We start from the raw sequence: 109,688 nt of genomic DNA, 5'->3' as shown, positions 1-109,688 counted from the left end.
CGACACCGTTACCTTCGCTGCCCTTGCGCAGTTCCGCGCCGATCAGGTCAAGCCACGGCCAGCGGTCTTCGTCCGTCAGCGGAATGCCCTCGGACATTTTATCGACATTGGATTTCGGGTGAAGCTTGTCGCCTTCTATGAAGGCAATGCCCAGTTTTTCGGCCAGTTCCTCTGCGACCGTGGACTTGCCAGAGCCGCTCACTCCCATCACGACGATTGCCTGTGTCACCCGAACCTCTGATGTTACTGTTTCGACGGTCAGCCCCTAACATGTGCGGCTGACGTCGGGAACATAAAAATGCGAGGCTAGCCCGTGTCAGTGCCCGGTTTTGCGGGCTGCGGTCCTTTCCAGCGTGGAAAAGGCAGAGTGGATCAGGATTGCCAGTGCGGCGACGATCAAACCGCCCTGCAGGATGAAGGCGAGATTGTTGGATTGTAGCCCGGCGATGATCACTTCGCCAAGCGTGCGCGCGGCGACCGTGGAGCCGATGGTGGCGGTTGAAAGGCTGATGACTGCTGAAAGCCGGATGCCAGCGAGAATGGCCGGCAAGGCAAGCGGCAGTTCCACTTTGACTAGCCGCTGCCAACCGGTCATGCCGCTGCCTCTGGCGGCATCCATCACCGTGGCGGGCAGGGTGGTAAGTCCCGTCAGCGTATTTTCGAACACCGGCAGCAACGCGTATAAAAACAGCGCAATAAGCGTCGGTTTCTCCCCAAAACCGATCATCGGCACTGCAAGCGCCAGTACCGCCACGGGGGGAAAGGTCTGGCCGATATTGACGATGCTGCGCGACAGCGGCAGGAAATCCGCCCCGAAAGGCCGGGTGACGAGAACTGCGAGCGCACCCGCCACCAATGTGGCCAGCCCCGTGGCGATCGCCACGGTGGTCAGATGCGAAAGGGTGAGGGAAAGCAGGTTGGCCTGGGTGTAGATCGCCGGTGCATTGGCCTGCACGAGAGGACGAAATATCGGCGCGAAGATTTGCGGCGCGGCAAGAAAGACGATCAACCCCAGCACCAGAAATCCGATTGCAAGCAAAGAGGTTGCGTTTTTCATGAGGCTCCGGCAGCACGCTGGAGGAGAACGTCCCGCCGCACCCGGCCGGTGAGCTGGCCATCGTCTTTGACCACCGGCAAGACATCGCAGCCCGCCCATAACATCGCTGATAGGGCATCGCGCTGGCTTGTATGTTCGGTGAGCGGCTCGCCCTCGGCGCTTCCCGGCTCCACGATGTCGGCAATGGAGAGAACCGAAAGCAGTTTCAGCGCGCGTTCGTTTTCGCCGATCATGGTGCGGACGAAATCGGTTGCCGGTTTCAGCACCAGTTCCGCCGGCGGGCAGTCCTGCACGATGCGCCCCTTGTCCATCACGGCAATACGGTCCGCCAGATGAAAGGCCTCGTCCATATCATGCGTCACGAGGACGACGGTGACCCCGAGCTTTTTCTGAATATCGAGAAGATCGTTCTGCGCCTTGGCGCGGATCACCGGGTCGAGCGCGCCGAAGGGTTCGTCCATCAACAGAATGTTCGGCTCTGCGGCGAGCGCCCGCGCCACGCCGACACGCTGTTGTTGACCACCGGAAAGTTCATGCGGAAAACGGTCCGCATAAAGCGTGGGATCAAGCTGGAAGAGGTGCATCAGCGCATCGATCTTCGCCTCGATACGTTTGCGGTCCCAGCCGACCAACTGCGGAACGGTGGCGATATTCTCCGCCACCGTCCTGTGTGGAAACAGGCCATGGCCCTGAATGGCATAGCCGATCTGGCGGCGTAGTTTGTAACCCGGCATAGTGCTGACATCCTCGCCGTCGATCCGGACCGTGCCGGAGGTCGGTTCCACCAGCCGGTTTATCATCCGCAGCAGCGTGGTTTTTCCCGATCCTGATGTGCCGACGATGACGGTGACGGTGCGCGGCGCTACCGTCAGCGACACCTGATCCACGACGGCTGCATCACCATATCGTTTCGTGATGGTATCTATCTCGATCATGCCTGTTGCCTTCCGCCTGCGCTGAAGAGATTGCTGTCGATGAGGGCGTCGAGTGTGATCGCGGCGGCAAAACCGAGGAGAACGGTCGGCACGGTGCCGAGCAGCACGAGGTCCATGGCCGTCTGCCCGATGCCCTGAAATACGAAAACGCCAAATCCGCCCCCACCGATCAGCGCCGCGATCGTCGCCAGCCCGATATTCTGCACCAGCACGATGCGGATACCGGTTAAGATGACCGGCATGGCAAGCGGAAATTCCACCCGCAACAGCCTTTGCACCGGCGTCATGCCGAGCCCGCGTGCCGCTTCCCGGACCGCCTGCGAGACGCCGGAAAGGCCGACAACCGTGTTGGAAACGACCGGTAGCAGCGAATAGAGAAACAGCGCCACAAAAGCGGGTGCCATGCCGATGCCGGCAATACCGATCTTTGCCGCGCCCGGCACAGTGGCGGCGATCCATCCGAGTGGCGCGATCAGAAGACCGAAAAGGGCGATGGACGGGATGGTCTGGATGATGTTGAGGCTGTTCAGCAGGCCGGCACGCAACCGTTCGACCTTGTAACAGAGTATTCCCAGCGGAATGCCCGCGACGGTCGCCGCGATCAGCGAGCCGATTGCAAGTTCCACATGCCGCAGGGCCTCGGTCCAGAATATATCTGCCCGGCCATCATATTCCTTGATGATGGAGAGATCATTCCAGAGGCCGCTGGTTAAGATCCCTGCAAGTGAGGCAATCGCCAGCAGCAACAGCAAAATTCGCAAGGCGGGTTTCGGCTGGAGACGGGCAATGCAGTCCGTCGCGAGCAACGCCAGCCCGGCAAACATCAGCCAGAAACCGCTGGCAGGTGAAACGCGGGCAAAACTGTTACCCTCCGGTATCAGGGCGGAGGCTGCCTGGCCGACGAAGATCGCCAGTGCCGCCAGCCCTCCCAGCGCCGCCGCCAGTTTTAGCCGCGCCGGGAAGCGAAAGAACGCGATGAAGGCGGCAATCAGGATAATGGCGACAAGGAAGGCTGCGGCCATAGGGGTAAGGGCTTCGAGGATCGTTCGCGCTTCACCCTGAACAATCCGATTGGCGCGGAATATCATGAAGGGCGAGGCGAAAAGCGCGTAGAGCAGCAGGCACGAAATCAGCACACCCACCTTGTCAGGCCATTTCGTCAAGTTCCGCTCCCCCTGGACGCTAAGCTGGGGCCGGATACTGAAAACCGCCCCCGCTTTTCGCCATCCCGCTTCATTGTCTCACAGGTGATTATTTGACGAAACCGTTCTTTGTCAGGAAGTCGAGCGCCACGGTCTTGGCCTGTTCGCCGCCCACCTGCACACGGGCATTCAGCTCCTGCAGCGTTGCCAGATCAAGTTTTTCGAACACGGGTTTCAGCAGTTCCTCGATATTGGGGTTCTTTTTCAGAACCTCCTCGCGAATGACCGGCGCAGGCTGATAGACCGGCTGCACATGTTTGTCGTCTTCCAGCACGACAAGCCCCGAAGGCGCGATACCGCCATCGGTGCCGTAAACCATAGCGGCATTGGCATTGTTCGTCTGGTTGGCGGCAGCTGCGATCGTGGCCGCCGTGTCGCCGCCGGACAGCGTGATCAGCTGCTCCGGTTTCAACGTAAACCCGTAGGTCGTCTGAAACGCCGGCAAGGCAGCGGCAGAATTGACGAATTCGGAAGATGCGGCAAGAACCACCTCACCGCCGCCCGTAACATATGTGCCGAAGTCCGAAAGCGACTTCAGATTGTTCTTGTCGGCGACATCCTTGCGCAGCGCGATAGCCCAGGTGTTGTTTGCCGGTGATGGCGTCAGCCAGACGATCTTGTTGGCGTCGTAATCAAGCGTTTTCGCCTCTTCATAGCCCTTTGCGGCGTCTTTCCAGAGCGGATCATCGGCTTTGGAGAAAAAGAAGGCGGCATTGCCGGTATATTCCGGGTAGATATCGATTTCGCCCGCCGTAATCGCTTTCCTGACCACCGGGGTGGCGCCGAGCTGGATGCGGTCCGTCGTCTCGATGTTATTCTTGTTCAGCACGGCGAGGATGATGTTGCCGAGGACGCCACCCTCCGTGTCGATCTTCGACGACACAACCACCTGCGCCTGAGCGATGGAAACAGAAAGGGCAAGCGCAAGTCCGGCGCCGGTCAACGTCATCAAGCGGTTCATGAATGTTCCTCCGGTGGGTCAGCCTGCCGAACAGGCGAGAGATCGCCGCCGCAATTGCGGCGAAATATCAACGGCCGTGAGGAAAAATGGTTGCACGTCATTCGGATTTTTAGCGCTGGCGGTTCCGGTTGGGTGCTGTCAGGTCTTGTCGTTCGGCTCGCGGGCGTCCTTGCCCATGACGAGCGGCATGAGTACGGAAAGGAACAGAAGCCTGATGACATGGTGGGAGCCGACATAGGCGGTATCGGCATGCATCATCACCGCCATGGCCGCCATGGTTTCGAGACCGCCCGGCGCATAGGCGATCATCACCGCATTGAGCGGAACGCCGGTGACGCTGGAAATCATCCAGGCAATGCTGCCGGCGATCACCATCACGGCGATAGTGACGACGAAGCCGGCCAGAAAACCTTTGCGCACTTCCATCAGCGATACGTTGGAAAAACGCGTGCCGATGATGCAGCCGATCAGTACATAGACCGGCAGGCTGAGCCAGGTGGGAACGCCGCCCTCTGTGAGGCCGGTAATATGGGTGCCGATCGAAACGGCCACGCCGCCAAGCAGCAGGGCTGCCGGAAATCTCCAGCGCAGGAAAAGCCAGCCGGTCAGAAGCGATGCGGCGATGGTCAGCGCCAGGGTCAGCAGACCCATTGGCGGGTTGGTCATCAGCGGTTCGGTGCTGACCAGATCGAAATATTCGACGATCAGCGGTACGGAAAGCGTCAGCGCCAGTACTCTGACACTTTGTACGATGCTGACGGTCGCAAGGTCGCTTTTCGTTTCCGCCCCAAGGCTGATGATATAGCTGAGGTGACCGGGGGAGGCGCCCAGCATCGCCGTCGTCCGGTCATATCCGAAACCGTAATGCAGGATCCAATAGGCGACATAGAGCATGATGACGACGGCGGCGAGCACGACGACGAAGCTCAGCGGCCATGTCTTTGCCGCATCGATGACCGAGGGCGTTACGCTCGTTCCCATCGAAATACCGACGACGACGAAACAGGCATTGCGGATGAAGGCGGGAATTCCGAGCTTTACGCCCGCCAGTCCGGTGATCGTTACGGCAAGTGCCGGCCCGGAAAGGAAGGGGGCGGGAACATGGAGCAGGCTGGCGAGCAGTGCGCCCATGCTGCCGACAAGGGCGGTAAGCGCAAATGTATGGAATTCAGGCTTGATGATCATTGCGACGCTGATTGGTTGCTTGAAAAAGCTCGTGACCAAATGCGCCGTTTCGTCTGGCGGCGTCAACCTGCATCGCCAAAAATATTGTATTTCATGAGTATTTTATAAAAGAAAAACCCGCGACCTTCGGGCACGGGCTTTGGCTTTCGCTGTTCTGATATTTGCGTGATCAGGCGGCGGGAAGGGGCATGGCCTTCGGCATTTCCGTGTCGATACCGAGCAGGAAGTTGATCTGCGGGCGCGCCTTGACGAGATCGTCAATCGAATATTCCGCGAGAACATCGAAGAAGGCATTGAGCGCCTTGCGCAGCGCCGAGTTCAGGCCACAGCTGTCCACAAGCGGACACTCAACGGCGCCGTCCTCGAAGCACTCTGCCATGGCAAAACTGTCTTCGGTCACTCGTACCACGTCGAAAAGGCTGATCTTTTCGGCAGGCTTGCCAAGCCGCACGCCGCCATTGCGGCCACGCACGGTTTCTACGAGGCCCGCCTTGTTGAGCGGCTGCAGGATTTTGAAAAGGAACAGCTCAGATACGCCGTAAGCCCTGGCGATCTCCGGAATGCGGCTCAGCTTGCCTTCATTCGCAGCGCAATACATCAACATGCGAACGGCATAGTTGGTCTGTTTGGTCAAACGCATGCTGGTCTCCTAACTCTCAATGTGGAGTTATATAGTCTCTTTTTCAGTTTAGAACAATTCCAGAAACTGAAAAAACTGGCGCCCATTCGATATTTCTCGAACAGCCTTGTTGACCGCCTCAATGATTCATGAACAAACAAGTCAAGAATCTGAATGTAATGGAGGCATTCGTAATGGCAAGCTTGAAATCGTATTTTTCCGCTGCCGTTTTTTCAGGGCTGACGATATTTTCCAGCGCGCCCGCAGCTTTTGCGGAAGGCGAGGTGAATGTGTATTCCTATCGCCAGCCCGAGCTGATCCAGCCGCTGCTCGATGCCTTCACGAAAGAGACGGGCATAGAAGCCAATGTTCTTTTCCTCGACAAGGGGCTGGTGGAGCGCATTCAGGCCGAGGGCGTCAATTCGCCCGCCGATCTGCTGCTGACGGTTGATATCGCCCGTCTCGTTGAGGCGAAGGAAGGTGGCGTCACGCAGCCGGTTCTCAACGACCCCGTCATCGAAAAGGACATCCCCGCCAATCTCCGCGATCCGCAGGGCGAGTGGTTCGGCCTGACGACGCGCGGCCGGGTGGTTTATGCCTCCAGAGAGCGGGTGACCCAGAAGGACATCACCTATGAGGAGCTTGCCGAACCGAAATGGAAGGGCAAGATCTGCATTCGTGACGGCCAGCATTCCTACAATATTGCCCTGATCGCCTCGATGATCGCCCATCATGGCGTCGATTACACTCGCACATGGCTGACCGGCCTGAAGAATAATCTCGCCCGCAAGCCTGATGGAACCGACCGGAGCCAGGCGAAATCGATCTTTTCCGGCGAATGCGACATCGCGCTCGGCAATACCTATTATGTCGGTCTGATGTTGACCAATGATCGCGAGCCGGAAGAAAAGGAATGGGCGGGATCGGTGCGGGTGATCTTCCCCAATGCCGGCGACCGCGGCACGCATGTGAATATTTCCGGCATGGCCCTGACGAAATATGCACCCAACAAGGACAATGCGCTGAAGCTGATGGAATTCCTGGCGTCCCGCGAGGCACAGGAAATCTACGCCAAGCAGGTCTTCGAATATCCGGTGCTGCCGGGCGCGGAACCTTCCGATGTGGTGAAAGGCTTCGGTCCCATCAATCCTGACAAGCTGCCGCTGACGGATATTGCCGCCCATCGCAAGCAGGCATCCGAACTGGTGGACGAAGTGGGCTTCAACGACGGTCCGACCAACTGACGCCGTTTTCCTGAGGCCGGCGGATCAGTTACCCGCCGGCTTATTGTCCAGTGAGGCGTTGTAATCGAGGATAGCCTTGCGCCTTTCCGGCGTTCCGGGATGGGTGGACACAATGCTGGTGCCGCCCTTGTCCCCCAGCTTTTCCTCAAGCAACGCGAAGAACCGCTCGATGGCGGTGGGGTCAAGCCCTGCCTGGCGCATCAGTTGGACGGAGCGCTGATCCGCCTGCCGCTCGGCATCGCGCGAATGCGAGAGCGCCAGAAGACCGCCACCCTGGGTGAGAATATCTTCCATGGCCGAACCGACGTCGCCGGCAATCAGCATGACGAGACCGGCAACACCGGCGGCGCGGTAAAGCTGCCGCAGGCTGTGTTCATATTCCACATGGCCGATTTCATGCGCGAGAACCCCGGTGATCATCTGCCTGTCGTCGCCTGCGAGTTCCACCAGTTCGTCCGTCAAAACCAGCGTGCCATCCGGCAGCGCGAAAGCATTGGGACCGATATAGCCCCCCTTTCGGAAATTCAGCTTGTAATCCTCGGGCGAACCTTCCGCATGGGCGGCGATCCGGGCAAATTCCGCGCGAATGGCGTCCTGTTGTTCCTGTGGTAGTTCGCTTGCGGAGAACACCGTCTGGTCGAAGGCCTGCATGGTGCTGGCCGACATGATCTGCGGAACGATCGGCGGAGTTACCGCAACCGCCAGTTCCACCAGCGCCGGCAGCGCCAGCTTGTAAGTGCCATAAGCCAGAAGTACGGCTGCGGCGGTGATGCCGATCAGTCGCAGGCGGAACTGTTCCAGCCAGTTTACGAAGCCGGCGCGCTTGGTAATGTGCTGGACAAGCAGACGGTCCACACCGTCATTGTCGCGTGTCTCGAACAGCGAACCGTCCGGAAAATGCAACTCCCGGGGAATGGCTCCAACGCGGTGGCTGATCTCGACCGTTTTTATCTCGGCCTGGGTTCTGACGTGATTGTCATGCGCATCGAGCACGAGAAGGACGGTGCCGCCAAGCTTCAGCCTGGCGGCGCTGGAAAGGCTGGAGCGAGCGGCATGCCACTCGCCCGAAACGGTTTCTCCGGTATCAGAAACCAAATTCGAAACCTTCCATATCCATATATTCGGCGCTGACGGCGGCACCCGTTGCTTCCATCGAGGAAAGGACCTCGCCCACATCGCCATTGAAACGGATTGCCGTGCGTTCGACGGTATAACGCGCTTCGCGCACTGCCGCCCATGGCCGCATCAGGCCAAGCGTGAAGACGGTGACAACAAGGTTGGAGATGACGATCCAGAGGTAACGCCCGCGATGCAGGTCGCTGCGCAGATCGTGCTTTCCGTCCAGTAGCATGGACGAAATAACAACGTTGCGAACGCCGGTGCGATAAACAACGCCCGCGAGGCCGTAAACCAAAAATGCGCCGAAAAGGCCGACATAGAGGGAAGCAAGCGCGGTAACCATGGCGGCCGTTTCGTCTTCGAGGACCGCACTATTGGCCGCAAAGGCGGCAACGCCGAAGAAACCGACCACGATGCTGCCAATCACCACCATGATCGCCGGAATGATCCAGACCCGATAAAGCGCGCTGATCTTAGGGTCGGCACTGAAGGGCCGGTCACCATAACGCAGGTTGCTGAAAATGTAGCGGTTTGCCCAGCGGCTGGACAGTGGCGCCAGAATGCCGAAGGAGAAAAGCGCGACGAGGCTGCCGAGCAGAATGGAGACGAAGGCGCCTCCCGCAGTGCCGACGAAATCGAAACGGACATTGCGATAGCTTGTCACCCGCGCATTAAAACGAATGCTGCGCGTGATCAGCCAGGGAAAGAAGATCATCAGCAGGAGCGCCGGCACGAAGACCAGAAACGGATGGATGAGGCCGACAAGCTGCGAGACGACGATGAAGGCAAATGCAATCAACCGACCCTTGAAGATTTGTCCGCCGGTGGCGTGATAACCGAAAGCGCGGCCGGCCAGCACGGTGTTGCCATTGAAATAACGCTTGCGGCGCACCTTTGCCCAGGCGGAATAGATGCCGATCGTGACGATCGTCAGCAGAATATTGACGATCCAGATACCAAAATATTCCTTGGCATTTCCACTGAACGAGCCGCGTTCGAGTGCGCGCTGATCCACGCTGACAGAGATTTCACTCATAATAGTCCCTCATGACATGCCCCTCTCCGGGCAAATTGAGTTTGCAGGCTTCCCCGTTATCCTCGATTGGCAGCGTCCCCACGCCGCAACGGCTCTCTTACGCGATAACAGCTTTAAGTGGAATTATTTTGACAAAAGAAACTTGATTTTTTTAGTAATCTTTTTAACCGAAAAAGCCCCGCTGTTTTCGCAGCGGGGCTTTTGTTTTGGTTGCCGGCTTTTCGGCTTACTTCATCGTCGGCATGACGAATTCGGCACCCGACTTGATGCCGGAGGGCCAGCGGGAGGTGATCGTCTTGGTTTTGGTCCAGAATTTGATCGAATCCGTGCCGTGCTGGTTGAGATCGCCGAAGCTCGAGGCCTTCCAGCCGCCGAAGGAGTGGTAGGCGAGCGGAACCGGGATCGGAACGTTGACGCCGATCATGCCGATGTTGATGCGGCTTGCGAAATCGCGTGCAGCATCGCCGTCACGCGTGTAGATCGCGACGCCGTTGCCATATTCATGCTTCATTGGCAGTTCCAGCGCATCTTCGTAGTTCTTGGCGCGAACGACCGACAGAACCGGCCCAAAGATTTCCGTCTTGTAGATGTCCATGTCAGGCGTGACGTGGTCGAACAGGCAGCCGCCGACGAAATAGCCGTCCTCATAACCCTGCAGCTTGAAATCGCGGCCATCGACCAGTAGCTTTGCGCCCTGTTCAACACCGCTGTCGATCAGACCCTTGACGCGTGTCTGGGCTTCCTTGGTGACGAGCGGGCCCATATCGGCCTTGTCATCGGTATAGGGGCCGATTCTCAGGCTTTCGATCTGCGGGATGAGCTTTTCCACGAGCCGATTGGCCGTTTCTTCGCCAACCGGAACCGCAACGGAAACGGCCATGCAGCGCTCGCCGGCCGAACCGTAACCCGCACCCATCAGCGCATTCACCGCCTGATCGAGATCGGCGTCCGGCATGATGATCATGTGGTTCTTCGCGCCGCCGAAGCACTGCGCGCGCTTGCCGTTCATGGCGGCGGTGCCATAGACATAGCGGGCGATCGGCGTCGAGCCGACGAAGGAGACCGCGCCAATATCGGGATCGGTCAGGATGGCGTCGACAGCGCCCTTGTCACCGTTGACGACGTTGAGGATGCCGGCCGGAAGACCAGCCTCGATCATCAGTTCGGCAAGACGGATCGGCAGCGACGGGTCGCGCTCGGAAGGCTTGAGGATGAAGGCGTTGCCACAGGCGATCGCCGGGGCGAACATCCACATCGGGATCATGCCGGGGAAGTTGAACGGGGTGATACCCGCGCCGATACCGACCGGCTGGCGGATCGAATACATGTCGATGGCCGGGCCAGCGCCCTCGGTAAACTCACCCTTCTGCAGATGGGGAATGCCGCAGACGAATTCGCAGACTTCGAGGCCGCGGATGATATCACCCTTGGAATCCTCGACGGTCTTGCCATGTTCGCTGGAAAGCAGCACCGCCAGCTCGTTGAGGTCGCGGTTCAGAAGTTCAACGAATTTGAAGAAAACGCGGGCGCGGCGCTGCGGGTTGGTGGCAGCCCATTTCGGCTGTGCCGCCTTGGCGCTTTCAACGGCAGCACGCAATTCAGCGTCGCTCGCAAGCGCAACGGTTGCCTGCACTTCGCCTGTGGCCGGGTTATAGACATTCGATGTGCGACCGCTGGTGCCGGGCACATGCTTGCCGTTAATAAAATGACCGATTTCCTTCATGGGTAATCCTCCGCGATTTTTTGATGGGCGCAGCATTGCACTTGAATTTGTACAAATCAATGAACTCGGATAAGAAACCGTTGTGCGTAAATTAAAGTACGATAAGCATTTAAGGCGTTTCCTTATCCGGCACGGCGAGTTCGCCAGTCAAAAAAGAAAGGTAAAAGATGGCGAGCGATGAACCTGTCGTGAGGATGGCTGAAATAGAAATCGATCCGACCCATCTGGACGCCTATCGCAGATTGCTTGCAGAGGAGATCGAGGCTTCGGTCCGTCTTGAAAATGGTGTGCTTGCATTAAATGCGGTGGCGATCAAAGGCAGCCCGGAAAAGATTCGCATCCTCGAAATCTATGCGAACCAGGCGGCATACGAGGCGCATCTGCAGACGCCGCATTTCCTGAAATATAAAGAGGGTGTGGCGGGAATGGTGACATCGCTTACCTTGATCGAAGTTGAACCCGTAATGATGCGCAGCAAGCCATGAATTGGGATGACGTCCGCATATTCCTTGCCGTTGCCCGCTCTGGGCAGATTCTCGCCGCATCGAAACGGCTCGGACTCAATCACGCAACGCTTTCGCGGCGATTGACGCTGCTGGAGCAGGCACTGAAGACCCAGCTGTTTATCCGCCGGACGAACGGCTGCGAAATGACCGAGGAAGGTCAGCGGTTTTTGGGTGCCGCCGAGCGCATGGAAACCGAAATGCTGAATGCCCAGGCCAATCTCGGCCGCGTCGATACGGCGGTGGCGGGAACGGTGCGTATCGGTGCGCCGGACGGTCTTGGCGTCTCCTTTCTCGCGCCACGGCTCGGCCGGCTGACGGCCCGTTATCCTGACCTCAAAATCCAGCTCGTTCCCGTGCCGCGTTCCTTCTCTTTGTCGCAGCGCGAGGCCGATATCGCCATCACCATCGAGCGACCGGAGCAGGGCAGGCTGATGTTCTCAAAGCTCACCGATTATTCGCTCGGGCTTTATGCCTCCGCCGACTATCTGGCCGAATATGGAACGCCTGATGATGTCGAAGCGCTCAAGCGCCACCGTCGGATCGGTTATGTGGAGGACCTGATCTTCTCGCCTTCCCTGAATTACACCGGTGAGATCATGCGCGACTGGGATGCCGCCTTTGAAATCTCCAGCGCCACCGGCCAGACGGAGGCGGTGCGGTCGGGGGCGGGTATCGGCATTCTGCACAATTACATCGCCGGGCAATATCCTGAACTGTTGCGGATCATGCCGCATATCAGCATAAGCCGGTCCTACTGGACCGCCTATCACGAGTCCGCCCGCCAACTGGTTCGCGTCCGTACCGTGGTCGATTTTCTTCAGGAACTCGTGGCTGAAGAGAGGCGAATATTCTTCTGACATATAAGTCTTCGATCTATTAGTAATATTATTTCTCAAGTCAGCCGCTCCGGGCTTGACAAGGGGTGGCTGGCTGAACGACCAATGCAGCCATTGGGAGAGATCGGAACTGACATGTCGACTATGATACGAAAGCTTTCGCCGACTGGCCTCGGCGTGGCCGTCATGCTGCTTGGAATGCTGCTTTTTGCGCTGAACGATGCCATGGGAAAATGGCTTGTATCGACCTATAGCCAGGGGCAGGTTATCCTGATCCGAAGTGCTGCGGCCCTTGTCATCCTGGTTCCCATCGTCTGGCGAGCTGGCCTTTCCGGCCTTGTGAAGGTCGAGCGGCCCGGATTGCAGGTGGCGCGTGTCTTTTTCTCCACTGCCGAGCTTTTCTGTTTCTATTTCGCGGTCGCGAGCCTGCCATTGGCAGACGTCATGACCTACTGGCTGGCGGCGCCCATTTATGTGGCGGCCCTGGCACCGTTTCTGCTCGGAGAAAAGGTCGGCTGGCGTCGGTGGACGGCCATCGCCATCGGTTTCGTCGGTGTTCTCATCGCCTTGAAACCCAGTTCGGCAAGCCTCACTTCCGCTGCGCTGTTTTCCATTCTCGGCAGCGCTGCCTTCGCCTTCATGATGTTGTCCGGACGCCAGCTGCGCAATACGCCGGATACAGTGCTTGCCTTTTGGCAGATCATCGGTGCCGGTCTTGCGGGCATCGTTGCAGTGTTTCTAACACCATCCGGCTGGCTGCCGGTCCAGTCCAGCTTCGATCTGGCGTTCCTCAGCCTGCTCGGCGTAGTCGCCATGGCAGCGCATGTGCTGGTCAATCGGGCTCTGAAGCTTGCCGATGCTGCGACCGTCGCGCCGCTGCAATATACGCTGCTGCTCTGGGCGGTGATCTTCGGCTGGGCATTCTTCGGTGATGTACCGCATATCAGCATCGTCATCGGCGCGGGCCTGATCGTTCTATCCGGCCTCTATATTTTCTTCCGCGAAAATACGCTCAAGCGACGCCGCGAAACCGCCGAAGGACTGGTCGAAGAACAGGTTTGATCTTTCCTGACCACTGTCGATACAATCACGGGACTTGACGAGCGCGTGATCTTCAGGGAGTAAGAGAAGGCCCTGCGATCATATGTCTCGCAAGGGCAGAGGAAACAAAGGTGCCGGGCCCCTCTGGCGAGAGTTTTACGGCGCTCTCGCGATGTCGGTACCGCCTGCAAAAATTGGCCGGCGGATTAAAAACTATGAAAAACCTGAATGTGCTTCGCGCGCGTGCTTTCTGCGTGCGGCCTGACGCTCGGCGTCGGTCCGTGAACGTCCTCGTTATCGGAGGCGACCGGACATGAGCCCCGCCCAGAAAACCACGCTTTCCTACTTCAAGTGGGCATTTATCGTCACCATCGTCGGTCTGATCCTCGGCGGTTATCTCGGTTGGGAAATGACCGGAACGGTGGGCGGCACGGCGACGATCTTCTTCATCTGCGTCGTTCTTGCGGTGCTGGAAATCTCGCTCTCCTTCGATAACGCCATCGTCAACGCCAATAAGCTGAAGGATATGACGCCGGTCTGGCAGCACCGCTTCCTGACCTGGGGTATCCTGATTGCCGTTTTCGGCATGCGTATCGTCTTCCCGCTGCTCATCGTCGTCGTTGCCGCCAATGTCGGCCCCTGGACGGCAATCGTCATGGCGGCGACACAGCCGGAACGTTATTCGGAAATCATGCGTGACGCCCATCTGCCGATTGCGGCTTTTGGCGGCACCTTCCTGATGATGGTTGGTCTTAACTTCTTCTTCGACCATGAAAAGGACGTGCATTGGGTGCGCTGGATCGAGGAAAAGGCTGCGACCTATTCCTCCGTCAAGGGCATCGAGATCGCCTTCGTGCTGGTCGTGATGCTGGTCTTTTCCCGTATCATCGGTGCCAGTGACAACCCGGAACTCGGTCCGGTCGCTGCCAACACCTTCTTCCATTCGGCGATCTGGGGTCTTTTGACCTTCCTGCTGGTGGAGGTCGTCGGCGGTATTCTCGATCGCAGCCAGGAAATGCTGGAAGGCGCGGCCAAAGGCGGCTTCGGTGCGTTTCTTTACCTCGAAGTGCTGGATGCGAGCTTCTCCTTCGACGGCGTGATTGGTGCTTTCGCACTGACCCAGAACCTGTTCATCATCGCCATCGGCCTCGGCATCGGCGCCATGTATGTGCGCTCGATGACGATCATGCTGGTTGAGAAGGGAACGCTTGCCGAATACCGCTATCTGGAACACGGCGCTTTTTACGCGATCCTTATCCTGTCGGTCATCATGTATGTGCAGACCATGTTCCATATACCGGAGGTCATCACCGGCCTTGGCGGTGCGACCCTGATCGGTATTTCGCTCTGGTCGTCGATCCGGCATAACCGGCAGCAAGGCGCCAATGCCGCTGATACGGCCCGCGGTGCAGAAATCTGAGCCACGCGGAAATCTGATCCACACCGATCCATGCCTTCCGCCCTTGCGGCGGAAGGCAGTTTTTAAGCACTAAATTCCTGTTTGCTTATTTTTATTGCTAATCTTCGTTTGCAGAAAATCTGGCCATGGCGCCGCGATTGCATGGCAAATCATTGTTTTATCTCATATTTGTGCGCCGCAATAAAATTGGCACGCTTCCTGCTTCTCTTGTTTTAAGTCCAGAGGGGACGTTGGAAGCCCGGAAAACGGGTCCGAAATGCCGCCGCGCTGTTCGACCTATCCGGTCTGCAACAGCGCGGCGGTTTTGTTTGTGCGCTATGGTTCTTGAGTTTTGCCGTTCATTGCCTGAAAAAGGCACGATAACGACTGGAAGGTTTATCGGCGTGCCTGCAGAACTTTCGCCCACGGAAGCCTTGGGGCTCTGGCATCGCGTCGCGATCGCGCAGGTCATTGCCGATGCGCCTGATTTGACCTTGCGCCAGAGCGCTATCCTGCTGCAGATTTATCTCGTGCCGCCGCCGCACACCGTTCGCGGTCTCGCTGCAATGCTGGGCGTGACCAAGCCGGTCATCACCCGCGCACTCGACAGTCTCGGGGCGCTGGGGCTGGTCGACAGGGTGAGGGATGAGCGGGACAGACGCAATGTTGTGATAAAACGCACTGTAACAGGTGCGCTCTATCTGGAAAAATTCGGCGATCTGATTATTGATCAGGCGCGTAAGATCTAACTCTGGACGTGAAACCCATGATGCTCGACCGTCGCCTGAATGTTTTCCGCTCTGACTTGGCCGATGAAAAACTGCAAGGTGTGGTGCAGGCCGACCGCTTCGTCAGTGGTTCGCCCGCGCAAGTCGCTGTTCCCGTCATTGGCCTACGGCCGACGCCAGACCTTGCCTCCGGTATCGATACGGAGCTTTTGTTTGGCGAAACCATCCGTGTCTTCGATAGAACGAACGGCTGGGCATGGGTGCAGGCGGACGCCGATGGTTACGCCGGTTACGTGCCGGAAACCGCTATTGGCGATGTCGTTACCGTCACGCATCGCGTCGTTGCGCCGCGCACCTTTCTCTATCCTGCCGCTGAACTGCGCAAACCACCGGTCGCCGCCCTTTCCATGGGCAGCCTTATTCGCATCGTCGGCGAGGCCGAGACGCGCGGCACCCGCTATCTGATGACTGAAAAAGGCGAGGGCATCATCGCCGCCCATTGCCGGGCAGTCGGTGATGCTGTTGAAGAGGATTATGTGGCGATAGCACTGCGCTTCATCGAGACGCCCTATCTCTGGGGCGGCCGCTCGGGCCTCGGCATCGATTGTTCCGGCCTCGTGCAGCTTTCCATGGCAATGACGGGTCGGCGGGTTCTGCGCGATACCGACATGCAGGTGAAGTCGCTTGGCGTGGAAATAGAGCGCGACGAATTGCGCCGCGGTGATCTGGTCTTCTGGAAGGGTCATGTCGGCCTCATGGAAAACGAGGAAACGCTGCTTCACGCCAATGGGCATACGATGAACGTCGCTCGCGAAAATCTCGATGCGGCCATCGAGCGCATCGGCTGGCTTTATGAGAAGCCGACGGCTTTCCGCCGGCTGGAGGGCTGAGAAAGCCGTTTTCACGAAATCGTGCCCGCCTCACCCTTTGTAGGAAGGTCGTCAACGGCCTACATCGGATGAAGGATGGTATGGGACCGGCATCAATGAAGACAAAAACGGCGACGAAATTGGCAGCGTTCCTGACGGCGGTTCTATTGAGCGCCTCGGCGCAGGCGCAGACCGTCTACCAGAATGGCTTTGCCCCGGCACCCGATGCCTATGCGAACCTGCCCGGTGTCAAGGACCCGCGCACGCTGCAGCCCAAAGTCCGTTATACCTGCCACAGCGAACTTGGAACTACCGGATATTCCCGCGGCCCCTACCGCGATGTTTTCGGCAGCCGGGGACTTCCCGTTCAGGGTTATCGCTGCACGGATGAAAACGGTATTTCCAGCTTCGGGGGCAGAAATCCGGTCTCAAAGGACTGGTATCCCGGCATCAATCCCGTCGACCCGACCTTCTGAGGTAAAGGGCCAACCTTCTGAGGTAAAGGGATTGAGCGCCTCCACCCGAAAAGTGCGGTACGCTTTTCGAAAAATCGGCTGCACGAGCAAAACTAAGGCCCTCTGCCGCCGCCGCTCTGGACTTGTTGTCGCTTTTTCAGATAAGTCTTTGCCATGACAGGTTGAGACCTGCCGAGGTGCGGGGTGACGTCGGGTCTCGGCCGATGTTGGGGAATGCGAGCATGACGAAGACCGATATAGCGACCCGTGTCCACAATCACACCTGGAAGCTCGATCCGATCGTTCGCAGCCTGATCGACACGGATTTTTACAAGCTCTTGATGTTGCAGATGATCTGGAAGCTCTATCCGGAAGTCGACGCGACATTTTCCTTGATAAACCGTACCAAGACGGTGCGGCTGGCCGAAGAGATCGACGAGATGGAGCTGCGCGAGCAGCTTGATCACGCGCGCACCCTGCGTCTCTCCAAGAAAGAAAATATCTGGCTCGCGGGTAATTCCTTTTACGGTCGTTCACAGATTTTTGAGCCGGAGTTCCTGTCCTGGCTTTCGAGTTATCAATTGCCGGAATATGAGCTTTTCAAGCGTGACGGGCAATATGAGTTGAACTTCCATGGCCGGTGGATGGACACGACGCTCTGGGAAATTCCGGCGCTGGCGATCATCAACGAGTTGCGCTCGCGCAGCGCCATGCGCTCACTCGGCTATTTCACGCTTGACGTCCTTTATGCCAGGGCGAAGGCCAAGATGTGGGAAAAGGTCGAACGGCTGCGGGAACTGCCGGGCCTGCGCATTTCCGATTTCGGCACTCGTCGCCGCCACAGCTTTCTTTGGCAGCGCTGGTGCGTCGAGGCGCTGAAGGAAGGCATTGGACCGGCTTTCACCGGCACGAGCAATGTCCTGCTCGCCATGGATTCCGATCTCGAAGCCGTGGGTACCAATGCGCATGAATTGCCGATGGTGGTTGCAGCGCTTGCGCAGACGAATGAGGAACTGGCGGCCGCCCCCTATCAGGTTCTGAAGGACTGGAACCGGCTTTATGGCGGCAACCTGCTGATCGTGCTGCCTGATGCCTTCGGTACGGCTGCGTTTCTGCGCAATGCGCCGGAATGGGTGGCGGACTGGACGGGTTTCCGCCCAGACAGCGCGCCGCCGATCGAGGGCGGCGAAAAGATCATCGAGTGGTGGCAGAAGATGGGCCGCGACCCGCGCAAGAAGATGCTGATCTTTTCCGACGGTCTCGATGTCAACGCCATTATCGACACCTACAGACATTTCGAAGGTCGGGTACGGATGAGCTTCGGTTGGGGCACCAATCTGACCAATGACTTTGCCGGCTGCGCGCCAAAAACCATCGCCAGCCTCAAGCCGATCTCGATCGTCTGCAAGGTCAGCGACGCCAATGGCCGGCCGGCGGTCAAGCTCTCAGATAATCCGCAAAAGGCGACGGGCGAGCCGGCCGAAGTGGAACGTTACCTGAAGTTCTTCGGCGAGGAAGACCACAAGGAACAGAAGGTTCTTGTTTGATAGAGACCGGGCGCTCCGGTTGCCGAAGCGCCCGTGGAAGTGATTACTTCGCGAATTGATGTGCGATGTAATGGAAGATCGCCCGGATACCCTGCGCCTCGCCGCCGATCGACGAGTGATGCCTCTCGCTCAGCGACCAGCCGTAAATATCGAAATGCGCCCAGCGCTTGGTATTCGTCACGAAACGCTTGAGAAACAGGGCTGCGGTGATCGAGCCGGCCATGCCGCCTGACGGCGCGTTGGTGATGTCGGCTGCCCGCGAGCGGATATCCTTGTCATATCCCATATAGAGCGGCATCCGCCACAGCGGGTCGTCGATATCGATGCTGGCTTCCGAGATGTCATGGGCCAGATCTTCGTCATCGGTATAAAAAGGCGGCAGATCCGGGCCGAGAGCGACGCGGGCGGCACCCGTCAGCGTCGCCATGTCGATCATCAGGTCCGGCGCATCCTCATCGGCATAGGCCAGCGCATCCGCCAGCACGAGACGTCCCTCCGCATCGGTGTTGTCGATCTGTACCGTCAGTCCCTTACGGCTTTTATAGATATCGCCAGGGCGGAAGGCATTGGAGGAGATGGAGTTTTCGACGGCTGGTACAAGCACACGAAGATCGACAGGCAGCTTCGCATCCATGATCATCAGTGCAAGGCCGAGAACATTGGCCGCACCGCCCATATCCTTCTTCATTAATGCCATGGAGGCAGCGGGTTTGATATCAAGACCGCCGGTATCAAAGCAGACACCCTTGCCGACGAGGGTGAGACGTGGATTGCCCTTTTTACCCCAGTTCATCTCAAGGAGGCGCGGCGCGCTTTCGCTCGCGCGGCCAACGGCGTGGATCAGCGGGAAGTTTTCTTTCAACAGATCGTCGCCGGTGGTGACGCTGACCTTTGCCTTATAGTGAGCGGCAAGGGCACGGAAGGCGATTTCAAGCTCGTCCGGTCCCATGTCATTGGCCGGTATATTGATGAGATCGCGGGCAAGGAAAACGCCGGCCAGAATGCGTTTGATCTCGCCGTCTTCCGCATCTTGCGGAATGAGAAGCTTTGCCCCGTTGGTCTTGGTGGTTCTGTATTTGTCGAAGCGATAGCTGCCGAGGCCAAAGCCGAGCGCCAGGCGGTTGGCGGTCAGGGGCGCGGTTTCGATGTGCCACTCGCCTTCCGGCAGTTCACGGGCAAGTTTCCCGGTTATGAAGGGAATTTCGGATGGATTGCCGCCAAGCCCGAGAAGCGCGCCACCCAGCGAACCATCGGCGGAAGGCACGAGCAGGATGGCGCCTGCTTCCGCCTTGAACCCCGCCTTTTTCGCCCAGTCCAGAGCAACAGGATCGATGGCGCCCTGTTCGATATGGGCTGGGGTGACGGCAAAAACCGGCAGGGTGTTGCCGGCCTTTGAGCTGAAAGGGGTGGGGCGTTCGATGAACTGGTAGGGCGCCATTGTATGCTTCCGTTGGTGCACCGGCCCCGAAAATCGGGATGATTTTCGACAGGAACGATGCGCAGTTTCAAAGTGCCAGAGCGGCCTTTTGCGTCCTCTCGGACGCGGCGCTCCAGTGTCGTGAATCGGTGCGATTAACGCTCTGTTAGGGTTAACAGATTATTGCTTTAGTGAAAGTTGCGTCATGTGAGTCTGTCGTATGTCGGGCGCAAGATCGATCATTTTTGGGCGGGGGCGCTGCCATGACTGCTTTTTCTTTGGCTAAAACAGGCCGGACCGGGTTGCTGCGCGGAACCTGTCTGGTAGCGCTAGTTCTGGCCGTGTCCGGATGCGCGAGCACCAACAAGCCGGATCGCATGTCCACCGGTTCCATTCCCGCCGCCACGCGTTCTTATGATACGATGAACATGGACCAGCTGCGGCAGGCGGAAGAGACCGCCGGCAAGGCCTATGAACGCAGCCCCAAGGACAAGTCGGTCGGCATGAACTACGCCAGCGTTCTGATGATGACGGGCAAGAATACCCAGGCACTTGCCGTCATGCAGCAGATCGCCATCGCCAATCCGGCGGATCGCGATGTGCTTGCCGCTTATGGCAAGGCGCAGGCGGCTGCCGGCCAGCTGGAGCAGGCGCTTTCGACCATACAGAGGGCGCAGACCCCCGACCGACCCGACTGGCGGCTTTATTCCGCCGAAGGCGCCGTTCTCGACCAGCTGGGACGCTCGAACGAGGCGCGCTCGAGATACCGGCAGGCGCTCGACCTCAAGCCGAACGATCCAAGCGTGCTTTCAAACCTCGGCATGTCTTATGTCCTGTCGAGCGATCCCCGCACCGCCGAAACATATCTGCAATCCGCCATTTCGCAACCCGGCGCCGATAGCCGCGTTCGCCAGAACCTTGCGCTTGTGGTGGGTCTTCAGGGACGTTTCGCCGAAGCCGAGCGCATCGCGGTTCAGGAATTGTCACCGCAGCAGGCGCAGGCAAATCTTACCTATCTGCGCGCGATGCTCTCGCAGCAGAATTCCTGGCAGCAGCTGGCGAAAAAAGACGCAAAGCCTGCAGGCTGATAGGGTTAGGTATGGCCGCCCGTATGAGTGGACCCGCGATCTTGCCAGCCGGGATCGGAATATACCGCCGCGCAAAATGCCGGCGGTTTTTCTTTATTTGAACGTGTCCATAACCCGGATGATGGCGGGCCCGAGGATGACGGCGATGAGTACCGGCAGGAAGAATATGATCATCGGTACGGTCAGTTTCGGCGGCAACGCGGCGGCTTTCTTTTCGGCCTCGTTCATGCGCTCGTCACGGCCTTCCTGCGCCAGCACGCGTAGCGCCTGAGCGAGCGGCGTGCCATATCGTTCCGCCTGGATAAGCGCCTGCACCACGCTTTTGACACCATCCAGCTGTGTGCGCATACCGAAATTCTCAAGGGCGATGCGCCTGTCCTGAAGGAAGGAAAGTTCTGCTGTCGTCAGCATCATTTCCTCCGCGAGTTCAGGGGACTGCTCGCCCATTTCTTCCGCCACACGGCGCATTGCGGCTTCCATTGAGACACCGGATTCTATGCAGATCAGCATCAGATCCAGCGCATCCGGCCACGCACGCTTGATTGACCCCTGTCGCTTTGTCATGGCGTTGGAAACGTAGATATTCGGCGCGTAAAAACCGATATAGCCGAAAAGCAGGACAGCCATCAGCCTGACGACAAAAGCCTTGTCGGCGAGGTTTCCCAGGACGAAAACCCAGGTAAAAGCGATGGCAAGAAAGGCGAATGGCAGGACGAATCGCGCGGCGAGAAATGTGTTGAGCGCATTCTGTGAACGAAAACCCGCTGCACGCAGCTTGTTCATCGTATTCGCGTCGGCAAGTGCTTCCTGAAGATTGAACCTTTCGACGATGCGGCGCGCGGATTTGTTGTTGCTGCCGCGCAACGAGGTTTTTCCGTCTCTGGAGGTCGTTGCTAGCCGCTCGCGTTCGCGGCTGCGGATAACATCGCGTTCCGTCGACACCGCTTTCATCCGTTTGGCGAAGTCCTTGCGCTCGAAGAACGGCATGATGAGGGTGTAAAGGGTGGCAAAAACCGCAAGCGTGACCAGAATGGCAATGATCGTCTGCGGATCCGTCAGGCGGGAAACAAGATTTCCTGTCATGGCCCCGCCCTCAAATATCGAAATTGATCATTTGACGCATGATGAAAATGCCAATCAGCATCCAGATCCCGGATGCTCCGAGAATGATGTGCCCGCGCAAATCGCTGAAAAGCACGGACAAATAATCGGGCGACGTGAAGTGCACCAGCATCATGACGATGAAGGGCAGCGCGCCGATGATGACCGCCGAGGCTTTCGCCTCCATTGAGAGGGCATTCACCTTGGCTCGCATCTTCTTGCGGTCACGCAGGACTTTTGAAAGATTGGACAGCGCTTCTGAAAGATTACCGCCCGCCTGTGCCTGAATGGTGATGACGGTGCCGAAGAAACTGACCTCGAACAGCGGCATGGTCAGCATCATGCGCTCGATTGCCTGAGGAATGCTGATACCGACCTGCTGTGCATCGACGACCCGCTGAAATTCCGTTTTCACCGGCTCCTGGCCATCCGATGCGATCAATCGCACGGCATCGTTCAACGGCAGTCCGGACTTGATCGACCGGCACATGACGTCCAGAGAATTGGGGAATTCCTCCAGGAATTTTTTCTGCCGCCGCTTGAGAAGAAAGGCCAATACCCATCGTGGTAGCCCCAACCCGACGACCACTCCTATAAGCAGAGCGATAAGCGGCGACAGGCCATACAGAATTGCTATGATACCGGAGACAAAAGCTCCACCTGCGCTCAGCAGATGGAACTGCCGGATTGAAAGCTGCAGGCCAGCCTGAACCAGTTTGTCACGCAAACTGACATTCTTTGTCCTTTTTGCCTTTTCATTTTGTTTCTTTTCCATTTCCCGCAGGCTGTCCTGCATGGATTTGCGGCGTTTTCCGAGTTCCTGAACACGGTCGCGCGCAGCTTTGATATTAGCGTGATCCGTTTCAGCGGCTTTCACCCGCTTGAAGCGGCTGGTGGTCTTTTTTTCGACCTCTATCTGCTGGAAAAGGAAGGCGTAAGCCAGCGCTCCTGCCGAAATAGCGACAAGTACGGCCAGTAACAGGATTGTCGGGTCCATGGCAGTCGCTTTCCCTTAAGATGTCTTTTCCATTTCATCGAGCGCGGCCGCCAGACGTTTTTCTTCGCCATAATAACGTGCGCGATCCCAGAAATGCGGTTTGCTGATGCCGGTCGATACATGCCTGCCGATCAGCTTGCCGCTCGCATCCTCGCCTTCGATTTCGTATCGCATCAAATCCTGGGTAACGATGACGTCGCCTTCCATGCCGATGACTTCGGTGATCTGCGTTATCCGGCGGGAGCCATCACGCAGGCGCGCCGCCTGAACGACGATATCGATCGATCCCGAAATGATTTCGCGCACCGTTTTGGCCGGCAGGGTAAAGCCGCCCATGGCAATCATGGATTCGATACGGCTGAGGCATTCGCGCGGCGTGTTGGCGTGCAGCGTCCCCATCGAGCCGTCGTGGCCGGTATTCATGGCCTGAAGCAGGTCGAAAACCTCCGGTCCGCGCACTTCGCCGACGATGATGCGTTCTGGGCGCATACGAAGGCAGTTCTTGACCAGATCGCGCATGGTGATCTCGCCTTCACCTTCGATGTTCGGCGGGCGGGTTTCCAGGCGCACCACATGCGGCTGCTGCAATTGCAGTTCGGCGGTGTCCTCACAGGTGATGACACGTTCGTCCCTGTCGATAAAGCTCGTCAGGCAATTGAGAAGCGTGGTCTTGCCCGAGCCGGTACCGCCGGAGATGACGACGTTGCAGCGAACGCGGCCGATGATCTTGAGCAAGGTCGCGCCTTCGGGCGTGATTGCGCCGAAGCGCACCAGCTGGTCAAGCGTCAGCTTGTCCTTCTTGAATTTTCGGATCGTCAGCGCCGGCCCGTCGATGGCGAGCGGTGGCGCAATGACGTTGACACGCGATCCATCCGGCAGGCGGGCGTCGCATATCGGGCTCGATTCATCTACACGCCGGCCGACCTGGCTGACGATACGCTGGCAGATGGACAGCAACTGGCCATTGTCACGAAAGCGGATGTCGGATTCGATGGTCTTGCCGCCGACTTCTATGAAGGTCTGGCCGGATCCGTTGACCATGATGTCGGCAATATCGTCGCGGGCGAGAAGCGGCTCCAGCGGGCCGTAACCGAGAACGTCATTGCAAATGTCTTCGAGCAGTTCTTCCTGCTCGGCAATCGACATGGCGAAATTCTTGATCGTGATGATATCGTTGACGATATCGCGAATTTCCTCACGTGCGCTCTCCGCGTCGAGCTTGGCGAGCTGCGAAAGATCGATCGTATCGATGAGCGCTGAGAAAACCTGACTCTTGGTATTGTAATAATCTTCCGTGCGCGCACGTTTTTTCTGCGGCGACTGCGATGCCGCGTTGACCTGCCGTGTTGCGGGCGACTGGCCGGGTTCAAGCGTGTCGATCGTAAGAGGCCGAGGCTCGGCTGCCACCGCTGCCTGCATGGGTACAGCTGCGGCCAAATCCGGCTTTGTGCTTCTGGCTGGGCCTTCAGACCCGCGTTTTCCGAACATCGGCGTTTCCGTCTAAAGGCGCAGAGGTAAACCCTATTTGCGCTTGAGAATATTCTTGAGTTTGTCCAGGCCGCCGCGTCTGCTTTTGCGCAGCACGGTGCGGCCCGTAATCGTATGGGCGATCTGCGAGAAAGTTTCCGCGATCTGGGATTTTTCATCCATCTCGCTGATCATGCGCCCGCTATTGGCGGCATTGCCGAACAGCTGGGTATCGAACGGGATGATTGCGATGGGCTCGATTTCCAGTGGCTCGAGGAAATCTGCCGGGGCGATCTCCGGCCGTTTCGGCACGCCCACCTGATTGAGAATGAGGTGTGGCAACTTGTCATTGGGTCGCAGTTTTAACAGAGCGTCGAACAGGTTCTTCGTGTTGCGCAGATTTGCAAGATCCGGAACGGCCGTAATCACCACTTCGTCGGCTTCCGCAAGGACTGCTCGCGTCCAGTCGCACCATTGGTGGGGAAGGTCGAGGACTGCGACAGGGGCGCTGCGCTGCAGAACCTCGAGAATCGGCAGAAAAGCCTGACGATCGAGATCGTAGGTCCTGTCGAGAAGCGACGGTGCTGCCAGAAGCGACAGATGGTCGGAGCATTTCGTCAAAAGACGGTCGAGAAACACCTCGTCCAGCCGTTCCGGTGAAAACACGGCTTCAGCCATGCCCTGGGCAGGATCCTGATCGAAATCGATATTGGCCGTGCCATAGGCGAGGTCCATGTCGGCCAGGATGGTTTCGGTGGAAAACAGCGTGGATATGCCGAAGGCGCAATTATGCGCGATTGTCGAGGAGCCCACCCCGCCTTTTGCGCCGATGAAGGCAATGTTACGGCCGAGCGGCTCCGCCTCCGGATCGACGAAGATCGTCGCGATCGAGGCTAGCAGATCGGCCATGCTGACCGGGGCGACAAGATATTCGGAAATGCCGTTACGGATGAGATCGCGATAAAGCGTTATGTCATTGTGTCGGCCGATGATGATGACACGAGTGGTGGGGTCGCAAACCTCCGCCAGGGGGGCGAGATCATCCAGCAGCGAAGCGGGTGCGCTTGCCGTCTCCAGAATGATGAGATTGGGCGTGGGCGAAGCGGAAAACATCGTGGCTGCCGCATTGATGTCCCCCTTGGTCACCCGAAGGGTCACCTTGCTCATGCGCCTGTCGCCGGACAATGCGTCCATGACGCCCTGCATATTGTCGCTGACACAGAAGGCATGGACGGAAATGCGGGGCAGGGGCCGCAGGCGATCCATATCCCCGACGCGAACGGGCGCTTCGGCGTCTGCGCCGCCGTTTGATTTGATGTCGTATTCTACAGCGCTCATCGTCTATCCTGCCGTAACAAATGGTGGAACCGCATCAGTCCGTCGTCGCCGTCGTGCTCTTGCCGCGATAGGCGTCAATGACCACCGCGCGACGCTCGGCATCGATCGGACTCATGCCCCGCGGGCCGACCAGATCCATGGGATTGGCAATCTGCGCGGCGAGATTGCTCTGCGAAGCGCATCCAAAATTGTACCAGTTCTTGTTGGCGAAGGTATTGTCCGAAAGGTCTTCGGGCCACTGGCCGCATTGCCCGGTCATTGCGGTGACGGCAACGTAACTCAGGCGGATGGGTGCAGCATCGCCATTGGGGGATGCCGCATAACGTGTTTCCATGATTTTGCCCGAGGGTACGCCGGCGCCGGAAAGCGTCGAGCGGATCTGCTTCGCCATACTTGAGGCCGCTGCCGAATTGGCCGATCCCGACGGCGTCTGAATATTGATGATACCGGTCGACATGGACGCATAATTCTGGGCGAAACCACGCACGTTATCCGCCACTGCGGTGGTCAACCGGCTGTCGCCCGCCGAAACCGGAATATCCAGCGAGTGCTCCGCTTCCGACAGGGTGATCGGATGGCGTGTGCGATAATCATCGGGAATGGCATTGGTCGTAAGCGGATCGCGCGCGCAGCCTTGCAGCAGGCCGGCGGCGAGCGCAACCATGGAGATGAGACCAGCCCGTCTGAGGAAGGAAGAGGAGGTTATTTCCGGCATGACGTTTCCTGCCCTGACCGGGCTTGCTCTGAAGAGGAGATTTCGCGCGCGTGTCGTCATTTGTAGATGAACCCCACTGATCCCTGATAGGGCGCTGCCTGGACCTGGTCTTTGCGGCCATAGACCTTGTTGACGCGGTTCATGAAATACATGGCGGCATCGTTTTCCGGGTTGAAGTTGTCATCCGGCCGGGCGATCTGGTTGCGCGCAACGGGCCGTACCAGATAGGGCGTAGCGATGATGACCAGTTCCGTTTCGTTGCGGATAAAGTCCTTGCTGCGGAAAAGCGTGCCGAAAATCGGGATTTTCGACATGCCTGGCAGTCCGGACATGGCCTGGCGGACATTGTCCTGAACAAGACCTGCGATCACGATCGATCCGCCGGACGGAAGTTCGACTGTTGTGGAGGTTTCGCGCTTGCGAACTGACATATAGGTCGAGCCGGGAATGTTCCGCCCATAGTTGCCGGTTACCACGTTGCCTTCATAGGTCGGCTCGGAGACATTGGTCTCGATTTTGAGACTTATTCTTCCCGGTGAAAGCACCACAGGTTTGAAATTCAAGGTGATACCGTAGTCGACTGTTTCCGTTTCGCGGGTGATCGTCGGAGTATTTGTATCTTTGTCGAGCGTAACTTCCTGGGTTCCGGCGATCCGGAAATCTCCCCCCACATAGAACTTGGCCTGTTCGCCGGAGATGGCGGTAAGGCTAGGTTCTGCAAGAGTGCGAACGACGCCAGCCTGCTCCATGGCATTGAGATAGGAGGCAAAGTTCAGCGAGCCGGAACCGATCGAACCGCTGGCTATTTTAGACGCAGTGCTGATTGCATTCCCGAGGTTGGACGGATTTGAGAACTCAAAGCCGTTACTGCTTGTCGAACTGCCGATGGAGCCATTGAAGCCGAGTTGTTTCAGCACCTGCCGGCTGACTTCGGCGACAGTCACCTTCAGCGTTACCTGATCCTCGCCCTCGATCGTCAACATGTTGACGATTTGCGATACTTGGCGTCTTTCCGCAAAAATCGCCGCATCTCCACCGTTGTCGCCGCCGGTGAGCGATATATTACGCGTGGTGGCTTCCCCGCCCTTAAGAAACGCGTCGGCAAGCTGCACGGCGCGCGCGGAGTCCTGAGGGGTGCGCACGGAGCCCGTTAGAACGATGTTGTCCGAAACGATTTCAACCTTGATATCCGACTCGGGAATAAAACGGCGGATATTGGCCTCGAGACCGGAGATGTCGCGCTCTACTTCAAGGTCGAGGCTGACGATTTCGCGACCGCCCTCACCGAAAATGAAAATATTGGTTTGCCCCACCGTTTTTCCGAAGAGGTAAATTCGTTTGGAGGTGCGTGTCACGGCATCGGCAAGGCTTGGATCCGCAACGAGAATGTCGTGAGCGTCCTCAGGCAGATCAATGACCAATGCCTTGTTGAGGCCGAGCTTCAGACGTTTGCGGATGCCAGATCCGCTCTCGGTGATCCGGACGATACTCGCACTTTGTGCCACGGCTTCGCCAAGGCGCATAAATTCAGGCGAATGCGGGCCTGGAATACCTGAAAAAGCCACGCAGAATGCAAGTCCGCCCAGCATCGATGAACGCAGGTGTTTTTTAACACGCTTTGCCATGAACCCCCCGGTCATTGTGATGCTCCTTGACTGCCTTTGACGATCGACCCGGATTTGATCACCTGGATTTCCGGTTGACCGGAGCCGCCGTTCAGAAGGTAACCCGCTGAAAGCGTATCGTTTTCCTGCGCGTCGGCGATCGAGCGCAACGCAAGGGTGAGGCGATCCGCCATCTGCTGCGCCACCGTTATGATTTTTGCCTGTTCTGGGGTCAGCTCCAGAGTTGCAGTCGCACCGACGACGGCGGAGATGCCGTCTTCGCCTTCCTTGATCTGTTGGTCGATTGCTAGAACCCGGACATTGTTCAAAACGTTCTCGGTCAGGAAATTGCCGTTATCGCCCTTGCGAACCATGATGACATCGACCCGGTCATTCGGCAGCACGAAACCGCCGGCGCCGGTGGAGACGGAAATTTCCGTGGCGACGGCGCGTTTGCCTGCCGGCAGAAGTGAAGACATGATGCGGGTGCTGGAATCGACGACCTTTTCCGGTCGCACCGGTTCGCCTTCGAACAGGGGCAACCGCACGACGGCACCGGTGAGTTCGGTGATCGCGTTCGGATTTTTCGTTTCGGTTATGAAGTTATCGACGACATTGCCCTGCGGCCACGGTGTCCAGCGCATCGAACTATCGTTCAGGCGGCTACCGACGGGCAAATTGACCGAGGAAACGAGAACATTGACCGTCGGCTCCTTCTGGATGATCGTTTCCGCTTTTTCGATGACCTGCTTTGCGCCGGAAATCTGCATGGCGACGAGACCGGCAAGACCGGCAGCGACCAAGGCAACGGATAGAATAACGATACGCGACGGTTTCATGCTCGATCCTTGAGGGAATCAGGTTGTTCTCCCCTCAGGATGGCGTGTGATTGGTATAATTATGGTTAATATTGTGCTTGGATTTGTGGTTAACGGGTCTTTAATCCGTCAGCGCTGTAACTTATTCATGAAAGACTGGCGATGGCGGCTTTTACAAGCGGCGCGTCACCGTAAGTCAAAAAGCCAGCAATGGCGATGCCGATGCCATAGGGGATTTTTTTCGCCACCATCAGGGAATCCGGAATGGGAATGCCGATTGCCATGATTTCCTGCGATCGCGACCGCAAAAGCAGGATGCCAAGCGTCAATACGCCACCAATGAAGGTGACTCCAAGCAAGAATTCGATGAGCGAAGAATTGAATCCATACCAGACCGTAGCCGCGGTCAACAGCTTGGCGTCCCCCCCACCCATCACATTGGCGGCAAAGAGTGCAAAACAAGCAAGAAAAACGGCGGCCGCTGCTGCAATGCTCATTGCGAAAGTCTGCCATTCCATGCCGGTAAACGGTGCAACAACAAGGAAGCAAACTAGCAAGATCAGCGGTATTCTGTTGGGTATGGTCATGCTGAATAGATCGTTCAGCGCAGCAAATGCGAGACACAAAGGCAAAGTCAGAAAAATTGCTGCTACGACCATTGTATCAATTCCACAAAGGATTCCGTGTGTGAGTGGCTACCAATGAAGGGCGGAATCAAAAATACTAAGGTGGCCGCGCCTTTCCGGAGCGGCCACCCAAGGAAGTAACGGAACTATTAATTGCCCGATTTCGTCGCTGCGGTCGTCATCTTCGTACCGATGTTTGTGAAGAGCGTACCGATCTTGCTGCCGACAGTCGTGGCACCGCCAACGATTGCAACAGAAATAAGCGCAGCGATCAGGCCGTATTCAATTGCCGTGGCGCCGGATTCGTCCTTGAGGAAACGAGCGAAAATCTTGGTCATGAGTATCTCCTAACTCTTGTTTGGTTCAGCACGCCGACAACTGTTTTCCGTTGTTCGGTTGCGTTCAAACTACAGCCGAGCGATTTCCAACCACTTAAAAAAAATCCTTAATCCAAAGTAAATGGCATGATGAGTTTCTCTTGGTAAACAAAGACAAAAAGTATTGTGCATATTTTTATATTTGCTGATAAACAAATATATTCTGCCGCAAGGGATTTCCCGTTTTTGGAAACCTGCTCCCTCAATGGGACATATATGTTCAATTTTGATGCGGGCCGGCGAAGGCGGAAAATGACTTCAGCCGCGCATGGTTACCGCCCGCGCCACGCATTTTCGCGATTTAACGCTTCATTCACTAAAACCGCGCATTCTGCAACGCAGTAAAGTGCGGGTAATGAACAAGGGCCAAACGCGTGTCATCCGGAAAACTGGCGAAAATTGTGGTCGGCTTGTCCGTCATTATGGGAGGCTCGTCGCAATCTGTTTTCGCCCAGGAAGACATATTGCGCGTTTCGATGAACCACGCCCGTGTTCTCCGTCTCGATCGTCCCGTCAGCAAGGTTATTGTTGGCAATTCGAAAGTTGCCGATGCCACGGTCGCCGATGCCACGACCATTGTGCTAACTGGCCGCAGTTTCGGAACGACAAATCTCGTGCTTCTTGATTCCGATGGAAATCCGATCGTCGACGAGCGCATTCTCGTCTCCATCGATGAAGGCAATACGGTTCGCGTTTTCCGCCAGACGGAACGAACCGTGCTTTCCTGTACGCCGAATTGCGAACAACATTCGCAAAACAGCGGCGACAAGGATTCTCAGCCGTAAGCTCGGCGAAGCCAAATGAGCATTCACATATAATGATTTTGCATGAGGAAACGGCAGGTTTTTTGTCGACGTGACAAATGCTGCGTTCCCGCAGGCGGCAATCATTTTTTTGGGGAAACGGGAGTCAGGAGTCTCATCAGATCGAAAAAACACAACATGCTCTCCTGCGTTTCGCGGGAAGCCTGCATGTTGCTGTTTTTTCGTCTAAGTCATTGATCTGGCTAAGATCAAAAAAGGAATGGTGCCCAGAAGAGGACTCGAACCTCCACACCCTTTCGAGTACCAGCACCTGAAGCTGGCGCGTCTACCAATTCCGCCATCTGGGCGACGGAGAGCGATGTACGAGGGCAGCCGCCCGGTGTCAACAGACTTTTTGAACTTTTATGACGATCATTGATTTTAAAGGGAAAAAACTTGGTTGGAGGCTGTTGAAACATGTCGCCGGGTCAGGTGTCGAGCCCGTCATGCTTCGTTCTGTCCACATGGCCGAGGTCGCGGTCCGGATCGATGATATCGCGGATTCTCTGTTTGAGCTCTTTTGGGCCGGGAAAACCGCCATCGCGTTTGCGTTCCCATATGATGGTGCCGTCCACGGTGATCTCGAACAGACCGCCGGTTGAGGGGATGAGGCTGACTTCGCCGACATCAGAAGCGAAGGTTTGCAATATCTCCTGTGCCATCCAGCCCGCGCGCAGCAGCCAGTTGCATTGCGTGCAATAGCGAATGGTTATGCGCGGCTTGGTGTCGGTCATGATCAGGTCTCCTTCAAAGCCCGGTCACGATAATGTCAACTATAACACTCATGTTTTTACCCGGCGCGTTCTTGTTCTTATCACGGAGCTTTGCGAACAGATAAGCCATCGAAGGCTGAAACGTGGAGATCCTATGGCCCAGTTCGACAATAACCGTCAGCGTCTTTTCGTTCCTGCTGTCGCACCGCTTTATAATGCGACACATGATCTGGTGGAGACCATTCTGCGCGTTGCGGCGGGTGTTCTTCTTGTCACCCATGGTTTTGGCAAGATCGCCAACCCTTTCGGTGCGGTCGGCATGGTGGAAAGCCTTGGCTTTTATCCCGGCGTGTTTTGGTCGCCGCTTCTGGCCGCCACAGAGTTTTTCGGCGGCATTCTGGTGGCGATCGGCCTCTTCACACGGCCTGCCTCCTTCGCGGCCATGATTGTCCTGCTGGTAACGGTCTATTTTCACGGCATCGTAAAGGCGGAAGGTCTGGGTGGCGCAGAAAAATCGATTCTCTGGGCGGCCATCTTCCTGTTTTTCGGCGTTCGTGGCGGCAACCGGCATTCCGTCGACGCAAAGATGTCCCGGGAATTTTAAGGATTACCGGCGGGGCTGGCCTGGCATCGCCCCGCCGTCGTTTTTATGCCTCTTGAAAATCCGTTTTTCTCGTGGTGAAGCTTGGATTTGATCGGCAACTGCGCTGATTGGGTTTTCCGTCATCATCAAGAGGCCGCATGCGCGTTGTAATTATCGAAAACATGGCGGGCACGCCGCACGGACAACTCGGCTTCGCACTGGACGAGGCAGGTGTGGAAACGCACATTATCCGCGCCTATGCGGGCGAGCCTCTTCCCGTCAGTGCGGGTGAGCATGATGCGCTCATCGTTCTGGGTGGTGAGCAGAATGCCCTCGATGACGCACTTTATCCCTATCTTCCAGACCTTGCGCATTTGATGAAAGCCTTTGGTGATGCCGATAAGGCCGTGATGGGCGTGTGCCTTGGCAGCCAGCTGCTGGCGCGCGCCTATGGGGGAGAGAATATTCTCTCCGGCCCGCCTGAATTCGGTTGGGAAGATGTATCGCTGACGGAGGACGGCGTATCCGATCCACTATTGGCCGGGCTGGATGACATATTCCCGATTTTTCAATGGCACCGCGATACGTTTACGCTTCCGCCGGGCGCGATACGGCTGGCAACCAATGAAGCAACGCGAAATCAGGCCTTCCGTCTAGGTCGGGCGGTTTATGGCACCCAGTTCCATTTCGAAGCATCCACCGCCGTCGTGGACAGCTGGTGCGAGGCCTTCCCGGCGTCGGTCGAAAAAATGGCGCCCGGCTGGCTGGAAAAATACAACGACCACCGCGGCGCGCGCGCAGCTATGGCTGATGCCGCCGGTCTGGAAATTGCACGTGCCTGGGTGCGACTCATTTAAGCGGATTATTTTCGTTGTTAACGTGAACGAGCGATCAGGTTTTGGTCGTTTCACCATCATCAGCAAGGAGATGTGAAGAACATGTATAAATTTGAGATTTATCAGGACAAGGCTGGCGAATATCGTTTTCGCTTCAAGGCATCCAACGGTGAAGCGATGTTTTCGTCGGAAGGGTACAAGGCCAAGGCCTCGGCCGTCCATGCGATCGAGTCGATCAAGAAAAACTCTCCCGGTGCCGATACCGTCGATCTGACCACCATGACGGCCTGATCCTCGCCGCCCTGTGAGAACTCGAAGTATTTTGTCTGCCAGAAATGACAGGCGCATTGGCAGGTGCCGGCGTAAAGATAAGATTCAGTCTTTTTTGATAATCTTCCGTTAGCAATTGTATTTCGAGGTCTCCGGGCGGCGTCAGAGCGCCCCCGATTTGTTTTGCGTACGGGTTCTCATGCGATCATCGGCTGTGCCAGCACTTTTCTTCGGTTGCCTTTTGTTAGGTGGCTGCACCAGTTCCGGGCCGGAAAGCCTGGTGGCTGGCTTGCCCTCGAAGGAGACGACGAGTTCGGTCACGCCATCGGCACCCGTGCCGCAGGCAAGTGTCGGCACGCAGGCCATCGCCGCCCAGCCACGGCAGGAAGTGCTGGCATGGGGTGGGCCGGTGCCTGAAGAGCCAAAAGCCTTTTCCGCTGTCACTCCAAAAGCATCCCTGCTTCAGAATGCGCCTGAAATCGGTTTACCCGCGCCTTCGCAGGCGGGAATGGTGCGGCCGGCGGAGCGCCCGATGGTTCGCGAAATGGAGCGTCCGGTGCAATTGGCGATGGCGGCCGCCCCGGCAGCGGGCGCCGGCGCACAAATCCGCTCGCGTATTTTCCGCTCCAGTTTCAGCGATGCCAAGCCAATCAATTTCGGCCGCGTTCAGCCGCGCCATTTTCAGGTTCACGGCGTGGATGTATCCCGCTGGCAGGCAAATATAAATTGGCCACAGCTGCGCACCCGCGGCGCCAATTTCGCCTTCATCAAGGCGACGGATGGCGGCGATCACCTTGATCCGATGTTCCGCACCAACTGGCAGCGCGCGAAGGAAGCGGGTATCCGCCGCGGCGCCTATCACTTCTTTTATTGGTGCCGCAACGCCGGCGAGCAGGCGGACTGGTTCATTCGCAACGTCCCGCGCGATCCCGATGCGCTGCCGCCGGTGATCGACGTGGAATATAATGGCGAATCCAGCTGCAAGATGCGTCTTTCCCGCGAGCGCGTTCTGGAAAAGATGCGCGTCTTCATGAACAAGCTCGAGCGCCACTACGGACAGCGTCCGATTATTTATACCGCACCTGATTTTTACAAGGACAATCTCACCGGCGAATTCCAGGATTATCCCTTCTGGCTGCGCGCGGTCGCCCAGCATCCGTCCGTGGTCTATCCCGGTCGCAAGTGGCTGTTCTGGCAATATTCCGGCTCCGGCCTCTCGCACGGTGTCGACGGCCGTATCGATCTCAATGTCTTTAATGGCAGCGAGGACGCATGGCATCGCTGGATCGACCGCCGTTCAAGCTGATCCGGGCGGGTGTCAGCGCGCGAATTTTCTGGCCCCGGCAACGCAAAGCACCACGACAAGCGTAACTCCGATCATGGCAGGGCTCACCTCTTCATGTAGCAGGGTTGCTGCAAGCACCAGCCCGAAGAATGGCTGCAGCAATTGCAATTGGCCTACAGCGGCAATGCCGCCGAGCGCCAGCCCGCGATACCAGAAGATGAAGCCGATCAACATGCTGAACAGAGACACATAGGCAAGGCCGCCCCAGGCCTGCGGATCGATGCCGGCAAGCGTTTCCGGTCCGGTGAAAAAGGCAAGCGGCAACATCACTGGCAGCGAAAGAACGAGGGCCCAGGAGATAACCTGCCAGCCGCCCAGCTTACGCGACAGTGCGGCACCCTCCGCATAACCCAGCCCACAGACGATGATCGCGCCCAGCATCAGGAGATCGCCGTCAAGCGAAGCCCCCACTCCGGCTGAAAGTGAATTCGACAGTGAAAAACCTGCAACGAGAGCACTGCCCAGGCAGGAAAACAGCCAGAAGGCGGGGCGGGGACGTTCGCCACCCCGCAACACGGCGAAGACCGCGGTTGCGAGCGGCAAGAGCCCGACGAACACGATGGAATGCGCCGATGTCACGTGACGCAGTGCCAGCGCCGTCAAAAGTGGAAAGCCCACCACCACGCCCAACGAGACGATGAAAAGCGATGTCATATCGTTCCGTGCCGGGCGTTTTTGCTGGAACAGCAACAGCAGGCCGAGCGCCAGAATGCCGGCAATGCTGGCCCGGGCAACGGTCAGGAACACCGGATCGAAATCCGTCACCGCAATGCGCGTCGCGGGCAGCGAACCGCTGAATATCACTACGCCGATAAGGCCGTTCAGCCAGCCGCTTGTCGTCTTGTCCATTGTCATCTCCTGCATTTTGCTTTCTTGATCCGGAACGGCTGGCAGGAACAGCAACAGTCATATACAATTTCAATAAACTGTTATGGTTGATGGCCCAGTACGGATGGAGAGCGATTTGAACGAGCAGGTTGTTCCCGTCACGCGCATGGCGCCCCGAACAGGCATGCAGCCCGGAACACGCATAGAGAGAGTAATGGCGAGCATCCGCCAGCGCATCGTCTCGCGCAGCCTTGTGCCGGGCGCGCGTTTGCCTTCGGTGCGGGCGCTGGCAAAGACGATGCAGGTTTCCACCTCCACCGTTGTTGAAGCCTATGACCGTCTGGTGGCGGATGGCACGATAGTTTCGCGTCCGGGCTCCGGGTTTTTTGTAGCGGGCCCGCTTGCGCCGTTATCTCTGGCGGATATTGAGCCGCGGCTGGACAGGGCGGTGGATCCCTTGTGGGTGTCGCGGCAGGCGCTGGATGAGGCCTCGGTCCTTGCCAAGCCCGGTTGCGGCTGGCTTCCCGCATCGTGGATGCCGGAAGAAGCGTTGCGGCGGGCAATGCGGGGGCTTGCCCGTGCGGATGCTGCCCTGCTGACGGATTATGCGAGCCCCATGGGGTTGCTGCAACTTCGCCAGCTTCTGTCGCGCAGGCTTGCCGAACATGGGGTACAGGCGGGTGCCAGCCAGATTATGCTCACTGATTCCGGCACGCAGGCAATCGACCTTCTCTGCCGCTTCCTGCTGCAGCCGGGGGATGCGGTGATTGTCGACGACCCCTGTTATTTCAATTTCCATGCCCTGCTTCGCGCACACCGCGTCAAGGTCATCGGCGTGCCTTACACTCCAACCGGGCCGGACCTGCCGCTGTTCGAGCAGGCGCTGAAAGAACACCAGCCGCGTCTTTATATTACCAATTCCGCGATCCATAATCCGACAGGCGCCAGACTTTCCGCCGTTACCGCCCATCGGCTGCTGATGCTGGCCGAACAGGCGGGACTGACCATCATCGAAGATGATATTTTTGCCGATTTCGAAACACAGGCGGCACCACGGCTGGCTGCTTTCGATGGTCTTGACCGTGTTGTCCAGATCGGCAGCTTTTCAAAAACCCTGTCTGCTTCGGTGCGGTGCGGTTTCATTGCAGCACCTGTGGCATGGGTGGAAGCGCTGACTGACCTCAAGATTGCTACAGCTTTCGGCGGCGCGCATTTTTCAGCGGCGCTGGTGCTGTCGCTTTTGACGGATGGCAGTTACCGCAAACATGTCGAGGCGCTTCGACTGCGCCTTGCGGCGGTGATGCCGGAGGCGGCGGCACGTCTGAAGTCGATTGGATGCGTGCCCTGGATCGAGCCGCAGGCGGGCATGTTTTTATGGTGCCGCCTGCCGAACGGGGTGGATGCGGGCGATGTGGCGCGCCGCGCGCTTGCGCAGCAGGTGGTGTTGGCACCCGGCAATGTCTTCAGCTCCTCGCAGAACGCATCCAGTTTCATGCGTTTCAACGTATCGCAAATGGGCAGCCCGCAGACCATGACGGTGCTGGCGGATGCACTCCGGGAGGCGGCTGGTAGCCGCCCGTTCTGAAGGCGCAGGGATGAATCGGAACAAAATCGCGTGAACACCGTTTTCTCCGCAGAGTGAAGAGGAGAAATACCATGACATTCGATCCCAACAACCCGCGCCCGGACCGCGATCTTCGTCCGGAACTGAATATCAGCAATGAGCCTCCTGCCCGGACCTCGTCGTCCTGGGTACCGTGGCTGGCGATCATCGTCGTCGTGCTGGTGGGCGTTTTCGCCTGGTCGCAGATGAGCGGCCCGACCACCGATCCGGCCACGACATCGTCCACCACGCCGCCCGCGGTCACGGATCAGGCACCGGCACCCATGGCGCCGACTGCACCGGCAACACCGCCGGCAAACAACACGGCCCCGGCAAGCCCGAATACGGGTGGCACTCAGACCCAGCCGTAATGGGCTGACTGACATGATAAACCGTCTGCCTTCGGGCAGGCGGTTTTTTCATGGATGCAATCGGCGTCTTTTCGCCTTTAGAGCTGTTCCATCGCCGAGGGGTTATTGGACACTTTGGACCAGCGGGCGATCGATTCTTTCGCCAGCGCTGCAAGCGTTATGCTTCCAAAGCGGGACAGGAGGATGTTCTCAGCCTCTTTCATGGCATCAAAAAGGGCCTCATTGACCGCCTGTTCGATAACGCAGTTGGGATTGTCGCCCGCCAGACCAATGGAAAACAGCTCCGGTGCACCGAGCGCCCGGTAAATATCAAGCAGCGTGATCTCGCTGAGCGGTCGCGCCAGGACCCAACCGCCGCCATGGCCCTTTTCCGATGAGACATAACCATGCTCCCGCAGGCCCGCCATGGTTCTGCGCACCACCACAGGATTGGTCTGTAGCATGGCCGCGATGCTTTCAGAGGTCGCCGCTCTCTCGTGTTTTTCCATATGGATCAGAATATGCAGCACCCTTGAAAGGCGCGTATCGTGTCTCATTGCGCAAGCCCATTTGTTTTTTGCAACGCTATCAGTTCCGAACTGACGTAACAATATAAGTTGCATGACCCTTGACTTGAAAAATCACGTAACAATATAAGTATCGTGAAAATGAACGGGCGCTTCCTGCCCGGTCTTGAACGATAGGTGCATCATGAAATTCGACGTCATCATCATCGGCGGCAGCTATGCCGGTCTCTCCGCCGCCCTGCAGCTGGGCCGCGCCAGAAAGAACGTTCTTGTTGTGGATGCCGGTAAAAGAAGGAACCGTTTTGCCAGCCATTCCAACGGTTTTCTTGGTCAGGATGGCAAGGCGCCGGGCGAGATCGTCGCCGAAGCGCGCCGCCAGATCGAGCGCTATCAGACAATAGAATGGGCGGAAGGCAGGGTGACCGATGCCGAGGGGTCTTTTGGCGATTTCGCCGTTGAGATCGATGGTCATCGCCGCGAAAGTGCCGCCCGGCTCATCCTTGCCATGGGCGTTACCGATGAGCTGCCCGACATAACCGGGCTGAAAGAGCGCTGGGGCTCTTCGGTCTTTCATTGCCCCTATTGCCATGGTTACGAACTCGATCAGGGAAAAATCGGCGTTATTGCGGCTTCACCCATGGCTATTCATCACGCCCTGATGCTGCCGGACTGGGGTGAGACGACTTTCTTTACCAATGGCATATTCGTGCCGGATAGGGATCAGGATGCACTTCTGTCCGCCCGTGGTGTCCGTGTGGAAAAAGACCGTATCGCGGAAATTGCCGGACATGCGGATGTCGTTCTGTCCGACGGCCGCAGCATTGCGCTCGCTGGCCTTTTCACCCAGCCGAAACTGCGGATCACCTCGGACTGGATCGGAAAACTCGGCTGCGCCGTAGAGGAGGGGCCCATGGGATCGAGCATCGTGATTGATGCCATGAAACAGACCACCGCCCGTGGCGTCTTTGCCTGCGGTGATGTCGCAAGGCCGGCAGGCACGGTCGCCCTTGCGGTGGGCGACGGTGCCATGGCAGGTGCTGCGGCTCACCGGTCGATCCTGTTTCCGGAATGATCAGTTGGAGGTGAGGCTCAGCCAGCGCCCGGGTGGCATGCCAAAGGCGTTCTTGAAATGCCGGGTAAAATGCGCCTGATCGGCAAACCCGCAGGCAAATGCCGTTTCAGCAAGGCTGGCGCCGGCCCGCATCATCTCCTTGCATTTTTGTAGCCGCCGCATGATGAGATAACGATGCGGGCTGGTTCCCAGCAGGCCGCGGAAATGCCGGAAGAGCGTAAAGCGGTCGAGGCCGCTTATTCGCTCCAGTTCCTCTGAACCAACAGTGTCGGCACTGTTCTCCAGCAGATAGTCCCGACACCGCAGAACGGCACCCCGGTCAATCCGTTTGATGGTTGTAGCGCTACCGTTCGAATGTTTGGAAAGCAGATCCGCCAGTCTCGATTGCCAGTCGGTCAGGAGCAGATTGTCCGGCTTGCTTTCGAGATTGGCGAGCGCTTCGATCAGGCATTGCCGGAACGCGGGGTCTTCGATGACGGGATTTCTTGCAAAGGGCAGCGTTTGATATCCCGCCTGCGCGATTTTTTCAGGCGGGAGATAAAGCATACGGTAGCGCAGGCCCTCATCCGTGCCTGCGCCGCCGTCGTGCACTTCGTCGGGATGCAGCACGATGACATTTTCCGGCATGCTGAAATGCGAGGTGCCGCGATAGGAAAAGGTCTGGACGCCGGAAAGCGTGACGCCGAGCGCATAGGTATCATGGCGATGCGGCGCATAGGCGTTGCCATGAAAGCGCGCTTCGATACGTTCTATGCCCTCGCTAGCGGGCGCCTGGACTATACCCTCGAATTTGCACGAACGTTCAAGATCGATGACGTGCAGAGGGTCTAGGGTTGCTTCTCTTTCGTAACCACAGCCAGATTGAGTTTGCATGTTTGATACCAAGATCGCCGTCATCCTTCGTGATGACCTTGCCGTATGGCAAAAACTGAACGTTACCGCATTTCTCATGTCGGGCATTGTCGCCCAGACCGGAGAGATCATTGGGGAACCATACCGCGATGGCGCAGGCAACGTCTATAACCCCCTGTCCATCCAGCCGGTGGTGGTCATGGCCACGGATCAGGAGGCGCTGCGCAAAATTCATCAACGGTCCCTCGAACGCGACATCACGACATCGCTCTATATCGAGGAGATGTTCGCGACCGGGCACGATGTTGCCAACCGCCAGGTATTTTCGGAGTTTTCTCCCGACAATGCCAGGGTGGTCGGCATGGCGTTGAGGGCGGACAAGAAGATCGTCGACAAGATCACCAAGGGCGCAAAGCTGCACGCTTGAAGATGTTTTTTCAAACGCAAAAGGGAGGCTGTAAGCCTCCCTCCAATAGCGATGCAGTATGAGCGCTGCTTATTCGTCGTTCATCTTCAGCGCAGCGATGAAGGCTTCCTGCGGAATTTCCACCTTGCCGAACTGGCGCATGCGCTTCTTGCCTTCCTTCTGCTTGTCCAGAAGTTTGCGCTTACGCGTCGCGTCGCCGCCGTAACACTTCGCCGTCACGTCCTTGCGTAGCGCGCGCACGGTCTCACGGGCGATGACCTTGCCGCCGATGGCCGCCTGAATCGGGATCTGGAACATGTGCGGCGGAATGAGTTCCTTCAGCTTTTCGCACATGCCGCGTCCGCGCCGGTCGGCCGCCGAGCGGTGCACCAGCATGGAAAGCGCATCGACAGGATCACCATTGACGAGGATCGACATCTTGACGAGATCGCCTTCGCGATAGTCGATGATGTTGTAATCGAACGAGGCGTAACCCTTGGAGATGGATTTCAGCCGGTCGTAGAAATCGAACACCACTTCGTTGAGCGGCAGTTCATAGGTGATCATCGCGCGGTTGCCGACATAGGTCAGCTCCGTCTGCAGGCCGCGCCGGTCCTGACACAGTTTCAGGATGCCGCCGAGATATTCGTCGGGCGTCAGGATCGTCGCCTTGATCCACGGTTCGCGGATTTCCTTGATCTTCACAACGTCAGGCATGTCGGCCGGGTTGTGAAGTTCCTTCTCGGTACCGTCAGTCAGCGTCATTTCATAGACAACCGAAGGTGCTGTGGCGACGAGATCGAGATTGAACTCGCGCTCAAGGCGTTCCTGAATGATTTCCAGATGCAGCAGGCCAAGGAAGCCGCAACGGAAACCAAAGCCGAGAGCAGCTGACGATTCCATTTCAAAGGAGAAGGAAGCGTCGTTGAGGCGAAGCTTGCCCACTGCCGCGCGCAAATCCTCGAAGTCGGCCGCGTCGACCGGGAAGAGGCCGCAGAACACCACGGGCTGTGCCGGCTTGAAGCCGGGCAGGGCCTGCGCGGTCGGGCGCTTGTCGTCAGTGATCGTATCACCAACACGCGTATCGGCGACTTCCTTGATCGAGGCGGTGATGAAACCGATCTCGCCGGGGCCGAGGCTGTCGACATTGACCATCTTCGGGGTCAGCACGCCAACGCGCTCGACGCCGTATTTGGCGCCCGAGCCCATCATGCGGATCTGCTGGCCCTTGCTCAGCACGCCATCGATGACGCGTACCAGAACCATGACGCCGAGATAGGTGTCGTACCAGCTGTCGACCAGCAGTGCCTTCAACGGGCCGTTTTCGCCAACTTCGCTCGTCGGCGGCGGCAGGCGGTTGACGATGGCTTCCAGAACATCGGGAATGCCAAGTCCGGTCTTGGCCGAAATCATCACGGCGTCGGAAGCATCGATGCCGATCACTTCCTCGATCTGCTCCTTGATGCGGTCGGGTTCGGCCGCCGGCAGGTCAATCTTGTTGAGCACCGTTACCAGTTCGTGATCGTTGTCGATCGCCTGATAGACGTTGGCGAGTGTCTGGGCTTCCACGCCCTGCGAGGCGTCCACGACCAGCAACGAACCTTCGCAGGCCGAAAGCGAACGGGAAACCTCATAGGCGAAGTCGACGTGGCCGGGGGTGTCGATGAGGTTCAGCACATAGGTCTCGCCGTTATTCGCCTTATAGTGCAGGCGCACGGTCTGGGCCTTGATGGTGATGCCGCGCTCGCGCTCGATATCCATCGAATCGAGAACCTGTTCCGACATGTCGCGTTCGGCAAGGCCGCCCGTCGACTGGATCAACCGGTCGGCCAGCGTCGATTTGCCGTGATCGATGTGGGCAACGATCGAGAAGTTGCGGATATGGTCCAGGGGCGTGCGGGTCGAATTTGTGCTCATGCCCCGCGCTATAGCAGGGGCTTCTCATGCCGCAAAGCGGGAATTTGGTTAAAAGCCCTTTAAAATGGGCTTTTCAGCTCGCAAATTGCTCCGGCCAGTCGCGGCGGGTGGCCACCTGCCCCTCGGTCCTGAGCCTTGCGACGGTGGCGAGATCGATATCGGCGATCAGCAGCGTGCTTTGCGTCACCAAATCGCTTTCGCTTTCCGCAATGATGCCGGATGCCGGCATGCCGTAGTCGGAGGGCACGTAAAGCGCCGCACGGCCGCGATTTTCATCGACGGCGGGCGACCATGGGGCCTCACCTGCGGTGGGGGAGGAGAGCACGGCATATTGGTTTTCCAGCGCCCGCGCCTGCGCGCCGATGCGCACCCGGTAAGCGCCGGCCAGCGTGTCGGTGCAGCTGGGAGCGAGGACCAGTTCCGCGCCAAGCTCCGCCAGCCTGCGGCCGAGCATGGGAAACTCGTTATCGTAACAGATGAGGATGCCGAGCTTGCCGATTGGCGTGTCGAAGGCTTTCAGGCCCTCTATGCCGGCATGGATGTTCCATTGCTCCCGCTCGAAACGGGTCATGATCTGCTTGTCCTGATAACCGATCAACCCGTCCGGTCCAAACAGCCATGCCCGGTTACGGAACTTGCCGTCCGGGTCCTTCACCGGCGCGCTGCCTGGCTGGAAGAGGATTTGATGTTGTCGTGCCAGCTCTTCGCAAAGTTCCACCCAGGAAGGAATAAGCGGCTGTATCTCTTCGATGGAACGGTGCAAATCCGACCGTGCCTCGGGCGGTAATTGCCCGGTCAGCGCCATGGCCGAATATTCCGGCAGAAGCAGCAGTTCCGCACCCGTTTCTTTTGCCTCGCGCACGATGGCCGCAAGATGCGCCGTATAGGCTTCCCATGTCTCGATCAGTTCGATGGCATATTGGCTGGCGGCGAGGCGGGTCATCGTTTTTCATCTCCTGCGGCGATGTTCTTCATCCAGAAGGACAGCGGTTTCGGGCTCTCGGCGCTCTCGTCGATATCCTGCCAGGTAAAGCTGGTGCGCAGTTCGGGGTGGTGGCGATAGCCGCGCTTTTCCCAGAAGGCATTCAGCGGCACGTAATCCGCCGGGCGGCGCGGGTGATCGGCGGGCCGCTCGACAGCGCAGAAGGTGCACCAGTCAAAGCCCAGATGTTTGGCATGGGCCTCCCGTTCCTCGAAGAACCGCACGCCGATGCCGTGACCGCGATAATCCGGAAGCAGCACGCTTTCGCCAAAATAAAACAGCTGTGACGGGTCGTAACCGGCCGCCAGGAAAGGCGATTTCACCTCGTCGGTTTCCGCCGCCATGGGCATGCCCGTGGACATGCCGACAACCTGCCCGCCGTCTAGCGCCAGCACGAAAACAGCGCCCTTCGTATCGGCATAGGTGGCCAGATATTTGCGCTCATACTCCACCGAACCATCGTAGAGATAGGGGAAAGCGCGGAACACCGTGATCCGCAGCCGGGCGAGATCATCAAAATAGGGTGAAGCATCGATGCCGGAAAGAGACTTGATTTCGACGGTCATGGGCATTTTCACTTTCGGTTCCGCTGGTTATACCGTCATGGAAAACCCGCGCAAGCTTTGAACGGAGAAGACGATGACCGCTACTGAAACCATCCGCGCCTATTACGATGCCTTCAACCGACAGGACATGGATGCCTTTCTGGCGCTTCTTCATGACGAGGTGGTGCATGACATCAATCAGGGCGAGCGCCAGACCGGCAAGGCCGCTTTTGCCTCCTTCATGGACCACATGAACCGCTGCTATAAGGAAAACCTCACAGACATGGTGATCATGGCGAGCGCAGACGGCAAACGCGCCTCTGCCGAATTCACTGTGAACGGCGAATATCTTGTGACCGATGAGGGGTTGCCGCAAGCCGATGGCCAGAAATACGTCCTGCCCGCCGGTGCCTTCTTCGACCTGAAGGATGGAAAAGTTAGCCGAGTAACAAACTACTATAATCTGAACGACTGGATTGCCCAGGTCGGCGCCTGAGGCCTTGGCCTTGCCCGCTACAATAACCACCCGACAGTAATCGTTTTTCCACTATCGTGGATATTGACTCCATCATATGGGAATTCTAATCTCATATGATGGAAAACGAAGATCATATTCTCGAAAGTTCGATCGGTGAGCGGATCAGGGCGTTGCGGGCAAAAAACGGCCTGACGCTGGACCAGCTTGCCGCCGAATCCGGCGTCAGCCGCGCCATGATTTCCCGCATCGAACGTGGTGAGGCGAGCCCGACCGCGTCGCTGCTCGCCCGCATCTGCGCGGCACTCGGTCTGTCGCTTTCCGGCTTCTTCGCTGAAAATGAACAGGCGGTGTCCCCGCTGGTGAAGAAGCGGGACCAGCAGCTCTGGAAAGATCCCGAAACCGGTTATGTCCGCCGCGCTATCTCCCCGCCGCGTGTCGGTTCCGATGTCGATATTGTCGAGGTCGAGTTTCCACCCGGTGCGCGTGTCGGTTTTCCGCCGCATGCGGCAAGCCGCGGCATGACGCAATATGTCTGGCTTTTCGAAGGGGTTATGGAGATGACGAGTGGCGGCGCGGTGCATCTGATGGAGGCTGGAGATTGCCTTTTCATGCCGGTCGGTGAGGGCCATGTTTTTCACAATCCTTCCGAAAAACCCGCCCGTTACGCCGTCGTGCTAGACCAAAGACAGCGCTGATCTTTCCAGAGGAGTTTTTTATGGACACCATCCGCGTGCTGAACGGGCAAGAGACGCTCGACGTGCTTCCGGAGCTCTGCGAAGTTCTCTCCGCCTGCGTCAACGGCGGCGCATCCGTCGGTTTCATGTTGCCTTTCTCTCCGCAGGATGCAGAGCCCTTCTGGCGAGCCGTGGCGGAAGCGGCGGGCGAGGGGGGTACGATCCATGTGGTGGCGGAAGTGGATGGCAAGGTGGTGGGCACAGTGCAGGTGGGCCTCGCTTCCAAACCCAACCAGCCACATCGCGGTGATCTGATGAAGCTTCTCGTGCACCCCTCGGCGAGGGGTCTCGGGCTTGCCCGAAAGCTCATGCAGAAGGTGGAAGAGGAAACGGCAGCCCGTGGCCGTACCCTTTTGGTGCTGGATACGGCCACGGGCAGCGATGCAGAGGCGATCTATCCCCGACTTGGCTGGGAGCGGGTCGGGGTCATTCCCGATTACGCCCTGTTTCCCGACGGGCGTTATTGCGGCACGACCCTGTTTTACAAGCGGATCGGCTAGCACATTTCCGCCGCTTATTGTCCCGGCTTCAGCGTGCGGTTGAAGGCGGCAACAATCATCTTTTCCAGTTCGGCATGAATATCTGCCCGGTCACGTGGCCCGGCCGGTTCGCAGATCGGATCGCGCTCGCCAACGGATTTGAGAAATGCATCGGCATCCGGTTTGCACAGGGGCAGGAAGCTGAAATGGTTGGCCTCATCGACCTGCTGATAGGTCGCGCCTGGCACCTCGGCTGCCAGTTTGTCCGCCAGCACGGCCGGCGGAATTTTCCCCTTGCTGCCGAGATTGATGAAGGCCAGCGGAATACCGATTGTTTTCAGGCTGTCCGGCTGGAAGGCGAGTGCGAGGCCAGGATCGACCAGCACGGCGGAACGAATGCGTGGATCGCGGTTCTGCTGCTCGAAACGGGCCTTGTCGAGGGTTCCGAGATCGAGCTTCGGCACGCTCACCGGCTCGCCATCGAGGTAACCCCGGCCGCCGGCGAACCATTGGCAATCCATCATCGTGGCATAGTCTTCGCAATAACGCGCATAGGCATTGAGATCGGCGCGTGCGCCCGAAATCTCCATTGCCGCGCTGCCGCCGAGTGAAAAGCCGAGGACGCCGATCCTCTGCGCATCGATCGCGCCCGACCATTTGCCCTGCGTCGTCAGTGCTGTGAGGATCGTAGAGAGATCACCCGTCCGCTCCCAGATTTTCGGCGTATCGGCAGGTGTGGAATCGCCGCTGGTAGTGCCGGGATGGTTGGCGCCGGCGACGATGAAACCTTCGCTCGCAAGCTTTGCGGCGATCCAGGCCATGCCGCTCACTCTCGAGCCCGAGCCGTGTGACAGAAGCACCAGCGGCAGGCGACCCGGCTGCACTGCGCTGTCCTTGAAGACGGGCGTGCCTTGAAAAATCCGGTCCTCGCCGGAAAGCGTCTGCGTGCCGTTGCCCTCCGAAGGATACCAGACGGTAACGGCTAGATCCTTGCCACGTTCGGGAGAATGGATGGCGATTTCGCTGACGCCCACAGCTTCATTTGCAAAAGCAGGCTGGGTAATGAGAGCGGAAAACAGCATGGTTGTGATGGTGACGATGGGACGCATGAAAAACCTCTTGCGGTCGGAAAGAACGAGACCCAATCTGCATTGTCACCTGTTTTCCGCGTCCTTGATCGCGTTTGAGGTCGTACCGAAACGCGATCTGGTCCATGAAAAGACAACAGGTCGTCGATCCGGGATATTTATTCGTGCTTTTCATTCCCCTGCCATTCGTCGTGGCGCTTCTGCTGGTCGTCATGTTCATCATCTTTTTCCAAAGCGGAGACGATGTGCGGACGAACCGCGCCTTTCTGGCTCTGATCGCGCTTTGCGCCGTGCAGTCAGTTCTTGTCGGCCTGCGCTGGGGCTATGGCGTGAATGCGGTGCGTTATCTCCTGCCGGTCCTCGCCGCCTGCCTGCCGCCACTTGTCCATATCGCTTTTCGTGGCTTGATGAGGGTCGGGGCAGATAGCAGGAGAGCGATGCTGGCAAGTCTTGTGCTCTCGCCTCTGTTGATTATTGTTCTGGAATTCGCCTTGCCGGTGGCGATTGATCTTGCCTTGATCCTCATCTTTGTCGGCCATGCCGCCGCACTGCTTCTTTTGGGAAGAAAAGGGCCGGATGGGCTGGATGAGGCGCAATTCGCCAGCGTCACCTCGGCGCACAGGGCGCTGATCATCGCCGCTGTGGCGCTATGTGTTTCGGCGCTGTTCGATCTTCTCGTATTCCTCGATTTTGAGTGGGCGCATGGGGAAAATGTCGCCGCACTTGTTAGCAATGCCAATCTTTTCGGGCTTTTGCTGATCGGTCTGATGGCCGCCCTGGCTGGAAAAAGCAAAGCGCCGCAAACGGCTGCAGAGCCGGCTGAGGAATTGCCGCCTCCCTCAGAGCCATCGGAACAGGACCGCGACATAGTCGCAAGCCTCGACCAACTTATGACAAAACATGCGCTTTACCGTGACGAGAACCTCAACCTGACGCGGCTGGCCAGGCGCTTCGGCCTGCCAAGCCGGCAGATATCAGGCGCGATCAATCGTTCCCTCGGCATCAATGTCTCGCAATATGTCAACCAGCTCCGTATCCGCGAGGCCTGCCGGCTGCTGGAAGAGACGGAGCAATCGGTGACGGCGATCATGTTTTCCTCGGGTTTCCAGACCAAGTCCAACTTCAACCGGGAATTTCGCCGTGTTACCGGCATGAGCCCGGTGGACTGGCGTGAACGGCAGGTGTGGAAGCTGGTTTCGCCAAACAAAACGGCCACCCGGCAGATGCCGGATGACCGTCTGAAGATGGTCGGAAAATGATGAGGGATCAGAGCGTGCCGTTGCGCTGCTGGATCATCATGTAGGTGTCATAGGTATATTCGGCGATCTGGGCCCAGAGATAGGCGTCTTTCTTGAATGCCTGCTGGCTTTCGTAAATCTTCTTGAAGTTCTCGTTCTTGGCCGAAATCTCCGCATAGGTTTCCTGCGCCGCCTTGTGGCAGACATCGAGGATTTCCTGGCTGAACGGTCGCAGGATGGCGCCTTGCGCCACAAGTTCCTTCAAAGCCTTCGGATTGTGCGCGTCGTAGCGCTCCAGCATGCTGGCGCTGCCGGCGGCGCAGGCGTCTTTCAGAATGCGCTTGTAGTTTTCCGGCAGCTCGTTGAATTTCTGCAGGTTTACGAAAGCATGAACGGCCGGGCCGCCTTCCCACCATGCAGGATAGTAATAGTATTTTGCGACCTTGTAAAAGCCGAGCTTCTGGTCGTCATAAGGGCCGACAAATTCGGTCGCGTCGATGGTGCCCTTTTCCAGAGCGGCATAGACATCACCGCCGGCGATCTGCTGCGGGGTAACGCCAACCTTCTGCATGACCTGGCCGGTCAAGCCGGCAATGCGCATCTTCAGACCCTTCAGGTCATCGATGGTGTTGATTTCCTTGCGGAACCAACCGCCCATCTGAGCGCCGGTATTGCCGAGCAGGATCGAGTAGATATTGTGCTGGGCAAGGAATTCGTTGAGCAGCTCATTGCCGCCGGCCTGGTTGAACCAGGCATTCGTCTGGCGTGCGTTGAGACCGAAGGGAACCGAGGTTCCGAGCGCGAAGGTCGGGTCCTTGCCGACGTAATAATAGGCGCAGGTATGCGCCATTTCGACGGTTCCGGCCGTCACCGCATCCGCCGCCTGCAGCGCCGGCACGATTTCGCCGCCGGCGAAATGCTGGATGACGAAGTTGCCGCCGGAAGCTTCCTTGACGTGATCGGCGACCATCTGGCCAGCGCCGAAAAGAATGTCGAGGCCCTTGGTGAAGGACGACGTCATGCGCCAGGTGATTTTGGGGTTTTCCTGCGCAATGGCCGGAGCGGCCAGCGCGGTTGCGGTAACACCGGCGCCGAGAGCGCCCGCCTTGCGGATAAATGATCTGCGATCCATGTCGATAAGCCCTGATACGTCTGCATATTACGGGCGAACCGCACGGTACGCCTCCCAAGGGCTACTAAACATTTATCCTTGCAGCCATCAAGAGGGAATGTTCCAAACTTGCGCGCTCTTCTGCAATGCCTGTCGATTGCTGTTTTGGCACATGATCGCGTTCTGCTTGTGGCCTCCGCCCCGCCGTGGTCAGGGTTGCGTGCGTTTTACTGCCGGATCGTCTATTGCAGGATTATAAAACAGCGACAGCGTCAGGCTTCTCGCGATGCGTTCGGCCGTTTCCATAAACCAGTCATGGGCCTCCCTGCTCGGCGCGATATCATCAAGCGTCGCCGAAAATAATGTGAGCCATTGTGGGAAAAGTTCGGCCGTCATGCCTTTGACACCCAGATGCGCCTGCACCGGCTTGCCGCCGTAACCGCCATTCTTGAAGGCGACGGCTGCCCAGAACTGTTTCATTTTGGCCATATGTTCCGGCCAGCGCCCGGTAAGACGTGCATCAAAGACAGGTCCGAGCGTCGGATGTTTTAGAACGCGGCCATAAAATGTCTCCACCAGCAGATCGATGAAGCCGGAATCAACGCCGATCTCTGCCATGGCTCTTTCCGCCCGGTCTTGAATCTCCGCGCTATGGGCGGCCTTTGCCGCGATGGGATCCTGCATCGTGCTTCCTTTTCCGTGAATTTACGCCGCTTGGCCGCGCTGGGCAATGCGACGCTTTGACGTATTAGAATTATTCTAAAGAGCTTGATTGCGAAGGTGTGTCGCTGTATTTAGAATTATTCTAAAAAGGTTTCAGCCATGTTCCGTAGTCTTTTTTCCCTTTCCAAACGCCCCTTCTCTTCGCTTGGCGAACAGGAAATCCTGGCGCTCGCCATCTCGTCGGAAGAGGATGATTCCCGTATTTATCGCTCCTACGCCGATCATCTGCGCGGACAATATCCGCAATCGGCAAAGGTTTTTGATGACATGGCCGAAGTCGAGCAGCAGCATCGAAATGTGCTGATCGATATGCATCGCCGCCGTTTTGGAGAAACCATCCCGCTGATCCGCCGCGAACACGTGCGCGGCTTTTACGAGCGCACGCCGGACTGGCTGGTGAAAAACCTGTCGCTAGAGAAAATTCGCGCCCAGGCCGAATTGATGGAAGCGCAGGCGATCCGGTTCTACGATGAAGCGGTCAAGCGCACCACCGATGCCTCGACGCGCCAACTGCTCGGTGATCTGGCTGAGGCGGAGCGGGGCCACGAAGACGTGGCGCATATGCTGGAAGAGAAACATCTCGATGCAGATGGCAAGACCGAAGAGGCTGAAACCGCAAAACGCCAATTTCTGCTGACCTACGTGCAGCCGGGCCTTGCTGGCCTGATGGATGGCTCTGTCTCGACGCTCGCGCCGATCTTCGCGGCCGCCTTCGCCACGCAGGATACCTGGCAGACCTTCTTGATCGGTCTCTCGGCTTCCGTCGGTGCGGGTATTTCCATGGGCTTCACCGAGGCCGCCCATGATGATGGCAAGCTTTCGGGCCGCGGCTCGCCGGTAAAGCGGGGTTTCGCTTCTGGCATCATGACGGCCGTCGGCGGCCTCGGTCACGCGCTTCCCTATCTCATTCCGCATTTCTGGACGGCCACGGCCATTGCTGCCGTCGTCGTTTTCGTGGAGCTCTGGGCCATTGCCTTCATTCAGAACCGCTTCATGGAAACGCCGTTCCTGCGGGCGGTGTTTCAGGTTGTGCTTGGCGGTTCGCTGGTTCTGGCAGCCGGCATCATCATCGGCAACGGGTGAAAAAGAAAGAGCCCGCGGCGGCGGGCTCTTAATCTGTCAGAATGGTAGTTTGAGCGTCAGCGCAACGCGCCAACCAGAACGTCACGACCATCTTCGATGGAGACCCAGCGGCCCGTATTGAAGGACGCCTGCCGTTTCAGATAGGTGTAGTTGGTGTCTGTCCAGAGCTTCACGTCGTCGGTGAGGTTGTCGAGAATATAATCGCCATCGGTGGTGCGAAGCGTCAGCACGGCATGGCCCTCGCCGTCCGGTTTGCGCACGACGGTGATCAGCAGGTCGGCCACGGAAAAACCGCGCTCGATGAGCTTCTTGCGCTTCAGCAGCACAAAATCTTCGCAATCGCCGGCCGTCGTCGGATATTCCCAGACCTCGTCCTTGCCGTAGATTTCCTGATCGGTCATCGCCACGATGGTGGTGTTGACAGAGGTGTTGATCTCACGAATGACGCCCCAGCCATATTCGGTGACGCGCGGCGGCGGCGTCATCTTGTTACGAATGTTGCATTCATCCGAATATTTCTGACAGAACTCATAATGGCCGATCGGCTGGGAGGTAATCCCGCCCGTCACCATGGAAGGGCTTCCCTTGATTTCCGCCATGGCGGAAGCAGCAGTCATTAGCCCGGCGGCAACTGCAAACAGCAGCGCACGCGCCAGCGGTGCGTTCATCATGAAACCCGTCCCTTAATTCTTAATGAAAAGTTAAGAGGGATGGGGGGTAGGAGTCAATCATTAGCAATCGGTGGCGCGCAAGACTCGTTGAATATGGTTAAGAGCGTTGCGCAAATGCCTATATTGCAAGGGCTTTGACGGCCGCGAGCATCCTGTCGATATCCTGTGGCCGGGAAAGCCGGTGGTCGCCGTCGCGGATCAGCGTCAGCACCACGTCGTCGGCGGGAAGGTGCTCGAGGAGCTTCAGCGCGTGCTGATAGGGAACGTCAGGATCGCGCATGCCCTGCAGGATGTGAACGGGGCAGCCGGTGGTGATGATGCCTGTGAGCACGCGGTTCTGCCTGCCGTCCTCCATCAGTGCCCGGGTGAAGATGTTGGGTTCGGGGCTATATTCCGAATGTTCCTCGAAATAGCCTCTTTCCACCAGCGACGTCTTTTCCGCTTCCGTCAGGCTGGGCTCTATCAACTCCGCAGTAAAATCGGGAGCGGGGGCAATAAGAACCAGACCGGCGACGGAAGGCACACCGCCTGCCTTGCGCAGCTCCTCGATCATGCGCAACGCAATCCACCCGCCCATCGACGAGCCGACGAGGATGACACGCGACGATGCCTTGGCGTGCACCACGGTGAGCGCTTCTTCCAGCCACCGCGAAATCGTGCCTTTGTTGAAATCGCCGCCGGAAGCTCCGTGGCCGGAATAATCGAGCCGCAGGCAGGCAAGACCATTTTCTGCTGCGAAGCGATCGAGCTCCACCGCCTTGGTTCCCGTCATGTCGGAACGATAGCCGCCGAGCCAGACAAGCAAGGGTGCGTCCGGCTGTGATGTTGCGCGGCGATGGAGAAAAGCGATGTTGCGGGTGTTGTCACCTGCTCCTATATGCAGGAATTCAGCGGCTTGTTCGGTCATGTATATGCAATTCTCCTGATTTTCGTGCAATATCGGCGGCGTATTTGCAAAAACCGTGGCAAGAGGTGATCTTTTCGGGCAGATATGCTATTGACTTCGCCACGGCAATAACGACATTTCCGCCGCTTGTACCAAACAAGCTGTTTTTTGCTGACGTGATCCAGAAACAGATCAGGAGAATACGACCATTCGCAGACCTTTCAAAGCCGATGCCCCCGTCAAGGAGGGCCCGCGCTCCAACCGGGAAATTCGGGTTCCCAGAGTTCAGCTTATTGATGAAGAGGGCCAGAACCTCGGTAGCATGCCGACGGATCAGGCTTTGAAAATGGCGGAAGAGGCCGGTCTCGATCTTGTCGAGATTTCGCCGAACGCAGAGCCGCCGGTATGCAAGATCCTCGATCTCGGCAAGCTTAAATACTCGACCCAGAAGAAAGCCGCTGAGGCGCGCAAGAAACAGAAGATCGTCGAGGTCAAGGAAATCAAGATGCGCCCCAACATCGACACGCATGACTATGACGTGAAGATGAAGGCGATGAACCGCTTCTTTGACGAAGGTGACAAGGTGAAAGTGACGCTGAAGTTCCGTGGCCGTGAAATGGCCCACCAGGAACTTGGCATGAAACTTCTCCTCCAGGTGAAGGAAGACACCCAGGCGATTGCCAAGGTTGAAGCCGAGCCGAAGCTGGAAGGCCGTCAGATGATGATGGTTCTCGCCCCGAAATAATTTTGCGCCAGTCTTGAGGGCTGCGTAAATCACCGCCGCAAGGGGAAATTTTCATTCCCCGTTGCGCTTTTAGCCGACTGCGGTTATAAGCGCGCGTCCGAACGGTCCGGCAGGGCATGCCGAGGCCGTTCCTGAATAGCTTGAAATAGGCCTCGTCTGCCTGTTTCGATACAAAAACACGGAGTAGCAAAATGCCCAAGATGAAGACGAAGTCCGCTGCAAAAAAGCGGTTCAAGATCACCGCTACCGGTAAGGTTGTTGCAGCCGCCGCCGGTAAGCGCCACGGCATGATCAAGCGTACCAACAAGTTCATTCGCGACGCGCGTGGAACCATGGTTCTCGCCGAAGCTGACGGCAAGAAAGTCGTCAAGAACTACCTGCCGAACGGTCTCTGAGACTTTTCCGCACTTTTGGACACTTTAAGGAGATCATGACATGGCACGCGTAAAACGTGGCGTAACTTCCCGCGCCAAGCACACCAAGACACTCAAGGCAGCCAAGGGCTTCTACGGCCGCCGCAAGAACACCATCCGCGCAGCAAAGGCTGCCGTGGATCGTTCCAAGCAGTACGCTTACCGCGACCGCAAGGTCAACAAGCGCAACTTCCGCGCTCTGTGGATCCAGCGTATCAACGCTGCTGTTCGCGAATTCGGCCTGACCTATGGCCGCTTCATCGACGGCCTGAACAAGGCTGGCATCGAAGTCGACCGCAAGGTTCTGTCCGACATGGCCATCCATGAGCCGGCAGCATTCGGCGCGCTCGTTGAAGCAGCGAAGAAGGCTCTTGAGTACCTCAAGGATGCTGGTACGACCAACGAGTTTGAAACCGCTGTAAAGTAATTACGGCGCGGACAATCTGTTGTTCATTTGAAACCCGCGCCGGTCCTCCGGCGCGGGTTTTCCGTTTTTGAAGTTCATGGCAATTCCGGCAAAAGCGTCAGGCGCTTCGTCCCGGATTTGTCGGAGACAAAAGGGTGGGGCATCGGCCGGCATTTGACCGGGCAAGCTCCAGGGGGCAAAAAATGCTGGTTGCCGCAAGCGAAGTGGAAAAGGCAAAGGGCTTTCACGTCCATCTCGAGGATGGTGATATCGCAGCCTTGATGCGGGCATTGCTTCAGAGCGAGCGCCGTGTGCAGAAACTCGAGCTTTCCGCCGCTACCGTCTGGATCAAACGTCAGGGCACGGAAACGCCGTCCTGGTGGATAAAGCTGCAGACTTTTCTTGCAAAACTGCTTCCCTACACCTTCATGCGGCCTTCGCCACCGCTTGACGGTGCCGGGCTGATGCGCCGCGAACTCGAAACGCTTGAGGTCTTCAAGGCCCGCGGTTTTCCCGTTCCGCCGATCATTTATTCCTCGCTCACGGCCGTTGTTCTGGGCGATGTCGGGCCCACCATCATGGAGCGCATGGACGCGATAAAGGTCGCAAGACAGTCGGAACATGATGCCTTGCTGGTTAAATCGGCAGAAGCGCTTGGTGAACTGCACGCGGCGGGTCTCTGCCATGGTCGTCCGCATGTGCGCGACTTCTTTCTCCAGGACGGCCGTGTCGGCTTCATGGATTTCGAGGAGCGCCCTCAGGAGGTCATGCCGCTGGAAACGGCGCAGGCCCGCGATATATGGCTGCTGTTTTTACAGGTCGCGACCCGCGCCTGCGATACGTCGAAAACCTGTGATGCCGCCTTTTCCCGCTGGCGTGAAAACGCCCCGCCCCGGGCGCTGGAAGAATTGTGCCGCCTGACCGGCATTCTGGGGCGATTTTTACCGCTTGCCCGGTTGATCGGGCGCGTGCGGATGGGTAGTGATCTGCGACGCTTTATCATGGCGACCGACTATCTGATGAATGCTGTGAACCCCGAAGCCGCTCTCAAAAAAACCGGCAAGGCAGGAAAAGATGACAGAACTTGATACCTTGAAATCGCAACTGATGTCGGAGATCGCCACCGCTGCCGATGAGCCGGCCATCGAAGCCGTGCGCGTTTCGGCGCTGGGCAAGAAGGGCTCGGTTTCGGAGCTTCTGAAGACGCTTGGCAGCATGACGCCGGAAGAGCGCCAGACCCGGGGCGCTGCCATCAATCAGCTCAAGACTGAGATCACCGACCTCATCGGCGAGCGCAAGAACGCGCTGAAGGATGCCGCCATCGCCGCCCGCCTGAAGGCGGAAACGGTGGATGTCAGCCTGCCGGTTCGCCAGTCCCCCGCCGAGCGTGGCCGCATTCATCCCATCAGCCAGATCGTCGATGAAATCACCGCCATCTTCGCGGATATGGGGTTCTCGATCGCCGAAGGTCCTGACATCGAGACCGACTATTACAATTTCACGGCGCTGAATTTCCCCGAAGGCCATCCGGCCCGCGAGATGCACGACACCTTTTTCTTCCAGCCGGATGAAAACGGCGAGCGCAAGGTGCTGCGCACCCATACCTCGCCGGTGCAGATCCGCACCATGGAAAGCCAGAAGCCGCCGATCCGCATCGTCATTCCCGGCAAGACCTACCGTCAGGATTCCGACGCCACTCACTCGCCAATGTTCCATCAGGTCGAAGGCCTTGTCATCGACAAGAAGGCGCATGTGGGCAATCTGCGCTGGGTACTGGAAGAGTTCTGCAAGACCTTCTTCGAGGTCGACAGCGTCGTCATGCGTTTTCGCCCGTCCTTCTTCCCCTTCACGGAGCCGAGCTTCGAGGTGGATATCCAGTGCGACCGTTCCGGCCCCATCGTGAAGTTCGGCGAAGGCAAGGACTGGATGGAAATTCTCGGCTGCGGCATGGTGCACCCCAATGTGCTGCGCGCCGGCGGGCTGGACCCGGATGAATATCAGGGCTTTGCCTGGGGCATGGGCCTCGATCGCATCGCCATGCTGAAATACGGCATGCCGGACCTGCGCGATTTCTTCAACGCCGATGTCCGCTGGATGAACCATTACGGCTTCCGCCCGCTCGACATGCCGACGCTGTTCGGCGGTTTGAGCGTTTAATCCGGTTAGCCAAGGAGCAAAGACATGAAATTCACTCTTTCCTGGCTGAAAGAGCATCTGGATACCGATGCGACGCTGGACGAGATTTGCGAGCGGCTGACGGCGATTGGCCTCGAGGTCGAGGACGTTGACGACAAGGCGGCCTACAAGCCTTTCGTCATCGCCAAGGTGCTCTCCGCCGAGAAGCACCCGGAAGCTGACCGCCTGAAGGTTCTCTCCGTCGATGCCGGCGACGGCAAGCCGGTGCAGATCGTCTGCGGCGCCCCGAATGCACGCGCCGGCCTCGTTGGTGCGCTCGCGCGGCCCGGCATGTATGTTCCGGGCATCGACGTCACCCTTGCCGTCGGCAAGATACGCGGCGTCGAAAGCCACGGCATGATGTGCTCCGAAAAGGAGCTGAATATTTCCGACGATCACGATGGCATCATCGACCTGCCGGAAGATGCGCCTGTTGGTACCTCCTTCGCCGCCTATGCGGGCCTCGACGATCCGGTCATCGAAATCAACCTGACGCCCAACCGTCCGGATTGCACCTCGATCTACGGTATTGCCCGCGATCTCGCCGCTTCCGGTCTTGGCAAGCTGAAGACGAACGCAGCGCCGTCCTTCAAGGTGGAAGGCACAACCGCGGTTGATGTGAAGCTTGAGCTGGATGATGCAGCACTCTGCCCCGGCTTTTCGCTGCGCATCGTGCGTGGCGTGAAGAACGGCCCCAGCCCGAAATGGATGCAGCAGCGCCTGATGGCGATCGGCCTGCGTCCCATCAATGCGCTGGTCGATATCACCAACTACATGACCTTTGATCAGGGCCGGCCGATGCACGTCTTCGACGCCGCCAAGGTCAAGGGCGATCTGACGGTTCGCCGCGCGAAAGAGGGTGAGACCATCCTCGCGCTCGATCAGCGTGAATATAAGCTTGGCCCGAACACTGTCGTCATCGCCGACGAGAAAGGTCTCGAATCCATCGGCGGCGTCATGGGCGGCGAACATTCCGGCTGCGATGAAAACACCGTCGACGTGCTGATCGAATCCGCTCTCTGGGATCCGATCAACATTGCCAAGACCGGCCGCTCGCTCGGCATCATCACCGATGCGCGTTATCGTTTCGAGCGTGGCGTCGATCCGGACTATATGGTTCCGGGTCTGGAGCGCACGACCGAACTGGTTCTCGAACTGTGCGGCGGTGTCGCTGGCGAAGCCCGGGTTGTCGGTTACAAGGGCCATCAGCCCAAGGTCGTGGATTTCCCGCTGGCAGAAGTGAAGCGCCTGACAGGTCTGGAAGTCTCGGCGGAAGAGAGCCTAACCATTCTCAAAGGCCTCGGTTTTGGCGTCGAGGGAACGGGCGAGCGCGTCTCCGTCACCGTACCGTCCTGGCGTCCGGATGTTGATGGCAAGGCCGATCTGGTGGAAGAGGTCATGCGCATCCATGGCGTCGACAACATCAAGCCGGAACCGCTTGAAAGCTTCGGCGCCGTCAACGGCCGTATCCTGACCACGCTGCAGGTCCGCACCCGCACCGCGCGTCGTGCCTTGGCAAGTCGTGGCATGCTGGAGGCCGTCACATGGTCCTTCATCCCGGAAGCGCAGGCAAAGCTGTTCGGCGGTGGTTCACCCGCGCTGAAACTCGCCAACCCCATCGCGGCCGATATGTCGGACATGCGGCCCTCGCTGCTGCCCGGCCTCCTGACCGCCGCGCAGCGCAATGCCGATAAAGGCTATGGTGATGTTGCAATCTTCGAGGTCTCCGGCACCTATGAGGGCGATACGCCTGAGAAGCAGCGCCGCGTTGCCGGCGGCGTTCGCCGTGGCACGGCCTCGCTCGCAGGCAGCGGCCGCATGTGGTCCAATGCTTTGAAGGGCGGTGGCAAGCCGGTGGATGTCTATGACGCCAAGGCCGATGCGCTCTCGGTGCTGGAAGCCTGCGGCTTGCCCATGGCCAATGTGCAGATCGAAGCCGGTGCGCCTTCCTGGTATCACCCCGGTCGCTCCGGCACCATCAAGATGGGTCCGAAGGTCGTGCTCGGTTATTTCGGCGAATTCCATCCAAAGACGCTGTCCGAACTGGATGTCTCCGGCGCCTATAGCGGTTTCGAGGTCTATCTCGACGCCATGCAGGAGCCGAAAAAGAAGGCGACCCGCACCAAGCCGGCGCTCGAGCTTTCGCCCTTCCAGGCCGTCAAGCGCGACTTCGCCTTCGTGGTCGACAAGTCGGTAGAGGCGGGCGCGATCATCAAGGCCGCAACGAGCGCTGACCGCAAGCTGATCACCGGCGTCAATGTCTTCGATATTTTCGAGGGCGCATCGCTCGGCGAAAACCGCAAGTCGGTCGCCATCGAAGTGCAGATCCAGCCGGTCGACAAGACGCTGACGGATGAGGATTTCGAGGCTCTGACGGCCAAGATCGTCGGCAATGTCGAGAAATCCACGGGCGGCGTTCTGCGCGCCTGAGAGTGGATGAAGGTCTGATTGAAAAAAAGCCGCGGCAACTGCCGCGGCTTTTTGGTTTTTAACGGTTGGCCATCTGTGACATGCGTTCGGGATAACGTGCGCCCGCAACTTTTGCGGGGGAAAGCAGAGCGCCGAGGCTGGCGGCTTCGTCCGCTGTCAGCGATACCTCCGCAGCGGCCGCGTTCTTTTCCAGATTGGCGATTTTTGTCGTGCCGGGGATCGGGACGATGAAGTCACCCTGCGCCAGAACCCAGGCCAGCGCCAGTTGTCCGGCCGTAACGCCCTTTTCAGCCGCCATGTCTTCCAGGAGCTGGATGAGCGCCAGATTGGCGTCGAAGTTCTCGCTTTGGAAGCGCGGCAGGCCGCGGCGGAAATCATCGGCGGCAAGGCCGTCGAGTGACTTCAGTGCGCCGGTCAGGGCGCCGCGACCAAGTGGGCTGAAAGGCACGAAACCGATGCCGAGTTCACGGCAGGTTTCCAGCACGCCGTTTTCCTCTACATCGCGGGTCCACAGCGAATATTCGCTCTGTATGGCCGCAATCGGATGAACGGCGTGTGCCTTGCGAAGGGTTTCGGCGCTCGCTTCCGACAGGCCGAGATGTTTCACCTTACCCTGTCGGACCAGCTCCGCCATAGCCCCCACCGTATCTTCGATCGGGACAGCAGGATCGACGCGATGTTGGTAGAACAAGTCGATAACATCGACGCCAAGGCGTTTGAGCGAGGCTTCTGCGACGGCGCGCACATTTTCCGGCCGGCTGTCGGTGCCCACCATCATCTGGCCTGCGGGTTTGCTGGGGTCGATCCTGAAACCGAACTTGGTGGCGATGACCACCTTGTCGCGATAGGGCTTCAAACCCTTGCCGACGAGAATCTCGTTATTGTAAGGCCCATAAACCTCTGCCGTATCAAAAAAGGTGACGCCGAGTTCGACGGCACGGTGCAGCGTCGCTATTGCGCTGCTTTCATCGCCGGTCGGGCTATAGGCATGGGTCATTCCCATGCAGCCGAGGCCAAGCGCCGAAACGGAAAGGTTGTTTCCGAGGGTTCTTTTTTTCATCTGTTCGTCCTTCCATAAGGAACCGCCCGTCATCAGGGCGTGATCAGAAAATAGCGTCTCATGGCGATAAAAATAATCGCTGCAAATCCGCTTGGGTTGTTCTATCATTTAGAACAATGAACCGTGTGCAACTCTCCCAGCTGGCCGTTCTCGCCGCCGTTGCCGAAGGCCGCAGCTTCCGCAAGGCCGCGGCTGAACTCGCCATTGCGCCCTCCGCCGTCAGCCATGCCGTCTCGTCGCTGGAGGCAAGTCTTGGACTGCGCCTGCTTCATCGTACCACCCGAAGCGTTTCGCCGACAGAGGAGGGCAGGCGGCTTCTCGAAACGCTGGGTCCGGCGCTTGCCGATATCGATGCGGTCATCGAGACACTTGCCGAGCATGGCGGCAGACCGGCCGGGCCTCTGCGCATCACCTTGCCGCGGCTGGCCGCCGAGGATCTCATCGTGCCGCGGCTGGGTGAATTCCTACGGCTCTATCCCGATATTTCACTCGAAATCTCAACGGATGATCGTTTCGAAGATATTGTCGCGAAGGGTTTCGATGCCGGTCTGAGGCTCGGGGAGCACCTGGATGCGGATATGATTGCGGTGAAAGCCAGCGGTGCGTGGCGCGGCGCGATTGTTGGTTCTCCGTCCTATTTTGCGGAAAATCCACCGCCACGCGATCCCAGGGATCTCATTCGGCATCGCTGCATCCGCCGGCGCTTCGCGAGTGGCCTTATCTACCGTTGGGAACTGGAGAAGAATGGCAAGCCGCTGGTGGTCGATGTTCAGGGACCTTTGATCCTGTCGGACCAGAGCCTCATTCGCCGGGCAGCAATTGATGGAGCAGGGCTTGCCTTCGTTTTCGAGCAGCGCGTCGAGGACGATATCAGGCAGGGCAGGCTCATCCGCGTGCTGGAGGACTGGTGTGCGCCCTTTGACGGCTTCTATATCTATTATCCCTCGCGCCGGCAGATGCGCCCGGCGCTGAGGGCTTTCGTGGATTTCTTCCGCTTTCGGGTCTGATCAGAACTTGATGCGATAACGAATATGGCCGTCGCTTTTCACGTAGCTGTCGTAAAGTTTCTGGGCGCGCTGATTGTCCTCGCCAGTGTGCCAGTAAAGCCGTGACCAGCCCTTTTCCTTGCAGATCGCGATAAGATCGTCCATCAGCGCCCGGCCCGTCCCTTTGCCGCGGATTTCGCCATCAACAAACAAATCCTCCAGATAGCAATCGGGCGTCTTCACCCAGGTGGAATCATGGAAGTGATGGATGGCGAAACCGGCTATGCGGTCACCAAGCGTGGCCACACGCATGGAAACCCGCGATGTGGGATCAAGAATGCGTGCCCAGGTATGGTCAGTCACGTCACCGGCAAGTTCGACCTCATAAAAAGCGAGGTAATCGTTCCAGAGGCGCAGCCATTCCGCCCGGTCAGCCGGCTGCGCATCACGAATTGTAAGCTCCATCTTATGCGCCCGCCTTGTCGAGAAGGGTCATCATTTCATCGGTCAGCTTCAGGTCGACGGCGCGTTTGAAGCTTTCAAGCTGCGACAGGCTGGTGGCGCTGGCAATCGGCGCGGTTATCGCCTTTTTCCGCAACAGCCACGCCAGCGCGATATCGGCGAGCTTGGCCCCGGTCTGCACCGCCACCGCATCCATCGCCCCCAGAACGGCAAGGCCGCGCGTGTTGACGTATTCGCCGACGCGATAGCTGCGGGCAACGCCTTCAGTATCGGCCTTGGCACGGTATTTCCCGGTCAGGAAACCGGCTGCGAGGCTGTAATAGTTGATGACGCCGATCTCTTCTTGCACACAAAGATCAGCAAGTGGACCTTCGAAATCCGCGCGGTTGTAGAGATTATATTCCGGCTGCAGCACGTCGTAACGCGGAAGATTGTTTTTCGCCGCCGTATCCAGCGCCTCCTGAAGCTGGCTGGCGGAATAGTTGGAGCAACCGATGGCGCGGATTTTTCCCTGTTCCTTCAGCTTTGCGAAGGCGGCAAGCGTCTCTTCCAGCGGCACGTCGGCATCCGGCTTGTGGGCGAGATAGAGGTCGATATAGTCGGTTTGCAGCCGCTTCAGTGAGGCATCGACAGCCTCTGCGATCCACTTGGCGCTGAGGCCGGTCTTCTGGCCGCGATTGTCAAAACCGACCTTGGTGACGATCACCGCATCCTCGCGCTTCACGCTCGATTGCTTCAGCCATTTGCCGATAATGGCTTCGGATTCGCCGCCCTCATGCCCGTCCACCCAGGCGGAATAGACATCCGCCGTGTCGATGGCGTTGAACCCGGCGTCGAAAAAAGCGTCGAGCAGGGCAAAGGAAGTCTTCTCATCCGCTGTCCAGCCGAACACGTTGCCGCCGAAAACGATCGGGGCGATGGAGAGGCCGGTGCGGCCGAGGTTTCGTTTTTCCACGGGGAATGCTCCTGTTGCTGACTTGGTGACAAGGTTAGCAACTGCTCATCCGCATAACCATTCAATTCCTTTGATGGCACTCATCAGGCAATCGACGGAAGCTGGCGAGATCAGCTCCGATAGCCGCGATAGTGGCTGGGCGGAAGGTGATTATGCTGTTGCCACACACGCCGCAAATGCCGGGCAGAGGCAAATCCCGCCCGTTCGGCGATGGCCTCCATGTCGAGGCGGCTATTGGCGAGAATGTCTCGGGCCAAATTGACCCGCATCAGATTGACGTAATCGATAACGCTGATGCCGGTATGTTCACGAAACAGGCGCGACAGATGCCTTTCGCTGAGGGCTGCAATATCGGCCAGGCCTTCCAGCGACCAGTCTCGGGCTGGCTCGGCCATCACCGCGTCCTGCACGCGGTGAATGGCGGGGTGCATGTGGTTACGGCCTGTCAGCCAGGGCGAAATTTGCGGATCGCTGCCGTTGCGCCTGAGATAGATAACCATGGTTTTTGCAATGCGCGCCGCGACCGCCGGGGATGTCAGCCGGGAAATCACATGCAGCATCAGGTCTATGCCGGTGGAGATGCCAGCGCTTGAGAAGCGGTTTCCGTCCTCGACGAACAGTCGGTTTTCGGCCACCTGGGACAATGGCGCGATGCGTCGCAGCGCTTCGATGCAATCGGCATGTGTTGTGCAGCTTCGTCCGTCGAAAAGTCCCGCCTCTCCCGCCAGCAATGCACCGGAGCAGATGGAAATGACAGTGGTATCGATACGCGCGACGCGGCCCAGCCATGCCGTCAATGCCTGCCGCTCCCGCCGCGTTTCCGGTTCGCTCTCGGAATGCGACGTGCTGCCGGAGATCAGCAGGAACGCATTTTCTGGAAGCGCCGCCGGCAGGGCCTCCAAACCGCAAAGGTCAAGGCCGATCGAGGATTGTTGCCTGTCCCTTGCCGCAATGTAGTGGCAGTCGAAAAAAATGTCGCTTTGCTCGCCATTGGCATAACGGATTACCTGCAGGGGGCCGGCAATATCGAGCAACAGCGCGTGCGGCGGCACAAGCGTATAAAAGGGAATGATGCGTGTGCCGCCTTTGTCCATCAGGCTGCTTCTTTCAGGGCTACAAGCGCGTCATTCACCGTGGCGATGCGTGCGAAGCGGCCGGCCAGCACCAGCTCGGTGCGTTTGCGGATATCGTCGGCGCTGAATACCGTGCCGGAGGCATGTGTCATCGGAAAGGTCAGCGTTGCCTCGGTGACGTAATCGACGCTGTAGCCGAGATCGGAAGCGTGCCGCGTCGTCGTTTCGCAGCATTGTTCAGTGCGGATGCCCGAGACGATCAGCCGATTGATGCCTTTCTGCGTCAGCCAGATTTCAAGGCCGGTGCCGGCGAAAGCCGAATGGCGGCTCTTCTGAAAGGTCACGTCGGGTGCGATCTCCACACCCTCAAGCGTGCGGACATAGCCGCTGTCTTTCGAGAAGGCCCTGTCGCCATCGACATGGAAGATTTGCACAACGGGAATTCCCGCGGCCTTGGCGCCGTCAATCAATCCCTGCTGTTTCTCCAGATAGGTAGCAAGTCCGCTTTCCTCGAAATAAGGGGTGTGCCGAAACGATTCCTGAACGTCGATAACGAGCAGTGCGGTGTGAGAAGAGGACATTTCATGTTTCTCCATTGGGTTTATTCATAGCATAATTCCCCCTTATGCATCCCGATAAAAGCAACCAGGCCGACAAAGGCAGGACACATCCGGCCATACTTTATGGTGATCGGACTTTGCCGGCTTGCCACACGGTGCCGGGGTGGTAAGTTTCCGAAGAAATGGCAGAGTGGGGAGAACGGGAATGCTGCGCTTCGGAATAATCTCAACGGCGAAAATCGCTCAGGATCACGTCATTCCGGCAATACAGGATGCGCAAGACTGTGTGGTGAGCGCTATCGCCAGCCGCGATCGCGCCAAAGCGCGCGCGGTTGCCGAGCGTTTTTCCGTGCCGCATGCCTTCGGTTCCTATGAGGAGATGCTGGCATCGGATGTGATCGATGCGGTCTATATTCCGCTTCCAACCGCGCAGCATGTGGAATGGACAATCAAGGCGGCCGATGCTGGCAAGCATGTGCTGTGCGAAAAGCCGATTGCGCTGAAGGCGCGGGAGATTGATACGCTTATCGCCGCGCGCGACCGCAACGGCGTTGTTGTGTCCGAGGCTTTCATGGTCACCTATGCGCCGGTCTGGGCCAAGGTGAAGGAGTTGCTGGCATCCGGCGCCATCGGCACGCTGAAACATGTTCAGGGCGCTTTCAGCTATTTCAATCGCGATCCCGGCAACATGCGCAATATTCCCGAACTGGGCGGCGGAGCCCTGCCGGATATCGGTGTCTACCCAACCATCGTGACCCGTTTTGCCACCGGCGCGGAGCCGAAGCGCGTGCAGGCCACGGTTGAGCGCGACAGGGAATTCGGCACGGATATCTATTCCAGCGTCAGAGCTGATTTCGGCGGTTTCGAACTGAGCTTTTATCTGTCGACCCAGCTTGCCGCCCGTCAGCTCATGGTCTTTCACGGCACGGATGGTTACATCGAGGTCAAATCCCCTTTCAACGCCAATCGCTGGGGTGCGGAAGAGATCGAGCTGACCAATCAGGCCCATAACCAGTCGCAAGTCTTTCGGTTTCAGGATAGCCGTCAATACAAGCTGGAGGCGGAGGCCTTTGCCCGCGCAGTGAAGGGTGAGGGCGAAGTCGTTACGCTGGAAAGCTCGAGGAAGAACCAGCTTTTTATCGACGCCATCTATCGGGCAGCCGAAAAGGACGGTTGGGAAACGGTTTAATCCCTGTCCAACTGCTGTTTTTGCAGCCGTCGGTAGCCATAAAGCGCCAACAGCAATGCCGCGAATGCTGAAAAAGCGAGCGGGATAAGCGGCTGGACCAGCGGGTTGCGCCATTGCAGCAACATAAACAGCCCCACACCGACGACGCGGGCGGTGAGCGTCACAGCATTCACGAGAAAAACGCTCAACGTGGCCGGTGCACCGCCGTTGGCGCGGTTCAACCGCCAGCTCGTCGCAACGCCTGCCGCCGCACCGGGCAATCGGGCGGAAAGCGGATCGACACCGAGATAGAAAATGAGCAGGCAGGTGACGGTAAGGTCAGCGGCCAATCCGCAAATCTCGGTCAATGCGAAGTGCGGAAGTCTCAAGGCCGTGAGCTTTTAAAGCGTCGGCTGCGTGGAGCGCGGGCGTTGCAGCACGAGAAGGCCGATGACGACACCGACGACGCCGAAATTATACCCGGCGAGCGCCAGAAGCAGCGACATCAACGGTACGGCCGTGGAAGAAAGCGCCATTGCTATACCATAAGCGCCGATAATCATCATGCAGATGAAAATGATGCTGAAGACAGAACGCAACGCAACTGCGGTTACGCCAAGCACTGTGGCGGTAAGAAAAATCATGGATGCCGCCTCCTCTTTGGTTGCCGGGCCTGGGAAAATACCTAGCGTCTTCTTCCCTAACGAACCCTTGTTTTCTCCTCCGTTCCCTGTTTTCCTAACTCGTTAGTTGAGGATATGGTTTCATCGCCGTTAAAATCGGGCTGGCGAGCACCGGCATTTCCGAATCGACGGGTTTTGGTTACAAACGGTCATGAGCGATATCTTCTCCCACGCCGCATTGAGCAATCTTGCCGAGTTCTCGGTGTCCGAACTGTCGGGTTCCATCAAGCGCACGGTGGAGACGGCTTTCGAGCAGGTGCGGGTGCGCGGCGAGATTTCCGGCTATCGCGGCCCGCATTCTTCCGGCCACGCTTATTTCTCGCTGAAGGACGATCGCGCCCGCATCGATGCGGTGATCTGGAAAGGCACGTTCTCGCGGCTGAAGTTCCGCCCGGAAGAGGGCATGGAAGTGATTGCGACGGGCAAGGTCACCACCTTTCCCGGCTCGTCGAAATACCAGATCGTCATCGAAAGCCTCGAGCCGGCCGGTGCCGGCGCGCTGATGGCACTTCTGGAAGACCGCCGCCGGCGTCTGGCGGCGGAAGGGCTGTTCGATGTGGCCCGCAAACGCCGCCTGCCGTTCATGCCACATGTCATCGGTGTCGTTACCTCACCCACGGGCGCTGTCATTCGCGATATTCTTCACCGCATTTCGGATCGCTTTCCGGTCCATGTCGTCGTCTGGCCGGTCAAGGTGCAGGGCGAAGGCTCGGGCGAGGAAGTGGCGAACGCTATTCGCGGCTTCAATGCGCTTAAGCCCGGCGGCGAGATCGCCCGCCCGGATGTGCTGATTGTCGCCCGTGGCGGCGGCAGTCTGGAGGACCTCTGGAGCTTCAACGATGAAATCGTCGTGCGCGCTGCGGCTGAAAGTGAAATTCCGCTGATTTCCGCCGTCGGACACGAGACCGATACGACATTGATCGACTATGCCGCCGATGTGCGTGCGCCGACACCGACAGGCGCCGCCGAAATGGCGGTGCCGGTGCGTGCGGAACTGGAAGCGCAGCTTTCCGGCCTTGCCGCCCGTCTTTCCGGCTCGGTCTCGCGGCAGATGGACAATCGCCGCCAGGGCTTGCGGGCGCTGGTGCGGGCGCTGCCGTCGCTAGACCAGCTTCTGGCCCTGCCGCGCCGCCGTTTCGACGAGGCCGCAAGCGGTCTCGGTCGTGGGCTTGAAATGACCACGCTGAATAAGCGTCGCGCCTTTGAGCGCTCCGCTTCGGGGCTTCGGCCGGAAACTCTTCTGAACGGTCTCAAACATCACACGCAGCGGATCACCGAGCGCATGCACCGGGCCGAGACTTTGGTGGAACGTCGGCTCTTGCAGGGCAAAGGCCGCGTTGATGCCTTCGATTCCGCGCTGCGTTCGCTGCCCGCCCGCCTGCTTGGCCAGCTGGAGCGGCAGAAGGAACGCGTCGTCACCGCCGCGCGCCGGGCCGATACCGCCGTCCTGCATCGCATGGCGCAGAACCGCTCGGGCCTTGCCGCCCACAATCGTATCCTGCAATCGCTTTCTTATAAGAACGTGCTGAATCGCGGTTATGCCGTGATCCGTGATGAAGAGAACCGGCCGCTGACCCGTGCCGCCGCCATTGCCTCCGGCGCTGTCGTGTCGATGGAATTTGCCGACGGTCGCGTCTCCGCCATCACGACGGGAGAGGGGACGCCGTCCCCGGATGCCGCCGCGGCACAAAAAAAGAAGCCGGCAAAACCGGCTTCTTCAGGCCCGGGCAATCAGGGCAGTCTGTTTTGATCAGATCGACGCCGCATCCGAAACACGGCGGCTGACGGTGAAGGTCTTTTCGATGTCGGGATGCAGTTCCATGCCAAGGCCGGCGCCCGGCGGCACGGTGATCATGCCGTTTTTCACTTCCGGCAAGGCGGTGACGAGATCGCGATACCAGGTCTTGTAGAAGGCGCGCACGCTTTCCTGCACCAGCGCATTCGGCGCGTTGAGCGACAGGTGCGTGGAGGCGCAGAGCACGACCGGGCCGGTGCAATCATGCGGGGCGACCGGCAGATGCCAGGCTTCCGCCATCGAAGCGATCTTGCGCGCCTCCGAAAGTCCGCCGCACCAGCTGATATCAAGCATCACCACGCCGGCCGCACCCGTTTCCAGAAGATCGCGGAAAGCCCAGCGGGAACCCAGCGTTTCCGATGCGGAGATGGGTGCTGGCGAAACGGCGGCATACCGCGTCAGGCTGGAAAGGCTGTCCATCTTGATCGGGTCTTCGTGCCAGAAGGTCTGGTAGGGCGTCAGCGCCTTGGCGATCTGCATGGCGGGCAGAAGCTGCCACATGGAGTGAAACTCCACCATGATATCCATCTTGTCGCCAACCGCCTTGCGGATTTTCTCGAACGGCTCGAGCGCGCTTTTCAGGTCGGGCATCGAGATATATTGCCCGCGCGTCTTTTCCGCCGCCGCATCGAAGGGCCAGATCTTCATGGCCGTGATGCCGTCTTCCAAAAGCGAATGGGCAAGCTCGTCCGCCCGGTGCAGGAAGCCGTTCAGATCGTCATAATCCTTGCCGCCGGAGAGGCCATAATTGGCAGTCTGCTGGCCGGTCGCCTTCTTGATATATTCAGTGCCCGCGCAGGTATTGTAGGTGCGGATTTCCTTGCGGCTGAAACCGCCGAGCAATTGGGCAATCGGCTGGTTCGTGGCCTTGCCGAAAATATCCCACAGCGCGATATCGAAGGCCGAATTGCCGCGCACTTCCGCGCCCGACGAGCGGAAACCCAGATAACCGACGAGATCCTGCGCCAGAAGGTCGATCTGCAGCGGGTCACGGCCGATCACGCGGGGGGCGATATATTCATGCACATAGGTTTCCACCGTCTCGGCGCCATAGAAGGTTTCACCAAGCCCGGTAATGCCCTCATCCGTATGGACCAGAACCCAAAGCAGGTTTGCCCGTTCCGCCACGCGGACGGTCTCAAGTTTCGTGATTTTCATGAAGTGTCTCCTCCAGAGGCAGGTGGTGTTCCGTCTGGAACTGCGTTGAAAAAATCAGGCGATGCCGGCGGCCAGAAGCGCGTGCACGCTTTCATCGAAATGCCGCGCCATCAGCGTTGAAGCCGTTTGTGGGTCGCCAGCGGCAATGGCCTGTCCGATGGCGACGTGAAGCTCGCCTGCCGCATGGCGCTGCGCATCGGATGTGCGGCTCTTCCAGCCGATCGGCCAGGTCTGGCGCGTCACATTCTGAAAGGCGCCGAGAATGAGTTCGAAAACCGGGTTCTTGGAGGCTCTGGCAACGGCAAGGTGAAAGGCAAGGTCGTGTTCCATGACCTTGTCATTGTCGCCGAAATCCCGCTCCATATTGTTGGCATGGTCGAGAATGGTAAGCGCTTCCGCATCCGTGCGCCTGAGCGCCGCCAGCGTCACGGTTCTGACCTCGATGGTGCGGCGTACGTCGTAAATCTGCTGGATGTTGATCTGTTCGGTATGAATGCCATGTTCGAACATCAGCGACATCGCACCGTGATCCAGCGTCGCCACCGTGGCGCGCTTGCCGGCGCTGACATCGATCAGCCGCATGGCCGAAAGGGACCGGAAAGCCTCGCGAACAACCGTGCGTGAGACGCCTAGCTGCTGGGAGAGCGAAAGTTCGCTCGGCAGTTTCGCGCCGGGGGCCAGTTCGTTTTCGCGGATATGGCGGGTGATTGCGCCGATCGTGCTGCTGACGAGACCGGTTTCATGGGAGATGGCGTTATACATTTTTCCTCCAACCTGTAGTACAGGTTTATGGAAAATTGCTTACAGGAATTTTTACGCCGAAACAAGCGTTCATCGCTGGTTGATTGGATGTTTGTCTGATCCGGGAAGCTACTGCTCGAAATCCTGCAAAAACCTCTTCAGCAGCCCGTTCAGCGCCGCACGCTCCTCTTCGCTGAGATGAGCGACCAGACGATGCTGGTTTTCGACATGTGCGCCAACTGCATCCTCGACAATGGCGAGTCCACGCTCCGTCAGCGATATCAACACGCTACGCCGGTCCTGTGGGTTGTGAATGCGCTCCACCAGCCCGACCTTTTCCAGCTGGTCGATCCGGTTGGTCATGGTGCCCGAACTCACCATGGTCATCGCCAGCAGATCGCCGGGGGAAAGCCGGTAGGGCGGGCCGGCACGCCGCAATGTCGCCAGCACATCGAAAGCGGAGGAGGAGAGTCCGTGTTTCAAAAGCACGGCCTCAACCTCGCGGCCGAGATGCGTACTGAGCCGGTGCAGGCGCCCAAGCAGGCCCATCGGGCCGACATCGAGATCGGGCCGCTCCTTGCGCCATTGCGCCAGAATATGATCGACGTGGTCCAGCGGTTCTTTGCTCATCACCAAGGCATAACAATTGATATCTTGACGTCAAGATAAAATCGACTAAAGTGAATTTATCTTGATGTAGAGATTCTTGAAATGAAGAAAAATTCGACCTATGCCGCTGACGTGCTGGTGACAGCACTTGCCCCCGCCATCTGGGGAACCACTTATTTCGTCACCACGGAATTCTTGCCGCAGGGCTACCCTCTTCATGTCGCCATGCTGCGCGCTTTGCCGGCGGGCATCCTGCTGCTGCTGCTCGTCCGGAAGTTGCCGGAAGGCATTTGGTGGCCGCGCAGCTTCATTCTTGGCGCGTTGAATTTTTCGTTTTTCTGGGCGATGCTTTTTGTGTCGGCTTATAGGCTGCCAGGCGGTGTGGCGGCAACGGTGGGTGCGGTGCAACCCCTCATCGTCATTGGCCTTTCCCGGCTGTTTCTGGCAGCGCCCGTCAGGCCTCTTGCCATCGCCGCCGGCCTGTTAGGTATCGCAGGCGTCGCACTTCTTGTGCTGACGCCCGGAGCGGCGCTGGATGGTATTGGCGTTGCCGCAGGTCTTGCCGGTGCCGTCTCCATGGCTTTCGGAACGGTGCTGACCCGAAAGTGGCGACCACCGGTCTCCAACCTCACCTTCACCGCCTGGCAATTGACCGCGGGCGGCATTCTGCTCCTGCCGGTTGCCGTTGTTCTGGAGCCGGCCCTGCCAGCGCCGACCGCCGCCAATATTCTCGGCATGGCCTATCTCGGCCTCATCGGCGCGGCGCTGACCTATCTTTTGTGGTTTCGCGGGCTTGCCCGCATCGAGCCCTCGGCTGCGGCATCGCTCGGTTTTCTAAGCCCTGTCGTTGCAACTCTTCTGGGCTGGCTGGCGCTCGGCCAAAGCCTCACGCCAGCGCAGATTGCTGGGTTTGTCGCGGTGCTTTTCAGCATCTGGCTCAGTCAGCGCAGTCAGTTGCCGAAGTAAGCGTCCTCAGGCCCATTCGCCCTTGCGCATGACCGGAACCGTGGAGCCATCCGGCTTCACGCCATCAATATCCACCTTGTCGGAACCGATCATCCAGTCGATATGGATGAGGCTGGAATTGCCACCCTGAGCCTTGATCTGCTCCTGCGACAGCGAAGCACCGTCAAGGAAACATTTCGAATAACATTGGCCAAGCGCGATGTGGCACGAGGCGTTTTCGTCAAACAGCGTGTTGTAGAACAGGATACCGCTTGCGGATATCGGTGAGGAATGTGGCACCAGCGCCACTTCGCCGAGACGCCGTGCGCCCTCGTCGGTATCGAGCACCTTGTTCAGCACCGCTTCGCCCTTCGAAGCCTTGGCTTCGACGATACGGCCGGCCTCGAACTTCACCTGAATATTGTCGATCAACGTTCCCTGATGCGACAGGGGCTTGGTGCTGGAAACGTAACCATCCACACGTAGCGCATGCGGCGTGGTGAATACTTCTTCCGTCGGAATATTCGGGTTGCAGGTCACGCCGTTCTTGGCGGTGGAAGCGCCGCCATGCCATTCATGGCCGTCTGCCAGCCCGATCGTCACGTCCGTGCCGGGCCCGGTAAAATGCAGCGATGCGAAGCGCTCGCCGTTCAGCCACGCGGAGCGCTTGGCAAGATTGGCATTGTGCTGCGCCCATGCCGCCACCGGATCGGCAAGATCAACCCGCGAGGCGGCGAAGATGGCGTCTGCGAGCTTTCGGACGGCTTCGTCCTCGGCAATATCCGGGAAGACCTGCTTTGCCCAGGATGGGTTCGGATAGGAAATGATGTTCCAGTTGATGTCGAAATTGGAAATCTTCTCCAGCGCCGGCTTGTAGGCGGTAGAGTTGGCCTTGTTGGCCCGCGCCACCTTGGCAGGGTCCTGCTCTGCCAGCAGCATGGGGTTGTCGCCGGCAATCGCCAACCGCGCCGCGCCGTTGGCATAGGCCTTTGCCATGCCTTCATAGAGCCAGCCGGAAGCCCGGTCGAAATTCGCGTCGCTGGCGTGGCGATAGCGGGAAAGCGTGGTCTCCTCATCGGAATAGAAGGTGGTGACCAGCCCGCCGCCGGCCATATAGGCGTGTTTGGTCAAAAGCCGCACCAGCGGCAGCGCCGCCAGCGGCGCAGTGATCACCAGATCCTGATCCTTCTGCAATTGCAGGCCGACTTTTACGGCGACTTCGGCCAGTTTTTCGAGTTTGACGGGATCGATGGGAGAAACGGTCATGATCTGCCTTCGTATATTTCAATCGGAGGCGCCGACCATAGCCCATTCCTTTCGAAAGCCAAATGCTTTCAAAAGCGTTGGGAGAAGCGTCAGTCCGCCACCAGCGGAGCGATGATGGCCTTCAGTGCCGCCTGTGCATCTTGGGGCGAAAGTCTCACCTGCAACCCTCTTTGCCCGCCATTCATGTAAACATGCGCATGCGCCATGGCTTCAGCCTCCATGGCTGTTGGCACCTGTTTCTTCTGCCCGAACGGACTGATGCCGCCGACATGGTAACCCGTGGTCCGCTCCGCATCGGCAGGCTTCATCATGCTGGCGGATTTGCCTCCGAATGCGGCAGCGAGTTTCTTCATGCTCACCTCACGGTCGGAAGGGACGATGACGCAGACCGGTTTGCCGTCAAGTTCCGCCATCAGCGTTTTCAGCACCAGATGTGGCGCCTCGCCGATCGCTTCGGCCGCCTGCAGGCCGATGCGGTCGGCATTCGGGTCGTAGTCATAGGTGACGGTGGTGAAGGCAATACCGGCCTTGCTCAGCATCTGGGTGGCGCGGGTCGTTTTGGACATGGCGGCTGCGTTCAGGCAAGGAGGGTCTGATAGATTTCCGGTTTGAAACCGACGGTTATCTTGCCTTTGGCCTCGAGTACCGGACGCTTGATCATCGAGGGTTGATCCAGCATCAATCCGATGGCCTTCTCACGGCTAAGATCGGCCTTTTGGTCATCATCCAGTTTCTTGAAGGTCGTGCCGGCGCGGTTAAGAACCGTTTCCCAGCCGGCGGCATCGCACCATGTCTCCAGATGGGCGCGGTCAATGCCGACCGCCTTGTAGTCATGAAAAGAATAGTCGATGCCGTTGGTTTCCAGCCAGCTTCTGGCCTTCTTCATCGTGTCGCAGTTCTTGATGCCGTAAATGGTGATCGTCATGCTGCCAGCCTCTTTGTCTTCAGCCTTCCGGCATAACAAAATATCCGGCTTATTCAACCCGCTGCCCGAGGTGCCCTGCAGGCTTTTCGGAGCGTGATGTCTGAGCCATGCGAAATCGCCATAGCTGATATCCAAACGAGCGCGAGCAAAGCTGCATGGCTTCCTTGCTACATCATGAGTTGTAGAAGGGGCCGAAAATACCCATTATCTGGGCATCAAAGATGGAGAGAAAAATGCGTCAGGTTGCAAAGACATCGCGTAACTTCTTCGGTGAAACTTTCGCCGTTCTCGGTGCAGCGCTCTCGGTTTCGGCCGCTGTTCGCGCACATCGCAAGCCCGCCCGTGCCGATCTCGAAGCCCTCGGCATCGACGGTAAGGCTTTCGACAAGGTACAGCTCTAAGCTGGTTGTCATTCGTAGCGAGGCGGCATCGCCTCGCTTGCGCTCGGGTCGAAATCCATATCGGTTTTGACGGACGAGCTGGACGCGCGGGTATGGCTCGAGAAGCGTTCCGTATTCACGCAGGAAGGTCCCACATAGTTCTCGAACGGCAGTTGTGGGATAAATTGTCAGCGCTGGATTGCTGCGTTGCTTCGAGCGCAGGTCATCGCACCGCTGCACTCTGTTTCGGCCGCTTCGACGGGCCGATCACTTTTTCCGACAAATATAACTGGCTCTCAGGCCGCTCATAACGATCCGCTTTCGCTGAAAGCGCAAAGCGTGCCAGAGATTCGTGCCGTGTTTCGCCATTATGGCTGAAGACAAGCTCGAAATTACCCGCCAGCCAGCTATAGGGTTTACCAGCGGGCATAGGCTCAATCTTCCCACAGCCATAGATCATGGTGAGATGCGGCGTAAAAGACGATGCCGTAATAAAGGGAAGGTTTGCCCGCCAAAGGGTACGTTGCAATATCTTCACCAGAGCCTTTATCTCCGGCATTTCGCGGCTGCTTCTCATAACCAGACTATTGCGATTGCCGAAAAGCGACGTTTCTTCGAAAGTGATAGGAACAGGCCGCGCCTCAATTTCCCCCAGCGCCGCCTTTAGCCTGTTTATCAGCCCGCGAGGCGCAGTCTCGAAACATCCGATACAGAGCAGGGTTATGTGCAGAAGCTCCGCTGGATAGGCCGCTCGTTTTGTCCGTCCTTCCGCATGGCGCGCTGCATCGGCAAAGATCCTATCGGCCAGGGCTGCCGGTGGTTTCAACAACAAGAGAAGCTTGCTGCGAAATCGCGGATTGAGACGCTGTATTTTTTGCGGCTCCAGCCCTTCGAAGAAAAGCTGCTGTAAACCTCCCTTATCCGTCAACTCGAAACCCATGACGACGCTCCACAGCCTTTACCAAGGCTGCGATATTATCATCGCCAGAAGAAATTAAAAGAACAAAAGTAGAACGTATTGGCCGTTTCAAGCCTACCAGATGCCGGGGATTAGCCGGTATCGCCTTTCGCGGACATAGTCAGCATAGCCAGGCAATTCCGCCTGCAACAAACGATCTTCCAGACCCGTACGCATGATCAGTAGGGCGATGGCCAGGGTGGCGGGCAGCAGGGCCATCCAAGACGCCAAAGCAAGCGGTACGCCGGCGAACATGGCGATTGCCGCCGTATAACCGGGGTGGCGCACGATGCCATAAGGCCCCGATGTAATCACGTGTTGTCCGCGCTCGGTCTGAATGCGGACGCCCGGCTCGAAGAACGGATTGACAGCCTGAGCCCAGGCCGCGACGGCGATGCCGCCGATGAGCAGGACATAACCGACCGGGATGACCCAGAGCGGCACAGCAGACCACTCCATCCGGCCGGCATCTAATGTCGCAACCGGAATTTCAGCGGCAAAAGCCAGAAGTATCGCGGTGACGAGGATCAGATCCCATCTTTTTGTGCCGGGCTGAAACCGGCTGCGGGCGCGAAAAATGATCGGGTTCACACGCGCGAGTACCAGCGCGGAAAAGCTGAAGGCTACCACGAGGACTGCGATGAATATCCAGCCGGGAGGCCAATCTATGCGGCCAGCTGGTAGAAAGACCAGTGCGATCAGGCCAAGGGGCAGGCCGAATGCGTAGAGGATCGCGACGGTACGCGACATGGGTGGCGGATCAGTATCGGAGACCATTGATGTGCTCCTCTTAATAGTTCCCGCAGGCGGAACTAGGCCCGTCCCCAGTCGGGCTGCATTTTGCCAACCCAAGGTGTTGCCGGACGGGTCGTGCCCTGCGAGAGACAGTCGAAATCCTGGCAAAAACCGGCAAAAAGTCAAATATGCGAGGTGATCTGGTCGGGGTGGACTCACGAGTTGACATTCTACCTACTAGTAGGTAGGTAGAATGTATGAAAAATCCACAGACCAGAGCCGATGATATTCTTCGCTGTGCACGCACCCTCATTATAAGGGGCGGCTATAACAGTTTCAGCTACGCCGATATTTCCAATGTAGTCGGCATTCGCAATGCCAGCATTCACCACCATTTTCCAAGCAAGTCAGATCTGGTCTGTAAACTGGTCGAGCAGTACAGGCAGGAAGCTGAAGCCGGGATCGCCGAGCTGGAGCGAAACATCTCTGATCCGCTCGAACAGCTTCGCGCTTACGTCGGTTATTGGGCGGGCTGCATCGCTGACGCGACCCATCCCTTCTGCGTCTGCGCCCTGCTCGCCACTGAAATACCGGTCCTTCCCGAATCTGTCGTTCTCGAAGTGCGTGCGCATTTTCAAAGCCTGTCGGATTGGCTCACCGCCGTGCTGGAGCGCGGCGCTGCCAAAGGTCGCCTTGTGCTGACCGGAACAGCGCGAGCCAATGCCGAAATGTTCATGGCCACCGTGCATGGCGCAATGCTCTCAGCCCGCGCCCACGGTGATGCCGCAACCTTTGGCGCAATAACCCGCCCCATGCTGGAGCGCATCACCGCTTGAAAACGAAGCGTCGCCAGGGAGGTGAATGCATGACCGGAGCGATATCCGACCCGGTAAACAGACAGCATTACACTTCAAGATCAGTCGTCAACAACCTGCTTCCCCGGGCCGCCACCGCTCTTCTGGAAGAGAAAGGCAATCTCTCATGTTCGGAATTTCTCCGCTTGGCTGGGTCCACACACTCGGCAGCCTGCCCGCCATTCCCGTGGCCATCTACATGTTTGCCCGTTACGGTCGAATCGTTCCCGGCTCCACGCCGGGTGCAATCTATTTTGTGTCCATGTTGATTGGTGCTGCCACAGCCTTCCTCGTGGCGCATCAGCCGGTCAGCTACGCCATTGGCGCACTCACCATTCTGTTCCTGCTCGCAGGTTACGGAATCGAGCGCATTCTCGGCTCAACGCGCATCGCCAGATATGTTGAAACCATCTGTCTCAGTGTCAGCGCGTTTCTGTTGATGGTGCCGACGGCGACCGAAACCCTGCGCCGTGTTCCGGATGGTCATCCCTTTGTGACCGATTTGAAATCGCCGCTGCTTCTCGGCGTTCAGGCAGGGTTGCTGGCGATCCTCGTTGTCGGCGTGACCGCCCAAATCATCTATCTCGCAAGACAAAACAGAAACGCCGCGAACTAGTCGCGGCGTCATCGTTTAAGTACTGTCGATTGTAGTCGTTATTCCCACTCGATCGTGCCGGGCGGCTTGCTCGTCACGTCATAAACGACGCGATTGATACCGCGCACTTCGTTGATGATGCGGGTTGCCGCGCGGCCAAGGAAATTCATGTCGTAGGGATAGAAATCCGCCGTCATACCGTCAACCGAGGTCACGGCGCGCAGCGCGCAGACGAAGTCATAGGTGCGGTAGTCGCCCATGACGCCGACGGTCTGCACCGGCAGCAGCACGGCAAAGGCCTGCCAGATCGTGTCATAGAGACCGGCCTTGCGGATTTCGTCGAGATAGATCGCATCCGCCTTGCGCAGAATATCCAACTTCTCGCGGGTGATCGCGCCGGGGCAGCGGATCGCCAGACCCGGACCGGGGAAGGGGTGGCGACCGATGAAGCTTTCCGGCAGGCCGAGTTCGCGGCCAAGTGCGCGGACCTCGTCCTTGAAAAGCTCACGCAGCGGCTCGACGAGCTGCATGTTCATGCGCTCGGGAAGACCGCCGACATTGTGGTGGCTCTTGATGGTGACGGAAGGGCCACCCGAGAAGGAAACACTTTCGATGACGTCAGGATAAAGCGTGCCCTGTGCCAGGAACTTCGGTGCGCCCTTGCCATCGGCGGCAATCTTGGCCGCTTCGGCTTCGAAGACTTCGATGAACAGACGGCCGATGGTCTTGCGCTTTGCTTCCGGATCGGAAACGCCAGAGAGTTCGCCGAGGAACAGGTCGGCGGCGTCAACATGAACCAGCGGAATATTGTAGTGGTCGCGGAACATGCCGACCACCTGTTCGCTTTCGCCAAGCCGCATCAGGCCATGATCGACGTAAACGCAGGTCAGCTGGTCACCGATTGCCTCGTGAATGAGGATGGCCGCAACCGAGGAATCGACGCCGCCGGAGAGTGCGCAGAGCACGCGGCCGGTGCCGACCTGATCGCGGATCTTGCGGATCATTTCGGCGCGATAGGCCGCCATCGTCCAGTCGGATTTCAGCCCGACGATCTTGTGCACGAAGTTGGACAGGAGCTTGCCGCCATCAGGCGTGTGCACCACTTCCGGGTGGAACATGGTGGTGTAATAGTGACGCGTCTCGTCGGCCGCGATGGCGAAGGGCGCGTTTTCGGAGGTCGCGATGACCTCGAAACCTTCCGGCAGCTTCGTCACGCGGTCGCCATGGCTCATCCAGACCGGGTAGCTCTTGCCCTGTTCCCAGAAGCCGTCGAACAGCGGGCTCGCCTTCTTGATGTCGATATCGGCACGGCCGAATTCCGCCGCATGACCGCCTTCGACCACGCCGCCGAGCTGGGTGCAGAGCGTCTGCTGGCCGTAGCAGATGCCGAGGATCGGAACCTTGCTGTCGAACACCGCCTGCGGTGCGCGCGGGCTACCTTCCGCCGTGACAGATGCGGGGCCGCCGGAGAAGATAACGCCCTTCGGCTGAAGCTTCTCAAACGCCTCTGCGGCATTCTGGAACGGATGGATTTCGCAATAGACCCCGGCTTCGCGGATGCGGCGCGCAATCAGCTGCGTCACCTGGCTGCCGAAATCGATGATGAGAATGCTGTCGGGATGGGCTATCTGGGTCATGGCGAGCCTTTAAAGAAAATGGCGGCTTTAGGCAACCCGGAAGCGGGCGTCAAACCGCGGAAATTTGCGAAAATCGCAAGGTTTCAAAGGGTGATTGAGCCATCTTCTATGGCATGGCAAAGCCGGTCGACGGCATCTGCCAGCTTTTCGTCGATGATGTGCAGATATTCCGTCCAGTCGTCCACATGGTTCACATCCGCCTTGCCGTCGGAAATACCGCGCAGACTGACGAGTGGTACGCCGAAGCGCTGGCAGGCTCTTAAAACCGCAAAGGTTTCCATTTCCACCATATCGGCGTCGATCAGCCCGTAAGCCTCGCCCGAAACGACATTGGCGCCGGTGGAAAGCCGCGCCTCGGCAATTTCGGGTATCCGCAAAGGCAAGGCCACTTCGGCGGGCAGATCAAGCAGCGGCGTGCAGCCCTTTTCGAAACCGAAGGCGGAGGCGTCCATGTCGCGATAGGAAACCGAAATCGCCTGATAGATGCCGGTTTGCTCCAATGTTCGCGAACCGGCGGAACCGAGCGAAACGACGAGATCAGGCAGATGGTCCGCCGCATCGAGACCGGCAAGAACGGCCGTGACCGCAATCGCCGCCTCGACCGGGCCGATGCCGGTCATCAATGGCGCGATGCGTGCCTGAAGGTGGGGACCGTATTCGGGGGAGGCCGCCATGACGAAAAGAATGGATTTATCCGCAACATGCAAAAGCCGGTAGCTCATCCGGTAATATCCTCGCGACCTTTCACCACCATCATCGTTCCTGTCATTGAGGCTATCAGCTTTGTCGGCCCGTCCGAAAGCGCATAGGCGCGGCCATCGGCGACGATCAGGTTGTTGCCTGGCTTGATGATCTCGCCGCGAAACAGGAACCGCTCGCCGCGCCCGGGCGACATGAGGTTGACCTTGAATTCGATGGTCAGCAGCGAGGCTTCCGGTTCGATGATAGTGTAGGCTGCATAGGTGCAGGCCGTGTCCAGACCGGCGGCGATGACGCCCGCGTGCAATATGCCATGCTGCTGCGTCAGCTTTTCATGAAAGGGCAGTTCGATCTCCACCAGCCGGTGTTCGATACGGCTGATCTCAGCATCGATGGCCTGCACAACACCCTGCCGCGCAAAACTTCGTTCTATCCGCTGACGAAAATCGCCGGGATCCGTGATCTCCATGGCCTACCTGCCTGCTTTAAGTCCCATCGCAAACTGACATGGCGCGTGGCGGCAGGCAAGGCAAGGCCCGGGCAGGCAGAAATTAGTTCAGAATGCCGATACTCGCATTCAGCACCGTGGCAAAGGCAACCCACAACGCATAGGGCACGAAAAGCCACATGGATACGCGGTCACGGCGATAGGTTAGTGCTATGAAAGCCAAAATGCACACCAGCATCGGAATGATGATGATCAGGGCGCCCGCCGGGCTCTGCATGCCGAAAAAGATCGGCGACCACAGGAAATTCAGCACCATCTGGGTGAACCAGAGGCGCATGCGCGTTCCCATTCGCTTCCTGATCCATGTGCGTGCACCGGCGATACCGATCAACACGTAAAGCGTGGTCCAGACCGGCCCGAAGATCCAGTTGGGTGGATTGAAGAATGGTTTCTGCAGCGATTGATACCATTCGCCCGGCACATTGTTGACGCCGATCAGCGCCCCAATGGCAACAACTGCAACCACGAAAACAACGTACACGGTAAGGTTTTTCATGACGCCTCAACTGCGCCTGCCGGGCTTTTGTTCCCGTGCCTTTTCAGTATTTTAGCGGGTGATACGCACAATATGCTGGTCCCATGCCACGTCGCTGCGCAGCGCCTCGAAAAATCCGTCATAGGAAGAAACCGCAATGCCCCGGGCGGCGGGTGCAACGCCCGCTGCTTCGCGCACGCTCACCTCTGAAACCACCCTCCCGGTTTTTGCATCGAGCGTCACGGCGGCGTTGCCATTGGGTGAGGTCAGGCCCACCAGCCCCTCGCGCCGGTTGACGGCGATGGCTCCGACATAATTGGCAAGACGCACTGTCGTTTCTTCCGGCAGATCGACGAAAGCCACATCCTCACCCTTGGCGAAGTGGCCGACCAATGGCGGCAGATCGTTGCGCGGTCCCTCATATTGGCAGGCGAACCAGATACGGCCGTCATCGCCAAGGTCGACATGGCGGGTGGAAAGCTGGCGCAGCTGGTCCGGCATCGTATGTTTCTGGATCAACTGACCAGTAGCGGCGTCCAGAAGCACGAGAGACGGTTCCATGCTGTCGATATTGAGTTTGGTGCGGCCGAAATCCGGGTGGGTTTCGATGCCGCCATTGGCGATCACGATCAGCCGCCCGTCATCGCTCACCGTCATGTCATGCGTACCGACGCCATGTGCGTCATATTCACCGATGCGGGTAAATCCGTTTTTGGCGTCGTACAACCCGATAACACCGCGATTGCCGTCGAAGTCGTTTTCGCTGGCATAGAGGATCGCCCCATCGGGCGAGAATTGGCCGTGGCCATAGAAATGGCGGTTCTCCGGCGTGTGCATCACGATCGGCTCGCGGTGTCGCGCGGGATCGAAGGCCATGAAGAAGGTGCCGGGCCGGCGTGCGAAGGCCACGGTCGTACCCGTCGCGCGGCTCGTCGCCATTCCGTGGGCGCGGGCGGGAAGCGCAACGCGGTCGATGATCTCGCCGCGTTCGCTCACCGTCGCAATGCCGTAGGAGCCGTCACGGGCGCGGAAGGCCGAAGCAAAGACCGCGTCTGCCCGTTCCAGCGCATAAAGTGAACGGGGAGCCAGCGCGGCGAGGAAGGGAACTCCCGCCGCTTTGATGAAGCTGCGCCGATCTATCAGCATCCGTTTGGTGCCTGATATCATCGGCTCAGTCTCCATCGGCGAAGGAAAAGCCGGAACTGAGGCCGATCGCGCCGCCATATTGATCGTTCAAGCGGTAGATCAGGTCTTTGCCATTGAGCAGCAGATAATCCACCTTGGCGCGCTGATCGTCCTGATCCAGCGCCTTTTGCACATCCGTATCGATTGTCCCGGCAACCCGGATCATCGATTTGGCGATGAAGTCGATGGAGTTGACGATGGAGCGTTGATCGGGCGGCACGAGTTCAACCATATCGGCCGTATGCAACAGGGTCTGAACGGCCTTGATATTGGCGGAGATGCTCTTCCAGGTCAGGCCGGAGCGCCAGTAAATGGCGGTGCGGGGAAACTTTGCCTTGTCCGGTCCCTTGTAGAAGGTTTCGATCCGCTGGTCGCGGATTGCCTCGGAGCCGTGTACGAGAATGCCGAGCAGGGCAACCAGCGCCTCGCGCTCGTCGCGAAAGACGGGATTGTCCGCTCCGGGCTGTGTCCAGTTTTTCTGCGCACCGTCAGGGGCGTTCCAGCTATCGGAAAGCTCAGCTGCCACATTGGCGATATTACCGGCGATGGCCGCGCCGAAGCGGCAGCGGAAATCGCCCTTTTTGTCGAGCAGTTCTTCCGCGCCAGTGCCGTAAAGTACGAATTCCAGCGCGCCAAGCCCCTGTGCCGCGACGCTCTTGCCCTTCAGGCCGTCGGCGCTGGTGACGCTTTCATCTTTTTCCGACAGGTAACGCTGCACCTGTTTCAGCCCCAGCCCCTTCTTGTCGGGGTAATAAAGAACGCGCTCGAAACGGTTCTGCTCGATGACAGGACCGACCCGCACGATCTCGATGGTCGACCAACTCGCCACCGTATCGGCAAAGGCTGCTTTGGCTGCCTCATCGGTCGTTTGGGAGGGCGAGGCGCAGAAAGCCTTCATGCTGCCTTCCAACCTGTCTGCCGATTGCCGGAAGTGGTCGTAACCGGGGCGAATGAAGCCGTTCACCGCCTTGTCCATGACACCTCGCACCTGTGCGGGGTCAAGCGGCGGTGGCGGCATCAGTTCCACATCCTGTGCCATCGTCGGCTGATTGGTCAAAAGCAGCAGCACGGAAACGAGGCCGGATATTTTTCGCATGGCATTTTTCATCAAAGGGACTCCAGAAAAGCCAGCAAAGCCTGCCGGTCGGATTTTTGCAAGGCGGCAAAGGCGTCGCGCGCTTTTTGCCCTTCACCACCGTGCCACAATATCGCTTCCGTCAGGCTGCGCGCGCGCCCGTCATGCAGGTAAAAACCGTTCCCATTGACGTTCTGCGTCAGGCCGATGCCCCAGAGCGGCTGGGTGCGCCACTGTCTGCCGTTTGCTTCACCCACCTGCTGGCCGTCGGCAAGCTCCTCTCCCATGTCATGCAAGAGGAAGTCCGAGTAGGGCCAGACCAACTGGAACGAATGCATCGGGTCGGTGGCATTCCGGCGGGTGACGAATTTCGGCGTATGGCAGGCCGTGCAGCCGGATGCGTAAAACAGCTGCTTGCCCTTAAGAACGGTCGGATCACCGGCATTTCGTCGCTGCGGCACGGCGAGGTTTTCGGTGTAGAAGGTCACGAGATCGAGAACCGGGTCCGGGGCTTCCACTGGCCCCAGCCTAGGCTGCACGCCGGTCGGCATGGCCAGACAGTCTTTCTGGGCATCGGTGCAATCGCCATAGGGGTTCGGCGCGTCCGGTGTGGAGATGCCGATATCGTGGGAGAAGGCGCTGGCGCTCTGATCGCGCACACTTGCATTCTGGGCTTTCCAGCCAAACCGCCCGAGCTTCACCGCGCCGGTGCGATGATCCTTGACCCATGCCGGACGCCCGGCAATGCCGTCGCCATTTTTATCATCGGGATCGGCTTTGGCCAGAATATCGGCGTCGCTGATGGCCTCGATCAGGCCAAGCCCGAGGGTGGGCATCGCGATCCGCGCTGAAAGCGTCGTATCGGCGCCAACCGGGCCATAGTTGAGGTCGGCCACGGCATAGGCGGGCTTGCGTAGCATCACCACCTCGCCATCCGAAAGACGCACCGGCATTTCAGTGTAGGAGATGACCGGCCTGCCCTCGGCAGCAAGACCGGGAATGGCAAGGTTCTGCAACTGCCTGCCATAGGTCTCGTCGGGAAAATTCAGCACCTCATGGCGCGCAATCGCCGCCCGTTCTCCATCGTTGCGAGCCGGCCGCGCCAGCCGCAGAAACAGGGAAACGGCGTCTTCTCCGGCAAGAGGCGGGCGGCCCCGGCCGTCCTTCACATGGCAGGTCTGGCAGGACCGGGCGTTATAAAGCGGCCCCAAACCATCCGAGGCCTGTGTGGAGGAGGGGGAGGAGACCCAGAGCTTCTGGAACAGCGCGTTGCCGAGCTTGAAATCCTGCTTCCGCTCGAAGGGCATGGCGGCGGAAGGATGCGAAAATGCGCCGCTGTCGGGTTTGTTGGTGCTGGTTGTCGCGCCACCCGACATCGCCTCGAAGGGCTCCGGTTTCGTAAAATCCGTCGTCGGCGCAGTCACGGCCTGAACACGGCTGCGGTCTTTCTCCGTCAGATCATCACGCAACGGCGCGGCAAGCGTTGCCGATGCCAGAAGACAGGCTGCCCCGGCGAAGAAAAACGGCTTGCGGATCGGCAGCAGTGACAATTCCATGGAAATCAGGAGCGCATGTGAGAAACGGGCCGCAGTGCATTGCGGCCCGTCTTGCCGCTTATTTGAAGACGGCGTTCGGGTTATCGAGGCTGTCGGAGCCTTCGAGATCGATCTTGCCGAGATCGAGTGCGGCGATGACGCGTTCAACGGTCTTCGTCTGGTCGATGAGACCGTCGATGGCCGCCTGAACCACGGCGTTGCCTTCCTTGTTGCCTTCGCCGATCATCTGGTCATAGGCCTCGACGGTCTGGGCGCGCTTTTCCATCGCGTGCATGGCGTCGAGCGTCTTGTTCAGCTTCGCCGTCATTTCGTCGTTCAGCGCCTTGTCCTTGGCACCGACCAGTTCGGCCAGCGACGCGCCGGTCATCTTCGTGCCGTCCACCCGGGTATAGTCGCCGGTATAGGCCGAAGCGATGCCGATGGCGTCGTTCAGATGCGAATTATGGGTATTGTCGGAGAAGCAATCATGCTCCTCTTCCGGATCGTGCAGCAGAAGGCCGAGCTTCATGCGCTCGCCGGCCAGCTCACCATAAGAAAGCGAACCCATGCCGGTGAGAATGGCGGTGAGGCCGGCTTTCGGATCGGCTTTCACCGTCTTCGTGGCTTCGCCTTCCGGCGCCCAGGCGTCCACCATCTCCTGGAGATCCTTGATCAGCAGGGTGGAGGCGGATTTCAGATAGTCGGCGCGACGGTCGCAATTGCCGTTTGTGCATTTTGCCTTGTCGTAGTCGGTATAGGGACGGTTGCCCGCGCCCGGTCCGGTGCCGTTCAAGTCCTGGCCCCAGAGCAGGAATTCGATGGCGTGGTAACCGGTGGTCACATTGGCTTCGACATCACCCGCCTCGTGCAGGCTTTCGATCAGTTCAGGCGTGATCTTGGAGGCGTCGACCTCTTCACCACTGATCTTGATCTTCGGATTGGCGATGAGGTTGGCGACGTAAAGTTCGTTCTCGTCGCTTTCCGTGCCATAGGAACCGTCGACATAGTCGATCAGGCCTTCATCCAGCGGCCAGGCATTCACCTTGCCTTCCCAATCGTCAACGATCGGGTTGCCGAAACGGTAGACTTCCGACTGCTGGTAGGGAACACGCGCTTTGATCCAGGCTTCGCGGGCGGCCTTCAATGTCTCTTCGCTTGGCGTTGCGATCAGCGCATCGATCGCCTTGTCCAGCGCCTTCGCCGTGGTCAGCGAATCCTCGTATTTCGCATGCGCGACATCGGCGTAATGCTTGACGACGGCAGCCGCATCAGTGGCGGCCTGTGCGGGAAGCGCGGTGAAAGCCGCCGATGCGGCAAGAAGCGCGAAAGAGGCGCTGAGAATGGTTTTGCGGATCATGATCCCTCTCCTTGGGCAGGCATGAAAAGACTTCACGCTGCGGCCAGCGAGTTCTGACCCAATCACAAACTTGTGTCAAACATTCTAGTTTAGAATGCTTTGAAACAAGCTCGGTCGGTATTTCGCAAGTAAAATCGCTGCGTGCAAATCGGCTTTTATGCTTTGCGTTTCATCAAGCAGAAGAAGAAACCGTCCGTATCTGTGGTTGCAGGTGTCAGCGTCACTGTCTTTCCGTCCGAGGAATGCGGTTTGTTCGCATTTGCACCGAAAGTCGTCTGCCAGCGCTCCAGAGCGGAACCGATGACAAATTCAGGATTTTCCTCGCAGAAACGCCGGACCTGCTGCTCGTTCTCCTCAGGCAGAACGGAGCAGGTGACATAAAGCAACTCGCCGCCCGGGCGCACGAAACCCTTCGCCTGCGAAAGTGCCTCGCCCTGCTGCTGCACGCGTTCTTCCAGATTGCGTGCTGTCAGCCGCCATTTGGTGTCGGGGCGGCGGCGCCATGTTCCGGTGCCGGTGCACGGCGCATCCACCAGAACGCGGTCGAATTTTCCCTGGAAGGGCACAAGCCCGGCGGTACGGTCATGAACCTGCACGTTGCGGGTGCCGGCTCGTTTCAGCCGCTCGATGATCGGTGCGAGCCGCTTGCGGTCGGCATCGAAGGCGTGAACCTGGCCTTTATTGTTCATGCTGGCAGCCATGGCCAGCGTCTTGCCGCCGCCTCCGGCGCAATAATCGAGGATTTGTTCGCCTTCATGCGCGCCGGCGAGATCGGCAACAATCTGCGAGCCTTCGTCCTGCACTTCGAACCAGCCCTTCTGGAAGGACAGTTCGGCGGTGACGTTCGGCAGGCGAGAGGGACCTTCACCGGCGGGGATGCGAACACCCTGACGGGCGATACGGGTGCCTTCCGCGCCGCTTTCCTCGAGCGCCTTCAAAACTTTTTCGCGGGTTGCCTTCAGCGTGTTGGCGCGCAGGTCAAGGGTCGGCCTCTCATTCAGCGCCTGCGCTTCAGTGAGCCAGTTTTCGCCAAATGCCGTTTCGAAGGAAGATTGCACCCATTCGGGAATATCACCCTGAATATGGGCCGGTGCATCACCGAGAGAGCGGGAAAGAAAGGCCTGCTGCCTTTGTTCGTCTGGCGCGGCGGGGGCGAACTTGTCGCCATCGAATTCCGCCGCCAGTTCCGAAAAGCTTTTGCCCCATTGGCGCAGCAGCACGGCATAGCCCAGCGAGGCGGCGCTGTCGTCATCCATCAGCCAGGCGTGTGACAGCTTCATGCGCAAGGCGTCATAGACGATGTTGCCGATCGCAGCCCGGTCACCGGAGCCTGCGAAACGATGGGCAAGCCCCCAGTCCTTCAATGCATCGGCGACAGGACGTTTGCGCCCTTCAATATCCGCCAATACTTCGATTGCTCCGGCCAAACGCCCGCCCAAACGCATTGTCTACCTCATTTTGCTGATAAGCCCGGTTGGTAGACGCGAATGGCGGCGAGGGCAAGGCTCAATCGGCCTTGACGATCTCGTAGCAGACCTTGGCGGTGCCGGAACTGATCATGCCGATGTTTTTGGCGGCAGCCTTGGAAAGATCGAGAACGCGACCCTTGATGAACGGACCGCGGTCATTGATGCGCACCACCACGGCTTTGCCGTTGCGCGCGTTGGTTACCTTGACCTTGGTGCCGAACCGCAGCGAGCGGTGAGCGGCGGTCAGGTTGGCGGCGTTCATACGCTCGCCCGAAGCAGTCTTGGAGGTCAACGCATACCACGATGCGCCTCCACAACCATTTGCCGCATTCGCCTGAAGAGGCGCGATGATGGAACAGGCGGCTATAGTTGCAGCGGTGAAAGTTATACGACGGATATTCAACAAACTGTGCTTCCCTGAAAATCGGCCCCGCGCCGATTGATTGTGCCCTTGCTAAACGACCATAAACTGGCCTGAACGCCTTTTGATGCGAGATTGTAGGGCGAGGGAAAAATGGCGAAAAAAAGCTAAGCTCAAATCACGAAGTGTTACAGACTGTAATATTCGTGATCATTAGCCGGAAAGGTGTCCGAATGACGGGCGGGCATGAAAATGGAAAAAATAACGCAGAATCAATGCGCAATCGAAATGCTGTTGCAAGTCACGGCTTCGTGAATCCACTTCACGAAATGTGAGTGAAATATTTTTCTAATTGCTATGATTTTAGTGAATTTTGTTTGGTTAATAAAGTCCTAATTGACCAAAATACGACGAAAACCATCCGAAAAAGTGGGTTTGGAAGGATTTTTCATCGTTTTTAAAGGCCCGGTTTTCAGCCCCGCCAGAGGCCGGATTCCCACAACTGCGTCAGCGAGATTTTGTACTCCGGAAAGTCGAAATTGAAGCCGAGGCTGCGTATTTTGGCGTTGGAAACACGCTTGTTCTCGCCGTAGAAGGAGCGCGCCATAGGGGTCAGATCGGCGGTTTCGAATGCCTGTTCGGGCGGCGGCTCCACACCCATCAACGTGGCGGCGAAGCTCACCACATCCTGGGGCGGGCAGGGTTCGTTATCGGTGACGTTGAAGATGCCGCGTTCATTCTTGCTCGCCAGAAAGGCAAGTGCCGCACCAATATCCTCGACCCGGATGCGATTGAACACCTGATCTTTCTTTACCAGTCTGCGCGCCGTTCCCTTCTCGAAATTCATGAAGGTATTGCGTCCGGGGCCATAAATTCCGGACAGACGAAGGGTGACAAGCGGCACATTTGTTTTTTCGGCAGCTGCCGCCCAGGCGGTTTCAGCGGCCACCCGCTCCACGGAACGGGCGGAGACCGGGCGGCAGGGGCTCTCCTCATCCACCCACGCGCCGTCATGGTCGCCATAAACGCCGACGGTGGAAAGATAAGCCATCCATTGCAGCTTCGGCAAGAACCGTTTCAGATCGCTGCCCAACAGCGCCAGCAGCGGATCGCCTTGCCCGCCAGGCGCAATGGACTGGACGAGATGTGTGATATTGCCCATCGCGGCGATGAGATCGTCATTAAGATGAACGCCATCAAAAAGGAATGGCGTCATGCCTGTGGCTTCGAGGTTCGGAAACTTATTCTCACTGCGCGTTGTACCGGAAATAGTATCAGCCGCGGATTTCAGTGCGTTTGCGATGGCTTTTCCCGAATATCCCGCGCCGAAAATCATCACATGCATGCGTCACGCCTCTGCCAGTTGCCATTCCATTGCCGCCTCCGGATCAGGTTCCGGCGCACGGGTGGCAGAGTAAGTACGGAATTCCTCCCTGTCCATAAGATGCGACAAAGCCCATGCGGCCATACCACGCACCTCCGGCGAAGGATCCTTTTCGGCGAGAGACTTGCATTGCTCAACGAATTGCCGGTCGGCGGAGTTTCCCGCCGCGATCAGCACATTGCGGATAAACCGATTGCGACCGATGCGCTTGACCGGGGAGCCGCTGAAAAAGCTGCGGAAGGCGGCATCGTCGAGCGTCAGCAGAAAGGAAATGGAGGGTTCCTTCAAATCCTCGCGCGCCTGCAATTTCATCTCGGAGGCGCTCGCCGCAAACTTGTTCCACGGACAGGCGGCAAGGCAATCGTCGCAGCCATAGATGCGGTTGCCAATCATCGGCCGGAATTCGTGCGGGATCGGCCCCTTGTGTTCGATGGTGAGGTAGGAGATGCAGCGGCGCGCATCGAGCTGATAGGGAGCGGGGAAGGCGGCTGTCGGACAGGCATCGAGACAGGCGCGGCAGGAGCCGCAATGATCCTTCTCGGCCTCATCAAGACAGAGCTCGGCGGTGGTGAACATGCTGCCAAGAAACAGCCAGGAGCCGTGGGTGCGGCTGACCAGATTGGTATGTTTGCCCTGCCAGCCAAGCCCGGCGGCGGCGGCAAGCGGTTTTTCCATCACCGGCGCGGTATCGACAAAGACCTTCACATCCTCACCGGCGCGTGCGGCAAAGCGGGTGGCAATCTCTTTCAACCGGCCCTTGATGATGTCGTGATAATCGCGATTGCGGGCATAGACCGAAATGGCCGCCTTGTCCGGTTTGGAAAGCAGGCCGCGCGGGTCTTCCTCCGGGCCATAATTGAGGCCGAACATGACGATGGAGCGCACATCGCCCCACAGCGTTTTCGGCTCAGCCCGGCGAGCCTCCGTTTCTTCCATCCACGCCATCGTGCCGTGGTAACCCTTCTCGAGAAACAGCCTCAGCCGTTCCGGCGCCAGCGGAATGCTGTCCGGTGTGGTGATGCGGCAGAGATCGAAGCCAAGCGAAAGCGCTTCCTGACGAACGAAATCCGTCAGTTTGCGCGCGCGTATCCGCTGCTTGTCGCTGGCAACGTCGATGGTCGTTTCTCCCGAGGGTTATTCTGCGACATATATATGCTCAACGCGGGCCGCAGCAAATAACCGGGAAGGCGACGCTTTAAAAATCCAGGTCGGCGTAGTGGGAGGAAGGGGCAAGGCGCGGAATGCGCTCGCTCAGAAACGGCCGGAAAGAGGGACGGGATTTCAGCCGCTGATACCATTCCTTGGCAATCGGCGCCTCGAGCCAGTTGATCTCACCAAGATAATCCAGCACCGAAACGCCAGCTGCGGCGGCAAGGTCGGCATAGCTCAACCGGTCGCCGGCAAGCCATGTGCGCGAACCGGCCAGCCACTCCAGATATTTGATGTGCTGGCGGATATTGTTGCGGGCAGTGCGCAACAGCTTGGAATCCGGCGGACCGCCACCCTGCGCTGTCGTCATCTGCAATTTATAAACCCGCTCCCGCACCAGCGGCCGGGTTACATCATTTTCCATCTTCTGCAGAAACCACTCGGTCAGGCGGCGGATTTCCGCCCGCTGAAACGGGTCTTCTGCCAGAAGTCGCCTGTCGCGCTTCAAAACCCCATGCGTTTCGTCAAGAAACTCGGCAAGCACGTAAGGCCCGCTCAGCGAGCGCATATTGTCATCCAGATAGACCGGCAGGGTGCCGGCCGGATTGAGCGCCAGAAACTCCCGTCGTCTTTCCCACGGCTGCTCTTCCACGAGATCGGTCTGGAACCCGTATTCTGCGAGGATCAGACGAACGAACCGGGATGCGGTCGACATCGGAGAATGAAAGAGAGTTGGCATCGGTACTCAATTTTTACGATTGGTTGTCATGATCGGCATTTGCCGGAAAACTTTTTCAGTTTCGCTTCATCAAGACGCTATAAGAGCTTGGCTACTTTAAAACAAGTTTAACGCAATTGCTTTCCATTGCCGCTTTCCCCTGAAAAAAGGATACCTCATGGGTGACCAATCGATCATCAGCGCGCTTCTGCTGGGCATTATCGAGGGTCTGACGGAGTTTATTCCCGTTTCCTCAACGGCGCATGTGCTGCTGGCCGGGCATTTCCTCGGCTTCAAATCACCCGGCAATACCTTTGCCGTTCTTATTCAGCTCGGCGCGATCCTCGCAATCCTTCTTGTTTATTTTCAAAAGCTTATATCGATCGCACTCGCTTTGCCGACAAGCGCCAAGGCGCGTCGCTTCGTGCTGGCCGTCGCGCTTGCCTTCCTGCCGGCGGCGGTGATCGGGGCCTTAGCGCATGACTTCATCAAGACGGTGCTTTTCGAAACACCAATGCTGATTTGTGTCGTCCTGATCATCGGCGGCGTCATATTGCTTGCTGTCGACCGCATGCCATTAAAACCAAAATATACCGACATCATGGATTATCCGCCGTCGCTCGCCTTCAAGATCGGCCTCTTTCAGTGCCTTGCGATGATCCCCGGCACCTCCCGCTCCGGCGCCACAATCGTCGGCTCGCTGCTGATGGGTACGGACAAGCGTTCCGCTGCCGAATTCTCGTTCTTCCTGGCAATGCCAACCATGCTCGGCGCTTTTACCCTCGATCTCTACAAGAACCGCGATGCACTGAGCTTCGATGATGGCGCGCTGATTGCCGTCGGTTTCATCGCCGCTTTTGTCTCCGGCCTGTTCGTTGTGCGCTCGCTGCTGGACTTCGTCTCGCGGCGCGGTTTTGCACCTTTCGCCTGGTGGCGCATCGTCATCGGCTCGCTGGGGCTGATAGCACTTCTGGTTTTTGGTTAAGCCAGTGAATGACGGCCTTCTTTAATGGCCGGACCGAAAACGAAAAAGCGCCCCGGAAAACCGGAGGCGCTTTTTCTTTGAAGCTTGTAGAGGCTGATCAGTTGGTGCTGATCGAAGCCGTTGCGCAGGGATCGACGCCGTAAGCGGGAGCGCAACCGCTCTTGCCCGCCGCAACCGTTCCCGGCGCCATGAAAGAACCCGCCAGAACCACCAAAGCCGCACACGCAAAAAAGAGTGCGATAGATCTGCCCATTTTATGATTGCCTTTCAGACGTTCGTTCGCGCGGATGATGCCGCCGTGTGTGAATTGAGGGTCCGGGATATGTTTGGAATGTGGCCAATATCAATAAAGGAGCTTGCTGAATACCGGGTTAATGCGAAGTCTTTTCCACAGTTGCGCTTGTGCCACGCTTACCTGTTGCGGCCAGATAGCCGTTAACTTTTACCCGGCTTTGCAACGCCGTCCATGTTGATGCTGCACCTCCCCTTCAGTTGAGGGAGAAATGCGCCAATAGCGGTTTGGTTGCAATTCAATCGCGCAAAAACAAAAAGCGGGAATGGCTCCCGCTTCCGTTCAAAATGGCGATGCCTGAAGTGCAGTTTCAGGCGGCTTTTCCGGCGTTGGAGAACTGACCATGTGTGCGGTACTGCACCATGTAGGAGGGCAGAACCGAAGCGACACGAACGGGGTTGATGCCGATGCCTTCCAGTGTCAGGCCGTTCTTTTCCGCCTCGCTGGAAACGACATTGTCCTTTTTCAGCATGGTCACCTGATCGGCCGTCAACGGTGGCGTGATGAGCGGGACCAGTGAAGCGATCTTGCCGATCATCGAGGCGACGCCAAAAGGCAGATTGATGAAAGGACGCTGACGGTAAGTTGCTGCAAGAACGGCCTCAAGACAGTCGCGGAACGTCATTACGTCCTGACCGCCGAGTTCGTAGATAGCGCCGGGCTTCAGCTTGCCATCGACGCTGCGGGCAACCGCCTCGGCGACATCCTCGACATAAACAGGCTGGAATTTGGTTTTTCCACCGCCGATCAGCGGCAGGAAAGGCAGGCTGCGGGCCATCTTGGCGAATTTGTTGAAGAAATCGTCTTCCGGTCCGAAAATGATCGACGGGCGCAGGATCACCGCGCCTGGCAGAACGGAGTGGATGGCGGCTTCAGCGCGGCCCTTGGTGCGGCCATAGCCGGTCTGCGAATTTGCTTCCGCCCCGATGGCAGAGATATGCGTCAGCGTCGCGCCGGCATCGCGGGCGGCTTCGGCAATGGCCTTGGCGCCGAATTCCTGCACGGCGTCAAAGGTGTTGCGGCCGCTTTCGGTCAGGATGCCGACGCAATTGACCACGTGGTCTGCATCTTCGACGGCTTTGATTATGGAGTCGCGATAACGCAGGTTCGCCTGGGCGAAGGAAATCTGGCCGACATTGCCGAGCGGCTGCAGGAAACCGGCAAGATCCGGCCGACGCACGGCAACGCGGATGCGATAACCGCGCTTGGCGAGCATTCTCACGACATGCCGCCCGACAAAACCCGAACCGCCGAAAACGGTGACGAGGGGTGGAAGGTTGGCCAAGGTCATGGGAGGCTCCTCAGAAGCTGTCGATAAAGCGTTTTTCAGTCTCTTAGCCCAAAGCCGCGCGCGCGTGAAGAGACGTTGTCGCAAGGCATGGCCAAGGTTTTACAAATCGGCCAAGTTTTGCAAATCGGATTGAAGGTCGTCAAATTCCTTCAACGATCATCATATCGGTATCGGCGATGTCCTGACGAATTTTGGCCGCAGCCTGGTATTCGGGGGAGTTGTAGCAATCGATGGCGTGTTGCACCGAGGGGAACTCGATCACGACGTTGCGTCCGCGCGCCTTTCCTTCCAGTTCGGTCAAAGCGCCGCCCCGCGCGAGGAAATTGGCGCCAAACCGCTCGAAAGCGGGCTTCGCCGTCGCGACATAATCTTTATAGCGCTCGTTGTCGCGTACATCGACGTGGGCGATCCAATATCCCTTTGCCATTTCATCTCCTCCTATTGTCGTTACTGATTGGCCGGAAAGCTGGCGCGCAGCATGTCATCGAGAATGGCGCGGGCTGCCGCCTTCGGGTCTTCCGCCCTGACGATGGGGCGGGCGACGACCAGATGGCTAGAGCCGGCCTTGATGGCATCGTAAGGCGTCATCACCCGCTTTTGGTCGCCGAGATCCGCTCCAGCCGGGCGAATGCCGGGGGTGACGACAGCGAGGTCCGGGCCGAGAATTTCTCGCACTGCCGTCGATTCCTCCGCCGAGCAGACGATGCCGCCCATGCCGGCCTCACGCGCCTGCTGCGCCCGGCGCAGCACCAGCGAACGGGCATCCGAGGCGTAACCGGCTTCCACCAGATCGCTGTCGTCCATCGAGGTCAGCACGGTGACGCCGAGCAGGCAGAGGTCAGAGCCTTCGGCCGCCTTGACCGCGGCGCGCATGGCTTTCGGATAGGCGTGCAGGGTCAGCATCGACATGCCCATGCGGGCGATATTTTCGACACCGGATGCGACGGTATTGTCGATATCAAGCAGCTTCATGTCGAGAAAGACCTTTTTGCCGCTCTGAACAAGGTCACGCGCAAATTCGAGACCGCCTGCGAACACCAGCTGATAACCGATCTTATAGAAGAGAACCTCGTCACCGATTTTCGAAACGATGTTTTCGGCCTGCTGCACAGTCGGAACGTCCAGCCCGACGATGAGTTTTTCGCGCGCGGTCATTGTCTTATCCCTGCCATGTTTCCATTGGCGTCCAGTCGCATGTGGGAGACGCGGCTGCAAGTGAAAACTCGGCGATGGAAAAGCGGAAAAGATTGCCGCCGCCCGGAGGCTGGTCCTTGGCGCGGCTGATGCCACGACCTTCAATATGGCATTTCAACAGCGTGCCCACGCCGCCATGGCCGACAAAGGCGATGGGCTGTTGTGGTTCGTGCCTGTCGAGAACAGCTTTGACCGCACCGACAATCCGTGCCTGCGCGTCGATCGCTTTTTCCCAACCGTGAAAGCTCTCATCAGGGTGGGCAAAGAACCAGTCCGCCGCCTTTTCGAATTCCGGCGGCGGCAGGAAGCCGGTGGCGGACCGGTCGTTTTCATGCATCGCTTCGATAATCTCTATCGCCGCACCGGAGGTTTCCGCGAGGATACGGGCGGTTTCGATCGCCTTGGTTTCGGCGCTGGAAACGATGCGCCGCAACGCCCGCGCCCAGGGGAGGCGGCTTGCCTCCCGCGCCCGCTCGGCACCCCTGTCCGAAAGCCCCCAATCAGGAACGGGAACCATCGGATCGATCTTGACCTGAGGATGGGTGATATAAAGCGCGTGCATGAAACCGGTCCTCAAAGGCAATGGAAAGGGCAAACCAACACCCTAACCATCCGTCACGACCGGGAAATGACGGTCTTAGCCATTCTGTCGAATGGTTACGCCCGCGTATAGGTCCACAATTGTGCCGGCGGAATATTGCGCACGATGAAATCGAAATGGCGGATGTGGTAGAGATGCGGCTGCGCGACGATTGGGGAAATCGGACCGTAGGATATCTGCACCACGGGGCGGCCATGCGGCACGCGCTTCAGCAGTTCGTCAAGAAGCTTGATACGGGCGGCCATCGGGAAATTCAGCATCGGCACGGCGGAAACGACGCTGTCGAACATCTGGTCCTTGTGTTCACCGAGTGTCGCATCGAGATCGAAGGCGTCGCCATTGACGAAATTGACGCCGGGGTAGCTCCGCAGCAGCTGATTATAGAAATCGGTCGAATATTCGATGGCCGTCAGGCTTTCCGGCTTGATGCCGCGCGCCAGAATGGCCTTGGTGATGACGCCCGTGCCCGGGCCGAGTTCGAGAACCGGCAGGCCGGAATGGGGATTGATGACACTCGCCATTTTTTTCGCCGTGATCGACGATGTCGGGACAATGGCGCCGACTTTTTTCGGTTGGCTCACCATGCCCTTGAAAAAGCGGATTTCTTCCTCAAATTTCTGCTCAAGGCGTTGCTTCAGGTTAAGTGCCATAATTCCCCTCGGATACATTTTTGGTCATTGTCAAAAAACGGTTACGCACTGTTGATCCCATTTGGCGCAAAAACAAGGCAAAATGTCGTAACTGGAAAAATTCGCTTATCGTTTGAAACGCGCGGTAGCCGAATCAAAAAACGCCGGTGAAGCGATCCACCGGCGTTTTTGATTGAATTGGCAAAAAACAGCCGTTTAAACGCGCATCGGCATCAGAACATAGAGTGCATCATCGCCGGCGGTGTCGCGAACGAGCGTCGGCGATCCGGCATCTGCCAGCAGAAAAATCGCATCCTCACCGGATAGCTGCGAAGTGATGTCGAGGAGATATTTGGCATTGAAGCCGATTTCCATCGAATCATTGTCGTAACCAACGGCCACTTCTTCGGTAGCACTTCCCGAGTCGGGATTGTTGACGGTCAGCGTCAACTGGCCGTCAGTTAGCGCCAGCTTCACGGCGCGGCCGCGCTCGGACGAAATCGTCGAGACACGATCCACGGCCCGCGCGAAGGTCTGGCAATCGACGCGCATTTCCTTGTCGTTGCCGGTGGGGATCACGCGCTGGTAATCCGGGAAGGTGCCGTCGATGAGCTTCGAGGTCAAAACCACCGAACCGATGGTCAGGCGGATTTTGGCGTCCGAGACTTCTGCGGTGACTTCCAGTTCCGGATTGTCCATCAGCTTCTGCAATTCGCCGACGGTCTTGCGCGGAATGATGATGCCAGGCATGCCTTCCGAACCGGAGGGCGCATCCACATCGGCGCGCGCCAGACGGTGACCGTCCGTCGCGACAGCGCGCAGCTTAAGGTCGCCGCCGCTTTCGATGGTGTGGAAGAAGATGCCGTTTAGGTAATAACGCGTTTCTTCGGTCGAAATCGCAAATTGCGTCCGGTCGATCAGCATCTTCAGATCGGTCGCCTTCAGTTTGAAAGTGTGGCTGAAGGTGCCGGCTGTCAGGTCAGGGAAATCGGTTTCCGGCAGGCATTGCAGCGAGAATTTCGAACGGCCTGAGGCAACCGTCATGGTGGAGCCATCCGGGTTGGTGGCCAGAAGCACCTCGGAACCGTCAGGCAGCTTGCGCACGATTTCATAAAGCAGGTGCGCCGGCACGGTGGTGGCGCCCGCCTGTTCCACCATGGCTGGTGTTGCTTCGGTGATTTCGAGGTCGAGGTCGGTCGCCTTCATGTCCAGATTGGCGCCGGATGCGCGAAGCAGGACGTTGGACAGGATCGGGATGGTGTTACGACGCTCGACAACCCTGTGCACGTGGTTCAGCGATTTAAGAAGGTTCGACCGCTCAAGAGTAATACGCATGGACGCTACCGCTTTCAACCGTTGCGAACCGGCCACCGCCGGATCGGCAAGAAGAGTCTTGACCGGCAAAAAGCCGGATAATGTGGACGGGCAAAATGGCAGAGTTATTGCAGAAAATGCAAGAGCCGAGTGCGTCTGCTTCCGCGCATTTTGCTGCTATACAGCATGATCCACAGGCTGGAACCGTCCATGGACCTTGTTCGCCGGTTTTCTATTGCCCATAAAGGAGGAAAAACCGGAGCGACCGGCCGGCAATAATCGGCCAGAATGATTGGAAGCCGTGTGACGGAAGAACTATCGAACAGCGATGCCAGGCAGGCAACAAAGGAATTCAGGATCGGTACGGCCACCATTCCGGCACGGCCGCTGGAACCGGCGCTCTATCTTGTGGCCACCCCCATCGGCAATCTCGGCGATATTACCATCCGTGCGCTGGAGACGCTGGCTTCGGCGGATGTTCTCGCCTGCGAGGATACCCGCGTCACCCGTATCCTGCTTGAACGCTACGGCATTCGCACGCGGCCACTCGCCTATCACGAGCACAATGCGAACGAAGCGGGGCCGAAGCTCATTGCCGCCCTGGAAGCCGGAAAATCCGTGGCACTGGTATCCGATGCCGGAACGCCGCTTGTTTCCGATCCCGGTTATCGTCTTGGTCAGCTGGCACTTGAGGCAGGCCATCGCGTTGTGCCGGTACCGGGCGCATCGGCGCCGCTTGCCGCCCTTGTCGGATCGGGCATGCCGAGCGATGCCTTTCTGTTTGCAGGTTTCCTGCCGGTGAAGGACCGCGGCAAGCGGGATCGTTTTGCCGAACTTGCGAAAATCCCCGCCACTTTGATCTTCTTTGAATCGCCGCGCCGCATCGGCACCACCGTCAAGGTGGCGTCGGAAGTGCTTGGCCGCGACCGGCGCGCTGTGGTCTGCCGCGAGCTGACCAAGACTTTCGAGGAATTCCGGCGAGGCACGCTCAGCGAGCTTGCCGATTATTATGACGAGGATCGTGTGGTGAAGGGCGAGATCGTGCTGCTGATCGAGCCGCCCTCCTATGACGAAATTCCCGATATCGAGGATGTCGAGAAGCTCCTCAAGGATCTGGTCGCGACCATGCCTGCCGCCAAAGCCGCGGGCGAGGCATCAAAATTGACCGGCTTGCCGCGCAAGGAGCTTTATCAGCGATTGCTGGATATGAAGGACAGGGATGGCGGCTGACGGGCGAAAGAACGCGAGGCGCAAGGCCGAGCGGCGTGGCCACAACGCGGAATATTGGGCCGCGCTTTATCTGTTGTTCAGGGGATATCGCATCCTCGCCATTCGGTATCGTACCCGGCTTGGGGAAATCGATCTCATCGCCCGCAAGCGGGATGTGGTCGCCATCGTGGAGGTAAAGGCGCGCTCGTCTGGTGTCGCGGCTGTTGATGCGGTCGGCTCGCGTTCGCAGCAGCGCATCCGCGCCGCCGCCGATCTCTGGCTCTCTCGCCGCGGGGATGCTGCCCGGTTTTCACTGCGCTTCGATATCGTCGCCATTCTGCCGCGACGCCTGCCGCAGCATTTCATCGACGCGTTTTGAGGGGGAGGGAAGGCAATGTCCAGCGAGCGCGAAAAAATGGCCGCGGGCGAATGGTACAGCTGCATGGATGCCGAACTGGATGGGCTGCGCCTGCGCGCCCGCCGGGCCGTTCACCAGCACAATACAGCGCTGCCGGATGAGCGCGGAGCCATGGCGCCGCTGCTGCACGCCCTCTTCGCCTCTGTCGCGGAAGGCGCATTTATCGAAGCCCCGTTTCATTGCGCTTACGGCTTCAACATCACGCTGGGCAGGAATGTCTATCTGAATACCAGCTGCGTCATTCTCGATTCCGCCAGGGTGGTGATCGGCGATGGGGCAATGCTCGGTCCGGCCGTGCAGATCTATTGTGCTGAACACCATCTGGACCCGGTTCCGCGCGCGCAAGGTATTGAAATCGCAAAGCCGGTGACAATCGGCCGTGATGTCTGGATCGGCGGCGGCGCAATCCTGCTGGCCGGCATTACCATTGGTGATGGGGCGATTGTCGGTGCCGGTTCGGTGGTGACGCGGGATGTGCTGCCGGGCGCGACGGTGGTGGGAAATCCGGCCCGTCCGATAAAGCGCAAGGACGCCTGAGACATCCATTTTTGAAAGAACGGAGTTCATTAACAGGCGCCGTAACAAATCTGACATGAAACTGTTAAAGAGGCGTCATGGAACCCCTCTATTCGCATCCTCATCCTAATAAATGGTGGAGAGGATTTAGTAATGTTGAAGAAGATTTCCATGGCCGCAGTGGCGGTCAGCATTTCGGCAACGTCTTCCATGGCTGCGACCAACATCACCTGGTGGCACGGTATGGGCGGCCGTAACGGCGAAGTCATCAACGAAGTTTCCCAGAAGTTCAACGAAGCCCAGAAGGAATGCGCTCTGACGCCGGTTTCCAAGGGTTCTTACGAAGAAGCACTGGCCAGCGGCATCGCCGCCTTCCGTTCCGGCGAGCAGCCGAACATCCTCCAGGTTTTCGATGCCGGCGCTGCCACCATCATCAACGCCAAGGGTGCGGTCATTCCTGCGGAAGACCTCATCAACAAGGCCGGTTACAAGTTCGACCGCGAAGCCTTCATCAACGGCGTGCGTTATTTCTACGCTGCAGCTGATGGCAAGTTCGTCGGCATGCCTTTCAACTCCTCTGCTCCGATCATGTATGTCAACGACGAAGCCCTGAAAAAGGCCGGCGTCGAAGCGCCGAAGACCTGGGAAGAGTTCGAACAGGTTGCGCCGAAGCTGAAAGAAGCCGGCTACATCCCGCTCGTCCAGTCGCAGCTGACCTGGCAGTTCACGGAGAACTTCTTCTCCCGCAACAACATCCAGTTCGCCACCAACAATAACGGCTACGACAGCGTCACCGACACCAAGCTGAAGCTTACCGATCCGAACCTCGTCATGATGTTCGACAAGCTGAAGGACTGGAAGGACAAGGGCCTGTTCGCTTATTACGGCGCCGGCTGGAACGACAACCAGAAGCCGTTTGAAGAAGGCAAGGTCGCTTTCTGGATCGGTTCTTCCGGTTCGTTCGGTGGCCTGCAGAAGACGGCAACCATGCCGTTCTCGGCAACCTTCCTTCCCTACTGGGGCTCGATCAAGGGCGCTGGCACCAACTCCTTCATCGGCGGCGCCGCTCTCTTCGCAATGTCCGGCAAGTCCGAAGCCGAAAACAAGTGCGTGGCTGACTTCTTCCAGTTCCTGACCTCGCCGGAAATCCAGGTCTTCTATCATAAGGCAACCGGTTACGTCGCCATCACCAAGGCCGCTTACGAAAAGGCCAAGGCTGAAGGTTTCTACAAGGAAAAGCCGGTCGCCGAAGTCGGCATCCAGCAGCTGTCGCTGCCGGGCGGTGAATGGTCCAAGGGTTATCGCCTCGGCTTCTACCCGCAGATCCGCGCCGTCATGGAACGCGAATATAACCGCATCTTCTCCGGCGAAGTTACGCCGAAGGCCGCCTTCGACATCATCGAGAAGGAAGGTAACGACCTTCTGGCCCGTTTCGCCAAGACGGCCGGCTGATCGATCTTTTCGAAACCAATGATCGTTGTCGAGCCTCCTTTCCGACGGAAGGGAGGCTCGCTTCTGGATAAGGAGGCGCAAGCGTGGCCTATACATCGTCTCAACCGCGTCTGGCCCGGTTTTTATCCGGCTGGTCCGCCAAGACTGGAAAACCCGCCAGGCCAGCTGAAGCCGGCATGAAGCGCGTACAGTTCTCCTCGCCCTTCGTACCCTACCTGTTTCTGGCGCCGCAGCTTGCGGTGATTTTCATCTTTTTCTACTGGCCGTCCGTCCAGGCCATTCAGTCTTCGTTTTATCTCGAAGACCCTTTCGGCTTCGGGGCCTCATTCGTGGGCTTCGCCAATTATTCGGACGCGATATTCAATCCGGAATATCTCAACATTGCCAAATTCACGGTCGTTTTCACCGTGCTGGTGACCTTCTTTTCACTGGCGCTCGGCCTTTTGCTGGCCGTCAAGGCGGATGCGGTCATTCGCGGCAGTTCGACCTACAAGACGTTGCTGATCTCCGTTTATGCCATCGCGCCGCCGGTCGCGGGCCTCATCGGCATGATGTTTTTCGACCAGCATATCGGCCCCTTCGTCAAGATGGCGGCGTTTTTCGGCTGGGATATGAAGGTCGGCCTTAATTATTTCGACACGGCCTTTGCCATGGTCGTCGTCGCCGTGTGGAAGCAGATCCCTTATAATTTCATCTTCTTCCTGTCCGGGCTTCAGGGTGTGTCCGTCGCTGTGCGTGAGGCCGCCGCCATCGATTGCCGCTCCGGCTTTCGCCGGTTCTGGACGGTCATCATGCCGCTTCTGGCGCCCACCGCCTTCTTCCTGCTGATCATCAACATCACCTATTCCCTGTTCGATACGTTCGGCGTCATCGACGTGATGGTGAAGGACAAGGCGGCGAACAACCCCATCACGCTGGTCTACAAGGTGTTTCTTGACGGTTTCCGCGGCAATGACATCGGTGGTTCTTCGGCCCAGTCCGTCATTCTGATGCTGGTCGTCTTCGTCCTCACCATCATCCAGTTCCGCTTCATCGAGAAGCGCATCCATTACAATTGAGGGAAAAGACGATGTACAAGACAAAACCCCTCGACCATCTGGTGCTGATAACCGGCGCGCTGTTCCTGATACTGCCTGTTGTCGTGGCTTTCATGACCTCCACGCACACGGCGGCGGAAATCCATCGCACCGGTCTGGCGATCGTTCCGGGCGACAATTTCGTCGAAACCTATGAAAAGGTCCTGACCCAGAAGGGCGGCTTCACCGGGCAGATCACCGGCCTCAACATGGTGCTCAATTCGCTGATCCTCGGCATCGGTTTTGCCGTGGGCAAGATCGTCCTGTCGATGACGGCGGCCTATGCGATCGTCTATTTCCGCTTCCGCTTTGCCACACTCGCCTTCTGGATCATTTTCACGACGCTGCTCTTGCCGCTCGAAGTGCGCATCATGCCGTCCTATGAGGTGATGAGCAAACTTGGCCTGTTGAACTCCTATACCGGCTTGATCGTGCCGCTTCTGGCGTCCGCGACGGGCACCTTCTATTTCCGGCAATTCTTCAAATCCATTCCGGAAGAACTGCTGGAGGCCGCCCGCATCGACGGGGCAGGGCCGTTCAAATTCTTCATCGATGTCATCATCCCGCTGTCACGCACCATGATGGCGGCGATCTTCATCATCATGTTCGTTTATGGCTGGAACCAGTATCTCTGGCCGATGCTGATGACGACGGATGAAAGTTTCTTCACCCTGATGCGCGGCATCAAGTCGATCCTGCAGGTCTGGGTCGGTTCGCAAATTCCCGATTACAACGAAGCTTTCGCACTCGCCGTTCTGGCCATGCTGCCGCCGGTGCTGATCGTCATCGTATTCCAGCGCTGGTTCATCAAGGGCCTCACCGAGAGCGATAAATAAGGAGACCGAAATGGCCGCTATTGAAATCAGTCAGGTCTGCAAGGATTATCATGGCGGCGTGCGCGCCGTGCATCACGTCGATATCGACATCAGGGACGGTGAGTTCATCGTTCTCGTCGGCCCCTCCGGCTGCGGCAAGTCCACGCTCCTGCGCATGGTTGCCGGCCTTGAGGACATCTCCGAAGGCACGGTGAAGATCGGCGACCGGGTGGTCAATCAGGCCGATCCCGCTGACCGTGATATTGCCATGGTGTTCCAGAATTACGCGCTTTATCCGCATATGTCGGTGCGCCAGAACCTGGAATATGGGCTGAAGAACCGCAAGACGCCGAAGGCGGAGATCGATGCACGTGTGGCCGAAGCCGCCCGTATGCTGCAGCTCGAACCCTATCTGGAGCGCAAACCGCGCGCCCTTTCCGGCGGCCAGCGGCAGCGTGTCGCCATGGGCCGTGCCATCGTTCGCAAACCGGCGGCCTTCCTGTTCGATGAGCCTCTGTCTAACCTTGATGCAAAGCTGCGCGTCTCCATGCGCGGTGAAATCAAGCGCCTGCAAAAGCGCCTCGGCACCACATCCATCTATGTCACCCACGATCAGCTTGAGGCCATGACGCTGGCTGATCGTCTGGTGGTGCTGAATGGCGGCCGCATCGAACAGATCGGCGCGCCGCTTGATGTCTATCACACCCCCGCCTCCACTTTCGTCGCCAGCTTCATCGGCTCTCCCGCCATGAACCTGCTGAATGCCGAGTTGCATGGTGATAGCCTCGCCATCGGTCCGTCACTGTTTGCGCTCAACGGTTTTGCACCCGCTTCGGGGTCGGTGACGGTGGGCATGCGGGCGGAGGATTTCCGCATTGCCGCGGCGGGCGAGCAGGGCCTTGCGCTGCGTGTCGATTATATCGAGGAACTGGGTTCGCAGCGCCTCGTGCATGGCATGATCGGCGATCAGAACCTGACAGTGGCTTTCCCGCCGGATGTTGAGGTTCCATCCGCATTGTCGGTGACGATAGCGCCGGAAAAACTGCACTTCTTTTCCAACGAAACCGGCAAGCGCATCGCCGGCAAGGCGGAACAGATCAAGGTACAGACCGCGCAGCTGGCGACGGCCTGATCACGTCGGAAGAAATCGGCGCGATGACTAAAATTGCGCCGATTGTCAAAACCGCTTTGTTACGATCCCGATGATAGAAGACCTCCAATATTTCATGGGGGTTTTCTCATATGTCGTTCAAAATGATGTTCGCGGCGGCTGCAACCATGGCGATCCGCACGGTGCCAATATTGCCGGCCTATCTGCGCGGAGCAAAAGACGAGGCCGTTGTCAGTGCGTCCTGCACCGATCTGCGGCTTCAGCCTGCCCCCATCAATCCCGACTGGATCATTTCCGGCGATCCCCAGGCGCGTGCGGCCGATCATTCCCGAAGCGGCGACCGCGCTTCCAGCACCGCCATGTGGGATTGCACGGCCGGTGAGTTCCGCTGGTTCTTCGGCTGGGATGAAACCGTCTATATTCTGGAAGGCGAGGTGCATGTGACGGCCGAAGACGGTTCGGTCAGCATCCTGCGGGTTGGCGACGTCGCCTATTTCCGGGCTGGAACATGGGCCACCTGGCGGGTAGATGACTATGTCCGCAAGGTCGCCTTCATGCGCCGTCCGTTCCCCAGGGCGCTGGCTCTCGCCTATCGCGTCAAGAACAAGCTGTTTTCCGGCAGTTCCTACAAGCTGGCCGCCTGAACTGGTCAAATAGCCGGGTCGGTGGAACCCACCCGGCTCCACCGGCGGAATTGTGAAGGTTCAATAAAACTCACACAAGCCACCGCTTGCAGCAGTTGCCTTTGAATGGTCGCTGCCCTACATCTTCAGGGTTTTCTGAAGCATTTCCGGGGTTCTCCCGGTCCTGCCGGGAATTTTGAAAAGACGGGACAGTGGGCACTGTGGGCCGGTAAGGCGTCCGCATGCTGCAAGAGGAACATGCGCATGGCGAAGATCAAGAACGTCGCGATCCAGATGGATCATGTCTCCGGCATCAACATTGCCGGTGATTCCACCTTCGCCATGAGCCTTGAGGCACAGGCGCGCGGATACCGGCTGTTCCACTATACGCCAGAGCGTCTTTCCATGCGTGACGGCAAGATTTACGCCGCCGTCGAGCAGATGGAACTGCGTGACATAAAGGGTGACCATTTCTCGCTGTCAGAGCCGGAGCGCGTCGATCTTTCGACCATGGATGTCATCCATCTGCGTCAGGATCCGCCATTCGACATGGCATACATCACCTCCACCCATCTGCTGGAGCGCATTCATCCCAAAACACTTGTTGTCAATGACCCGGCCTGGGTGCGCAACTCGCCGGAAAAGATTTTCGTCACTGAATTCGCTGATCTGATGCCGAAGACGCTGATCACCAAGGACGTGGCCGAGATTGCCCGTTTCCGCAATGAAATGGGCGATATCATCCTCAAGCCGCTTTATGGCAATGGCGGTGCGGGTGTCTTCCATTCGGCGCGTGATGACCGCAATTTCTCCTCCCTGCTGGAAATGTTCGGCCAGATGTTCCGCGAGCCCTATATCGCCCAGGAATATCTGCCTGACGTCCGCAAGGGCGACAAGCGTATCCTCCTGGTGGATGGCGAGCCGGTGGGCGCAATCAACCGCGTGCCGGCGGAAAACGATGCCCGTTCCAACATGCATGCCGGTGGCCGGCCAGAGCCGACGGAACTGACGGCGCGCGAGAAGGAAATCTGCCGTCGTATCGGTCCCGCCCTGCGCGAGCGTGGTTTCCTCTTTGTTGGTATTGATGTGATCGGCGATTATCTCACCGAGATCAACGTCACCTCACCGACCGGCATTCGTGAGGTGCAGAAATTCGGCGGCGCCGATGTGGCAAGCCTATTGTGGGACGCCATCGAGAAAAAGCGCGAAGCTCAGGATTTCTGAAGCGATTTGCAGACCGAACCCCGTTTGTTCCGTGGGTACAACTAGACACAACTAAAATACATCGCCCGCGTGAAATTGTTCACCGGATGTTCTTGTTTTATTCTTTGCCTTATGGCACGTTGCTTGCGGGTGGCCGCCATGGGGCATGAAGCTCTGATGTCGCGGCCGGTTTGCGGGGGCAGGCCATGGTGGCGAAGGTCAATACGGTTGCATTTCAGGGCATAGAGGGTGTGCCCGTCGAGGTGCAGGTCATGGTCGCACCCGGAAAGGTCGGCATCCAGATCGTCGGCCTGCCGGACAAGGCAGTGGCGGAAAGCCGGGAGCGGGTGCAGGCGGCGCTACATGCTTCTGGTCTGGCGCTTCCGGCGAAAAAGGTGACCGTCAATCTCGCGCCTGCCGATCTGCCAAAGGAAGGATCGCATTTCGATCTTCCCATTGCTCTGGGGCTCATGGCCGCTTTGGGCGCCATACCGGCAGAGGCGCTTGGCCAATATGTGGTTCTCGGCGAACTCAATCTCGATGGCACCATCGGCATGGTCTCAGGCGCGCTGCCGGCGGCCATTGGTGCCAATGCTCTCGGCAAGGGCCTTATCTGCCCGGCTGAAAGCGGTCCGGAAGCGGCCTGGGCCGGAGCTGGCATCGATATTCTCGCCCCGCGCAGCCTCATAGCGCTTGCCAATCATTTTCGCGGCACGCAGCTGCTTTCGCGCCCCGTGCCCGCCATCCGGACCAGTCCGGTCAATCTGCCGGACCTTGCCGATATCAAGGGGCAGGAAAGCGCCAGACGTGCGCTGGAGGTGGCAGCGGCCGGCGGTCATAATCTGATGATGGTCGGTCCACCCGGCTCCGGCAAATCCATGCTTGCCGCCCGCCTGCCCTCCATCCTGCCACCTCTTGAGGCAGCGGAGCTGCTGGAAGTGTCCATGGTTCATTCCATCGCCGGCCAATTGTCGGGTGGCAAGCTTTCAGACCGCAGGCCGTTCCGCACGCCGCATCATTCCGCCACCATGGCGGCTTTGATTGGTGGAGGGTTGCGCGCCAGGCCGGGTGAGGCCTCACTTGCCCATCACGGCGTTCTTTTTCTGGATGAATTCCCGGAATTTTCGCCCCAGGTGCTGGATGCTTTGCGCCAGCCGCTGGAGACGGGCGAATGCATCATCGCGCGGGCCAATCACCGCGTCAGCTATCCGGCGCAAATCCAGCTCGTCGCGGCGATGAACCCCTGCCGCTGCGGTATGGCAGGGGAGCCGGGCTTTACCTGCGCCAGAGGTCCGCGTTGTGTGGCCGACTATCAGGGCCGCATTTCCGGCCCGCTAATGGATCGCATTGATATCCGTATTGATGTTCCCGCCGTTTCCGCCACGGACCTCATCCGCCCCGTCGCGTCCGAGCCGAGTGCGGTGGTTGCCGCCCGTGTCGCCAGTGCCCGCCTCGCCCAGCAGGAGCGTTATGCGGCGGCGGGGTTTCCTGCCATCCGCACCAATGCCCGCTGCACGACAACCCTGATCGAAAAATATGCCGAGCCGGATGCGTCCGGGCTGCAATTGCTGCGCGATGCTGCCGAACGGTTGAAATTTTCCGCACGCGGTTATCATCGTATTCTGAAGGTCGCGCGAACATTGGCCGATCTGGACGGAAAACAGACGGTCGGCCGCATCCATGTGGCGGAAGCCGTGTCCTATCGTATCGCGGGCGAGAGGCTGCCGACAGCGGCTTGAGCCGTGATGATTGCGCGCTTTGTTGGAAGAGTTTGGAGGCAGGCTCCTAAAAAGCTCCGCCCTTTTGCGATAAGCAGATGCGAAAGCAGGATATGAAGCGAATCGCATGAATTCAGTCGAATGCCGGGCATTCTGAAACGCATATGCCGCCAGCGGTGCCGGCGGCATAATAAACTTCGATTCTTTGGTCCGCGATCGCGCGTACCGGATGGGGTCGTTAGAGCCCAAGCCCTTCAAAAAGCGCCGTCGAGAGGTAACGTTCCGCGAAGGAAGGAACGATGACGACGATGTTCTTGCCGGCATTTTCCTCGCGCGCGCCGACCTTGATTGCCGCCGCCAATGCTGCACCCGAGGAGATGCCGACGGGCACGCCTTCGAGCCGCGCGGCAAGACGTGCGATTTCGAAAGCCTCGTCATTGGTGACGGTGACGATCTCGTCATAAATTCCGGTATCGAGGATGGCAGGTGCAAAACCGGCGCCGATGCCCTGAATCTTGTGCGGGCCGGGGTTGCCGCCGGAAAGCACCGGGCTGTCGGCGGGTTCAACCGCAATGACCTTCACCTCCGGTTTGCGGGATTTCAGAACCTGACCGGTGCCGGTGATCGTGCCGCCCGTGCCGATGCCGGAAACGAGAATGTCGACCGTCCCGTCGGTATCGTTCCAGATTTCTTCTGCCGTCGTCTTGCGGTGAATATCCGGATTGGCGGGGTTTTCGAATTGCTGCGGTATGATGGCGTCGGGCAGCGTCGCAGCCAGTTCCTGCGCCTTGGCGATTGCGCCCTTCATGCCCTTCGGGCCTTCGGTCAACACCAGTTCGGCACCGAGCAGGGCGAGCATTTTGCGGCGTTCGACCGACATGGTTTCCGGCATGGTCAGGATCAGCTTGTAGCCCTTGGCGGCGGCAGCAAAGGCGAGCGCGATGCCGGTATTGCCGGAGGTCGGCTCCACCAGCGTTGTCTTGCCGGGGGTGATCTTGCCCTGCGCTTCCAGCGCTTCGATCATGGCAACACCGATGCGGTCCTTCACGGAGGCAATGGGGTTGAAAAATTCCAGCTTGGCGAGCAGGTTGGCCTTGACGCCCTTTTCTTTCGCCAGCTTGTCCAGCCGCACGATCGGCGTATCGCCGATTGTTTCCGTAATCGAGGAATAGACGCGTCCGCGTCCGGGCTTTCTGGCTTCGGGCATGATGCTCTCCTGTATGAAGGCCACAGAATAGTGACCGCAAGATTTGAGCGGCAGAATAGGAGCAATCGCCCTGTCAGGCTAGCGAACGTTCATCCTTATATGGCCGGTTTACCGGAAAAATTTCACGATAAACCGGGTAAATGCACGAAATTATTTTAGGTGCTGCGAATGGCGATCATGGTCGCCGTTCCGGCCAGAATGCCCGCCGCTGTGCGGTTGAGGATCGTCAGCGCGCTTGGCCGTTTCAGGAGGTTGCGCGCCTTGGCTGCAAGCAGGATGTAGGGCAACAGAACGGCCATCAACACGACGAAGGTGAGGGCGAGAAGTGTCGCATATTCCGACGGGCCGATCATGCGGATGTCGATCAGCGTCGGCACCAGCGCCACATAAAACAGCATGGTTTTCGGGTTGCCGAGCGTGATCAGCAGGCCGGACAGGAAGGACATCGGTATGCTGGTGCTTTTTTTCGCCTTCAGGTCCTGCGGCAAAAGGCCGGCGGTCCACAGTTTCCAGGCGATGTAGAGGAGATAGGCCGCGCCGGCGAATTTCAGAACCATGAAGGCTTCCTGAAAGGTCTGGGCCACGAAGGCCAGCCCCAGTATCACGCCGGTCAGGTAGATCATGTCGCCCAGCACCAGCCCGAGGCCCATGAAGAAGGTTTCTCGAAAGCCTGAACCCAGCGCCCGTGCCACGATGGCCGTCATGCCGGGGCCGGGAATGGCGGCGGCGATAAAAAGGGCGGTGGCATAGGCTAGAAGGGTCGTCAGTGTCATGATCATGTTTCCCGGAAATCCGCTAGATCAATAGCGAAATTGCCGGGTAAAAACAATTGATCATGCTGGTTGCGGTCAGACCCCGGTCGAACCGAAACCGCCGGCGCCGCGCGCCGTCTCGGAGGTTTCCGTCACTTCGCTCACGGCAACCTGCGTCACCGGCGCGATCACCATCTGCGCAATGCGCATGCCGCGTTCGATGGTGAAATCATCCTGTCCCAGATTGGCGAGAATGACCTTCACTTCGCCGCGATAATCGCTGTCCACCGTGCCGGGGGAGTTGAGGCAGGTGATGCCGTTCTTGATGGCAAGACCGGAGCGGGGGCGGATTTGCGCCTCGTAACCGTGCGGGACTTCGAAGATAAAGCCGGTCGGCACCAGTGCCCGTTCACCGGGTTTCAGCGTCAGCGGTTGGTCTGCAGGCACTGCGGCGCGCAGGTCCATGCCGGCAGCACCGCCGGTCTCATAGGACGGCAATTCGAGGCCTGCGCCATTGGCGAGGCGGACGAGGCGAAGAGGGGGGCGATTGTCATTTTGAACGGTCATGCGGCATTAGTTTGCGCAGATCGCGGCAAGGTCAATTGCAAATGCGGGCCTGAAACGCTAGATAGCCCGCAATTCACAGGATTTGTCAGATGGCCGAAACACTTGCCGAGGCGGTCTCCCGCCGCCGCACCTTTGCTATTATTGCGCACCCGGACGCGGGTAAGACCACGCTCACTGAAAAACTGCTGCTGTTCGGCGGAGCGATCCAGCTTGCCGGTGAAGTGAAGGCAAAGAAGGATCGCATCCAGACCCGTTCGGACTGGATGAAGATCGAGCGCGAGCGCGGCATCTCGGTTGTCACCTCGGTCATGACCTTCGAATATAACGACCGCGTCTTCAACATTCTCGATACGCCCGGCCACGAAGACTTCGCCGACGATACCTACCGCACGCTGACGGCGGTGGATGCGGCGATCATGGTCATCGACGCCGCCAAGGGTATCGAGCCGCGCACGCTGAAGCTGTTTGAAGTCTGCCGCATGCGCGATATCCCGATCATCACCTTCATCAACAAGATGGACCGCGAAAGCCGCGATCCCTTCGAGATTCTGGATGAGGTCGAGGAAAAGCTGGCGCTCGATACTGCGCCGATCACCTGGCCGGTCGGACGGGCGAAAAGCTTCTGCGGCGCTTATAATCTCGCCGAAAATACCTTTCGCGGCAATGATACGCAGGTGGAGGGCCTTTCGGTCAATGGCCCGCAGGCAGTCGCCGACAGGCTGCCGGAAAACGAACGCAAGGTCTTTATCGAGGAAACGGAACTGGCGCTGGAAGCCTGCCGTCCCTTCGACCGCCAGGCGTTTCTCGAAGGTCATATGACACCGGTGTTCTTCGGCTCGGCGCTGCGCAATTTCGGTGTGCGCGACCTCATCAATGCGCTCGGCGATTTCGCGCCGCCGCCGCGCGATCAGGTGGCGGATACGCGCACCGTGCATGCGGCGGAAGACAGGATG

General features: G+C 58.4%; 119 protein-coding genes and 1 tRNA gene (2 of these 120 cut by a window edge). 49 read left to right on the top strand and 71 right to left on the bottom strand.

Translation table 11 applies throughout. The features are described from left to right. From ACQZ5F_RS12400 to rirA, 7 genes are all read right to left on the bottom strand, one after another. A protein-coding gene (locus ACQZ5F_RS12400; RefSeq protein ID WP_046799193.1) for a gluconokinase crosses the window boundary here: on the bottom strand, positions 1-208 show its 5' portion. Its footprint begins 281 nt before the window's first position; the window shows 208 of its 489 coding nt (coding positions 1-208); the start codon lies at positions 206-208; the stop codon falls past the left edge of the window. 108 nt (positions 209-316) lie between these two features. Further along, a complete protein-coding gene (locus ACQZ5F_RS12395) occupies positions 317-1,057 on the bottom strand; it encodes an ABC transporter permease (protein WP_225339594.1) in 741 nt (246 codons plus the stop codon). Continuing rightward, positions 1,054-1,992 carry an ABC transporter ATP-binding protein gene (locus tag ACQZ5F_RS12390; protein ID WP_046799195.1) on the bottom strand — a complete coding sequence of 313 codons (939 nt, stop codon included), beginning with the start codon at positions 1,990-1,992 and terminating at the stop codon, positions 1,054-1,056. Before ACQZ5F_RS12390 ends, ACQZ5F_RS12395 begins: the two co-directional genes overlap by 4 nt. Further along, entirely contained in the window at positions 1,989-3,155 is a 1,167-nt protein-coding gene (locus ACQZ5F_RS12385; protein WP_225339593.1) for an ABC transporter permease, read from the bottom strand. Before ACQZ5F_RS12385 ends, ACQZ5F_RS12390 begins: the two co-directional genes overlap by 4 nt. 88 nt (positions 3,156-3,243) lie before the next feature. Beyond that, on the bottom strand, positions 3,244-4,155 hold the full coding sequence (osmF, locus tag ACQZ5F_RS12380) for a glycine betaine ABC transporter substrate-binding protein OsmF (RefSeq protein WP_225339592.1): 912 nt from the start codon (positions 4,153-4,155) through the stop codon (positions 3,244-3,246). 138 nt (positions 4,156-4,293) lie between these two features. Further along, positions 4,294-5,340, bottom strand: coding sequence for an AbrB family transcriptional regulator (locus ACQZ5F_RS12375; protein WP_448730447.1), 1,047 nt, complete (start codon positions 5,338-5,340; stop codon positions 4,294-4,296). Positions 5,341-5,509: 169 nt separating this feature from the next. Continuing rightward, the gene (rirA, locus tag ACQZ5F_RS12370; RefSeq protein ID WP_046799198.1) at positions 5,510-5,980 is read right to left on the bottom strand and encodes an iron-responsive transcriptional regulator RirA; all 471 of its coding nucleotides are present in this window, start codon (positions 5,978-5,980) and stop codon (positions 5,510-5,512) included. A gap of 173 nt (positions 5,981-6,153) precedes the next feature. On the opposite strand from rirA, the gene ACQZ5F_RS12365 reads away from it, so the two are divergent. Continuing rightward, complete coding sequence (locus tag ACQZ5F_RS12365) at positions 6,154-7,203, top strand: Fe(3+) ABC transporter substrate-binding protein (RefSeq protein ID WP_225339590.1); 1,050 nt, start codon at positions 6,154-6,156, stop codon at positions 7,201-7,203. A 24-nt stretch (positions 7,204-7,227) separates the two neighbouring features. On the opposite strand, the gene ACQZ5F_RS12360 is transcribed toward ACQZ5F_RS12365, so the two are convergent. The 3 genes from ACQZ5F_RS12360 to ACQZ5F_RS12350 form a co-directional block, all read right to left on the bottom strand. After that, positions 7,228-8,298 (bottom strand): M48 family metallopeptidase, encoded by a 1,071-nt coding sequence (locus tag ACQZ5F_RS12360; RefSeq protein ID WP_225339589.1) that lies wholly within the window; start codon positions 8,296-8,298, stop codon positions 7,228-7,230. Continuing rightward, a complete protein-coding gene (locus tag ACQZ5F_RS12355; protein ID WP_137085735.1) occupies positions 8,288-9,358 on the bottom strand; it encodes a YjgN family protein in 1,071 nt (356 codons plus the stop codon). Before ACQZ5F_RS12355 ends, ACQZ5F_RS12360 begins: the two co-directional genes overlap by 11 nt. Positions 9,359-9,584: 226 nt before the next feature. Beyond that, positions 9,585-11,081 carry a CoA-acylating methylmalonate-semialdehyde dehydrogenase gene (locus tag ACQZ5F_RS12350; protein ID WP_046799201.1) on the bottom strand — a complete coding sequence of 499 codons (1,497 nt, stop codon included), beginning with the start codon at positions 11,079-11,081 and terminating at the stop codon, positions 9,585-9,587. Between the two features lie 167 nt (positions 11,082-11,248). On the opposite strand from ACQZ5F_RS12350, the gene ACQZ5F_RS12345 reads away from it, so the two are divergent. From ACQZ5F_RS12345 to pncB, 8 genes are all read left to right on the top strand, one after another. Further along, positions 11,249-11,566 (top strand): putative quinol monooxygenase, encoded by a 318-nt coding sequence (locus ACQZ5F_RS12345; protein WP_052820167.1) that lies wholly within the window; start codon positions 11,249-11,251, stop codon positions 11,564-11,566. Continuing rightward, on the top strand, positions 11,563-12,444 hold the full coding sequence (locus ACQZ5F_RS12340; RefSeq protein ID WP_052820168.1) for a LysR family transcriptional regulator: 882 nt from the start codon (positions 11,563-11,565) through the stop codon (positions 12,442-12,444). The genes ACQZ5F_RS12345 and ACQZ5F_RS12340 overlap by 4 nt, the downstream gene beginning before the upstream one ends. Positions 12,445-12,567: 123 nt before the next feature. Then, positions 12,568-13,485 (top strand): DMT family transporter, encoded by a 918-nt coding sequence (locus tag ACQZ5F_RS12335; protein WP_052820169.1) that lies wholly within the window; start codon positions 12,568-12,570, stop codon positions 13,483-13,485. 292 nt (positions 13,486-13,777) lie between these two features. After that, the gene (locus ACQZ5F_RS12330) at positions 13,778-14,884 is read left to right on the top strand and encodes a DUF475 domain-containing protein (protein WP_052820170.1); all 1,107 of its coding nucleotides are present in this window, start codon (positions 13,778-13,780) and stop codon (positions 14,882-14,884) included. Positions 14,885-15,267: 383 nt separating this feature from the next. Continuing rightward, a complete protein-coding gene (locus tag ACQZ5F_RS12325; RefSeq protein ID WP_046799206.1) occupies positions 15,268-15,612 on the top strand; it encodes a MarR family transcriptional regulator in 345 nt (114 codons plus the stop codon). Between the two features lie 17 nt (positions 15,613-15,629). Beyond that, positions 15,630-16,481 (top strand): C40 family peptidase, encoded by an 852-nt coding sequence (locus ACQZ5F_RS12320; RefSeq protein WP_046799207.1) that lies wholly within the window; start codon positions 15,630-15,632, stop codon positions 16,479-16,481. Between the two features lie 95 nt (positions 16,482-16,576). Beyond that, positions 16,577-16,936 carry a hypothetical protein gene (locus ACQZ5F_RS12315; RefSeq protein WP_052820232.1) on the top strand — a complete coding sequence of 120 codons (360 nt, stop codon included), beginning with the start codon at positions 16,577-16,579 and terminating at the stop codon, positions 16,934-16,936. 221 nt (positions 16,937-17,157) lie between these two features. After that, entirely contained in the window at positions 17,158-18,462 is a 1,305-nt protein-coding gene (pncB, locus tag ACQZ5F_RS12310; protein WP_046799208.1) for a nicotinate phosphoribosyltransferase, read from the top strand. 43 nt (positions 18,463-18,505) lie between these two features. Here pncB and ACQZ5F_RS12305 read toward each other — a convergent pair whose 3' ends face one another. Continuing rightward, positions 18,506-19,900: a leucyl aminopeptidase family protein gene (locus tag ACQZ5F_RS12305; protein ID WP_046799209.1), complete on the bottom strand. Its 1,395-nt coding sequence runs from the start codon at positions 19,898-19,900 to the stop codon at positions 18,506-18,508. Between the two features lie 356 nt (positions 19,901-20,256). Between ACQZ5F_RS12305 and ACQZ5F_RS12300 the strand changes: the two genes are divergently transcribed. Continuing rightward, positions 20,257-20,967: a tetratricopeptide repeat protein gene (locus tag ACQZ5F_RS12300; protein WP_046799431.1), complete on the top strand. Its 711-nt coding sequence runs from the start codon at positions 20,257-20,259 to the stop codon at positions 20,965-20,967. A 93-nt stretch (positions 20,968-21,060) separates the two neighbouring features. Here ACQZ5F_RS12300 and ACQZ5F_RS12295 read toward each other — a convergent pair whose 3' ends face one another. The 9 genes from ACQZ5F_RS12295 to ACQZ5F_RS12255 all read right to left on the bottom strand — a co-directional run bounded on the left by ACQZ5F_RS12295 (position 21,061) and on the right by ACQZ5F_RS12255 (position 29,971). Continuing rightward, complete coding sequence (locus ACQZ5F_RS12295; RefSeq protein ID WP_046799210.1) at positions 21,061-22,050, bottom strand: type II secretion system F family protein; 990 nt, start codon at positions 22,048-22,050, stop codon at positions 21,061-21,063. 10 nt (positions 22,051-22,060) lie between these two features. Then, complete coding sequence (locus tag ACQZ5F_RS12290; protein WP_046799211.1) at positions 22,061-23,065, bottom strand: type II secretion system F family protein; 1,005 nt, start codon at positions 23,063-23,065, stop codon at positions 22,061-22,063. Between the two features lie 15 nt (positions 23,066-23,080). Next, positions 23,081-24,553, bottom strand: coding sequence for a CpaF family protein (locus ACQZ5F_RS12285; protein WP_225339588.1), 1,473 nt, complete (start codon positions 24,551-24,553; stop codon positions 23,081-23,083). 33 nt (positions 24,554-24,586) lie between these two features. Next, entirely contained in the window at positions 24,587-25,870 is a 1,284-nt protein-coding gene (locus ACQZ5F_RS12280; protein ID WP_137085747.1) for an AAA family ATPase, read from the bottom strand. Positions 25,871-25,904: 34 nt separating this feature from the next. Continuing rightward, positions 25,905-26,585: a CpaD family pilus assembly protein gene (locus ACQZ5F_RS12275; RefSeq protein WP_448730448.1), complete on the bottom strand. Its 681-nt coding sequence runs from the start codon at positions 26,583-26,585 to the stop codon at positions 25,905-25,907. Positions 26,586-26,641: 56 nt separating this feature from the next. Further along, the gene (locus ACQZ5F_RS12270) at positions 26,642-28,225 is read right to left on the bottom strand and encodes a type II and III secretion system protein family protein (RefSeq protein WP_225339586.1); all 1,584 of its coding nucleotides are present in this window, start codon (positions 28,223-28,225) and stop codon (positions 26,642-26,644) included. Next, positions 28,222-29,028: a Flp pilus assembly protein CpaB gene (cpaB, locus tag ACQZ5F_RS12265; RefSeq protein ID WP_052820178.1), complete on the bottom strand. Its 807-nt coding sequence runs from the start codon at positions 29,026-29,028 to the stop codon at positions 28,222-28,224. Before cpaB ends, ACQZ5F_RS12270 begins: the two co-directional genes overlap by 4 nt. A 125-nt stretch (positions 29,029-29,153) precedes the next feature. Next, on the bottom strand, positions 29,154-29,666 hold the full coding sequence (locus ACQZ5F_RS12260) for an A24 family peptidase (RefSeq protein ID WP_225245052.1): 513 nt from the start codon (positions 29,664-29,666) through the stop codon (positions 29,154-29,156). Between the two features lie 116 nt (positions 29,667-29,782). Further along, complete coding sequence (locus ACQZ5F_RS12255) at positions 29,783-29,971, bottom strand: Flp family type IVb pilin (protein WP_225245053.1); 189 nt, start codon at positions 29,969-29,971, stop codon at positions 29,783-29,785. Between the two features lie 461 nt (positions 29,972-30,432). Between ACQZ5F_RS12255 and ACQZ5F_RS12250 the strand changes: the two genes are divergently transcribed. Continuing rightward, positions 30,433-30,795 (top strand): pilus assembly protein N-terminal domain-containing protein, encoded by a 363-nt coding sequence (locus ACQZ5F_RS12250; protein WP_046799219.1) that lies wholly within the window; start codon positions 30,433-30,435, stop codon positions 30,793-30,795. A 239-nt stretch (positions 30,796-31,034) separates the two neighbouring features. On the opposite strand, the gene ACQZ5F_RS12245 is transcribed toward ACQZ5F_RS12250, so the two are convergent. Next, a tRNA-Leu gene (locus tag ACQZ5F_RS12245) sits at positions 31,035-31,121 on the bottom strand. A 120-nt stretch (positions 31,122-31,241) separates the two neighbouring features. Next, a complete protein-coding gene (locus tag ACQZ5F_RS12240; RefSeq protein WP_046799220.1) occupies positions 31,242-31,547 on the bottom strand; it encodes an Rdx family protein in 306 nt (101 codons plus the stop codon). 133 nt (positions 31,548-31,680) lie between these two features. On the opposite strand from ACQZ5F_RS12240, the gene ACQZ5F_RS12235 reads away from it, so the two are divergent. The 4 genes from ACQZ5F_RS12235 (at position 31,681) to ACQZ5F_RS12220 (ending at position 34,521) form a co-directional block, all read left to right on the top strand. Beyond that, a complete protein-coding gene (locus tag ACQZ5F_RS12235; RefSeq protein WP_448730449.1) occupies positions 31,681-32,130 on the top strand; it encodes a DoxX family protein in 450 nt (149 codons plus the stop codon). 137 nt (positions 32,131-32,267) lie between these two features. Beyond that, positions 32,268-32,966 (top strand): type 1 glutamine amidotransferase, encoded by a 699-nt coding sequence (locus ACQZ5F_RS12230; protein WP_225339568.1) that lies wholly within the window; start codon positions 32,268-32,270, stop codon positions 32,964-32,966. A gap of 81 nt (positions 32,967-33,047) precedes the next feature. Next, on the top strand, positions 33,048-33,236 hold the full coding sequence (locus tag ACQZ5F_RS12225) for a YegP family protein (protein ID WP_225339567.1): 189 nt from the start codon (positions 33,048-33,050) through the stop codon (positions 33,234-33,236). A gap of 178 nt (positions 33,237-33,414) precedes the next feature. After that, entirely contained in the window at positions 33,415-34,521 is a 1,107-nt protein-coding gene (locus tag ACQZ5F_RS12220) for a glycoside hydrolase family 25 protein (protein WP_052820183.1), read from the top strand. Positions 34,522-34,533: 12 nt separating this feature from the next. On the opposite strand, the gene ACQZ5F_RS12215 is transcribed toward ACQZ5F_RS12220, so the two are convergent. After that, a complete protein-coding gene (locus ACQZ5F_RS12215) occupies positions 34,534-35,409 on the bottom strand; it encodes a DMT family transporter (RefSeq protein ID WP_052820234.1) in 876 nt (291 codons plus the stop codon). A 145-nt stretch (positions 35,410-35,554) separates the two neighbouring features. Between ACQZ5F_RS12215 and ACQZ5F_RS12210 the strand changes: the two genes are divergently transcribed. Together ACQZ5F_RS12210 and ACQZ5F_RS12205 are read left to right on the top strand one after the other, a co-directional pair. Further along, complete coding sequence (locus ACQZ5F_RS12210; RefSeq protein WP_225339654.1) at positions 35,555-36,973, top strand: aminotransferase-like domain-containing protein; 1,419 nt, start codon at positions 35,555-35,557, stop codon at positions 36,971-36,973. Positions 36,974-37,044: 71 nt separating this feature from the next. After that, entirely contained in the window at positions 37,045-37,362 is a 318-nt protein-coding gene (locus ACQZ5F_RS12205; protein ID WP_046799224.1) for a hypothetical protein, read from the top strand. Positions 37,363-37,439: 77 nt separating this feature from the next. Here the strand turns inward: ACQZ5F_RS12205 and ACQZ5F_RS12200 are convergent, their stop codons facing one another. Next, positions 37,440-37,898, bottom strand: a complete 459-nt coding sequence (locus tag ACQZ5F_RS12200) for an Rrf2 family transcriptional regulator (protein WP_052820184.1) — start codon at positions 37,896-37,898, stop codon at positions 37,440-37,442. A 154-nt stretch (positions 37,899-38,052) separates the two neighbouring features. Here ACQZ5F_RS12200 and ACQZ5F_RS12195 point away from each other — a divergent pair, with 154 nt between their 5' ends. Beyond that, positions 38,053-38,940 carry an NAD(P)/FAD-dependent oxidoreductase gene (locus ACQZ5F_RS12195; RefSeq protein WP_225339564.1) on the top strand — a complete coding sequence of 296 codons (888 nt, stop codon included), beginning with the start codon at positions 38,053-38,055 and terminating at the stop codon, positions 38,938-38,940. Here ACQZ5F_RS12195 and ACQZ5F_RS12190 read toward each other — a convergent pair whose 3' ends face one another. Next, positions 38,941-39,837 (bottom strand): AraC family transcriptional regulator, encoded by an 897-nt coding sequence (locus tag ACQZ5F_RS12190; protein ID WP_225339563.1) that lies wholly within the window; start codon positions 39,835-39,837, stop codon positions 38,941-38,943. It lies immediately after the preceding gene. On the opposite strand from ACQZ5F_RS12190, the gene ACQZ5F_RS12185 reads away from it, so the two are divergent. After that, positions 39,812-40,219, top strand: coding sequence for a DUF2000 family protein (locus ACQZ5F_RS12185; RefSeq protein ID WP_046799227.1), 408 nt, complete (start codon positions 39,812-39,814; stop codon positions 40,217-40,219). The genes ACQZ5F_RS12190 and ACQZ5F_RS12185 overlap by 26 nt on opposite strands. A 69-nt stretch (positions 40,220-40,288) precedes the next feature. On the opposite strand, the gene lepA is transcribed toward ACQZ5F_RS12185, so the two are convergent. The 3 genes from lepA to ACQZ5F_RS12170 all read right to left on the bottom strand — a co-directional run bounded on the left by lepA (position 40,289) and on the right by ACQZ5F_RS12170 (position 43,663). After that, entirely contained in the window at positions 40,289-42,127 is a 1,839-nt protein-coding gene (gene lepA / locus ACQZ5F_RS12180; protein ID WP_046799228.1) for a translation elongation factor 4, read from the bottom strand. 61 nt (positions 42,128-42,188) lie between these two features. Beyond that, on the bottom strand, positions 42,189-43,058 hold the full coding sequence (locus tag ACQZ5F_RS12175; RefSeq protein WP_225339562.1) for a carbon-nitrogen hydrolase family protein: 870 nt from the start codon (positions 43,056-43,058) through the stop codon (positions 42,189-42,191). After that, positions 43,055-43,663 (bottom strand): GNAT family N-acetyltransferase, encoded by a 609-nt coding sequence (locus tag ACQZ5F_RS12170; RefSeq protein ID WP_225339561.1) that lies wholly within the window; start codon positions 43,661-43,663, stop codon positions 43,055-43,057. Before ACQZ5F_RS12170 ends, ACQZ5F_RS12175 begins: the two co-directional genes overlap by 4 nt. 73 nt (positions 43,664-43,736) lie before the next feature. Between ACQZ5F_RS12170 and ACQZ5F_RS12165 the strand changes: the two genes are divergently transcribed. From ACQZ5F_RS12165 to ACQZ5F_RS12155, 3 genes are all read left to right on the top strand, one after another. Continuing rightward, positions 43,737-44,138 (top strand): ketosteroid isomerase-related protein, encoded by a 402-nt coding sequence (locus ACQZ5F_RS12165; protein WP_225339560.1) that lies wholly within the window; start codon positions 43,737-43,739, stop codon positions 44,136-44,138. Between the two features lie 95 nt (positions 44,139-44,233). After that, positions 44,234-44,815, top strand: a complete 582-nt coding sequence (locus ACQZ5F_RS12160; RefSeq protein ID WP_137085767.1) for a helix-turn-helix domain-containing protein — start codon at positions 44,234-44,236, stop codon at positions 44,813-44,815. A gap of 20 nt (positions 44,816-44,835) precedes the next feature. Continuing rightward, on the top strand, positions 44,836-45,354 hold the full coding sequence (locus ACQZ5F_RS12155; protein ID WP_225339559.1) for a GNAT family N-acetyltransferase: 519 nt from the start codon (positions 44,836-44,838) through the stop codon (positions 45,352-45,354). A gap of 14 nt (positions 45,355-45,368) precedes the next feature. On the opposite strand, the gene ACQZ5F_RS12150 is transcribed toward ACQZ5F_RS12155, so the two are convergent. Next, the gene (locus ACQZ5F_RS12150) at positions 45,369-46,442 is read right to left on the bottom strand and encodes an alpha/beta hydrolase family protein (protein WP_225339558.1); all 1,074 of its coding nucleotides are present in this window, start codon (positions 46,440-46,442) and stop codon (positions 45,369-45,371) included. Positions 46,443-46,585: 143 nt separating this feature from the next. Here ACQZ5F_RS12150 and ACQZ5F_RS12145 point away from each other — a divergent pair, with 143 nt between their 5' ends. After that, on the top strand, positions 46,586-47,680 hold the full coding sequence (locus ACQZ5F_RS12145; protein WP_225339653.1) for a helix-turn-helix domain-containing protein: 1,095 nt from the start codon (positions 46,586-46,588) through the stop codon (positions 47,678-47,680). Positions 47,681-47,687: 7 nt separating this feature from the next. Here the strand turns inward: ACQZ5F_RS12145 and ACQZ5F_RS12140 are convergent, their stop codons facing one another. Together ACQZ5F_RS12140 and ACQZ5F_RS12135 are read right to left on the bottom strand one after the other, a co-directional pair. Beyond that, positions 47,688-48,791 (bottom strand): TRAP transporter substrate-binding protein, encoded by a 1,104-nt coding sequence (locus tag ACQZ5F_RS12140; RefSeq protein ID WP_052820189.1) that lies wholly within the window; start codon positions 48,789-48,791, stop codon positions 47,688-47,690. Between the two features lie 189 nt (positions 48,792-48,980). After that, positions 48,981-49,454 carry a group III truncated hemoglobin gene (locus tag ACQZ5F_RS12135; RefSeq protein ID WP_225339557.1) on the bottom strand — a complete coding sequence of 158 codons (474 nt, stop codon included), beginning with the start codon at positions 49,452-49,454 and terminating at the stop codon, positions 48,981-48,983. Between the two features lie 138 nt (positions 49,455-49,592). On the opposite strand from ACQZ5F_RS12135, the gene mbfA reads away from it, so the two are divergent. After that, complete coding sequence (gene mbfA / locus ACQZ5F_RS12130; protein WP_052820191.1) at positions 49,593-50,576, top strand: iron exporter MbfA; 984 nt, start codon at positions 49,593-49,595, stop codon at positions 50,574-50,576. A gap of 56 nt (positions 50,577-50,632) precedes the next feature. On the opposite strand, the gene ACQZ5F_RS12125 is transcribed toward mbfA, so the two are convergent. Continuing rightward, a complete protein-coding gene (locus ACQZ5F_RS12125; RefSeq protein WP_046799236.1) occupies positions 50,633-51,247 on the bottom strand; it encodes a transglutaminase-like cysteine peptidase in 615 nt (204 codons plus the stop codon). Between the two features lie 118 nt (positions 51,248-51,365). Further along, positions 51,366-52,154: an alpha/beta hydrolase gene (locus ACQZ5F_RS12120; protein WP_225339556.1), complete on the bottom strand. Its 789-nt coding sequence runs from the start codon at positions 52,152-52,154 to the stop codon at positions 51,366-51,368. A 187-nt stretch (positions 52,155-52,341) separates the two neighbouring features. Between ACQZ5F_RS12120 and infC the strand changes: the two genes are divergently transcribed. The 6 genes from infC (at position 52,342) to pheT (ending at position 58,302) form a co-directional block, all read left to right on the top strand. Beyond that, positions 52,342-52,878 carry a translation initiation factor IF-3 gene (gene infC / locus ACQZ5F_RS12115; RefSeq protein WP_077224822.1) on the top strand — a complete coding sequence of 179 codons (537 nt, stop codon included), beginning with the start codon at positions 52,342-52,344 and terminating at the stop codon, positions 52,876-52,878. A 191-nt stretch (positions 52,879-53,069) separates the two neighbouring features. Further along, positions 53,070-53,273 carry a 50S ribosomal protein L35 gene (rpmI, locus tag ACQZ5F_RS12110; protein WP_003493355.1) on the top strand — a complete coding sequence of 68 codons (204 nt, stop codon included), beginning with the start codon at positions 53,070-53,072 and terminating at the stop codon, positions 53,271-53,273. Positions 53,274-53,313: 40 nt separating this feature from the next. After that, complete coding sequence (gene rplT, locus ACQZ5F_RS12105; RefSeq protein ID WP_003507464.1) at positions 53,314-53,718, top strand: 50S ribosomal protein L20; 405 nt, start codon at positions 53,314-53,316, stop codon at positions 53,716-53,718. 182 nt (positions 53,719-53,900) lie between these two features. Beyond that, positions 53,901-54,785 carry a phosphotransferase gene (locus ACQZ5F_RS12100; RefSeq protein WP_448730450.1) on the top strand — a complete coding sequence of 295 codons (885 nt, stop codon included), beginning with the start codon at positions 53,901-53,903 and terminating at the stop codon, positions 54,783-54,785. Beyond that, on the top strand, positions 54,772-55,854 hold the full coding sequence (pheS, locus tag ACQZ5F_RS12095; RefSeq protein ID WP_225245065.1) for a phenylalanine--tRNA ligase subunit alpha: 1,083 nt from the start codon (positions 54,772-54,774) through the stop codon (positions 55,852-55,854). Before ACQZ5F_RS12100 ends, pheS begins: the two co-directional genes overlap by 14 nt. A 24-nt stretch (positions 55,855-55,878) precedes the next feature. Next, positions 55,879-58,302 carry a phenylalanine--tRNA ligase subunit beta gene (gene pheT / locus ACQZ5F_RS12090; RefSeq protein ID WP_448730451.1) on the top strand — a complete coding sequence of 808 codons (2,424 nt, stop codon included), beginning with the start codon at positions 55,879-55,881 and terminating at the stop codon, positions 58,300-58,302. A gap of 58 nt (positions 58,303-58,360) precedes the next feature. On the opposite strand, the gene ACQZ5F_RS12085 is transcribed toward pheT, so the two are convergent. Further along, positions 58,361-59,362, bottom strand: coding sequence for an aldo/keto reductase (locus tag ACQZ5F_RS12085; protein WP_225339554.1), 1,002 nt, complete (start codon positions 59,360-59,362; stop codon positions 58,361-58,363). 116 nt (positions 59,363-59,478) lie between these two features. Between ACQZ5F_RS12085 and ACQZ5F_RS12080 the strand changes: the two genes are divergently transcribed. After that, positions 59,479-60,369 (top strand): LysR family transcriptional regulator, encoded by an 891-nt coding sequence (locus ACQZ5F_RS12080; protein ID WP_046799241.1) that lies wholly within the window; start codon positions 59,479-59,481, stop codon positions 60,367-60,369. Here ACQZ5F_RS12080 and ACQZ5F_RS12075 read toward each other — a convergent pair whose 3' ends face one another. The 4 genes from ACQZ5F_RS12075 to ACQZ5F_RS12060 all read right to left on the bottom strand — a co-directional run bounded on the left by ACQZ5F_RS12075 (position 60,370) and on the right by ACQZ5F_RS12060 (position 63,419). Next, the gene (locus tag ACQZ5F_RS12075) at positions 60,370-60,813 is read right to left on the bottom strand and encodes an N-acetyltransferase family protein (protein WP_448730452.1); all 444 of its coding nucleotides are present in this window, start codon (positions 60,811-60,813) and stop codon (positions 60,370-60,372) included. A gap of 1 nt (position 60,814) precedes the next feature. Continuing rightward, positions 60,815-61,765, bottom strand: coding sequence for an aldo/keto reductase (locus ACQZ5F_RS12070; RefSeq protein ID WP_448730453.1), 951 nt, complete (start codon positions 61,763-61,765; stop codon positions 60,815-60,817). 110 nt (positions 61,766-61,875) lie between these two features. Continuing rightward, positions 61,876-62,859, bottom strand: a complete 984-nt coding sequence (locus ACQZ5F_RS12065) for a GlxA family transcriptional regulator (RefSeq protein WP_448730454.1) — start codon at positions 62,857-62,859, stop codon at positions 61,876-61,878. Next, on the bottom strand, positions 62,859-63,419 hold the full coding sequence (locus ACQZ5F_RS12060; RefSeq protein WP_225245071.1) for an isochorismatase family protein: 561 nt from the start codon (positions 63,417-63,419) through the stop codon (positions 62,859-62,861). Before ACQZ5F_RS12060 ends, ACQZ5F_RS12065 begins: the two co-directional genes overlap by 1 nt. A 184-nt stretch (positions 63,420-63,603) precedes the next feature. Between ACQZ5F_RS12060 and ACQZ5F_RS12055 the strand changes: the two genes are divergently transcribed. Next, positions 63,604-64,587, top strand: coding sequence for a Gfo/Idh/MocA family protein (locus ACQZ5F_RS12055; RefSeq protein WP_448730455.1), 984 nt, complete (start codon positions 63,604-63,606; stop codon positions 64,585-64,587). Here ACQZ5F_RS12055 and ACQZ5F_RS12050 read toward each other — a convergent pair. Both ACQZ5F_RS12050 and ACQZ5F_RS12045 read right to left on the bottom strand, forming a co-directional pair. After that, positions 64,584-64,955: a GtrA domain-containing protein gene (locus tag ACQZ5F_RS12050; RefSeq protein WP_046799246.1), complete on the bottom strand. Its 372-nt coding sequence runs from the start codon at positions 64,953-64,955 to the stop codon at positions 64,584-64,586. The genes ACQZ5F_RS12055 and ACQZ5F_RS12050 overlap by 4 nt on opposite strands. 12 nt (positions 64,956-64,967) lie before the next feature. Then, positions 64,968-65,210 carry a hypothetical protein gene (locus ACQZ5F_RS12045; protein ID WP_046799247.1) on the bottom strand — a complete coding sequence of 81 codons (243 nt, stop codon included), beginning with the start codon at positions 65,208-65,210 and terminating at the stop codon, positions 64,968-64,970. A 190-nt stretch (positions 65,211-65,400) separates the two neighbouring features. On the opposite strand from ACQZ5F_RS12045, the gene xseA reads away from it, so the two are divergent. Beyond that, positions 65,401-66,999: an exodeoxyribonuclease VII large subunit gene (gene xseA, locus ACQZ5F_RS12040; protein WP_448730456.1), complete on the top strand. Its 1,599-nt coding sequence runs from the start codon at positions 65,401-65,403 to the stop codon at positions 66,997-66,999. Here xseA and ACQZ5F_RS12035 read toward each other — a convergent pair whose 3' ends face one another. From ACQZ5F_RS12035 to ACQZ5F_RS12025, 3 genes are all read right to left on the bottom strand, one after another. Continuing rightward, positions 67,000-68,202 carry a mandelate racemase/muconate lactonizing enzyme family protein gene (locus tag ACQZ5F_RS12035; protein WP_046799249.1) on the bottom strand — a complete coding sequence of 401 codons (1,203 nt, stop codon included), beginning with the start codon at positions 68,200-68,202 and terminating at the stop codon, positions 67,000-67,002. A 54-nt stretch (positions 68,203-68,256) separates the two neighbouring features. After that, positions 68,257-68,964, bottom strand: coding sequence for a FadR/GntR family transcriptional regulator (locus tag ACQZ5F_RS12030; protein ID WP_035219349.1), 708 nt, complete (start codon positions 68,962-68,964; stop codon positions 68,257-68,259). A 108-nt stretch (positions 68,965-69,072) separates the two neighbouring features. Continuing rightward, the gene (locus ACQZ5F_RS12025; RefSeq protein WP_046799250.1) at positions 69,073-69,573 is read right to left on the bottom strand and encodes a MarR family winged helix-turn-helix transcriptional regulator; all 501 of its coding nucleotides are present in this window, start codon (positions 69,571-69,573) and stop codon (positions 69,073-69,075) included. Positions 69,574-69,654: 81 nt separating this feature from the next. On the opposite strand from ACQZ5F_RS12025, the gene pecM reads away from it, so the two are divergent. Next, the gene (gene pecM, locus ACQZ5F_RS12020) at positions 69,655-70,518 is read left to right on the top strand and encodes a 4-hydroxybenzaldehyde efflux transporter PecM (RefSeq protein WP_225339546.1); all 864 of its coding nucleotides are present in this window, start codon (positions 69,655-69,657) and stop codon (positions 70,516-70,518) included. Positions 70,519-70,524: 6 nt separating this feature from the next. Here the strand turns inward: pecM and ACQZ5F_RS12015 are convergent, their stop codons facing one another. The 3 genes from ACQZ5F_RS12015 to ACQZ5F_RS12005 form a co-directional block, all read right to left on the bottom strand. Then, positions 70,525-71,763, bottom strand: coding sequence for an aminopeptidase (locus ACQZ5F_RS12015; protein WP_225339545.1), 1,239 nt, complete (start codon positions 71,761-71,763; stop codon positions 70,525-70,527). 89 nt (positions 71,764-71,852) lie between these two features. Then, entirely contained in the window at positions 71,853-72,329 is a 477-nt protein-coding gene (ybaK, locus tag ACQZ5F_RS12010; protein ID WP_046799253.1) for a Cys-tRNA(Pro) deacylase, read from the bottom strand. Positions 72,330-72,340: 11 nt separating this feature from the next. Further along, positions 72,341-72,688 (bottom strand): ArsC family reductase, encoded by a 348-nt coding sequence (locus tag ACQZ5F_RS12005; protein ID WP_046799440.1) that lies wholly within the window; start codon positions 72,686-72,688, stop codon positions 72,341-72,343. A 233-nt stretch (positions 72,689-72,921) separates the two neighbouring features. Between ACQZ5F_RS12005 and ACQZ5F_RS12000 the strand changes: the two genes are divergently transcribed. Further along, a complete protein-coding gene (locus tag ACQZ5F_RS12000) occupies positions 72,922-73,089 on the top strand; it encodes a hypothetical protein (RefSeq protein ID WP_003503889.1) in 168 nt (55 codons plus the stop codon). 202 nt (positions 73,090-73,291) lie between these two features. On the opposite strand, the gene ACQZ5F_RS11995 is transcribed toward ACQZ5F_RS12000, so the two are convergent. Beyond that, complete coding sequence (locus ACQZ5F_RS11995) at positions 73,292-74,008, bottom strand: 2'-5' RNA ligase family protein (RefSeq protein WP_046799254.1); 717 nt, start codon at positions 74,006-74,008, stop codon at positions 73,292-73,294. 93 nt (positions 74,009-74,101) lie between these two features. Then, positions 74,102-74,803, bottom strand: coding sequence for a methyltransferase family protein (locus ACQZ5F_RS11990; RefSeq protein ID WP_175414545.1), 702 nt, complete (start codon positions 74,801-74,803; stop codon positions 74,102-74,104). 215 nt (positions 74,804-75,018) lie between these two features. Here ACQZ5F_RS11990 and ACQZ5F_RS11985 point away from each other — a divergent pair, with 215 nt between their 5' ends. Both ACQZ5F_RS11985 and ACQZ5F_RS11980 read left to right on the top strand, forming a co-directional pair. After that, the gene (locus ACQZ5F_RS11985) at positions 75,019-75,597 is read left to right on the top strand and encodes a TetR/AcrR family transcriptional regulator (protein WP_046799255.1); all 579 of its coding nucleotides are present in this window, start codon (positions 75,019-75,021) and stop codon (positions 75,595-75,597) included. Positions 75,598-75,742: 145 nt separating this feature from the next. After that, positions 75,743-76,231: a hypothetical protein gene (locus ACQZ5F_RS11980; RefSeq protein WP_046799256.1), complete on the top strand. Its 489-nt coding sequence runs from the start codon at positions 75,743-75,745 to the stop codon at positions 76,229-76,231. 38 nt (positions 76,232-76,269) lie between these two features. Here the strand turns inward: ACQZ5F_RS11980 and guaA are convergent, their stop codons facing one another. From guaA to ACQZ5F_RS11915, 13 genes are all read right to left on the bottom strand, one after another. Further along, positions 76,270-77,847, bottom strand: a complete 1,578-nt coding sequence (gene guaA / locus ACQZ5F_RS11975) for a glutamine-hydrolyzing GMP synthase (RefSeq protein ID WP_046799257.1) — start codon at positions 77,845-77,847, stop codon at positions 76,270-76,272. A gap of 83 nt (positions 77,848-77,930) precedes the next feature. Next, a complete protein-coding gene (locus tag ACQZ5F_RS11970; protein WP_052820210.1) occupies positions 77,931-78,569 on the bottom strand; it encodes a 5'-methylthioadenosine/S-adenosylhomocysteine nucleosidase in 639 nt (212 codons plus the stop codon). Further along, positions 78,566-79,015 carry a PaaI family thioesterase gene (locus tag ACQZ5F_RS11965; RefSeq protein WP_046799259.1) on the bottom strand — a complete coding sequence of 150 codons (450 nt, stop codon included), beginning with the start codon at positions 79,013-79,015 and terminating at the stop codon, positions 78,566-78,568. Before ACQZ5F_RS11965 ends, ACQZ5F_RS11970 begins: the two co-directional genes overlap by 4 nt. An 82-nt stretch (positions 79,016-79,097) precedes the next feature. Then, a complete protein-coding gene (locus tag ACQZ5F_RS11960; protein WP_225245081.1) occupies positions 79,098-79,550 on the bottom strand; it encodes a TspO/MBR family protein in 453 nt (150 codons plus the stop codon). A gap of 51 nt (positions 79,551-79,601) precedes the next feature. Next, complete coding sequence (locus ACQZ5F_RS11955) at positions 79,602-80,696, bottom strand: DUF1513 domain-containing protein (protein ID WP_225339544.1); 1,095 nt, start codon at positions 80,694-80,696, stop codon at positions 79,602-79,604. A gap of 4 nt (positions 80,697-80,700) precedes the next feature. Next, positions 80,701-81,822 carry an imelysin family protein gene (locus ACQZ5F_RS11950; protein WP_225339543.1) on the bottom strand — a complete coding sequence of 374 codons (1,122 nt, stop codon included), beginning with the start codon at positions 81,820-81,822 and terminating at the stop codon, positions 80,701-80,703. Further along, positions 81,822-83,345, bottom strand: a complete 1,524-nt coding sequence (locus ACQZ5F_RS11945; protein ID WP_448730457.1) for a di-heme oxidoreductase family protein — start codon at positions 83,343-83,345, stop codon at positions 81,822-81,824. Before ACQZ5F_RS11945 ends, ACQZ5F_RS11950 begins: the two co-directional genes overlap by 1 nt. A gap of 58 nt (positions 83,346-83,403) precedes the next feature. After that, a complete protein-coding gene (locus tag ACQZ5F_RS11940; protein ID WP_225339541.1) occupies positions 83,404-84,681 on the bottom strand; it encodes an imelysin family protein in 1,278 nt (425 codons plus the stop codon). Positions 84,682-84,836: 155 nt separating this feature from the next. Further along, positions 84,837-86,126 (bottom strand): RsmB/NOP family class I SAM-dependent RNA methyltransferase, encoded by a 1,290-nt coding sequence (locus ACQZ5F_RS11935; protein WP_052820215.1) that lies wholly within the window; start codon positions 86,124-86,126, stop codon positions 84,837-84,839. Between the two features lie 61 nt (positions 86,127-86,187). Then, a complete protein-coding gene (locus ACQZ5F_RS11930) occupies positions 86,188-86,556 on the bottom strand; it encodes a septal ring lytic transglycosylase RlpA family protein (protein ID WP_035219318.1) in 369 nt (122 codons plus the stop codon). A gap of 427 nt (positions 86,557-86,983) precedes the next feature. Then, positions 86,984-87,856, bottom strand: coding sequence for an SDR family oxidoreductase (locus ACQZ5F_RS11925; protein WP_225245086.1), 873 nt, complete (start codon positions 87,854-87,856; stop codon positions 86,984-86,986). A gap of 3 nt (positions 87,857-87,859) precedes the next feature. Next, entirely contained in the window at positions 87,860-89,011 is a 1,152-nt protein-coding gene (gene queG / locus ACQZ5F_RS11920) for a tRNA epoxyqueuosine(34) reductase QueG (RefSeq protein WP_137085825.1), read from the bottom strand. A 79-nt stretch (positions 89,012-89,090) separates the two neighbouring features. After that, positions 89,091-89,783, bottom strand: coding sequence for a glutathione S-transferase family protein (locus ACQZ5F_RS11915; protein WP_046799268.1), 693 nt, complete (start codon positions 89,781-89,783; stop codon positions 89,091-89,093). 157 nt (positions 89,784-89,940) lie between these two features. Between ACQZ5F_RS11915 and ACQZ5F_RS11910 the strand changes: the two genes are divergently transcribed. Then, positions 89,941-90,747 carry an undecaprenyl-diphosphate phosphatase gene (locus tag ACQZ5F_RS11910; RefSeq protein ID WP_046799269.1) on the top strand — a complete coding sequence of 269 codons (807 nt, stop codon included), beginning with the start codon at positions 89,941-89,943 and terminating at the stop codon, positions 90,745-90,747. A 97-nt stretch (positions 90,748-90,844) separates the two neighbouring features. Here the strand turns inward: ACQZ5F_RS11910 and ACQZ5F_RS11905 are convergent, their stop codons facing one another. From ACQZ5F_RS11905 to dnaN, 7 genes are all read right to left on the bottom strand, one after another. Further along, positions 90,845-91,000: a hypothetical protein gene (locus tag ACQZ5F_RS11905; protein WP_004439462.1), complete on the bottom strand. Its 156-nt coding sequence runs from the start codon at positions 90,998-91,000 to the stop codon at positions 90,845-90,847. 349 nt (positions 91,001-91,349) lie between these two features. Beyond that, complete coding sequence (locus ACQZ5F_RS11900) at positions 91,350-92,330, bottom strand: complex I NDUFA9 subunit family protein (RefSeq protein ID WP_052820221.1); 981 nt, start codon at positions 92,328-92,330, stop codon at positions 91,350-91,352. 139 nt (positions 92,331-92,469) lie between these two features. Next, positions 92,470-92,757, bottom strand: a complete 288-nt coding sequence (locus ACQZ5F_RS11895) for a DUF1330 domain-containing protein (protein WP_052820222.1) — start codon at positions 92,755-92,757, stop codon at positions 92,470-92,472. A gap of 20 nt (positions 92,758-92,777) precedes the next feature. Further along, the gene (gene pyrF / locus ACQZ5F_RS11890; RefSeq protein WP_137085827.1) at positions 92,778-93,485 is read right to left on the bottom strand and encodes an orotidine-5'-phosphate decarboxylase; all 708 of its coding nucleotides are present in this window, start codon (positions 93,483-93,485) and stop codon (positions 92,778-92,780) included. A 4-nt stretch (positions 93,486-93,489) separates the two neighbouring features. Then, a complete protein-coding gene (locus ACQZ5F_RS11885; protein WP_225339540.1) occupies positions 93,490-94,086 on the bottom strand; it encodes a histidine phosphatase family protein in 597 nt (198 codons plus the stop codon). A 95-nt stretch (positions 94,087-94,181) separates the two neighbouring features. Further along, positions 94,182-94,775: a phospholipid N-methyltransferase PmtA gene (gene pmtA, locus ACQZ5F_RS11880; protein WP_052820224.1), complete on the bottom strand. Its 594-nt coding sequence runs from the start codon at positions 94,773-94,775 to the stop codon at positions 94,182-94,184. Positions 94,776-94,970: 195 nt separating this feature from the next. Beyond that, positions 94,971-96,089 (bottom strand): DNA polymerase III subunit beta, encoded by a 1,119-nt coding sequence (gene dnaN / locus ACQZ5F_RS11875; protein WP_046799275.1) that lies wholly within the window; start codon positions 96,087-96,089, stop codon positions 94,971-94,973. Between the two features lie 267 nt (positions 96,090-96,356). Between dnaN and rsmI the strand changes: the two genes are divergently transcribed. From rsmI to ACQZ5F_RS11825, 10 genes are all read left to right on the top strand, one after another. Beyond that, positions 96,357-97,298, top strand: coding sequence for a 16S rRNA (cytidine(1402)-2'-O)-methyltransferase (rsmI, locus tag ACQZ5F_RS11870; protein ID WP_225339539.1), 942 nt, complete (start codon positions 96,357-96,359; stop codon positions 97,296-97,298). Then, positions 97,288-97,656, top strand: coding sequence for a YraN family protein (locus ACQZ5F_RS11865; RefSeq protein WP_225339538.1), 369 nt, complete (start codon positions 97,288-97,290; stop codon positions 97,654-97,656). The genes rsmI and ACQZ5F_RS11865 overlap by 11 nt, the downstream gene beginning before the upstream one ends. A 15-nt stretch (positions 97,657-97,671) precedes the next feature. Continuing rightward, positions 97,672-98,232 carry a sugar O-acetyltransferase gene (locus ACQZ5F_RS11860; RefSeq protein WP_225339537.1) on the top strand — a complete coding sequence of 187 codons (561 nt, stop codon included), beginning with the start codon at positions 97,672-97,674 and terminating at the stop codon, positions 98,230-98,232. A gap of 132 nt (positions 98,233-98,364) precedes the next feature. Continuing rightward, positions 98,365-99,663: an extracellular solute-binding protein gene (locus ACQZ5F_RS11855; protein ID WP_225339536.1), complete on the top strand. Its 1,299-nt coding sequence runs from the start codon at positions 98,365-98,367 to the stop codon at positions 99,661-99,663. Positions 99,664-99,746: 83 nt separating this feature from the next. Further along, positions 99,747-100,721 carry an ABC transporter permease subunit gene (locus tag ACQZ5F_RS11850; protein WP_225339535.1) on the top strand — a complete coding sequence of 325 codons (975 nt, stop codon included), beginning with the start codon at positions 99,747-99,749 and terminating at the stop codon, positions 100,719-100,721. Positions 100,722-100,732: 11 nt separating this feature from the next. Further along, positions 100,733-101,575, top strand: a complete 843-nt coding sequence (gene ugpE, locus ACQZ5F_RS11845) for a sn-glycerol-3-phosphate ABC transporter permease UgpE (protein ID WP_046799281.1) — start codon at positions 100,733-100,735, stop codon at positions 101,573-101,575. 10 nt (positions 101,576-101,585) lie between these two features. Then, complete coding sequence (locus ACQZ5F_RS11840; protein ID WP_046799282.1) at positions 101,586-102,686, top strand: sn-glycerol-3-phosphate import ATP-binding protein UgpC; 1,101 nt, start codon at positions 101,586-101,588, stop codon at positions 102,684-102,686. A 110-nt stretch (positions 102,687-102,796) separates the two neighbouring features. Continuing rightward, positions 102,797-103,309: a cupin domain-containing protein gene (locus ACQZ5F_RS11835; RefSeq protein ID WP_046799283.1), complete on the top strand. Its 513-nt coding sequence runs from the start codon at positions 102,797-102,799 to the stop codon at positions 103,307-103,309. Positions 103,310-103,552: 243 nt separating this feature from the next. Further along, positions 103,553-104,512 carry a glutathione synthase gene (gene gshB, locus ACQZ5F_RS11830; protein ID WP_046799443.1) on the top strand — a complete coding sequence of 320 codons (960 nt, stop codon included), beginning with the start codon at positions 103,553-103,555 and terminating at the stop codon, positions 104,510-104,512. A 185-nt stretch (positions 104,513-104,697) separates the two neighbouring features. Continuing rightward, positions 104,698-106,230: a YifB family Mg chelatase-like AAA ATPase gene (locus ACQZ5F_RS11825; protein ID WP_225339534.1), complete on the top strand. Its 1,533-nt coding sequence runs from the start codon at positions 104,698-104,700 to the stop codon at positions 106,228-106,230. Between the two features lie 217 nt (positions 106,231-106,447). Here the strand turns inward: ACQZ5F_RS11825 and cysK are convergent, their stop codons facing one another. The 3 genes from cysK to dut all read right to left on the bottom strand — a co-directional run bounded on the left by cysK (position 106,448) and on the right by dut (position 108,735). Further along, positions 106,448-107,416: a cysteine synthase A gene (cysK, locus tag ACQZ5F_RS11820; protein ID WP_046799306.1), complete on the bottom strand. Its 969-nt coding sequence runs from the start codon at positions 107,414-107,416 to the stop codon at positions 106,448-106,450. A 155-nt stretch (positions 107,417-107,571) separates the two neighbouring features. Beyond that, positions 107,572-108,189 (bottom strand): LysE family translocator, encoded by a 618-nt coding sequence (locus tag ACQZ5F_RS11815; protein ID WP_019564444.1) that lies wholly within the window; start codon positions 108,187-108,189, stop codon positions 107,572-107,574. A gap of 75 nt (positions 108,190-108,264) precedes the next feature. After that, on the bottom strand, positions 108,265-108,735 hold the full coding sequence (gene dut / locus ACQZ5F_RS11810) for a dUTP diphosphatase (RefSeq protein WP_052820302.1): 471 nt from the start codon (positions 108,733-108,735) through the stop codon (positions 108,265-108,267). A gap of 89 nt (positions 108,736-108,824) precedes the next feature. Between dut and ACQZ5F_RS11805 the strand changes: the two genes are divergently transcribed. Then, positions 108,825-109,688, top strand: partial view of a peptide chain release factor 3 gene (locus tag ACQZ5F_RS11805; RefSeq protein ID WP_052820301.1) — the 5' portion only. 720 nt of this gene lie beyond the right edge of the window; the window shows 864 of its 1,584 coding nt (coding positions 1-864); the start codon lies at positions 108,825-108,827; the stop codon falls past the right edge of the window.

The organism is Agrobacterium sp. 22-210-1, assembly GCF_053522525.1.
Note: the sequence above shows the minus strand (reverse complement) of the source record. Positions and strands in the feature narration are given on the sequence as shown.

Bases quoted from the DNA above. Each gene is read 5' to 3' on its own strand.
- ACQZ5F_RS12395 (WP_225339594.1), bottom strand. From the start codon at position 1,057: ATGAAAAACGCAACCTCTTTGCTTGCAATCGGATTTCTGGTGCTGGGG.
- ACQZ5F_RS12390 (WP_046799195.1), bottom strand. From the start codon at position 1,992: ATGATCGAGATAGATACCATCACGAAACGATATGGTGATGCAGCCGTC.
- osmF (WP_225339592.1), bottom strand. From the start codon at position 4,155: ATGAACCGCTTGATGACGTTGACCGGCGCCGGACTTGCGCTTGCCCTT.
- ACQZ5F_RS12375 (WP_448730447.1), bottom strand. From the start codon at position 5,340: ATGATCATCAAGCCTGAATTCCATACATTTGCGCTTACCGCCCTTGTC.
- rirA (WP_046799198.1), bottom strand. From the start codon at position 5,980: ATGCGTTTGACCAAACAGACCAACTATGCCGTTCGCATGTTGATGTAT.
- ACQZ5F_RS12365 (WP_225339590.1), top strand. From the start codon at position 6,154: ATGGCAAGCTTGAAATCGTATTTTTCCGCTGCCGTTTTTTCAGGGCTG.
- ACQZ5F_RS12355 (WP_137085735.1), bottom strand. From the start codon at position 9,358: ATGAGTGAAATCTCTGTCAGCGTGGATCAGCGCGCACTCGAACGCGGC.
- ACQZ5F_RS12350 (WP_046799201.1), bottom strand. From the start codon at position 11,081: ATGAAGGAAATCGGTCATTTTATTAACGGCAAGCATGTGCCCGGCACC.
- ACQZ5F_RS12345 (WP_052820167.1), top strand. From the start codon at position 11,249: ATGGCGAGCGATGAACCTGTCGTGAGGATGGCTGAAATAGAAATCGAT.
- ACQZ5F_RS12340 (WP_052820168.1), top strand. From the start codon at position 11,563: ATGAATTGGGATGACGTCCGCATATTCCTTGCCGTTGCCCGCTCTGGG.
- ACQZ5F_RS12335 (WP_052820169.1), top strand. From the start codon at position 12,568: ATGATACGAAAGCTTTCGCCGACTGGCCTCGGCGTGGCCGTCATGCTG.
- ACQZ5F_RS12330 (WP_052820170.1), top strand. From the start codon at position 13,778: ATGAGCCCCGCCCAGAAAACCACGCTTTCCTACTTCAAGTGGGCATTT.
- ACQZ5F_RS12320 (WP_046799207.1), top strand. From the start codon at position 15,630: ATGATGCTCGACCGTCGCCTGAATGTTTTCCGCTCTGACTTGGCCGAT.
- ACQZ5F_RS12315 (WP_052820232.1), top strand. From the start codon at position 16,577: ATGAAGACAAAAACGGCGACGAAATTGGCAGCGTTCCTGACGGCGGTT.
- pncB (WP_046799208.1), top strand. From the start codon at position 17,158: ATGACGAAGACCGATATAGCGACCCGTGTCCACAATCACACCTGGAAG.
- ACQZ5F_RS12305 (WP_046799209.1), bottom strand. From the start codon at position 19,900: ATGGCGCCCTACCAGTTCATCGAACGCCCCACCCCTTTCAGCTCAAAG.
- ACQZ5F_RS12300 (WP_046799431.1), top strand. From the start codon at position 20,257: ATGTCCACCGGTTCCATTCCCGCCGCCACGCGTTCTTATGATACGATG.
- ACQZ5F_RS12295 (WP_046799210.1), bottom strand. From the start codon at position 22,050: ATGACAGGAAATCTTGTTTCCCGCCTGACGGATCCGCAGACGATCATT.
- ACQZ5F_RS12290 (WP_046799211.1), bottom strand. From the start codon at position 23,065: ATGGACCCGACAATCCTGTTACTGGCCGTACTTGTCGCTATTTCGGCA.
- ACQZ5F_RS12285 (WP_225339588.1), bottom strand. From the start codon at position 24,553: ATGTTCGGAAAACGCGGGTCTGAAGGCCCAGCCAGAAGCACAAAGCCG.
- ACQZ5F_RS12280 (WP_137085747.1), bottom strand. From the start codon at position 25,870: ATGAGCGCTGTAGAATACGACATCAAATCAAACGGCGGCGCAGACGCC.
- ACQZ5F_RS12275 (WP_448730448.1), bottom strand. From the start codon at position 26,585: ATGCCGGAAATAACCTCCTCTTCCTTCCTCAGACGGGCTGGTCTCATC.
- ACQZ5F_RS12270 (WP_225339586.1), bottom strand. From the start codon at position 28,225: ATGACCGGGGGGTTCATGGCAAAGCGTGTTAAAAAACACCTGCGTTCA.
- cpaB (WP_052820178.1), bottom strand. From the start codon at position 29,028: ATGAAACCGTCGCGTATCGTTATTCTATCCGTTGCCTTGGTCGCTGCC.
- ACQZ5F_RS12260 (WP_225245052.1), bottom strand. From the start codon at position 29,666: ATGGTCGTAGCAGCAATTTTTCTGACTTTGCCTTTGTGTCTCGCATTT.
- ACQZ5F_RS12255 (WP_225245053.1), bottom strand. From the start codon at position 29,971: ATGACCAAGATTTTCGCTCGTTTCCTCAAGGACGAATCCGGCGCCACG.
- ACQZ5F_RS12250 (WP_046799219.1), top strand. From the start codon at position 30,433: ATGGGAGGCTCGTCGCAATCTGTTTTCGCCCAGGAAGACATATTGCGC.
- ACQZ5F_RS12240 (WP_046799220.1), bottom strand. From the start codon at position 31,547: ATGACCGACACCAAGCCGCGCATAACCATTCGCTATTGCACGCAATGC.
- ACQZ5F_RS12235 (WP_448730449.1), top strand. From the start codon at position 31,681: ATGGCCCAGTTCGACAATAACCGTCAGCGTCTTTTCGTTCCTGCTGTC.
- ACQZ5F_RS12230 (WP_225339568.1), top strand. From the start codon at position 32,268: ATGCGCGTTGTAATTATCGAAAACATGGCGGGCACGCCGCACGGACAA.
- ACQZ5F_RS12225 (WP_225339567.1), top strand. From the start codon at position 33,048: ATGTATAAATTTGAGATTTATCAGGACAAGGCTGGCGAATATCGTTTT.
- ACQZ5F_RS12220 (WP_052820183.1), top strand. From the start codon at position 33,415: ATGCGATCATCGGCTGTGCCAGCACTTTTCTTCGGTTGCCTTTTGTTA.
- ACQZ5F_RS12215 (WP_052820234.1), bottom strand. From the start codon at position 35,409: ATGGACAAGACGACAAGCGGCTGGCTGAACGGCCTTATCGGCGTAGTG.
- ACQZ5F_RS12210 (WP_225339654.1), top strand. From the start codon at position 35,555: ATGGCGCCCCGAACAGGCATGCAGCCCGGAACACGCATAGAGAGAGTA.
- ACQZ5F_RS12205 (WP_046799224.1), top strand. From the start codon at position 37,045: ATGACATTCGATCCCAACAACCCGCGCCCGGACCGCGATCTTCGTCCG.
- ACQZ5F_RS12200 (WP_052820184.1), bottom strand. From the start codon at position 37,898: ATGAGACACGATACGCGCCTTTCAAGGGTGCTGCATATTCTGATCCAT.
- ACQZ5F_RS12195 (WP_225339564.1), top strand. From the start codon at position 38,053: ATGAAATTCGACGTCATCATCATCGGCGGCAGCTATGCCGGTCTCTCC.
- ACQZ5F_RS12185 (WP_046799227.1), top strand. From the start codon at position 39,812: ATGTTTGATACCAAGATCGCCGTCATCCTTCGTGATGACCTTGCCGTA.
- ACQZ5F_RS12190 (WP_225339563.1), bottom strand. From the start codon at position 39,837: ATGACGGCGATCTTGGTATCAAACATGCAAACTCAATCTGGCTGTGGT.
- ACQZ5F_RS12175 (WP_225339562.1), bottom strand. From the start codon at position 43,058: ATGACCCGCCTCGCCGCCAGCCAATATGCCATCGAACTGATCGAGACA.
- ACQZ5F_RS12170 (WP_225339561.1), bottom strand. From the start codon at position 43,663: ATGACCGTCGAAATCAAGTCTCTTTCCGGCATCGATGCTTCACCCTAT.
- ACQZ5F_RS12165 (WP_225339560.1), top strand. From the start codon at position 43,737: ATGACCGCTACTGAAACCATCCGCGCCTATTACGATGCCTTCAACCGA.
- ACQZ5F_RS12160 (WP_137085767.1), top strand. From the start codon at position 44,234: ATGATGGAAAACGAAGATCATATTCTCGAAAGTTCGATCGGTGAGCGG.
- ACQZ5F_RS12155 (WP_225339559.1), top strand. From the start codon at position 44,836: ATGGACACCATCCGCGTGCTGAACGGGCAAGAGACGCTCGACGTGCTT.
- ACQZ5F_RS12150 (WP_225339558.1), bottom strand. From the start codon at position 46,442: ATGCGTCCCATCGTCACCATCACAACCATGCTGTTTTCCGCTCTCATT.
- ACQZ5F_RS12140 (WP_052820189.1), bottom strand. From the start codon at position 48,791: ATGGATCGCAGATCATTTATCCGCAAGGCGGGCGCTCTCGGCGCCGGT.
- ACQZ5F_RS12135 (WP_225339557.1), bottom strand. From the start codon at position 49,454: ATGCAGGATCCCATCGCGGCAAAGGCCGCCCATAGCGCGGAGATTCAA.
- mbfA (WP_052820191.1), top strand. From the start codon at position 49,593: ATGTTCCGTAGTCTTTTTTCCCTTTCCAAACGCCCCTTCTCTTCGCTT.
- ACQZ5F_RS12125 (WP_046799236.1), bottom strand. From the start codon at position 51,247: ATGATGAACGCACCGCTGGCGCGTGCGCTGCTGTTTGCAGTTGCCGCC.
- ACQZ5F_RS12120 (WP_225339556.1), bottom strand. From the start codon at position 52,154: ATGACCGAACAAGCCGCTGAATTCCTGCATATAGGAGCAGGTGACAAC.
- rpmI (WP_003493355.1), top strand. From the start codon at position 53,070: ATGCCCAAGATGAAGACGAAGTCCGCTGCAAAAAAGCGGTTCAAGATC.
- rplT (WP_003507464.1), top strand. From the start codon at position 53,314: ATGGCACGCGTAAAACGTGGCGTAACTTCCCGCGCCAAGCACACCAAG.
- ACQZ5F_RS12100 (WP_448730450.1), top strand. From the start codon at position 53,901: ATGCTGGTTGCCGCAAGCGAAGTGGAAAAGGCAAAGGGCTTTCACGTC.
- pheS (WP_225245065.1), top strand. From the start codon at position 54,772: ATGACAGAACTTGATACCTTGAAATCGCAACTGATGTCGGAGATCGCC.
- pheT (WP_448730451.1), top strand. From the start codon at position 55,879: ATGAAATTCACTCTTTCCTGGCTGAAAGAGCATCTGGATACCGATGCG.
- ACQZ5F_RS12085 (WP_225339554.1), bottom strand. From the start codon at position 59,362: ATGAAAAAAAGAACCCTCGGAAACAACCTTTCCGTTTCGGCGCTTGGC.
- ACQZ5F_RS12080 (WP_046799241.1), top strand. From the start codon at position 59,479: ATGAACCGTGTGCAACTCTCCCAGCTGGCCGTTCTCGCCGCCGTTGCC.
- ACQZ5F_RS12075 (WP_448730452.1), bottom strand. From the start codon at position 60,813: ATGGAGCTTACAATTCGTGATGCGCAGCCGGCTGACCGGGCGGAATGG.
- ACQZ5F_RS12065 (WP_448730454.1), bottom strand. From the start codon at position 62,859: ATGGACAAAGGCGGCACACGCATCATTCCCTTTTATACGCTTGTGCCG.
- ACQZ5F_RS12060 (WP_225245071.1), bottom strand. From the start codon at position 63,419: ATGTCCTCTTCTCACACCGCACTGCTCGTTATCGACGTTCAGGAATCG.
- ACQZ5F_RS12055 (WP_448730455.1), top strand. From the start codon at position 63,604: ATGCTGCGCTTCGGAATAATCTCAACGGCGAAAATCGCTCAGGATCAC.
- ACQZ5F_RS12045 (WP_046799247.1), bottom strand. From the start codon at position 65,210: ATGATTTTTCTTACCGCCACAGTGCTTGGCGTAACCGCAGTTGCGTTG.
- xseA (WP_448730456.1), top strand. From the start codon at position 65,401: ATGAGCGATATCTTCTCCCACGCCGCATTGAGCAATCTTGCCGAGTTC.
- ACQZ5F_RS12035 (WP_046799249.1), bottom strand. From the start codon at position 68,202: ATGAAAATCACGAAACTTGAGACCGTCCGCGTGGCGGAACGGGCAAAC.
- ACQZ5F_RS12030 (WP_035219349.1), bottom strand. From the start codon at position 68,964: ATGTATAACGCCATCTCCCATGAAACCGGTCTCGTCAGCAGCACGATC.
- ACQZ5F_RS12025 (WP_046799250.1), bottom strand. From the start codon at position 69,573: ATGAGCAAAGAACCGCTGGACCACGTCGATCATATTCTGGCGCAATGG.
- pecM (WP_225339546.1), top strand. From the start codon at position 69,655: ATGAAGAAAAATTCGACCTATGCCGCTGACGTGCTGGTGACAGCACTT.
- ACQZ5F_RS12015 (WP_225339545.1), bottom strand. From the start codon at position 71,763: ATGACCGTTTCTCCCATCGATCCCGTCAAACTCGAAAAACTGGCCGAA.
- ybaK (WP_046799253.1), bottom strand. From the start codon at position 72,329: ATGTCCAAAACGACCCGCGCCACCCAGATGCTGAGCAAGGCCGGTATT.
- ACQZ5F_RS12005 (WP_046799440.1), bottom strand. From the start codon at position 72,688: ATGACGATCACCATTTACGGCATCAAGAACTGCGACACGATGAAGAAG.
- ACQZ5F_RS12000 (WP_003503889.1), top strand. From the start codon at position 72,922: ATGCGTCAGGTTGCAAAGACATCGCGTAACTTCTTCGGTGAAACTTTC.
- ACQZ5F_RS11995 (WP_046799254.1), bottom strand. From the start codon at position 74,008: ATGGGTTTCGAGTTGACGGATAAGGGAGGTTTACAGCAGCTTTTCTTC.
- ACQZ5F_RS11990 (WP_175414545.1), bottom strand. From the start codon at position 74,803: ATGGTCTCCGATACTGATCCGCCACCCATGTCGCGTACCGTCGCGATC.
- ACQZ5F_RS11985 (WP_046799255.1), top strand. From the start codon at position 75,019: ATGAAAAATCCACAGACCAGAGCCGATGATATTCTTCGCTGTGCACGC.
- ACQZ5F_RS11980 (WP_046799256.1), top strand. From the start codon at position 75,743: ATGTTCGGAATTTCTCCGCTTGGCTGGGTCCACACACTCGGCAGCCTG.
- guaA (WP_046799257.1), bottom strand. From the start codon at position 77,847: ATGACCCAGATAGCCCATCCCGACAGCATTCTCATCATCGATTTCGGC.
- ACQZ5F_RS11970 (WP_052820210.1), bottom strand. From the start codon at position 78,569: ATGAGCTACCGGCTTTTGCATGTTGCGGATAAATCCATTCTTTTCGTC.
- ACQZ5F_RS11965 (WP_046799259.1), bottom strand. From the start codon at position 79,015: ATGGAGATCACGGATCCCGGCGATTTTCGTCAGCGGATAGAACGAAGT.
- ACQZ5F_RS11960 (WP_225245081.1), bottom strand. From the start codon at position 79,550: ATGAAAAACCTTACCGTGTACGTTGTTTTCGTGGTTGCAGTTGTTGCC.
- ACQZ5F_RS11955 (WP_225339544.1), bottom strand. From the start codon at position 80,696: ATGATATCAGGCACCAAACGGATGCTGATAGATCGGCGCAGCTTCATC.
- ACQZ5F_RS11950 (WP_225339543.1), bottom strand. From the start codon at position 81,822: ATGAAAAATGCCATGCGAAAAATATCCGGCCTCGTTTCCGTGCTGCTG.
- ACQZ5F_RS11945 (WP_448730457.1), bottom strand. From the start codon at position 83,345: ATGGAATTGTCACTGCTGCCGATCCGCAAGCCGTTTTTCTTCGCCGGG.
- ACQZ5F_RS11940 (WP_225339541.1), bottom strand. From the start codon at position 84,681: ATGATCCGCAAAACCATTCTCAGCGCCTCTTTCGCGCTTCTTGCCGCA.
- ACQZ5F_RS11935 (WP_052820215.1), bottom strand. From the start codon at position 86,126: ATGCGTTTGGGCGGGCGTTTGGCCGGAGCAATCGAAGTATTGGCGGAT.
- ACQZ5F_RS11925 (WP_225245086.1), bottom strand. From the start codon at position 87,856: ATGCATGTGATGATTTTCGGCGCGGGATATTCGGGAAAAGCCATCGCA.
- ACQZ5F_RS11915 (WP_046799268.1), bottom strand. From the start codon at position 89,783: ATGCCAACTCTCTTTCATTCTCCGATGTCGACCGCATCCCGGTTCGTT.
- ACQZ5F_RS11910 (WP_046799269.1), top strand. From the start codon at position 89,941: ATGGGTGACCAATCGATCATCAGCGCGCTTCTGCTGGGCATTATCGAG.
- ACQZ5F_RS11905 (WP_004439462.1), bottom strand. From the start codon at position 91,000: ATGGGCAGATCTATCGCACTCTTTTTTGCGTGTGCGGCTTTGGTGGTT.
- ACQZ5F_RS11900 (WP_052820221.1), bottom strand. From the start codon at position 92,330: ATGACCTTGGCCAACCTTCCACCCCTCGTCACCGTTTTCGGCGGTTCG.
- ACQZ5F_RS11895 (WP_052820222.1), bottom strand. From the start codon at position 92,757: ATGGCAAAGGGATATTGGATCGCCCACGTCGATGTACGCGACAACGAG.
- pyrF (WP_137085827.1), bottom strand. From the start codon at position 93,485: ATGACCGCGCGCGAAAAACTCATCGTCGGGCTGGACGTTCCGACTGTG.
- ACQZ5F_RS11885 (WP_225339540.1), bottom strand. From the start codon at position 94,086: ATGCACGCGCTTTATATCACCCATCCTCAGGTCAAGATCGATCCGATG.
- pmtA (WP_052820224.1), bottom strand. From the start codon at position 94,775: ATGGCACTTAACCTGAAGCAACGCCTTGAGCAGAAATTTGAGGAAGAA.
- dnaN (WP_046799275.1), bottom strand. From the start codon at position 96,089: ATGCGTATTACTCTTGAGCGGTCGAACCTTCTTAAATCGCTGAACCAC.
- rsmI (WP_225339539.1), top strand. From the start codon at position 96,357: ATGATTGGAAGCCGTGTGACGGAAGAACTATCGAACAGCGATGCCAGG.
- ACQZ5F_RS11865 (WP_225339538.1), top strand. From the start codon at position 97,288: ATGGCGGCTGACGGGCGAAAGAACGCGAGGCGCAAGGCCGAGCGGCGT.
- ACQZ5F_RS11860 (WP_225339537.1), top strand. From the start codon at position 97,672: ATGTCCAGCGAGCGCGAAAAAATGGCCGCGGGCGAATGGTACAGCTGC.
- ACQZ5F_RS11855 (WP_225339536.1), top strand. From the start codon at position 98,365: ATGTTGAAGAAGATTTCCATGGCCGCAGTGGCGGTCAGCATTTCGGCA.
- ugpE (WP_046799281.1), top strand. From the start codon at position 100,733: ATGTACAAGACAAAACCCCTCGACCATCTGGTGCTGATAACCGGCGCG.
- ACQZ5F_RS11840 (WP_046799282.1), top strand. From the start codon at position 101,586: ATGGCCGCTATTGAAATCAGTCAGGTCTGCAAGGATTATCATGGCGGC.
- ACQZ5F_RS11835 (WP_046799283.1), top strand. From the start codon at position 102,797: ATGTCGTTCAAAATGATGTTCGCGGCGGCTGCAACCATGGCGATCCGC.
- gshB (WP_046799443.1), top strand. From the start codon at position 103,553: ATGGCGAAGATCAAGAACGTCGCGATCCAGATGGATCATGTCTCCGGC.
- ACQZ5F_RS11825 (WP_225339534.1), top strand. From the start codon at position 104,698: ATGGTGGCGAAGGTCAATACGGTTGCATTTCAGGGCATAGAGGGTGTG.
- cysK (WP_046799306.1), bottom strand. From the start codon at position 107,416: ATGCCCGAAGCCAGAAAGCCCGGACGCGGACGCGTCTATTCCTCGATT.
- ACQZ5F_RS11815 (WP_019564444.1), bottom strand. From the start codon at position 108,189: ATGACACTGACGACCCTTCTAGCCTATGCCACCGCCCTTTTTATCGCC.
- dut (WP_052820302.1), bottom strand. From the start codon at position 108,735: ATGACCGTTCAAAATGACAATCGCCCCCCTCTTCGCCTCGTCCGCCTC.